Below are 113,618 nucleotides of genomic sequence, written 5' to 3'. Positions count from 1 at the left end.
GCTGCCGCTTGACAAACATAGAAGCGTCAGAAGGCAGCTAAGACGGTGGCCGGGGCGGAACGTCGCCGCGAACGGGTAGAGCCGCAGGACGTACTCCTGGCACGAGCCGAGCGCGTTGGCGAAGCTGAGCGTTCGAGGGCTGGCCGGACATCTGGCAGGGCAGATTTTCTTCATCCCCAAGGTGCTCGCCGAACCGGTGGCCACCGAGAAGGTCATCCCACTCCACGAGTACTACGCGCGGGTGAGTTGGATCGGGTCAGATCTCGATGATCCGTTCAACGTCCTCATCCGCACCAGTGGCGAACAGGACGCCGCGGGTGGCCCGCCGACCCTTGCCGCCCGCGTCGAAGCCCCCGTCGAAGACCTACGGGCCGTGCTGCCGACTGCGCCTTCTCGGCCGGTGCGCCGCCCAACCTGGGGAGCATGGTCGACCAGCCTGGACGACTTCGCGGCGAGTCGGCTCCTGGAGGTCGTCGACCGCTGCGACGATCTCGCCTACGGCGTCGGCGTTCCGGAGCCCGAGCTGCCCGCCCAGGCCATCGAGACCGTCGTCGACGTGCTCTCCCGGATCGCCATACGCCGGCACGGCGCTACCGACGTGCTGCGAGCCCTGAGCCGTGCCGAGCGCGCGCCCGCCTCGATCTCCGCGCTGTAGAACGCCGGGACGCCTGTGTCTCACGCCTTAGCGGCATCCTAAGGGCGCTGATCAGCGCGTGTGTGCGCGACGGTCGCGCCGGGTGGGCGATCGTCCTCGGCGGCTCCCGCGCCGCCCGACCTACCGGGCGAGCAGTTCCTCGACCTCCGCCACCGGCGGCCGGTGCGCCGGCACCGGCGTGATGCGCCGGCACCGGCGGGATGCGCCGGGCGGACGGACCAGAGCAACCGGGCGACGACCCCCGACGCCAAGAGCCGTGGCGACGGCATAACCAGGTTGGTGACGGTCAGGAACGCCGCCGGACGCCGGAGTGTCGCGCGGCGGCGGCGCGCAGCCGCGTGACGTACTGCCGGCTCGGCGAGCCGGCAGCAACGCGATGGCCTCCGGCGCAGCGGTGCACTCTTCCGACATGTCGGTCTGATGGCTGCTTCGGCCGCCACATGCCTGCGTGGTGGTGATCCCGGTCACCTTCCGCCGTGTGGCCATTGGCGGTCGCGCACGGCGGGCGGCAGGGTCATGGGTCGGCGTCGTCGCGCCAGCCCCATCCCAGCAGGTCAGGAGCGTTTCGTTGCCCGCCCACCGGCGTCCCCGCCCACCCCGTTCGGCCGCGCTGCCCGTCGCGACCGGAGCCCTCGCCGCCCTGCTGGTCGGCGGAGCGGGTCTCGGCTTCGCGCTGATCGGAGACGCCGAGGCTGACCCCGGCCACACAGCGCCGGCGCCGGCCGCCGGCGCGCCGGGCCTCCGGCCCGCACCGGCGACCCCCAGGCCGGATCTCCTGGCGACGCCCAGTGCCGCCGCCGTCTCCGGTCCGTCTCCCACCGACATCCCGCCGCCGACTGGTCAGGTGGCCCGGACCGAGTCGGTGCGGCAGCCGACCGCCGCCCCGGCGACTGCACGCCCGGCGACCGGCGCACCGAAGCCGACGGCCACAAGCCCGGCCACCAGGCCACCGACCACGAAGCCGACGGTGCCGTCGACGCCCGGATCGACCGGTGCCCCCTCGTTGCCCCCGACCACCGCCCCGCCCAGCCCGTCCGGCACCCCCAGCCCTTCCGGCACTCCGACCCCGTCCCCGTCCACACCTGGCCCGACGCCGTCGAGCGGCACTCCGGGGCCGAGCAGCCCGGCGCCCAGCGGCTCCGCGTCCACCGACCCGGCGTCGCCAAGCCCCACGGGTACGACGACGCCGGTCACCTCCTGACGGTCGCGGCCGTAGACCGGCCAAAGCCCATCTGCTTGTGAGGTGGTCCGGCCCTGAAGTCACAGCGTCCGGCTGGCATCACGCGCCGAGCTTCCCTCTGATGAGGGAGTTGAATCCCCTGAGGAGGGGAGGCGTCATGGCGCCCGAGTCGACGATCTTGGTGGTATGAGAGTTCACGGCAGCGCTCGATGGGCGTACGGCGCATTCGCGTGGCTGGTCTTCTTCGTCGTGTCCCACGTGGTAGCGGTGTTCTTCCCCGGTGACGATCCGACCGGTGACGGGCCATGGAACCTGAGGGCGTACGTGATCTTCAACATCGTTCTCATCCTCATGTCGGCCGTCGGGGCGGCTGTCGTGGTAGCCACCGTCCGGCCATGGGGACGACGTGTCCCTCGGTGGGTGCTCCTCACGCCGCTGTGGTTCGGCAGCACGCTACTCGTCGTCCGGGGGGTTCCCGGGATGGTCGAAAACCTGCTCATGGCTACCGGCATCCGCCGAGGCGGCTTTGTGGGGGCGGAGGGCATCTCCACGGTTGAGCTCTGGGCGGGCCTTGGGATCAACACCTATTTCTTCATTGGCGCGGTGCTGCTCACCGTGACCACCGTCTCCTACCTCCGCCGATCACGGGAAGGCGGTCGCGGCTGATTGGCACATGTGCCACAGCCAGGTCATCGGCAACTGCCCCTGATTGCTCGAGGGATGCCTATCGGCTGGCGGGAGCGCGGTGGAGCACAAGGCCGGCGCCAGTCGGAGAGAGCCCACGACGCTGGGTCAGCACCAAGACAAGGTGGTGAAGCGTCAGATGTTCAGGGCTGTCGGCTTCCCAGGCCTACGACACGCATCCTGCTCGACTGACGTCGCCCTCCGTCATCGCCGAGAGTGAGACAGCCGAAGGTTGAGAAAGAGCCGTTCACGAGACGACCCCGTTCTCGGAGGCCTTGGATTCCAGGAAGAGTCCGAGGGCCTCGACGACTTGCTCGCCGTCGGCGAGCAGCCGGTTGGCGATGTGCCGGCCGATGCCCTGGCAGCCCTCGATCGCCCAGCCCCGGTTCGGCCACTGCCTGGCGTACGTCCCCATCTCCGCGTAGCCGTCACGGCCGGTGTCGAAGCGACCGCCGCCGATGACGGTCTCGTCGCCGGCCATGACCTCGATCGTGGCAGGGCGCTTGTGCGGGTCCATACCGATGACCACGCGATCCCACATGACACTCAACGCGTCCTCCGACGCTCGATCCAACTGGTTCATCGAGCCGGGAGGGCAACGCTACTTCGAGCAGAGCAAACCCCTCTTGAGCCTCTCCGCCCTGGCGGCGGCCGGGACTGCGCAGGCCAAATGAGAGCCACACGACCAACGTGGGCAGCCGAAAAGAGAGCGACAGGCCGGGCGCCTCAACCGAGGCCTGGCCGGGCCACCGTCGTAGGTCAATGAAACAAGTAGCCGATGAGTGGACCCCTTCATGTGCGGAATCGGGGTGGGCGCTGCCGCCCGGCCGGGCGTTCCTACCAGATGATGATGCCGCCGTGTAGCGCCTTAGCGCGCCCCACAGCGTGCCGCACGTTGGTCAGGTAGAGGAGGATGCGATCCGCGTCGTAACCAGTGGCGGCGGATAGTTGCTCGACGTTCTCTGCCAGGAGTACGCACTCCTGCTCGAAGGCGTCGAGCTGACCCGGCGGGACCTGGAGATTTCCACGGTTCTCGACCGTGATGTCAGCGAGTTGCGGGAGGAACGTTGCACCGAGATGCCGAGCTGCTGCAGAGCCCCACAGCTTGTAACGAAGGCCTTCAGCTCCTACTCCGGTGCTGGTGCCCGGCGGATCCACGACAACGTCCCGACCGGCGTAGGCGTCGTCGTCCGGTATCCACACAGAGATATCGAGGCTCATCCCCACACTCCCGCCATTGGGCCACTGTAAGCGATGACCAGATGCACTGATCTGCCGAGATGAGTGCGTGACCCTGGCATGCCTGAAGGGCCGGCCGTCGGCCAACATCGGCCGAATCGCACACGTGCAGTCTCCTGCCGCCTCAGTCCTCGTCCGGCAGTTGGTCGGGTGACCACCGACCCAGGTACACGGCCGATTTGCCCTCGACGACTTCGTCGGCAAGCGTGGCCGCGTCGGTTAGGACACCGTGCATGACCGGCACCGGCAGGTGTGGGTTGGCGGCGGCTGCTCCAGCCGTTGCCGGGTCGTCGAACAGCTCGAGCACGCGACTGGGTGATAGTCGTGGATCACCGGCCGTCGACTCCCGCACCATCGGATGCGGGTCGTTGCTGAGCCGCTCGATGAGCTTCGGCGCTGCCTCGGGATCGAGGACCACCAGGGCTCGGGCCTGCGGGTCCGGCGAGTCAGCCAGGCGGGCCAGCCCGACGCGCTGGAAGCTGGGGTGGTGCAGCAGTCGGCCTCGGGTCATCGTCGTGGCCTCCAGGTACGTGTTGAGCACCGTCTCGGGGGCGACGTCCGGGTGACGCTCGCACAACAGGAGCCGGACGGCGAAGTCGACGTCGATGGCGAGCGCGGCGATATGGTCGGTGGTCAGGTGGGGATTGCAGGCGACGCTGCGGCGTAGACCGATGTGCGCTGAGAGCACGCAGCGGCGCTGGATCTCTGGGTCGCGGGTGTCGGTCGCCCAGCGGGCGGGCCGGATCCGGTCTTCACGTCCGACGTGGTATTCGATCGCCGCGCGTTGCTCCTCGCTGAGCTCGGGGCGCATCGACACGGCGAGCCGGACCGCGGGCGACGGGTCCACCGCCAGCCGGGCGACGAGGTCGGCGGGCAGCCTGGGATCGGCGGCGGCGGCAACGCGCGTCCATTCGTTGTCGGCGCCGGCCTGCGCTTCGGCCTCCCGCCTGTCCGGCGGCGGCTCGTCGGCCGGTGCCGGTGATGATCCGGCCGGCCATAGCCGGGCGCGTAGGTCCTGCGGCAGCCACGGAGAGTCAGCCATGATCAGTTCCAGCCTAGGGCTCCGTTCGAGCAGCCGCTCATACGCCCATGTGGGCAACGCCGGCTGTGGCGTCCACGTCCACGCGAGGAACCAGTCCGGCCCTTCGGCGAGCGCGCGCAGCACGCCGGGTTCTGGATCCTCAACCAGCCTGGCCCGCTGCTCGGGCGTGACGTGCACCGCTTGCGCCAGCAGTTCGCGCACCTTGCGGTCGGGGTGGTCGGCCAATGCCTCGAACTGCTCGTCGGTCCATTCCTTGCGGAAGGTCAGGGCGAAACCCGCCTCCTTCAGTTGCTCGTCGACAAGCCGCCACAACAGGTCGGCGGGGATGGTGGGGTTGCGTGCCAGGCCGCGCAGCCGAGCCCGGGCCGGCTTGTTGTAGTGGGCGAGGAACGCGTCGTTGACGTACAGCGGGACCTCCAGGATTGGTCGCCAAGACCTGCGAGAAGCCACCGTAGAAGGAGAACAAGCAGCTCAACAGGGCCGCACAACCGAGTGATCTACGTCGTTGCGGGCGGTAGGCTGGTGCTGGCTGCAACCTGCCGATGGCGCACTGCCCAGGAAGCGCAGCACGTCCTGATTCTGAAACTGGGCACCAGCCGCTTCGAATGCATCCTCGAACTCGACCATCCAGACTTCGCCATCAACGGCGGCCAGTTGGGCCCTGTGCACACCCTGGACTGCTGGATGACCGAGCTCGAACGGCTCTCCACCGGTGACGTACCGGTCGTGCTGCTCCCGTTCAACTTCTCCGACCAGTGCACCGGATGGCTGCGGGTCGGTCCGGTACGTAAGGGGTTGGTGGACGTACAGGCGGGATGGAGCCTGATCGGTCAATACGATTTCGACTCCTCGGACTTCATCGCCGCGGGCAGGCGTGTCCCCGATTTTGAGCCCGTGCGCAACGCCCGTATCGAACGACCGCTGGCCGACATCGTCGCAGCGGTGGCGGCAGCCCGAGAGGCCCTTGCCAAGAGCCGCGATTCCGAGGGCATGGCCGACTCCATCAGGTACCACGGCTTGGACGAGAAGTAGCCGACCCGTACCAAGATCAGACGCACGGACATGCCGCCGTCCGTGCGCGTCGGCCGCGAGTCACCGCTCATTGCGGGTGGTTGGCGCTTCGCGACGCTCGTGCACGCGGCTGGCCGAAGATGAGGCGGGAGGGCAGACAGTCCGGGGCAGCCGGCCCGGTTGCACTCACACCTCGAACCGAGCTGTGTCGACTACCCCTCGATGCTCGCAAACTGAGCTTCTAGTCAGCTCAACCGCTCCAGCGTCGACTCCCGCGGCCGGCCACCCGTTCCGGTGGCCGGCCGCGGGGCCGGGGGCTACGCCGCGCCGTTGAGCGAGGCGGCCAGTGCCTCTGCGAACGCGGTGTCGGCGGGCGCGCCGCTCACGCCGATGCGCCAGGTCCCGCCGGCGAGGTCGCCCACCGGCAGTGACCGCCCGCCCGGCTGCCACAGGGGCTGCCAGGCGATCGAGCCGCTCGGCCGGTTGAACCACCGGTTGTCCTCGCTCCAGGCCGACCCGTCCCGGTAGGCGACTGCCAGCGTGGTCGTGTCGTCCGTGGCGAGCGTCCACCGGGTGAAGCCCGCCGCGTCCCCGTCGCGATCGGCGCCGGCCGGGTCCGCGAGCCGGGGCAGGGCCGAGTCGAGGTTCCAGGCGGCCTCCCAGACCGGCGCGCTGGTCGGGCCGGTCACGTGCCAGGCGAGGTCGACATCCATCGTGGTCGGTGCGAACCGGAAGCGCCAGTCGACGGTCACCGGCTCGTCGCCGAGCGGGATGCCGGCCAGGAGCACGTCGCTGCCGTCGGCCGACACGGTCACGTCGCGGGCGGCGCCGGCCGTGTCGGTGGGCCCGAAGGTGCCGACGGCGAGGTAGGGCGCCGTGGAACGGAACGACGAGTCCGTGACGGGCCGGTACGCGCCTTGGCCGGTCGGGTCGGCCTCGTAGGAGACCAGCCGGGACTCGGGCGCGGTCTGCACGACGGCCCGGTAGTAGGGCGTGCTGACCAGGCGCCCCTTCGTCACCACCGGCGTACGCCAGTTCAGCGGCGCCAGCCAGAGCCCGCCCTGACCCCAGCCGGCGCCTGTCACGTACCACTGGCCGGAGCCGGAGTCGTCCTTGACCACCTCGGCGGCGTGCGCCTCGATCCGGCCGGCGAGCTGGTCGACGGTGAAGTGGAACGGGTCCTCGCTGCGGTACACGCGGGTGTCCTGGTAGCCGCTCTCGCAGCAGACGAAGAGATACCAGGAGCCGTCGCGGTGCACCACGAACGGCGACTCGGTCGGGCCGCCGAAGGTGCCGGTCGCCGGGTGCTCGAAGGCCGTCCGCCGGTCGCTCCAGTGCACGAGGTCGCGGCTCGTGCGGTAGGCGACGATGTGGTGGCCACCGGCCGGGGTGCTGTTGGCGGTGTAGTACATGACCCACTGGTTGCCGACGCGGGTCACCATCGGGTCCCGACCGTCGAAGCCGTCGGTGAACAGCGGGTTGCCGGGGTGCCGCGTCCAGGTCGTCAGGTCCTTGGATGTGGCGAGGTGCATCCGGTACGCCTCGTGGTCGGCGGTGCCGCCCGCGTAGAACATGTAGTAGGTGCCGGCGTGGAACAGCACGTACGGCGCCCAGATGTGCGTCTCCCCCGCGCTCGGGTCGGCCTCGAGGGCGAACGGCTGCTTCGTCCAGGGGCCACGGGGTGACGGTGCCGTGGCATGGCCGAAGAACTTCTCGTCCAGCGGGTTGGCCGGCTCGGCGTGGGTGATCGCGAAGACGTGCCACAGGCCGGTCACGCGGTCACGCACCATGGTGTGGTCGTTGTAGTACCAGCGCTCGTCCTCGCCGACGCTGGGGTCGTACACGTTCACGAACTCGCCGGCGGTGACCTGGACGGACCGGTTCTCGTAGGGCTGGTTGCTCGGCGCGGCGTTGTCGGCGGCCCGGGCCGGCGCCGGGGCCACGATCAGTCCCAGGGCGAGGGCAAGCAGCGCGGACAGCCGACCGACGCGGGACGGTGGGCGGGGCATGCGTTCCTCCAGGGGGTCAACGGGTGGCGAGGGGGTGCGCCCGACGGGCGCGCGGCCGCGCTGGTCCGCCTCCTGCCTCAGGCGGCGGACCAGCGCCCGGCCCTACTGCTTGCCGCCAAGGGTGGTGTAGACCTGCGCGGCGTTCTCCTTGGTGATCTGCTGGGTGCCGAGGGTGGTCGTCTTCGGGACGTCCTTGGCGCAGTCGACGAGGATCTTCTTGGCCAGGTCGACCGCCTCACGCCCGCCGGTCGGGTACTGGAACGTCGCCTGGAGGCGACCCTGCTCGACGGCCTTGATGCCGCCCGAGGGCACGGGCAGCGCGTCGATCCCGGTGAACTTGATCGCGGTCTCCTTGCCGGCCGCCTTCGCCGCCAGGTAGGCACCCTCCGCCATCGGGTCGTTGTGCGCGTACACCGCGTCGATGTCCGGGGTCGACTTGAGCATCGCGTCCATGACGCTCTGCCCCTTCTCCCGCAGCCACTCGGCGGTCTGGCTCGCCACGATCTTGATCTTCGGGTTGCTGGCGATGCCCTCGCGGAAGCCCTGGGCGCGCTCGGCGGCCGGGGTGGAGCCGGGCAGGCCGGAGATCTCCACGACGTTGCCGCCCTGCGGGAGCAGCGTCTTCGCGTAGTACTCGCCCGCCGCCTTGCCGATCGCGACGTTGTCGCCACCGATGAAGGCCGTGTACGCGTCACCCTCGACCTTGCGGTCCAGCACGATGACCGGGATCCCCTGGTCGTAGGCCTTCTTGACCACCGCGGTCAGCGGCTTCGCCTCGTTCGGCGAGATGATCAGCAGGTTGATGCCCTGGGAGAGGAAGTTCTCCACGTCGGCCACCTGCTTGCTGTTGTCCTGGGCCGCGTCCGAGACGACCACCTTGAAGCCGGGCACGGACTTCGCGGCGTTGCTCACGTCGTCGTTCATGACCTGCCGGTACGGCTCGGCGTTGTTGGCCTGCGACATGCCGATCAGGAAGTCCTTGCCGCTGCCGCACTTCGCCGAGGCGTCGGAGCTGCTGCTGCCGGGGTCGTCCTCGACGCTGCACGCCGAGGTGGCGACGAGCGCGGCCAGCGCCAGGATCGTGGCCGCTCTTCGGGCGTAACGCATGGTTTCCTCCAGTGGGTGGTGGGTCAGGCGATGCGGGGGCGTAGCTTCTGCAGCGCGGCGGCAGCGACGATGACCAGGCCCTTGACGACCAGCTGCACGTTCGCGTCGATGTTGTTGAGCGCGAGGATGTTGTTGAGGATCCCGAGCAGCAGGGCGCCGGCGATGGTGCCGCCCATGGATCCACTGCCACCGGCGAGGCTCGTCCCGCCGATGACCACGGCCGCGATCGCGTCCAGCTCGTAGCCGGCGCCGTCGTTGGGGCTGCCCTGGTTGAGCTGCCCGGCGTGGATGATCCCGGCCAGCGCGGCGAGCAGGCCGGAGATCGCGAACACGGTGATGCGGACGCGGCGCACCGGCACCCCGGAGAGCCGGGCGGCCTTCTCGTTGCCGCCGATGGCGTACACGTGCCGGGCGAAGGCCGTGGTGCGCAGCACCAGCAGCGCGCCGACGCCGATGGCGAGGAACAGCAGCGCCGGCACCGGGAGGACTCCGTTGATGGACCCGCTCAGCGTCGAGAACGCCTCCGGGGCCTCCTGCGGCCCGTCACCGTAGGCGATGGGGATGCCCAGGCCGCCGGACCACATCCGGGCGATGCCCCGGGCCGCCTGCAGGCCGGCGAGGGTGACGATGAACGACTGGATGCCGAGCCGGGCGACGATCGCACCCTGCGTGGCGCCGAACGCGGTGCCGATCAACAGCACGATCAGGACCGTCGGCAGGATCCCCATGCCGCTGTCGACCATGAGGGTGGCCGATCCGACCGCGGCGAGCCCGAGCACCGCCCCGACGGAGAGGTCGATGCCGCCGATCAGGATCACGAACGTCATCCCGACCGCGATGATGCCGATCTCCGAGACCGCCCGGACGATGTTGGCGAGGTTCCCGGAGCTGAGGAAGACGCTCTCGCCGTTGCGGACGGGCGACACGGCGATAGCGATGATGAAGACGGCAGCGAGGCCGAACAGGCTCTGGAACCGGAAGAAGCTGTCGACGATCGCGTGCCTGTCCCGCGGCAGTCGGATCGGCCCGCGGCGGGGCGGCGTCTCGCGCGGCGCTTCGGCGACGGAGGTGGGGTTGGGCGAGTTCATCGGGCCTCCTTGGCATCGTCCCCGTTGGCCGCGGCGAGGATCGCTTGTTGGGTGGCGGACGCCCGGGGCAACGCGGCCACGGTGTGACCGCGGTGCAGGACGACCACCCGGTCACAGAGGCTGAGCAGCTCCGGCAGTTCGGACGAGGCGAGCAGGATCGCCATGCCGGTGTCGGCGAGTTGGTGCAGCAGCCGGTAGATTTCGGCCTTGGCCCCGATGTCGACGCCTCTGGTCGGCTCGTCGAGCAACAGCAGCCGCGGTCGCGTCAGCAGTTGCTTGGCGAACACGACCTTCTGCTGGTTGCCGCCGGAGAGCGTGGCGGTGGCGACCGCCGGCGAGGCGGCCTTCACCGCCAGGGCGCTGAGCTGCCCGGCCACCGTCCGCTTCACCGCCTGCCGGCGTACGAGGCCGAGCGTCGTCAGTGTCGACAGCGCGGAGAGCACGACGTTGTCGCTCACCGAGTGCTCGAGCATCAGTCCGGCGCCACGCCGGTCCTCGGGGACGAACGCCACCCCGCGCGCCAGGGCTGACCGTGGGCCGTGCGGGCGGTACGGGCGGCCGTCGAACGTCACCTGGCCGACGCGGCGGCCGGAGCCCCCGGCGCCGAAGAGCGTCTCGAGCAGTTCGGTGCGGCCCGCGCCCATCAGCCCGGCGAGTCCGACGATCTCGCCGGAACGCACCGTGAGGTCGACACCGGCCGGCTCGGTCCGCCCGGGTGTCGGCCGGCGTGGCGCCACGGCGAGTCCGCGGACGTCGAGCAGCACGTCCCCGGGCTCGTTGCGCCCCTCGCCGTAGAGCGCGTCGACCGACCGGCCGACCATCAGCTGGATGATGTCGTCGCGGGAGGCTGCCTTCGGGTCGACGCTGCCCGCGACGCTGCCGTTGCGCAGCACGGTGACCCGGTCCGCGACGACCTCGATCTCCGCCATCCGGTGCGAGATGTAGACGATGCCGACGCCGGCCCGGCGCAGCTCCGCGATCGTCGCGAAGAGGCGTTCGACCTCGGCATCCGCCAGGGCGGCGGTCGGCTCGTCCATGATCAGCACCCGCGCGTTCAGCGACAGGGCCCGGCCGATCTCGACCAGTTGCTGCTCGCCGACGCGCAACGACCCGACGAGCCGCCGCGGTTCGAGGTCGGCGCCGAGCGTACGCAGGTGGTCGGTGGCCTGCCGGCGCATCCGCCGGAGGTCGACGGTGCCCATCCGGGTGCGCGGCTCGCGGCCGAGGAACATGTTCTCCGCGATGGAGAGCCCGGCCACCAGGTCCAGCTCCTGGTGGATCGTGGCGATGCCGGCTCGTTGGGCGTCGGACGGGCCGGCGAAGCTCACCGGCCGCCCCTCCAGCTCGATGGTGCCGTCGTACTCGGTGATCACGCCGGAGAGGATGTTGATCAGTGTCGACTTGCCGGCGCCGTTCTCGCCGAGCAGCGCGTGCACCTCACCCGCCCGGACGGTGAGGTCGATGTCGCGGCAGGCGTGCACACCGCCGAACCGCTTGCCGATGCCGGTCATCCGGACCAGCGGGCGTTCTGTCATGCGGCACCTCGTCAGTCGTCTGCGGGTCTGCTACGGGTCGGGCCGGAGCCGCCGGGCCCGGTGCGGACCCGGCGGCTCCGGTCGGTCACGAGACGAGCCGCGCCTCGACGTAGTCGAGCCCGGCCAGGTAGCCGACCGCCGCGGCGGCCTTGCCGGTCACGGTGAGCGTGAGCGTGTGCCGGCCCGCCGTCAGCTCCCGCTGGCCGTAGTCGAGCGGGTCGCTCACGACCACCTCCGGCGAGTGGTACGCGTCGAAGGCCGGCCCGATCCGGGTGCCGTCGATCGCCACCGTGTTGGTGCCGTAGTCCCGGGCCAGCGTCTGCACGAGGCGCAGGTCGTAGGTCCCGGTGGTGGGCACCGTGAAGTTGACGGTGACGCTCTGGTTCGGCCCGTTCGCGTGGAACCACAGCTGCGCGCTCTGCGACCAGTGGATGCCGCAGCAGTCGCTCTGCGGGTCGGCCGGCGCGTCGGCGCTGACCGCGGGCAGGAGCGATTCGCCCTCGATCCGCAGCGTGTCGCCGGTGGTGGCGGAGGCGGTCGGCGAGTACGGCCCGGCGTTGCCGGCCGCGTCCACCGCGCGCACCCGGTAGTACCAGGTCTCACGCAGCCCCAGACCCGCATGCTCGAAGCTCGGGCGGGTCGTGGTGCCGACGCGGGTGCCCGGTCCCGGCGTGAAGTCCGCCTGGCGGGAGGCGAACACCTCGTACCGGGGGGCGTAGACGTCGTCCGCGGCCGGCTGCCAGGCCACCGTCACGGCGTTGGTCGTGCCGCTGGTGGCGGTGAGCCCGCTGACCGCGCCCGGCCGCTCGTGGTCGGTGAACGGCGTGACCAGGCTGAGCACCGCGTACCGGGCCGCGGACCAGGCCGGAGCGCCGGCGGTGGGTGTCAGGGTGACGGTCACCGCGTCCCTGCCGCGGGTGAGCGCGGCCGGGAGCCGGTACTCGTCCTCCAGCCACCGGTGCGACGCGTTGGCCAGCGGCTGCGACCAGGTGCCGGCGTCGTGCCCGTCAACACCGACCGCCACCGACTGGTATCCGGCCGACTGGTCGCCGACCCGGCGCAGGACCGCGCCCGCGTTGTCCTCGTCGAGAGTCACCCGGAACCGGATCGGTTCGGTGGAGGCGCGGACGTCGTCGGTCACCGGCCGGGGCGCGCCGTCGTCGCCCTCGAAGGTCGACGTGAGCACCGTCCGGTCGCCGCCGGAGGCGTACTGGTGGGCCGTCTCGCTGGCGGCGTCGCCCACGTCGACCGTGTCCGTCCAGCGCTGCCCGAGGGTGTCCTGGCCGTACCAGTACGCCGTGGAGCCGTACCGGGCCGGGTCCTGGTCGCCGGGGCCGTGCTCGATGCCGAACCGCAGTCCGGTCGAGAACGCCACCGACTCCGCGAGCATGAGCCGGTACGCCCCGGTGCAGTCGTACTGGCAGCCGTAGTCGGCGATCTCGTGGGCCGGGTTGCCGTTCATGGGCGCGGAGAAGGTGCCGTGGTTGAAGTACCAGCCGCTCTCGTAGAAGTCCTCGGTGCCGGTGCCGTGGATGCTCGGGCTCTGCGCGCCGTCCACGTAGACGCGCTCGTCACCCTCCAGGTAGTTGCGCTGGTTGCCGGCGGGGATGTGCCCCTCCATGGTGTGGGTGACCCCCACGAACTTCCCCCGTCCGGCGACGTCGAGGAAGAGGTGGTCCGCTCCCGGCGTGGTGTCGGCGCTGGTCGCGGTCGCCCGGAAGTAGCCGGTGTCGCCGGTCGGCCGCAGGGCCGCCGCCCAGCGGGCGGAGCGCTCGGTGGTCACGGTGGCCACCGACGACTTGATCGCCACGTCGGATCCGTTGCGCAGCTCGACCGTCCAGCGCGACCGGTAGGGCATCGGCCACCAGGCCGACAGGGTCGCGGTCGCCGGGTCGACGCCGAACATCAGGGACCGGACGGCGTGCAGCCCGAGGCCGGTGCCGAAGAACTCGCCGAGTGGCGCGTCCACCGTGGTCTTGCCGTCGAACGAGATGCGCAGCCGGGTGTCACGCAGCACCGCGTCGGACGCGGCGACGGCCGCCTTGCGGTCGTCGTCGGACGGGTAGGAGGAGGTGTTGCTGCCCTGCCAGGTCTGCGCGGTGATCCGGTAGCCGTGCGCCGCCTCGACGTCGGTGTGCGCCGGGCCGACGTCGACCGTGTCGGTGCGCTTCGCGGTGCCGGAGACGAGGCTGTCGACCCAGTACGTGAACTCGTTGACGTCGAGGTCGGACGAGATGAACTCGTTGCGGATGGTCAGCTTCGTCTTGCCGGCCGTGGCGCTCGCCGGCAGTTCGACGCTCTGGTCCAGCCAGGTGCCGAACGGCACCGGGTCGTTGGCCGGCCACTCGGCGACCGGTGCTCCGTCGACCAGGATCCGTGCCCGCTGGTGCCCGATGTGCGGGTCGAGCCGGCGGGTGAGTCGTACGCCGGTGTTGGCCGGGTCGACGGCGACGGTGAACTCGCTGCCGCCGCCGGGGCCGAAGGCGCGGCCGTCGTCGGCGATCGGCTGGGGCGCGCCGACGAGCTGCGGGATCTTCAGCTGGAGTGCGGTGATCGCGCCGGGGCCGACGCCACTGGCGAGGGTCGTCCGACCGCCCGCGGGGACGGCGAAGGTGCGCTCGGCCGTCGCGGCGCCCGGCTGGGCGGGCTTGGGGTCGCGGGTGCCGGCGGCCTTGAGCTGCGCGATGACGTCCTCGGCCCGGTCGGTGGGGTCGAAGGTGCGGACGCCGTCCGCGGTGGTGAACTTCCGGTAGGAGACGTGGTGGAAGATCGGGTTCTTCTCGGTGGTGACCCGCATCGAGCTGCGGTAGGTCATCGGCGCCTTGATGTAGACGCCCCCGGAGCTCTGCGCCGCGTTGGCGACCACCGGGTAGACGAACGGAGCACCGAGCTTGCCGTCCACGACGTCCTGGAGCTTGGCGTCGAGGACGGTCTTTCCGTCGAGGACGACCGTGATCCTGCCCGTGGCGGAGACGTTGCCCTCGTCGCGGGTGAACCAGATGGAGTCGATCTCGCCGGCGCCGGTGGCCTCGGCGATGACGCAGCCGTCGGCGCTGGTGCGCAGGCAGGAGTACTGGCCGGAGAAGCCGTCGTCGTTGCCGCCGCTGCGGTCGAAGCTGGAGAACTGGTAGGCCCGGGAGCCGTCGGTCAGTTCCGGGAGCCGGTCGAGCCGGCGGTAGACGTCCCAGCCGACCGGGCCGTTCGTGGTCGGTCCCGTGGAGGCCGAGGCGGGCCCGGTGAGTCCGACGACGGCCGAGCCGGCGACGAGCGTCGCCGCGGCGGCGGCACCGAGCAGCCGCCGAATCGAGGTACGTGGTGCGCGGGTGGTGGGTGTCATGAATCGCCTTTCCACATCGGTGGGTGGGGCGGGCCGTGATATGCGGCAGACAAGGAATCGATTTCTCGCTGCGGTTGCGATCAGGTTAGGCAGCCGTCGCGCGGCGGTCAATCCTCCAGTGCTGACCGGCGAGGTCGGCGGCGCTTCGACGTTGACAGCCCCACCCGCCGCTCCTATGGTCCTCGATCAGAACCGAGCAAACGATTTCTCGCTCACAAAAGCGCACCGCGGCCCTGCGGCGCGCTGGGAGGGGGCAGCCGTGCCCCGACTCGTCGTCCTCACCGGATTCCTCGGCGCGGGCAAGACCACGACCATGCTGGCCGCCGGACGGCTGCTCACCGCACGCGGCGGCCGGGTCGCGGTCATCACCAACGACCAGGGCAGCGACCTCGTGGACACCCAACTGGCCCGGGACGTCGTGCCCGACGTCGGCGAGGTGACCGACGGCTGCTTCTGCTGTCGCTTCGAGGACCTCGCCGACCTGGTGACGGACCTGCTCGACACCGGGCGTGCGGACACCATCCTGGCCGAGGCCGTCGGCAGCTGCACCGACCTGCAGGCGACCGTCATCCGCCCCCTGCGGGCCCGCTACGGCGACCGCCTGACGCTGGCCCCCCTCACCACGATCGTCGATCCGGCGCGCGTCGGCGTGCTGGACGGCGACCTCGGCTACCTGTTCGACCGCCAACTCGCCGAGGCGGACCTCATCGCGGTCAACAAGTCCGACGCCCTGCCCCGCGCCGCGTTCGGCGCGCTCCTCGACCAGATCCGGCGCGCCCACCCCGGCGCGGGCGTCCTCGGCTACAGCGCGAGCCTCGGCGAGCACGTCGACGATCTCGTCGCGCGGTGGACCGGCGAGCCACCGCGCGACCGAGCCGTGGACCTGGACGTCGACTACGACCGGTACGCCGCGGCCGAGGCCCGGCTGAGCTGGCTCAACCAGGTGTGGCATGTCTCGGCCGACGGCGGGTTCTCCGCGCGACGCTGGGCACACGTCGCCCTCGAATCGCTCTCCGCCGCCTGCGCCCGGCGCGGAGACGTCATCGGTCACGCCAAACTCGCCGTCCAGTCCCCCGCCGGACTGATCCGCATGAGCGTGTTGGCCGCCGGTGACCGGCCACGGCACGAGCCCGCCGGGCCCGACGGATCGCCGGTGGCCCGGGCCACCGTGCTGCTCAACGTCCGCGCCACCTGCCCACCGCAGGACCTCGAATCACTGGTACGGGCCGCCGCCTACGACGCCGACCTCGCGGCCGGCGCCGCCGCACGGCCCGGCCCGGCGAACGCCTTCGCACCGTCCTACCCCCGCCCCGTGCACCGTCTCCCGGCCACACCGGCCTGACCGTCAGGAGCACCCATGGCAGAGCATCCGTATGACCAGTGCTGTCCCGGCAACGCCTGCGGCCCGAACCGCCGGCAGTTCCTCACCCTCTCCCTCGGGCTCACCGCCGGCACCGTGCTCGCCGGCTCCCGGGCCGAAGCCGCCGCCGCCCTCGGCGTACCCGAGGATCGGCTGATCGGCGTACCGGTCGACAAGGCGCTGCCGCCCGACTGGTCCGCGGCGCTGTACCGCCGGGGCGAGCCCACCAGCTACGCCGGCACCGACCTCCGCTGGCTCGGCATGCCGGTCGGGGGTGGCGCCACCGGCCAGCTGTACCTCGGCGGCGACGGGCGGCTGTGGAACTGGGACATCTTCAACCGACCGGCGGCCGGCACCACCGACGTCGGGTACGCGAACCCTCGGCAGCCCGCCTCCCCCGTCCGGCACGGTTTCGCGCTGCGGACGCGGTCGGGCGGGCGGGTCCAGACCCGCGCGCTCGACGCCACCGGCTTCGACCAGGTGCGTTTCACCGGGCAGTACCCCATCGGCACGGTCCGGTACCGGGCCGCCGACGCTCCGGTCGAGGTGACCCTGGAGGGGTTCTCGCCGTTCGTACCGCTGTCGGTCGCGGACTCGACGCTGCCGGCGACCGTGCTGGTCTACACGCTGCGCAACACGTCGCACCGAACGGTGGACGCGACGCTGCTCGGCTACGTCGAGAATCCGGTCTGCCTGGACACCAGGACGCAGCGCGGGATCACGCTGCGGTCGGCGGCGTTCGGCGACCGGTCGCTGCGCGGAGTCCGGTTCTCGGCCGCCGAGCAGACCGAGACGCCCGACCGCCCCGACGTCGTCTTCGAGGACTGGGAGCGGGACACCTACGAGGGCTGGACCGTCGAGGGCACCGCCTTCGGCGCCGGCCCGGTGCTGGTCTCCGAGATACCGGACTACATGAAGGGCGGCGGGCCGCTCAACGCGACCGGACAGCGACTCGTCACCTCGCACGACTTCCGTGGGGCCGACGGCGACATCGGCCGGGCCGACGCGCCGACCGGCAAGCTCACCAGCGCCCCGTTCACGGTCTCGCGCAAGTCGATCCGGCTGTCGATCGGCGGCGGCAACCACCCCGGCCAGACCTGCGTCAACGTCCTCGTCGACGGCGCGGTGGTCGCCACGGCGACCGGCCGCAACGCCGAGGCGATGCACAGCGTCTACCTGGACGTCTCCGCACACGAGGGGAAGTCCGCGGTCATCGAGATCGTCGACGCCCACACCGGCGGGTGGGGGCACGTCAACGTCGACCGGATCGTGTTCACCGACGTGGCGCCCCGCCCGGAGATCGTGTTCGAGGACTGGGAGCGCGACACCTACGACGGCTGGAGCGTCGAGGGCACCGCGTTCGGCGCCGGCCCGGTGCAGGTCTCCGAGGTGCCGGACTACATGAAGCGCTTCGGCGATCTCGGCGCGTCGGGGCAGCGGTTCGTGACCTCGCACGACTTCCGCGGCTCCGGCGGTGACACGGGCCGGGCCGACGCCGCCACCGGCAAACTGACCAGCCGACCGTTCACCGTCGAGCGCCGCTACGTCAACGTGGCCGTAGGCGGCGGGAGCCACCGCGGCAGCACGTGCGTCAATCTCCTGGTGGACGGCGCCCTGGTGGCCAGCGTGGCCGGCCGCGACGCGGAGCCGGTCAGCGTGGCGACGATGAACGTCTCCGCGTACCAGGGCCGCTCGGCGGTGATCGAGATCGTGGACGCGGACACCGGCGGGTGGGGGCACGTCAACGTCGACCGCATCGTGTTCAGCGACGTGCCGACGGACACCCGGCCGCTGGACCAGGTGCCCGACAACGGCACGCTCGTCCTCGCCGCGCTCGACGGTCGGGCGGTGACGCGCCCGTCGCTCGCCGGGTGGAACACGCTCGACGAGGTGTTCGCGGCGGAGGCCGGCCCCACGGAGGTGGACGGCTCGCTGGCCGGGCAGGCCGGGTCGGTGAGCGTGGCGGTCCGCCTCGCACCCGGCCAGAGCCGCACCGTGCGATTCGTCCTCGGCTGGCACTTCCCCGTGCCGGACCGCGTTTCGCTGGGCTTCCTGCGCGGCTCGGACAGCCTGCGCCGGCACTACGCGACCCGGTTCGCCGACGCCCGCGCGGTGGTGGAGCACGTCGCCGACGACCTCGACCGGCTGGAGGCCGACACCCGCACCTGGGTGAAGACCTGGTACGCCGACGCCACCCTGCCGCACTGGTTCCTGGAGCGCACCCTGGCGCCCGCGTCAACGCTCGCCACCAACACCTGCTACCTGTTCGACGACGGGCGGTTCTACGGCTGGGAGGGCGTGTACTGCTGCCCGGGCACCTGTGAGCACGTGTGGAACTACGCCCAGTCCATCGCCCGGCTCTTCCCCCAACTGGAACGCGACACCCGCGGCCGGGTGGACCTCGGCATCGGATTCCACCCGGACACGGGCCAGATCGGCAACCGCGCCGAGGCCGACATGGGCTGGGCCACCGACGGGCAGTGCGGGACGATCCTGCGCTGCTACCGGGAACACCTCACCGCGCCGGACGACACCTACCTGCGGGTGAACTGGTCCCGGTTGCGGCGCGCGCTGGAATGGATCATGGAACACGACGTGGGCCCGGACGGCACGCTCGACGGCCCGCAGCCGAACACGCTCGACACCATCTGGTACGGAAAGATCGCCTGGATCACCGGGATGTACGTCGCGGCGCTGCGGGCGGGCGCGGCGATGGCCGACGAGGTGGGCCAGCCCGAGTTCGCCGACCGGTGCCGGGTCCTCGCCGATTCCGGCAGCCGGTACCTGTCCACGGAACTCTTCAACGGCGAGTACTTCATCCAGGAGGTCGACCCGGCCCACGCCGATGCGATCAACAGCAATCGGGGATGCCACATCGACCAGCTCTTCGGGCAGAGCCTCGCCGGTCAGCTCGGGCTCCCCCGCGTCGTGCCGGCGGAGCAGGCGGTCAGCGCCCTGGAGAGTCTCTACCGGTACAACTTCACGCCCGACCACGCCGACTACCGGGAGGACAGCGTCATCCCGGGCGGCCGATGGTTCGCGATGGACCACGAGTACGGCATGCTGATGACCACCTGGCCGCACGGTGGTGCCGACACCGCGGCCGGGAACCCGGCGAGCTGGGCCGCCATGTATTTCAACGAGGTGTGGACGGGCCAGGAGTACCAGGTCGCGGCGCAGATGCTCCAGGAGGGCCTGGTCGAGGAAGGGCTCACTCTCACCCGGGCGGTGCACGACCGGTACGCCGCAGGCAAGCGCAACCCGTACAACGAGATCGAGTGCGGCGACCACTACGCCCGGGCCATGGCCAGCCACGGCGTCTACCTCGCGGCCTGCGGATTCGAGTACCACGGCCCCCGCGGCCACATCGGGTTCGCGCCCCGGATCAGCCCCGACAGGTTCGCCGCCGCATTCACCGCGGCGGAGGGGTGGGGCCTGTTCCAGCAGGAGCGCCACGGCGGGCACCTCACCGGGACGGTCGAGGTCCGGTACGGACGCCTCCGGGTATCCAGCATCGCCCTGGCGGTGACGCGTTCCCCGGCACGGGTGACGGTACGTCTGGGCAATCGCAGTCTGCCGGTGCGTGACTGGTCGTGCCGGGACGGGCGCATTCTCGTTACCTTGGACGCCGAGGTCGTGGTCGGTCGGGGAGACGCCATCCAGGTGACGCTCAACGGCTGAACGTGCCGGCGCTCGACACGGCCCGTGTCGAGCGCCGGCGCGGGCGCCCGTGACTATTCCGTCATTTTTCGCCCGTAGGATGCCCAGTCCCGCACGGCGAGGGTGCGGGGACCGGGCACTCGTTCTCGGGCTTGTCATCGTAGGAATCCACCGGATGGAGGCGAATGGCGACGATCTACGACGTGGCACGGCAGGCTCAGGTCTCCCCCGCGACGGTTTCGCGGGTGCTGAACGGCCGCACCACCGTCGATCCAGTCATGGCCGCGCGCGTGCACCAGGCGATGCAGGACCTCGACTACCGCCCCAACGCGGTCGCCCGTAACCTGCGCCTGAGCCAGACCAGCCTCTGGGCGGTCATCATCTCCGACATCGGCAACCCCTTCTTCACCTCCATGGTGCGTGGGGTCGAGGACGTCGCGCAGAGCGCCGGCTACTCGGTGGTCCTGTGCAACACCGACGAGGACCCGGAGAAGGAGTCCCGGTACATCGCGGCGGTCCTCGCCGAACGTATGGCCGGCGTCATCATCTCCACGTCGGGCCGCTCGACGGTGATCAACCGGCTCCTCGAGGCCCGCATCCCGGTCGTGGCGATCGACCGTCAACTGCGCGGCGTCGCCATCGACACGGTGCTCGTCGACAACGTGCACGGCGCGGGACTGGCGACCACGCACCTGCTCGACAACGGCTACCAGCGGGTCGCCTGCATCACCGGCCCCCGCCGGATCTCCACGGCCGCCCAGCGGCTCCGGGGCTACCAGCGCGCGCTGCGGGAACGCGGACGGGAGGTCACCGACGCCCTGGTGCGGTACGCGGACTTCCGCGAGGAGGGCGGCTACCGGGCCATGGCCTCGCTGCTCGACAGCGACAACCCGCCCGACAGCGTCTTCGCCACGAACAACCTGATGACCGTGGGCGCCGTGGAATGCCTCGTCGACCGCGGCATCCGGGTGCCCGACGAGGTCGGGGTCGTCGGATTCGACGACATTCCGTGGGCACACCTGGTCCGGCCGTCGTTGAGCACCGTCTCCCAGCCGACGTACGACCTTGGCCGCGCCGCCGCCAACCTGCTCACCGAGCGGATCGCCAACCCGTCGCGGCTGCCGTCGACCGTCACGCTCAGCACCGGGCTCCAGGTGCGCGACAGCTCCACCCGCCCGAGCTGACCGCTCGCCGGCACGAGGGCCTGGCGACCCGGCCGGGCTTCCTGACCGGCCGGGTCGCCGAGCGCGTACTCAGAGGTTGACGTCGCCGCAGAGGTGCACCTGGACGCCGAGTTCGGCGAACATCGCGGCCTTCACCCGCAGTGTCCGGTCGGCGGTCTCCGCGTCCGGCGCGTAGGCGACGTTCACATGGTTGGCCTTGTGGCGGGCCATCAGCTGGTCGCGACCGACCCCGTGCAGCACGGCATGCATGATCGGCCACTGCGGGTTTGTGGCCTCCAGCCGGCGCCGGGTCTCCTCCTCCGGAAGCTCGACGACGGTCGCGCGGCCGAGGTCGACGTGCAGCCCGCCGTCCATGATGAACACCCGGGACCAGACGATCTCGCCTGGCTTGGAGACCCCGCTCAGGGTGCCGCCGCCGAGCGGGAAGAACATCGGCGGCTGCCGCATGCTGTACGACTTGTCGTACCCGCCGTTGTGCGACGCCGGCACCGAGCCGGAGATCTCGAACACCCAGACGAAGTCGTCGCCGTAGGTCTCCCCCCACCGGATGTCGTGCAGGGTGGTGGCCGGGTCGAGGCCCATGGCGGTCCAGATGCGGTTGGTGACCAACGAGTCGACGGCCACCCCCTCGTCGACCTCGTTGAAGTGCGGCAGCGGCGCACCCGCGTACAGTTCGCGGCTGCCGTCACGGCTGCGTACCGGTGGCCGCTGGACGTTGTTGAGCAGCCCCTCGGCGAGGTCGCTGGCCGGGACGGTGTCCTTCAGCCCCTGCTGGTACTGGATGCCGACCGCGTCCAGGCCGAAGTCGTCCGCGATGCGCAGGGCGGCGATGTACATCTTGAACTGGCTCGTCAGCTGGGCGTCGGTGAGCTCGGTCGCCTCGTCGGTGCCGGTGTGGAAGGTCATCCCGGCCTCGTCCAGCCAGCGGCGGACCGCGTCGGCCTCCTCGTCGGGGACCCGTGCCATCTCGGCGACCAGCGCGCTCTGCGACAGCCGCTCCTTGTAGATGCCCAGCGGGTTGATCAGCTCGTCGTCGAAGATCGCGTTGTACATACCCATGCAGCCCTCGTCGAAGACGCCGATGATGGCCTTCTCCCGGGCCAGTTGCGCGGCCAGGGCGCGACCGAGCTCGACCTCCGCGTCGTCCGGCAGGGCGGGCAGATCGCGGACGTGACTGGTGTCGTGGCGCAGCTCGCCGGTCTCCAGCCAGGTGCGCAGCCCGTTGACCGCCCAGTCGTCGGTGAAGTCCCGGCTCCACAACGCGGAGTGCCGCACGCCCGCCTTGGTGAGGCTCGCGGTGAGGTTGAGCAGGCCGACCAGTCCCGGGAACTCGCCGCTCCAGTTGGCCACGATGAGGATCGGTCCCCGGTGGCTGCGCAGCCCGGCCAGGACGTGGTGGCTGTACTGCCAGACCGCCTCGACGACGATCAGCGGCGCGTCGACCGGGATGCCCTTGAAGACCTCGATCCCGGCCCGCTGGCTGTCGATGAAGCCGTGGCCCTTGTCCGGGTCGAACGCGTGGCCACGCTCGACCTTCCAGCCGAGTGCGTTGACCGCGGCCGCGAGGTCGGTCTCCAGCTGCTGCTGGGTGGGCCAGCATGTGACGTTCGCGCGGGGCCGGAGATCGCCACTGGCCACCGTGTAGACGGTGCCGGGCGCCGCGACGGGCGGCTCGGCCAGCACGGGCAGCGGGTAACGGGTCATGGGGCGACTCCTTCGGTGCGTGGGGTGTCGCTGGCCGCCGGCGGGCCGGCGGCCATCAGACGGTCCTGGCGTGCAGCGAGCGCGTGCGCGACCCGCTTGGAACTCGTGTACAGCTCCCGGTACAGCCCGTAGAGCTCGTCGTAGTCGGCGGCCAGCTCGGCCCGGGGCTGCCGGATCTCCTTGACGGGGTTCCACGCCTCGATCGAGACGGGCCACCCGGTCTGCGCGGCGAGGAACGCCGCTCCGTAGCTCGCGCCGATGGTCTGCGACGGGATGACCTGGGCACGTCCGGTGACGTCCGAGACGATCTGGGTCCACAGCCCGCCCTGGGTGCCGCCGCCGACCGCCACGACCCGCCGGATGTCACCACCGCTCGCCTGGATCGTCTCGATGTTGTGGCGTACGCCGAGAGCGGTGGCCTCGAGCGCGGCGCGGTACAGGTCCCCGCGGGTGTGCGAGACGGTGAGGCCGGCGACGAAGCCACGGGCCCGCGGATCCAGGATGGGGGTGCGCTCGCCCGCGAAGTACGGGAGCATGAGCAACCCCTTGGCGCCCGGACCGGAGGCCTCGGCCAGCCGGAGCAGCTCGGGAAAGTCCGGTGAGCCGAACAGCTCGCGCAGCCAGGCCGTGATCGCGCCCGAGGTGGCCAGGCCGCCGGCGAGGTTCCGCGTCCCGGGCAGGGCGCCGACCGTGCCCCACAGCGACGGGTTCGTGAGGCGGGCGGTCACCGTGTGGACGAGGAACATCGTGGTGCCGTACATCAGCATCAGGTCGCCGACGCCGTGGGCGCCGACGCTGATCGCCTCCGACCAGGCGTCGATGGTGCCCGTGATCACCGGGACGCCTGCCGGCAGGCCGGCCTCGGCCGCCGCGCGCGACGTCACCGTCCCGGCCACCTCGCCGGGCCAGCGCAGCGGCGGCAGGACCAGGTCGGGTGCGATCTCCGTGGCCCACGGCGCGTACCAGTCCTGGCTCTCGGTGTCGTAGAGCGGTGTGCACTGGCTCGCCGAGTGCTGGTCGAGCACGTAGTGGTCGGTGAGTTTCCACGCGAGCCACGAGCTGGGCATGAAGAGCCGTCGGGCCCGGGCGAAGAGCTCGGGTTCGTTGTCGGCCACCCAGGCCACCTTGGCGCCCGCCGCCTGGCTGGACAGCGCCGAGCCGCACCGGCGGAGGATCTCCTCCGCGCCGAACCGCTCGGCGAGGCGGGCGATCTGCTGGGTCGAGCGGGTGTCGACGCCGTAGAGGATGGCCGGACGCAGCGGGATGTTCGCGGCGTCCGTGAGCAGCACGCACGGCCCCATGCCGCTCACGCCGACGGCGACGACGTCGGCGTCGCCCGGTGCGAGGAGCTCCCGGCTGAGCGCGACGAACTCCTGCCACCAGACGTCGGCGTCCATCTCCACCCAGCCCGGTCGAGGGCGGCTCACCTCGTGGGAACGGGTCGCCGAGCGAAGGACCCGGCCGTCGGTGTCGACGAGGACGCCCTTGCTACTCGATGTGCCGATGTCGACGCCCAGGACGGCCGCAACCTTCATGGCGCCACTGTTCCAGCAATCGATTTCCGAATCAAGACCGATCCGTCGGCGTCTTCCCCTGCCGGGTTCGCGCACACACGCCGCCATGCTGTCGTATCGCCTGATGAATGCGGGTGCGGGCACGGCCAGAGGTGATCGGCAGCGGCGGGAAATCGTTAACTCAGTAGGGGCTCCGGACGCGGTGGATCCGCCGATCCCTCACGATGCCGACAGGTCTCGTCGCGTGCTCCCACGCATGACGTTTCCGATGAGCCAACGCCCCGGTGGCAGCCGCCCGCCGAGCCGCCGCCCGTCAACCCGCATGCGGTGCGCCCGTCACCCGCGCGAGCTGGCGACGGTGGCTCAACGCAGCCGGCTGACCTCCGGGCCGCGGGCACGCGCATATCGAGGGAACGGGCGGCCGCCCTCCAACGTCAGCCGTGCCCCGCCCTCGGCCGTACTGATCTCCACGCAGGTCTCCCGGGTGTCCAGAAGCCAGCCGGCGGGGCGGCAGCTGCGCCCACCGTCGGGCGCCGGCCAGCCGACGCTCACCAGGTGGTCCCACATCCGACGGGCCACCTGGTCGGCCGACTCGCCCGCCCGACCGACCAGTGGGTAGGCAACGGCGCAACGACCGGTGCCGCACTCCAAGTCGCCACCTGCGCTTCGAACGGCGAGCCCATCCGGCAGCGGGCCGAGTTCCTGCACCGACGGCACGAACCCTTCGTCGTTGAAGTCCCACGCCGCGCCGGGGATACACGCCACAGCAACGAACAAGGCAAGACCGACCACGATCCGATACGGCCAGCGCCGGCCCGCCCGGCCGTCGTCGTCGGTGTCGCCGAGCGCGCGGCGCTGCCTCTCCCCCGCGACGAGCAGCGTCACCGCGACCCCGACGAACAGCAGCAGCCGCGCCTCCACCGCCGCCCGGGGCTGAACGGCGGCGAGGGTGAGCGAGGCAACCGCGACCAGGGCGAGCGCCACGAACACGACACCGGTGAACCGCGGCAACCGGGCCACGGTCAACCACGCGAGAAACGCCACCACGACGACGACGGATGCGACGAGCATGCAGTGATGATCTACCGGCGGCGACTCGTCGGCGACCCCGTCGAGCCATGGAACTGTCGTCGCGAACGTTCGACCCGCCGACGGACTGGCAGGAGTCCCCGGGTGCGGTTGACGCGATGCCGGTGCCTCACCTCGAGCCGCTGCGGGTATGCCCGTGCCGACCTGGTGGGCCGCGTACCCCGAGACGGTGGCGGTAACGGCGTCGCCGCCGGCCGACGAGTGGCGCCGAGACGTGCCGCAGCCACGACCGTGCCGCCCGCCGCGGATCTGCGGCGGGCGGCACGGTTCGCGCGTGACGTCAGGAGATGACCACGTCGCTGTAGTAGTAGCGCAGGATCGCCTGGTAGCTCTTGCCCGAGTTCGCGAGATCACGCGAGCCGTACTGCGACAGCCAGTCCCCCGTCACCCAGCCGCCGCACGCGGTCGTGGTCGCGCAGTAGTGCGCCTGCAGGATGTTGCCGCTGCGGGTCATCCGGGTGGACCAGGTGCTGTCCACCGCGGCGGACGTCGACGCCTGCGCCGACGACGGCCGGTAGACCTGGTCGCCGGTGTCGTCACGGACGTCGTAGCACTGTCCGCCGGGGGTCTTGCGGGTCGAGTGCAGCGCCCAGTACCAGCCGTAGCTCTTGACGGCTACCGCACCGGCCTGCAGCGAGGCACTCGGCCAGCTCGGCACCCACTCGTTCGGGAGGACGTTCTTGACGTACGTCTTGAAGTCGACCCGGTCGACTCGGCCGAGACTGACCCGGTAGACCAGGATGGTGCTCGGCAGCGTGCTGTTGGTGCCGTCCGTGCTGCAGCCCGTCGGCCCGCTCAGCAGTTCGTGCGAGGCGTTGTTGTTCTTCAGCGTAGCGTTGAGGTTGCCCTTCGCTCCGGCGGCGAAGTCCTGGCTGGCACCGGCGAAGTTGCTGTTGAAGTAGACCCGCACGGTCTTGCCGGTCCGGTTCCAGACCGACGCGGCGTTGTTCTTCACGCACACGCCCTGGCCTGCGCCCGCGCCCTTGAAGTCGTAGCAGGTCGGCTGGGTCGTGCCGTAGTCGTCCAGGGAGTCGGTGAAGTCGGAGACCGAGCCGGCCTGGTTGCTGTTGTAGTAGTAGCAGAACTCGCCGCTGTCGCAGCCCCCGTCGCGGGCGGCGGCGGACGCCGCGCCCGGCGCCACCGCGACGCCGACGAGCACCGCCACCAGGACGGCCAGAACGGCTGGAAGTCTTCTCAGGGTGGTCATCCGTGGTCGCCGATCAGTAGTGACGCGTGTGCTGGAAGCTGGCTGGGCGCCGCTCTGGTGCACGTGCGAGCGCATGCCGGGTCACCAGCCGCTCGGGACGTAGGCCCAGCCCAGGTAGTCGGACCGGTCCCGGAAGGTGCTGGTCTGGTAGACGGTCGGCCCGGTGCTGATGGCGCTGTTGCCGCCGATGGAGAGCATGACGTGCCCGGCCGACGTGGTGGACGTGAAGAACACCGCCGTTCCGGCGGGCGGCACCGAGCCGGTGTGGATGCGCCCGTTGTCCTTCTGCCACTGGTAGTGCGTGCGGGCCGTGGCGAACCGGCCACTGGTGCCGAACGCCCGCTCGACGAACAGCTCGCACTCGTTGTTCCAGTCGGTGTGCCCGAGCCGCGCCTTCGCGAACGCGACGGCCTCGGCCGCGCGCGGGTCGGCCGGGTAGGTGCCGCTGGTGCCGCCGATGTTGTGCGAGGCGTTGTTGTTCTTCAACGTCGCGTTGAGGTTGGCCTTCGCCCCGGCCGCGAACGACTGGCTCGCGCCGGCGAAGTTGCTGTTGAAGTAGACCACCACGGTCTTGCTGGTGCGGTTCCACACCGACGCGGCGTTGTTCTTCACGCACAGGCCCTGGCCGGCGCCCGCGCCCTTGAACTCGTAGCAGGACGGCTGGGTCGTGCCGTAGTCCTCGATCGACCCGGTGAAGTCCGAGATGGAGCCGGCGTAGTTGCTGTTGTAGTAGTAACAGAATTCACCGCTGTCGCAGACTCCGTCCCGGGACGCCGCCTGGGCCGGCGAGGCGACGGTCAGGACGGAGGTGGTCATGGCGAGCGCTGCGCCGACGACGGCGAGGTTCTTGCGGATGTTCATGGTGTCCTCTCTGGACAGTTGGCGATGGTTGTTGATCGGGTCGGGTAGGGTTCACTGCCCGCGCTGGTACTGCTCCCAGGTCACGATCGGAACCCGGGGACCGTCGTCCGGGCCGCGGTTGGCCAGGCCGTTCATGCCGAGGTAGTAGTCGCCGACCTGGTGCTGCGCCTGGCTGGACAGGTCCGTGTCGTTGATCGCCGTGGCGTGGATGTGCCACGGCCAGTCACCCTGACTGGGGTCACGGACCCAGGCGGCGAAGCCGACCTGACGCAGAGCCCGGGCGACGGCGGTGCGCCTGGCCGCGGTCATGCCGCTGACCGCGATGTCCACCACACCCCCGCCGTCGTGCGTACCGGCCGAGGTCGGGTCACCGCCCGGGTTGTACGAGCCCTGCTCGAGCACCAGCGTGAAGCCGAGCAGTCGCTGGGCCTCGGCCAGCATCGCCTGGGTGCGGGCGTCGACGACGTACCCGTCACGCTGGACCTTCGCGCCCGGGCCGATCGTCCGGACGACGGTGTACCGGTTGAGCCCGAGCTTCGTCAGCGACGTCGTGCCGGGCAGCCCGTTCGCGGCGAGGCCCGTGTAGCCGAGCGAGCGCTGGTAGGCCGCGTACGCCGCGACGGTCTGGGTGCCGAAGTAGCCGTCGACCCACTGCGCGTCCAGCAGGTTCGAAGCCTGGAGCGCCTGCTCCACGGCGAGCACGGAACTCTTCGCGCCCGGGGTCAGTGTGTTGTCGGCACGGCGGGGGTCGATCTGGGCGGCCAGGACGGTGGCCTCCATGTCCACGACGGGCCGCGCGGCGGTGGTGACGGTCCGCTGCGCGGTGGCGCCGGATGTCGCGGCCCCCGCATGGGCCGGGACGCCGACGGCCACGCAGAGCGCGGCGAGCCCGACGGTCAACCAGGGACGGCGCAAGGTCGGTCCTCCTCGTAGTGGTGGTCTCGTTCGGAACGGACCTCACCCTGCGAGAGGAGACGTGCTGTTCGGTACCCCCGGTGTCCTGTCAGATCCGTCAGGCCGTCACCGACCTCGATGAATGCGGTGTTGTCAGGTTGGGCGGCGCCCGCGTCTGACATCGTGCGGTCGCACGCTGACACCGGTCGGGGTGACCCGGGACCCGGGAGATCGACCGGGGCGGAGGCTCGGCGGGCTTGACGGCGGCCGCCGCCGGGCGCGCTCAGGCGGTGACGGTGACCATGAAGTACACCGGCCGGCGGGTGGGAAAGAACTCCTGCCCGTGCTCGTCGACCATCTTCCAGCTGACCCAGCACTTCCCCGGGCGGTTCGGCGCGGTGACCACCACACTGATCATCACCTGCTCGCCGGGGGGCGTGTCGCCGATCGCCACCCGATCCGGTGTCTGGCAGTCGTCATCGTCAGCGGTGGGGTTCGTCCGCGCGAGGAAGCGGTTGTGCCAGTCGACCGATCCCACGTTCTTGAGCGCCCACACCTTTTCGAATCGGGCGTTCACCTTCACCCGCGTACCGTCGGGGATGGTGACGTCGGCGACGAACTTGCTCGAATCCCCGGGAATCAACGCGTCCGAGAACGCCGACGGCGACGGCGACGGCGACCCGGCTACGGCGCCCGAGCCGCCCGGGGACGTGCGGCCGCGGACGGCGAAGCCCAGGGCGGCGACCAGCGCCACCACCACCACGGTCGCCGCGGCGGCGAGCCACGGCAGGGGGTGCTGTCGCGCACCCCCGACGTCGTCCTGCACCGCCGGCAGGTGCTGCTCCGCGACCCGCAGCGCGCGTGGGCCCGCCGGCACGAGGTCGGCGGACGTGGCGACGCCGGACACGACGGGCCCGCCGGGCGCCGCGGAGGTCATGGCACGCGACGTCTCGGCGGCCACGACGCGAGCCGTCACCGCATCGGGCGTGCCGGCCCCGGTCTGGGAATCGGTGTCGACCGGTGTCCGGGCGCCGTTCGAATCGGCGTGGGCCGTTCCCGGGCGCTGAGCGTCCTCCCAGCGGCACCGCCACTGGGCCTCGTCGGCCTCGCAGGCCCGGACGAACTCACGCGTGGTCTCCCAGGAGGGGAACCTGGTCCCAGCGGCAGCCTCGTGCAGCGTCGTGTGCGAGATCCGGCCCGATCGCCCGGCCATCTTCCGGAACGACGGGTTGCCCACGCCGGTCCGCAGTGTGCGCAGCTGTTCGGCGAACTTCTCGGCGGCCACGCGGTCCGGACCTAACTCACCCGCAGCACGCTGGTTCTCCATGTATCCCCCATGTCAGACGCCGGCGTCAGACGTTGTCAGAGCGTGTAAGAGGCTACCGAACGGCGTCGTCGGTCATCAATGTCGAGGACGCACGCTCACCGGCACGACCGAGCCTCACGCGACGCAGAACTCGTTGCCCTCGGGATCCTGCATGACGACGTGTCCCAGGGTGTCGCCGTACCATTCCTCGCGCAGCACCGTCGCGCCGGCGGCCACCAGTTCGGGCACCTTCTGCTGGATCAGCCGCGCCCGCTCGGCCATGTCCCAGGGGCCGGGCCCGGCCACCCGGACGTCGATGTGCATCCGGTTCTTGGCGGACTTGCCCTCGGGTACCTTCAGGAAGCCAATCGCCGGTCCCCTACCCTGCGGATCGACGATGGACGCGTTGTCGGGCTCGTCGAAACCGGGCTCCTTGACATACCCGAGGGCAAGCGCCCAGAAGGCCGCGATCCGTTGGGGGTCGCGGGCGTCGCACCCCAGAGTCCAGTAGGTCGCCATCGCGCCAACGTACGTGGGCCAGGACCGGCTGTCATCGGCACGCCCGGACATCGGCGACCGGCGTCGGCCCGCTTCGCAGCAGGTGAGTCGCCGTTGATGACGTTGCTCGATTACGGCGAGTCCGAGGGCCTGGCCTTCTGCGGGTGGATGGTCTCGTGACGGGCCAGCATGGCGACGAACTCGCCGATCTTCCGCTCGCGGGTCTGCGCCCGTTTGACGGCGTTGACGCGGTATATGAGAGCGAACCGGTTGGTCTTGGTGAGGACGTCGAACATGGCCTGGGCGGCGGGGTCGGCGGCGATGGCGGCGAGCAGGTCGGCCGGCACCTCGGCTTCCGACGGCGGGGCGTAGGCGGCCGCCCACCGCCCGTCCGCCACCGCGGCTTCCACCGCGGCGCGACCGGGGGGCAGCATCCGCCCCTCCGCCTCCAGCCGGGCCACGTGCGCGACATTGCGCTGAGACCAGGAACTACGGGCCCGACGCGGGGTGAACCGGATCCAGGACGTTTCCTCATCCCGTCGACGGGCCTGCCCGTCGATCCAGCCGAAACACAGGGCCTCGTCGACCGCCTGCTGCCACGTCAGCGTGGTGACCGTGCCGCCCTTCTTGGTCAGCGCGAGCCAGACACCGGGCGACGTGTCGTGGTTGGCCGACAACCACGCCCGCAGTGCGTCGGCGTCCGCGACGATCAACTCATCCAGTTCGGCGCTCCCCATGACGGCAGGCTATCGCTGCGCCGCTGCCGCCCGGGGCAGGGACCGTTCCTGGGAGCAGGCTCGCACAACGTGTCGTCCGCTCGCGGTGTGTTCGTGGTCCGGATGGCCTCGATCCACGAGCGGGGCCGTGATCAGTCGGAGGCATTGCGGAATATGATCAGGTCATGCCCTTGACGGTGGATGACGTCGACCGGTTCGAGCTGTCGAGGCGCCGCCTGGGGGCCATCGCCTACCGTCTCCTCGGCTCCGCGGACGAGGCCGAGGACGTCGTGCAGGAGACGTTCCTGCGCTGGCAGGCCGCCGACGTCGACCGCGTCGAGGTCCCCGAGGCCTGGCTGACGAAGGTGCTCACCAACCTGTGCCTCAACCAGCTCACCTCCGCGCGGGCCCGCCGCGTGACCTACGTGGGTCGATGGCTCCCCGAGCCGCTGCTCGCGGGGGACCCGATGCTCGGCCCGGCCGACACCGCTGAACAGCGCGAATCGGTCTCGTACGCGGTCCTCACCCTCATGGAGCGCCTGTCCCCCAACGAGCGGGCCGTGTACGTGCTGCGGGAGGCCTTCGACTACCCGCACCGGGAGATCGCCGAGATCCTCGACATCACCGAGGCCGCCAGCCAGCAGATCTTTCACCGCGCCAGGAAGCATGTCGCGTACGGCAAGGCCCGCACCGACGTCGACCAGGCCGCCGCCCAGCGGATCGCCGCGGAGTTCCTCGCGGCCGCCACCAGCGGCCAGACCGATGAGCTCGTACGCCTGCTCACCAAGGACGCCATCTCCATCGGCGACGGCGGAGGGAAGGTTCCGGCCCGCACCAGGGCGTTCGAGGGAGCCGTCGCGGTCGCGAAGTTCCTGTGGGGCCTGCTCAAACCCGCCGAGGCCAAGCGCGCCATCGTCGGCGGCTCGCCCGAGATCTACGCCTGGGCCGCCAATGGCGAACCCGCCGTCGTGGCGGTAGTGGAAGGCCGAGTCGTCGCCATCATGTGCCTGGAGGTCACCGCCGAGGGCATCACTGCCTGCCGTACTCAGGCGAACCCCGACAAGCTTGAACGCGCGACCCAGCAGTGGGCGGCGGCCCACCACGGGGAGCCCCTGCTCATCATGTGACCCGCATCACCCTCGGCTCCTGTCAGGAATCGGCGGGCCATCCGGTTCAAGTGACGAATCCGAACCGGACAACAAGGGAGCCGACGATGAGGGTGCTGGTGGCAGGAGCGACCGGAGCGATGGGCAAGGAGCTGGTGCCGCGTCTGGTCGCTGCCGGACACGAGGTGTTCGCCATGATCCGCAGCGAATCCAACAAGGCCAGGGCGGCACAGCTGGGCGCGGTACCGGTCATCGCCGATGCGCTGGATCGCGCCCAGGTCGAGGCGGCCGTGCGCCAGGCGGCCCCGGAGGTGATCGTTCACCAGCTGACCGCCATCGGGCACGTCGACACCCGCCACTTCGACCGCAGCTTCGCCGCCACCAACAGGCTGCGGATCGAGGGGACCGACAACCTGCTCGCGGCCGCACGCGCCACAGGAGTACGACGGTTCGTCGCCCAGAGCAACGGCGCGTTCACCTACACCCGGACCGGCGGGCCGGTCAAGAACGAACAAGACGCCCTGGATCGGGCACCGGTCAGCCAGATGGCCCCGATGATCGCGGCGATCGAGCACTTGGAGAAGGCCGTGCTGGGCGCCGCCTGGACCGAAGGGATCGTGCTGCGCTACGGCGCGTTCTACGGGCCCGGTACCTCCATGGCGCCGGGCTCCGCGCAGCTCGAGATGATCCGCAAGCGCAAGTTCCCGGTCGTCGGCGACGGCGGCGCGGTGTGGTCGTTCGTCCACATCGCCGATGCTGCCGAGGCCACGGTCGCCGCGGTGGAGAACGGCGGCCGCGGTGTCTACAACATCGTCGATGACGATCCCGCCCCGGTCGCCGAATGGCTGCCGGAACTGGCCGCGATGCTGGGCGCCAAGAAGCCGATGCGCGTACCGCGGTTCGTCGGACGGCTGGCCGCCGGAGAGGCCGGCGTCGTGCTCATGACCGAGCTGCGCGGCGCATCCAACGCCAAGGCCAAGCGCGAACTGGGCTGGCACCCGACACACCCCACCTGGCGCCAGGGCTTCCACGTCGTGCCGTGACGTGGAGGCGGCCGGATCCGGTCGATGATCCACTCGAGTAGTTGAGCCCGCGACCGAGGGGCCCTGCCGGAGCGGACGCGTTTGCCCGGGTACACCCCGGGCAATCGCGCGGCGGAGCAGAGCACCGGAGCAGCTCGTGAAGATCCACGAGCTGCCGGTCAGTCGATACCGAAGGGCTACGTCCTCAGCCACATCGAGCGCCTGATGGGCAAACGGGACAGGAAGAACCGAACGCATCGGTCTACAGCCAGGGGGCGTACGGGGCATGCGGGGCAGCGTCGCGGTGGAACCGAAGGTGACCGACGGCGAGTCGGTGGGGCTGGCCGACGTGGTGTGGGAGAACGCGCGGCGGAAACCGGACAAGGTGCAGTTTCTGCGCCCGGACCCGGACGTCCGGTCGTGGCCGGCGCAGCAGTCCGGCGTCGGCGACGCGGGTGCGGTGACCTGCCGGCAGTTCCGCGACGACGTGCTGGCGTTGGCGCGAGGGCTCATCGCCGCCGGGGTGGCGCCGGGCGAGCGGGTGGCGTTGATGAGCCGCACCCGCTACGAGTGGACCCTTGTCGACTATGCGGTGTGGACGGTCGGGGCGGTGACCGTTCCGGTGTACGACACCTCGAGTGCCGATCAGCTGGCCTGGATTCTGGCCGACTCCGGCGCGGTGGCGTGTGTGGTGGAGACACCCGAGCACGCCGCGATGCTGGCCGGTGTGCGGGACAGGCTGCCCGGGCTGGGGCAGGTGTGGCAGATCGACGCCGGCGATCTGGTCCAGGTAGCGGCTCGGGGCCGGGCCGTCGACGACGAGCAGGTGGAGGCCCGCCGCGGCGCGGTGTCGGGCGGGGACGTGGCGACGATCGTGTACACCAGCGGGACGACGGGCCGGCCGAAGGGCTGCGTGCTCACGCACCGCAACATTCGCCTCGACGTCGGCAACGCGGTGGCGGTGCTGCCGGAGTTGTTCCACGAGCAGGCGTCGACGGTGCTCTTCCTGCCGTTGGCGCACGCGTTCGCGCGCATGATCCAGGTGGGGATGGTGCAGACCCGGGCCACGATGGTGCACAGCGCCAGCATGAGCGGCGTGATGGATCAGCTACGTCGGTACCGGCCCACGTTCGTCCTCGCGGTGCCGCGGGTGTTCGAGAGGATGTACAACCGGGCGCGACAGAAGGCCATCGAGAGCCACCAGGGTCGCCTCTTCGCCGTCGCGGACCGGGTGGCCGTGCGGTACAGCCGGGCCCTGGACCGCCCGTCCGGCCCTGGTCCGGCGCTCCGGCTGGCGCGGCGGGTCTTCGACCTGTTGGTCTATCGGAAGCTGCGGGCGGCGCTCGGCGGGCGGTGCCGCGTCGCGATCGTCGGTGGCGCTCCCCTCGGTGACCGGCTCGGGCACTTCTTCCGCGGGGCCGGTCTGACGCCGCTGGAGGGGTACGGCTTGACCGAGACCTCCCCGGCGCTGGCGGCGAACCGGCCGTCGGCGATGCGGATCGGCACGGTCGGCCGGCCGCTACCGGGCGTGGAGTTGGCGATCGCCGACGACGGGGAGGTCCTCGTCCGCGGTGACGTCGTCTTCCAGGGGTACTGGAACAACCCGTCCGCCACCCGCGCGGCGTTCACCGCCGACGGCTGGTTCCGCACCGGCGACCTCGGCAGGCTCGACGACGACGGCTATCTGCGGATCACGGGACGCACCAAGGAGATCCTGGTGACCGCGGCCGGCAAGCACATCGTGCCCGTACCGACGGAGGATCGGGTACGCGCGGACCCGCTGGTCAGCAACTGCATGCTCGTCGGCGACGCCAAGCCGTACGCGGCGGCTCTGGTCACCATCGACCCGCAGGCATGGCTGCGGTGGCGGGCCGCGCACGGTCACCCGCACGCGTCGGTGGCGGACCTGCGCGACGACCCCGCCCTGCGCGGCGAGATCCAGGCGGCGATCGACCGGGCGAACAGCTCGGTCTCGCAGGCGGAGGCGATCAAGACCTTCCGCATCCTGCCCGACGACTTCAGCGAGGCCAACGGTGAGCTCACCCCCACCTTGAAGATCAAGCGGGAGGTGGTGCAGGAGCACTGCGCCGCCGAGATCGACGCCCTCTACGCCGGCCACTAACCGTTCCGCCACGGGAGGGCCTCGCCGAAGCCCGGTGGTCGGCCGCCGTCATCGCCCGCGCCTGCTGGATCATTCCGCACCCAGCGGTTGTAGCCTCGGCCCTTATGAGCTGGCTGCCGGACGATTTCGTCCACCCCGTGCACGTGCCCGTGCCCAACACCACGCTTCACCTGCGGCCGATCAGGGAGGCCGACACCGCGCTCGACTACCCCGCCGTGATGGGCTCCCGGGAGCGCCTGTGGAAGATCTTCGGCCCGGCCTGGGCATGGCCGCCAGCGACGATGACCTACGAAGAAGACCGCGTCGACCTGCTGCGGCACGAGAAGGAGATCGCCGCGCACCAGTCGTTCAACTACGCGCTGCTGGACGAGGAGGAGACGGCGATCCTCGGCTGCGTCTACATCGACCCGCCCGAGCGCACCGGCTCCGACGGCGAGGTCTCCTGGTGGGTGGTGGACGACCTGGTCGGCAGCGAGGCCGAGCGCGCGCTCGACGCGCTGGTGCCGCGGTGGATCGCCGCCGACTGGCCCTTCCGGCAGCCTCGCTATCTGGGCCGTGACATTTCCTGGCAGGACTGGCTCGCGCTGCCGCGCGCCTCGTGACCCCCTCCCCCGGGCGGGTCCCGGAACGTGCCTTTGACAATCACTCGCGGTGGTGACCGGCGCACCGCTGCCGAGGTTCACGGATGTCCGCCCGGTCCCGCCCAGGGAGGCAACCCGCCGATGTTCAACACCGCACGCCTGCAGGTCGTCCTGGAGATCGCCCGCCACGGCACCATCGTCGCCGCCGCGGAGCGGCTGCAGCTGAGCCCGTCCGCGGTCTCCCACCAGCTCGCCGCGTTGGAGCAGGAGGCCGGGGTCGCGCTGGTGGACCGGGGGCCGCGCAGCCTGCGGCTCACGGTCGCGGGCCAGCGCCTGGCGGAATACGCGCAGCAGATCGCCGATCTGATGTCGGCGGCCCGCGACGAGCTGGCCGCGCACGGTGAGGGCCGCCAGGGACTGCTGCGGATCGGGTTCTTCGCCACCGCCGGCACTGAACTGCTGCCGCGTGCGCTGTCGAGCTTCACCCGGGACCATCCGCAGGTCGAGCTGGCGCTGATCCTGGGGCAGCCGCACGAGCTGCTGCCCCGCCTGCACCAGGGTGAGCTGGACCTGGTGGTGGTCTTCGACCATCCGCTGAGCCCAGCGCAGGCATCGCCGTACGCGACGGTCCAGCCACTGATGGTGGATCCCCAGCTGGTGGTGCTTCCCGCGGATCATCCGCACGCCGGCCGGCGGCGACTCCGGCTCGCAGACCTCGCCGCCGAACCGTGGATCACCACACTCGGCGTGCCAGGCGAGGCCTCGGTGCTGGAGCTGGCGGCGCGGGCGGAGGGCTTCACGCCGCGGATCCGCTGCCGCAGTGACCATTACGAGGTGGTGCTGGGCCTGGTCCGCGCCGGTGTCGGGGTGGCGCTGGTGCCCTCGCTCGGGCTGCGAAACCCCGGCGGGGTGGCGGTGCGGCAGCTCGCGCACGCCAAGCTGTACCGCGAGATCGGCGTGGCGCTGCGTCCGGGCAACCCCAACCCGGTGGTCGGCAGGTTCGTCGAGCGGCTGAGCGACGCGGCGTCCACGCTCAGTCAGGAGCTGTCGCAGCGGTGGGCCCTGGCGAGCCGGTCGACCGCCGTACCCCAGCGGCGCAGCTCGGCCACGGCGGCCCGCTCGGCCCCGGGCGGGAATGCGGCGACCACGGCGTAGACGACGGTGTGCCGGCCGGACACGATGCCGGTGTCGGCGCGTACCCCGGTGTCGGTGCCGGTCTTGTTCTGCACCCGGACGCCGTCGCTCGACCACGGGTCGTGGCCGATCGCGTCGGCGACCATCGTGCGGTCGGTGTTCACGGCGAGCCAGCCGCGCAGCAGCCGGCACGCCTGCGGGCTCTGCCAGGTCCCTCTGGCCACCTCGGCGAGGAAGGCGCAGAGTTCGCGGGCGGTGCCGGTGGCGAAGGTCTCCGGTACGCCGGGGCCGCGCTCGGCGCGGATCCGGTCGTGCACGGTGGTGTCCCGCAGCCCGGCGCGGCGGGCCAGGTCCCGCACGGCGTCCAGGGTCACCAGCCGCAGCAGGGCGTTGGTGGCGGCGTTGTCGCTGACCGCGCCGACCGCCGTGGCCAGGTCGGCGACCGTCCACCACCGGGGCGACAGCTGGCCGAGCAGGCCGGTGCCGCCGACCTCCCGGTCCGCGTCGAGCAGCTCGACCGGCTGGTCCTCGGTGAGCGTCCGGTCGGCGAGCCGCCGGGCCACCTCGCCGAGGAGCAGCACCTTGCCGACGCTGGCCAGCGGCAGGACCAGGTCGGGGTCGGTCGAGAGGGTGCGGCCGTCGTCCAGCCGCCGCACCATCGCCCCGACCCGCACCGCCGGGCTCATCGCCGCCCGGGCAGGGCGCCCTGCCGATCCGGTACGGCCAGCACCCGGCCCGGCCGCGCGTCGGTGACCGCGCCGCCGTCCACGACGACCCGGCCGCCCACCAGCACGCACCGCACCCCCTGCGGCGGCGCCAGAGGCTCGTCGTACGTGGCGCCGTCGGTGACCCGCTGCGGGTCGAATACCACCAGGTCCGCGGCGTACCCGTCGGCGAGCAGCCCCCGGTCCCGCAGGCCGAAGCGGCGGGCGGGCATCGCGGTCATCTTGTGCACCGCCTCGGTGAGCTCCAGCAGTCCCACCTCGCGAACGTAGTGGCCGAGGACCCGGGCGAAGCTGCCCGCCCACCGCGGGTGGGGGCGGCCTCCCTTCGGCACGCCGTCGGAGCACAGCATGGTCAGCGGGCTGGCCAGCACCCGGCGCACGTCGTCCTCGTGCATGGAGTGGCTGAGGATGGTGACGTCGCCGTGCTCGGCGGCGAGCAGGTCGCAGGCGTAGTCGACCGGGTCGACGCCGCGCCCGGCGGCCAGGTCGGCGATGGTGCGCCCCTGGGCGCCGGGGTTGTTCGGGGCGGACGCGACGCGGATCAGATCCCAGCCGCCGTTGCCGACGGTGTTCTCCCAGCCCGGTACGCCGGCGACCAGGTCGTGGCGGATCCGGTCGCGGACCGCCGGCTCGGCGGCGGCGGCGAGCATCGCCGGTACGCCGTCGGCGATCAGCCACGGCGGCAGCATCGCGTGCAGGGCCGTGCTGCCCGCGGTGTACGGGTAGACGTCGCAGGTGACGTCCAGCCCGTCGGCGCGTGCCTGGTCGAGTCGGGCGAGGGTGCGGACGGTCGCGCCCCAGGCGCGCCGGCCGGCGGTCTTGTGGTGGGAGACCTGCAGCGCCGACCCGGCCGCGGTGGCGATCTCGATCGCCTCCTCGAGGGCGGATTCGACCTGGGACATCTCGTCACGGAGGTGGGTCACGTACGGCTTGCCGTGTGCGGCCGCGACCCGGGCCAGCGCGATGACCTCGTCGGTGCCGGCGTTGACGCCCGGGGAGTAGATGAGCCCGGTCGACAGGCCGGCGGCGCCCGCGGCGAGTGCCTCGTCGAGCAGCTGGCACATCCGCCCGATCTCGGCAGGGGTGGCCCGGCGCTGGGCGAAGCCGACCACCGCGGCGCGCAGCGTGCCGTGGCCGACGAGGGCGGCGAGGTGGTTGCGTCGGGCCACGCCCTGCGCGTCGGCGAACTCGGCGAACGACCCGTACGCCGACGCGGGTGGACCGAACGTCGCGGCGATCAGCTCCCGCACCGGCTCGCCGCGCTGGGGCGGGACCGGGAAGGGGCTGATGCCGCAGTTGCCGCAGATCTCCGTGGTGACGCCTTGCAGCAGGGGCGCCCGGCGCAGCACCTCCCGCTGCTCGTCCTCCCCCGCCAGCAGGTCGGAGTGGGTGTGCACGTCGATGAAGCCGGGTGTGACGACCAGCCCGGTCGCGTCGATGACGTCGGCGGCGGGAGTTCGGCTGCCCGGGGGCAGCAGCACGAGCCGCCCGTCGCGGACGCCCACGTCGGCGGGGCGGGCCGGCGAGCCGGTGCCGTCGAGCACGTCCCCGCCGGTGACCAGCAGGTCCAGCCGGGCCATCAGAGCACCTTGGACAGGAAGGCGCGGGTACGGTCGTGCCGCGGCGCGGCGAGCACCTCCCGGGGTGGGCCCTGCTCGACGATCAGGCCCTCGTCCATGAAGACGAGGTCGTCGCCGACCTCGCGGGCGAAGCCCATCTCGTGGGTCACCACGATCATGGTCATGCCGCTCGCCGCGAGATCCTTCATCACCTCCAGCACCTCGCCGACCAGTTCCGGGTCCAGCGCCGAGGTCGGCTCGTCGAAGAGCATCAGCTTCGGCGACATGGCCAGCGAGCGGGCGATGGCCACCCGCTGCTGCTGGCCGCCGGAGAGCTGCGCCGGGTAGTGGTGGGCGCGGTCGGCCATGCCGACCCGGTCGAGCAGGTCAGCGGCGCGCCGCCGCGCGTCGGCAGCCGCGACGCCCTTCACCGCGACCAGGCCCTCCATCACGTTCTCCAGCGCGGTGCGGTGCGGGAACAGGTGGAAGCGCTGGAAGACCATGCCGATCGACTCGCGCTGGCGGCGCAGCCGCGCGTCCGGCAGTGGCCGCAGCCGGCCGCCGCGCTCGGAGTACCCGATCAGCTCGCCGTCGACGTAGACCCGGCCCGCCTGCGGCTCCTCCAGGTGGTTGAGGCAGCGCAGCAGGGTGGACTTGCCGGAGCCGGACGGGCCGACCACGCAGACGACCCGGCCGCGTTCGATGGTCAGGTCGATGCCGCGCAGCACCTCCAGCCGCCCGAAGCTCTTGCGCAGGGCGTGGCACCGCACCATCGGCGGGGTCACCGCGCGCTCCCGGTGAAGCGCAGGTTGCGGGCGATGCGCCCGCGCAGGGCTCCCGGCACGGTGGCGCCGAAGCCGCGGCTGAACCGGCGCTCCAGGTAGTACTGGCCGATGCTGGCGACGGTGGTCAGGACCAGGTACCACAGGGACGCGACGATCAGCAGGGCGATCACCTCGAAGTTGGTCAGGTAGAGCCGCTGGGCGACGGTGAGCAGGTCGGCGCCGGCGATCACCGAGACGAGCGAGGTGGTCTTGAGCATGGAGATGAACTGGTTGCCGGTCGGCGGGACGATGATCCGCATCGCCTGGGGCAGCACCACCCGCTTCATGATCTTCAGGCGGGACATGCCCAACGCCGCCGCGGCCTCCTGCTGGCCGGGGTCGACCGCGCGCAGGCCGGCCCGGACGATCTCGCTCATGTAGGCGCCCTCGTTGATGCTGAGTCCGAGCAGCGCCGCGACGAATCCGGTGACCAGCGTGTTCGTCTCCCAGGTGACCAGCTTCGGGCCGCCGAACGGCACGCCCAGCCCGATCTCGGGGAAGATCAGCGCGATGTTGAACCAGAAGATCAGCTGCACCAGCAGTGGCGTGCCGCGGAAGAACCACACGTAGGCCATGGCGCCGGCGCGCAGGACGCGGCTGTCGGAGACCTGCATCAGCGCCACGACGACCCCGAGCACCACACCGATCGCCATGGACGCGACCGTGAGCTGGACGGTGACCCAGAGCCCTTCCAGGATGACCCGGTCGAACTGGTACTTGACGACGATGTCCCAGTGCAGGTTCGGGTTGATCGCGATGGTCCAGGCCAACCAGGCCAGGATCAGGGCGATTGCCCCGGCGGCCAGCCAGCGCCCCGGTCGCAGCGGGTGGCTGATCCGGTTCGCCTCCGGTTCGGCGGGCCCGGCCGGGGCCGGGTCCGTGACGGTCGCGTCCACCGGGGTGCTCACTTCTGGTCGTTGACCGTCGCGGTCTGCACGCCGCTGCCCTGCACGCCCCACTTCTCGAGGATCTTGGCGTAGTCGCCCGCCTCGATCAGCTCCTGCAGGGCCCGCTGGACGGCGTCGCGCAGCTGGCTGTCCTTCTTGTCGATCGCGATGCCCCACGGACCGGCCTCGTACTGGGCCTCCAGTACCTCGTACTTGCCGCTCTGCTGGGCCAGCATCTTGGCCACCGGGTAGTCGACGATGGTGGCCACCGCGCGCCCGGCGTCGATCTGCAGCAGGCCGGTCGGGGCGTCCTCGCTCTGCGAGATGGTCATCTTCTTGGCGCACGAGGTGTTCTGCTTCTCGCCGATGGCGAGGTTGGAGCTGCCCTTGGCGAGCACGACGGCGCGGCCGCACAGGTCCGCCAGGTCCTTCACCCCGGCCGGGTTGCCCTTCGCCACCATGATGGCGCCGCCGGCCTGGAAGTAGTCGACGAAGTCGACGGCCTTGCGGCGCTCCTCGGTGTCGCTCATCGAGGACATCGCCAGGTCCCACCGGTCGGCCTGCAGACCCGGGATCAGGCCGGGGAAGCTGGCGTTGGTGATCTCCAGCTTCAGGCCGAGCCGCCCGGCGATCGCCGCCGCCAGCTCCGGGTCGACGCCGGTCAGGTCCTGGGTCCCCTCCTTGTACATCTCCATGGGCGGGTAGCCCTCGGCGGTGGCGACCCGCAGGACGCCCTTCTCCTTGAGGGCGGCCGGGACCAGGTCGGCCGCCTTGGCGTCGGCCGCGACCGAGGCGGAGGCACCGGCCTGCGGCGTCTGGCCGCTGGTCGAGCGCCCGCAGCCGGCGACGGCGAGCGAGAGTGCGGCGAGACCGACGACAATGCGAAGCGCACGCTTCCTGACCACCGGAAACCTCCTGCCAGAGACGATGGCGGGGACCCTATCCGGGATCGGCCAGCGTGAACAGCCCGAATGCTTTGCAGGGTGAGCGCCTAAATATTCGATGCTCATCAGTCGACCGGGGTTGCGGCGACCGCCATCCGTCGACGGATCGGTCGGTGGCGGACCGATGAATTTGAGATGCTGCGGCGGTCTATCCGTGGACACCACCTGACTCGAAGGGACCGCCCGATGGCAAAGGTCATCTCCACGCTGTTCATCTCGGCCGACGGCGTGGCCGAGATCGACCCCGACTGGCACTTCCCGTACTTCGACGAGAACATGGGCCGTGCCGTCAGCGAGGACTACGACACCGCCGACGTGCTGCTCATCGGCCGCGAGACCTACGACAGCTTCGCCGGGGCCTGGCCCGAGCGCGAGGCCGCCGGCGGGGACGACGCACCGTTCGCCAAGCAGCTCGGGGACGTGCGCAAGGTGGTCGTCTCGCGCCAGCCGCTGCAGTTCTCCTGGCGCAACTCGGAGCTGATCGAGGGCGACCTGCTCGACGCGGTCCGGGCGCTCAAGGCCGACGCGGGCAGCAAGGGCGTCCTCATCCCGGGGTCGATCTCCGTGGTGCAGCAACTGCTCGCCGCCGGGCTGGTCGACGAGCTGCGCCTGCTCGTGCATCCGGTGGCCGCGCGCAAGGGCCGCAGGCTGTTCGACGACGGCGACGCCTCGTACCACTTCCGGGTGACGGCGACGGAGGCCTTCCCGACGGGCGTGATCCGCGTGATCTACGCGCCGACCGCGGCACCCGGGAAGGTCGGCTACGACGACGTCAAGGACCAGGTGCCCGAGGGGAAGTAGCCGCCTTCGCAACGAGTCTCGGCGGATCGGCTCGCGCCACGCTGCCAACCGGCCGCACACGATCGCATTGCCGCCGGGCCGGTCCGCCGCATGGCCACATCATCGCCTCGACGCCCGCGGGTTCGCGCATATCGGTGAATGCATGGGCTGTCACGCCTTTGCGGCGTCCACAAGGGCGTCGATCAGCGCGCGCAGCGCGGGCTGGTCGAGGGGGATCTCCCGGACTGCGGCATAGATCGTCCGCACCGGCTCGGGGCGGCGCACCGAACGGACGGTGACACCCGGATGGCGGGTGCCCAGTCCGAGTCGGGGGATGAGGCTGACACCGAGGCCGGCTGCGACGAATCCCTGAGCCGTGGCGTAGTCCTCCGATTTCGCCACGAAGTCCGGGGCGAAGCCAGCAGCGGCGCAGGCGTCGACTATCGGCTCCAGGCAGGGGCCGGGCGGTTCGCTGCCGACCCAGCGTTCGCCGGCGAGGTCGGCCAGGTCGATCACCCGTTGCCCGGCGAGCGGGTGCCCGGCGGGCAGCACGGCCTGGTACGCGTCGTCGAGCAGGTGCACGACGCGGATGCCCGGGCGGCTTTCGCCCCTCGGTCGGCGGACCACGATGGCCAGGTCGGCGTTGCCCTGCTCCACGTCCGGCAGTGGATCATCCGGATCCGTCAGCTTGGGGTCGACCGCCACGCCCGGATGTTCGCGCCGGAGTCGGGCCAGAGCGGGCGCCAGCAGGGTCGGGCCCACCGAGGCGAAGTAGCGGATCGTCAGCCGACCGGTACGCCCGGCGCGCAGGTCGGCCAGCGCGGTCTCGGCCGCGGCGACGTGCTGGCTGATGGTGGCCGCGTGCTCGGTGAGCAGTCGTCCCGCCGCAGTGGGCCGCACACCCCGGCCGACGCGTTCGAGCAACGCGATCCCGGCCTCCTTCTCCAGCGCCGCCACCTGCTGGCTGACGGCGGAGGGGGTGTAGCCGAGGTGCTGCGCCGCTGCGGTCACCGACCCGCTGGTGACCACCGCCCGCAGCACCTGCATCCGCCTCACATCAAGCATGTAGCAGAACTTAACGTAAGTGCAGAACCTTTTGCTTGTCCTTCCAGGTCGGGTTCGGCATCGTTGCAGGGAAGTCGATCAAGGAGATCCCGGTGAACGGTGTCGTGGGCAGGACGTGGGCGTGGGCGCGGGTGGGCGTGCTCGCCCTGCTGTGGGGATCGACCTTCCTCTGGATCGAGCTCGCCCTGGAGGCACTGACGCCGGTCCAGGTCACCCTCAGCCGGTGCGTACTCGGAGCGGCCACCCTGCTGGTCGCCTGCCTCGGCTCGGGTCGACGGCTACCCCGGGATCGGGCGACCTGGGGTCACCTCGTCGTGGCGGCCTTCCTCTGCAACGCCCTGCCGTTCGCCCTGTTCAGCGTCGGCCAGCAGACCATCGACTCCGGGATGGCCGGCGTGCTGAACGCGACGACCCCGCTGTGGTCCCTGCTGATCGGCGTCGTCATCGGCGCCGAGCGCGGACTCCGGCCGGCCCGACTGGGCGGGCTCCTGCTCGGGTTCGCCGGGGTCGTGCTGATCTTCGCACCGTGGCAGACGACCGGACCGGTCGGCTGGGGCGCCCTCGCCATCGTCGCCGCGGCGGCCAGCTATGCCGCCGGCTTCGCCTACATGGGCCGCAACCTGGTCGGCAAGGGCATCCCCACCATCTCGCTGTCCGCAGCGCAGCTCGTCGCGGCGACCGGCCTGACCGCGCTGACCCTCCCCGCCGGCGGCCTGACATCGATCGGGATCGACCCGAAGGCCGCGATCGCCGTCGTGATGCTGGGCGTCGTCGCCACCGGGATCACCTTCCACCTCACCTACCGGATCATCGCCGCCGAGGGCGCCACCAACGCCGCGACCGTCGGCTATCTGCTGCCGGTGGTCTCGGTGGCGCTGGGGGCCGTCGTGCTCGACGAGGGGTTCAGCCTCCGGATCGCCGCCGGGATGGCGGTCGTGCTCGTCGGGGTCGACCTGACCCGCCGGCACCAGCGGCCGCTGTCGTCACCGGCGTCGACGGAAACCCCGGCCGCGTTGACCGCGCGGAGAGCCTGACCCGCAATCAGGTCCGAACCGGACGGTCGTGCCGGGTGGGCGACCGTTCCCGGCTGCCCACCCGCGCGGCCCGGCCTACCGGACGAGCAACTCCTTGACCTCCGACACCAACGGCCGCTGAGCCGGCGCCGGCGTGCTGCGCCCGCCGGACCAGAGCACCCGGGCGACAATCCTCGGCGCGAAGAGACCCGGCGGCGGCGTCATCAGATTGGCCACGCTCAGGAAGCGCCGCCCGACGACGGGGTGCCGCGCGGCGGCGGCGTGCAGCCGGGTGACGTACCCGTTGAGCAAGCGCGTCCGGCGGCTGCGCGGCCCGACCACGGTCGGGTGGCGCAGGTCGGCGCCGACGGCCATGTCCCAGGGCACGTCCACCACCTTCGCCGCCGCGGCGAAGAAGCGGCGGGGCAGGTCCCGCCGGCCCAGGCGCAGGCAGTCACGCAGCACGATCGCCTCCGCCGCGGCCACCGTCATGCCCTGCCCGTACGCGGGATTGAAGCTGCACACCGCATCCGCGACCGCGATGAACCCCTCCGGGAGGCGGGCGAGGCGCTCGTAGCGGCGGCGCACGCTGGCGGGCAGGCGCATCCGCTTCGGCGGGCCGAGCGGCTCGGCCCGGCGCAGCAGCGCGTGCAGCTCCGGCGCGGGCAGCCGCCCGGCGAAGGCGAGGTAACCCTCGTCGTCGACCGGCGGGGCGTGGTCCGGGCCGACGCCGAGCAGCGTCACCATCCACCGGTCACCCTCCGCGGCGATGGCCACCCCGCCGTACGGGGCGGCCGGCGACGGGCTGCTGATCACGGCGGCGAAGGTGGTCTCGCCCGGGACGCGGCGGTAGTCGCGCGAGACGTACACGGTGCGGGGGTCCACCCGCTCCTCGGTGGGCGGCTGGTAGCCGAGTTCGGCGAGCCAGGTGGGGCCGCGGTTGCCGCGGCCGGTCGCGTCCACGACGAGGTCGGCGTCGTGGCGCTCCTCCCGGCCGCCGCGGGGAAGGACCCGCGCGCCGGTCACCGTGGCGCCGTCGGCCAGCAGCCCCACGGCCTCGCACCGGTCGCGGATCTCCACGTTGGGCAGCGCACGGACCCGGTCCCGGACGTACGCCTCCAGGGCGCGCCGGCTCACGCACAGCCCCGCCAGCCCGGAGGCGACCCGGGGGATCCGGTGGCCGTCGTTGACCCAGACGCAGTCCCGTTGGATGTCGACCGGGACGGCCCCGTGGGCGGTCAGTTCGGCGGTCAGGCCGGGGAACAGCTCCTCGAGGATCTGGCGACCGCGGGCGAGCAGGCCGTGCGAGTGCCCGCTCTGCGGCACACCCTTGCGATCGACGGCCTCCGCCGGCAGGTCGTCCCGGTCGAAGACGGTCACCGTCGCGTACGACTCGCTCAGCACCCGGGCGGCGAGCAGGCCGCCCATGCTGCCGCCGAGGACGACCGCCCGACCGGTCTGGTTGGTGGTGGACACGGCACACTCCGTTTCGTTCAATGGGTGTCCCCAGTGAGCGGCACGCGGTGTCCGTGAGGGAAGCGAATCGGCGGACGACTAGCTGACAGTGAAGTTCCGGTCAGCGGCGCCACCGGTCCGACCCGTCCGACGGTCACCCGACGGTGTGGTGGAACCGCTGGTCAGGCCCCGTCTTCGGACTCCACCGGAGGGCCGGTGACGGATATCTCAGTCGACTAGCGGTCAGTCGTCGCCGGCGCGATTCCGGTCCCGCGGCACGTCACCCTCGCCTACGCTGAGGTTCAGTGTGAGGCGTCGGCACACACGGGTCTGAGACAGGAGCCGGACATGCGGGTGGCCGTCGCCGGCGCGTCCGGCAACATCGGGTCCCTGACCGTGGCAGCCCTGCGCCGTCACGGCCACGATCCCGTTCCGATGAGCCGGTCGCACGGTGTCGACCTGGTGACCGGCGACGGGCTGGACGAGGCGCTGACCGGCGTCGACGCCGTCATCGACGCGATGAGCGCGCCGGCGGCCGACCGCGAGGCGACCGTGGCGTACTTCGGCGCCGCCACCCGGAATCTGCTGCGAGCCGAGCGGGAGGCGGGGGTCCGGCACCATGTCCTGCTCTCCATCGTCGAGGTCCACCGGATCGCCGGCACCGCGCACTACTCCGGCAAACGGGAGCAGGAGCGCCTGGTCTCGGCCGGGGACGTGCCGTGGACCATCGTCCCCGTCACCCAGTTCTTCGACTTCGGCGAGACGGTGGCCTCGTGGACGGAACGTGACGGCACCGCCTACCTCGCGCCGGTGCTCATGCAGCCGATCGCACCGGCCGACGTCGCCGACGTTCTCGCCGAGGTGGCCGCTGGGCCGTCGCACGGACGCTACCGGGACGTGGCGGGCCCCGATCGGCACGATCTCGTGGACATGGCGCGCCGGACCCACCAGGCGACCGGGCGCGAGATGACCCTCGTCCCCACCTGGGAGGCGATCCTCGGCCCCGACATGGCGGGCAACGTGCTGCTGCCGGGACCGGACGCCCGCATCGCGCCCACAACCTTCGACGACTGGCTCGCGGACCGGACGCGACCGCGGTAGCCAGCCTCCTGCTCGGCCGTCGGCCCAGCGCGAAGACGGGCGGTCAGGATCGGCAGGGGAAGCTGCTCTTCCGCCATGGTCCCCGGCTTCGGGCTCCGCGACGGCGCCGGCAACGCCAGGTCCCTCTACTGGTCGCTGCTGTCCGCTCCCGCGTCCTGCCGATAGCTGTAGTAGGAGCTGACCGCCGGCTGGCCGGTGTAGTTGGGTCCGGCGCGGTCGTCGGCGCCGGCCGGGGCGCCATGGACGCCGGTGTCCGCCGCGGACCTGGCCGCCGGGCTGGTGCCGCGGTAGCCGCCGCACCGGCATCGGTCCGGACCCGTACCTTGGGGCGGTGGCTACCTTCGCGCGCATGCCGATCACGGCCCGTACGGTGCGGCTGCTCATGCCGGTGGCCGCGCTGCTGTTCCTGGGCCTCGCACTGCTGATCCGCGTCGTCGACGACGGGGCACTGCGGCAGTACTCCGGCACCGCGCTGTACGCGTCGATGGTCTGGGCCGGGGTGCTGTTCCTGCGGCCAGGGATGGCGCCGGTGCGGGCCGGGGCGGTCGCCACCGTGTTCTGCTGGTTGGTGGAGTGCGCGCAGCTGACCGGGGTGCCGGCCGAACTGTCGGCGCGGAGCCTGGCGGCGAGGCTGGCGCTGGGTGTGCAGTTCGACCCGGTCGACCTGGTCTGGTACCCGGTCGGGGTCGCTCCCCTGGTGGTGCTGCACCAGCTCGTGCGCACTCGGGCCCGACCGGCGTCGCAACCTCCGCGCGACGTCGTCCCCACGCCAGCGGTCCGCGCGGTTGACACCCGCCCGTAGCCGCTGGGCGGGGGCCTCGTTGGACGCCCTCCGCCGTCCGCCGCGCTATCCGGGGCGCTTGGCCGCCAAGCCGGTGCACCGCTGTGCGGTGGCGAGCGTGTCGAGGATGCGCTGCCTGCCAACGCCGGTGGCCGGCACCGGCTGGCCGCTGGCGGAGACCGTTGCCGGGACGAACCGGCTGTCCACCACCGTCCGCTCGCGTACGACCAGGTTCAGCACGCCGGAGTCCGTGCTGTGCGACGTGCCGTACCAGAGGAAGTTGCCCAGTCCGTAGTGCACGTAGGTCGGGCCCAACCAGCCGTCGGCCAGCAGCGTGTGCGCGTGCGTACCGACCACGATGTCGGCTCCGGCCTCGGACAGCCTTCCGGCGAACGTCTTCATCTCGCCGCTCGGGCACGAATTGCCCTCCACGCCCCAGTGCATGAAGACGATGACCAGGTCCGCACGTTCCCGCGCCGATCGCACCGCGGCGGTGGCCCGGGCGGGGTCGAACGCCATTGCCACCCCTGGTCGGGTGTCCGTCGCTCGCCACGACCCAGCCAGGTCATGCACCTGTGACATGCCCAGCACCGCGATCCGCAGCCCTCGTACCGTGGTGAGCCAGGGCGCATACGCCGCGTCGGCGTCGCGGCCCGCACCGAACACCGGGTACCGGGCTTCCGCCGCGGCGTCGAGGGTGTCGGCGAGCCCTTGCCGGCCGTAGTCGAGGATGTGGTTGTTGGCGATCGACACCGCATCCACCCCGGCCGCGCGCAGCGCCGCGAAGGCGGTCTTCGGAGCCCGGAAACGGTACGTCTTCGGCTGCGGGGTGCCTCGGTCGGTGACCGCCGTCTCCAGGTTGAGCAGCGTGACGTCGGCGTCGCGCAGCATCGAGGTGATCGGGCCGAAGGCCGTTTCCGGGCTGTCGAGCAGGCGCAGGGTACGGCCGGTGAAGTGGACGTCACCGGCGAAGGCCAGCCGCACCTCCACCGCATTGTTCGGCTTCGGCGTCGCGGTGGCGGTGGCGGTGGCGGTGGCGGTGGATGTCGGTCCCAGCGTGGCCCCGCGCCAGACCGGCGCCGGGCCGGTCGATCCGGCGGCGCATCCAGCCAGCCCGACGCCGACTGCGATCGCCGTCAGCGCTGCCAGCGAGGAACGCGCCGTCCTGCGCTTCACGCGGCCGAGGGTACGCGCTCCGAGCGACGCCCGGTGACCCGGCGGCCACACCAGAGGATCTCGACCGCGCCGCGCTGCGACCTCTCTCCGACGCCGATCTCCCGTTCGACACCTTGCGGCCCGAGTCGCCACGATCGCACTATCGATCAAACGGGTTTGATGTATCCTCCGAGTCATGAGTGCGTCCGGGCCAGCCGCCCCAGCGTTCCTGCGATTGGCCGCTCATCCGCTGCGCTGGAGGCTGATGACCGAGCTTGCCGCCAGCGACCTGCGGGTCCGCGAGCTGGCCACGCTCATCGGCGAGCCGCAGAACCTGGTCTCCTACCACCTGCGGCTGCTGCGGGACGCCGGTCTGGTCGCCGCCACCCGCAGCAGCTTCGACGGCCGCGACAGCTACTACCACCTCGATCTGGACCGCTGCGCCGAAGGGCTCGCCGGCGCCGGCACCGCCCTGCACCCGGCCCTGCGTCCGGGCATGGGCACGCCGCTGCCGTCGGTCCGTCCGCAGCGGTCGCGCCGCCTCACCGTGCTGTTCGTGTGCACGGGCAACAGCGGTCGCTCACCGATCGCGGAGGCCCTGCTCCGCCAGCACACGGCCGGACACGTCGAGGCGAGCAGCGCCGGGAGCCGTCCGGCGCCACGACTGCATCCCGGCGGCGTGCGGGTACTGCGCGACCAGTACAGCATCGACGTCGCTGATCAGCGCCCGCGCCACCTGGACACGCTGACCGGCCGCCGGTTCGACTATGTGATCACCCTGTGCGACCGGGCCCGCGAGGTCTGCCCCGAGTTCCCGCAGCACCCGCGCCGGATCCACTGGAGCATCCCCGACCCCGCGTCGGCCGGCGACAGCGAGCAGGCCGGCCTTCGGGCCTTCACCCGCACCGCGGCCGACATCGACACCCGCATCCGCCATCTGATACCCGTCCTCGAGCAAGGGGGTTCACGCCATGACCGGAAGCCACGAGTACGCCAGCGTCCGCTACCTGGTTGACGACGTTGCGGCAGCCGTCGACTTCTACACCACCCACCTCGACTTCGAGTTGGGTGCCGACGCCGCACCCGCCTTCGCCGAGGTGGTCCGCGGTCCCCTGCGACTGCTGCTGTCCGGGCCGGCCAGCTCGGGCGCCCGAGCCACGCCGGAGGACGCCGCCGCCCCCGGCCGCAACCGCATCCACCTCGTCGTCGGCGATCTGGCCGCCGAAATCGAGCGGTACCGGGCAGCTGGGCTGCCGTTCCGGAGCGAGGTGGTCGCCGGCCCGGGTGGGCAGCAGATCCTGCTGGCCGACCCCGCCGGCAACCTGATCGAACTGTTCCAACCGGCCGGTCGGGCGCGCGCCGCGACACCCGCACCATGACCGCGGGGGCGACCGCCCCAGCGCTGCCCGGTGCGGAACAGCTCCATGATCCGGGCCGGCGGGGGTGACGTGGCTGGCGTCGGCGGGCTCCCGGGCGCCCGACGGGCACGGGCCGGCCTCCGCTGATGCGTTGGTCGGCCCGTGCCCTCGGGTCAGCAGCGGGCTGGCTGCAGGACGATGTCGGTGTTGACCGTGCTACCGGACCGCACCTTGATCGTCCTTGTCAGACTGCTGAATCCGTCCTTGTAGTAGACCAGCGTGACCGGGCTGTCCCGCTTGTCGGCCCAGACCGACCAGTGGCCGGCCTCGTCCGTCCACAGCGTGGTGGTGGAGTGTTTCGTCCGGAGCGTGACCGTGGCGCGCGACAGCGGCGCGACGGTTCCGCTGCATCCGGCTCCGCTGACCGTGCCGCTCAGCCGACCCCACCGCTTCGGCGGATCGACGTGCATCGTGACCTGTACGGGCGTGGGCTGCACAGGACCGTCGACCCGGACCGCCACAGCGGCGCGGTAGTCGCCCGGCTGGTCCACCGTCGACGCGTTGCCGGCGTCCAGCTTGAGCGTCACGGTCCGGCTCTCCCCGGGCCGCAGCGTGAAGGCATCCCGGCTCGCGGAGAGCCACGGCACGTCGCCGGACGGCCCACAGATGTCGTACCCCGGCAGCTCCTGGCCGCTCGCCGTGGCCTCGAAGTACTGCAGCGCCCCGCCGACCCGGTAGACGCCGCAAGCAGCGGCGCCGCGGTAGAACGGCGCCGGTGCGTTCGGCAGGGCGTGCCAGGCGTCGGCCATCGGATCGTACGCATGCCCCTCGTTGGTCACGGACGACGTCGGGCCCGTGCCACCGGCGACGCCGCCGCTCAGCAACAGCTGCCCGTTGGCGACCGTCGACGCCGCGCCCCACCAGCCGGTCGGCAGGTCGGCCAGGCGGGTCCACGCGTCCGTGCGCGGGTCGTACGAGTGGGCGGCGGCCGACCCGTCACCGGTCGTGATGTCCACACCGCCGGCGCAGACCACCCGGCCGGCCAGTCCGCCGCAGGACATGAACGCCTCGCTTGCCGGGTAATCCGCTCTGCTGCTCCACCGGTCGTGTGCCGCGTCGTACACAAGCACAGTGGTGGTGGCCGGGGCGCAGTCGCCGGTGGCGCAACCGGACACCACGTACAGCAGGCTGTCGAGGACGGCACTGCCGGCGGCGGCCCGGGGTGCGGGCATCGACGCGCCGCGCGTCCACACCTTGGTCACCGGGTCGTAGACCTGCACGTCGGTGACGGCGTCCAGCGGTCCCCAGCCGCCGGCGACGACGAGCCGGCCGGAGACGAACGCCGCCACCGGCTTCTGCACGGGCACCGGCAGGTCGGGCAGTGCCGACCACAGCAGGCGGACCGGGTCGTAGACGTACCCCTTCGCCGTGGGGCCGTAGCCGTCGTGCGTGCCACCGACGACGTAGACCTTGCCGTCGTCGCCGCGAGCCATCGCGTTGTCCATGATCGGGCCGCCCGGGTAGTCGGCCATCGGCGCCCACGCCGGAGCGGCGGACGATGTGGAGGCGGTCATGGCCGGCTGCGAGGTGACGGTCGGTGAGACAACGGCGCGCTGCCCGGCGGGGGCGTGCCGGACGCCCGAGGCCACGCCCGGGACCCGTCGCACCGGAACCGCCGCGGCGGCGACCCGCCCGCCGACCGGGGTGAAGCCGCCGGGCTGCTCCACGAGGGAGACGTGCGCCGGCGCCGACCCGGAGTTGGTGACGGTGAACGCCGCCTGCTCGCTGTCGCCGAGCCGGACGCTACGCGTCACCGACGCGGGGCGGATGGTGAGCGCCGCGGCGGCCAGCGAAAAGTCCGCCCTGTTGACGGTGTCGGCCGAGACGTGCACCGACCGCGTGCTGCTGACCCGGTTGCGCGCCGACGCGGTGAACCGCTGGTCGCCGCCGCCCGGGGCGAACAGGGCGAAGTATCCGTCGCCGATGGTGTCGTCGTCGGGGGTGGCCACCGACGTGGCCTGCGCGTCCGGGTGGGCGACCGCCGTCACGGTGGCCCCGTCGACGCCGTCGCCGGTGGTCGCGTCGAGGACCCGGCCGGCGACGATCCCGCCGGTCACCGGGTCACAGGTACGCGTGCCGACGTACACGTCGTCGAGTTCCCAATAGCGGGCGAACTGCCCGGCGTAGTGGAACCGCACCAGCACCCCGCGGTGGTGGGCCGCCTGCGGGATCGGCACTGCCAGCGGCCCGTTGATGATGGCCAGCCCATCCTGCTTCCAGACGGTCGACCAGGTGGCTCCGCCGTCGGTGGAGACGCCCACGTCGGCCGACTGCGTCGGCAGGTACCCGACGAAGCGGGTGCGCAGCCCGATCACGGGGTGGTCGACGTCGGCGAGGTCGACCGGCGGTGTGGTGAGGGTGGTGTCCTTGCGGTCCTGGAACTGGGTGTCGATGAGAGCGAAGTTCCCGCTGCCCGTCGTCTCGTTGGTACGCGGGATCACGGTGCCCCGGTTGAACTCCCACCCGTTCTCGGTCGCGTTGTCGACCCGCCAGCCGGCCGGCACCTCGGTGGAGTCGAACGGTTCGGCGGGCAGGCCGGCGTAGTTGTGGTGGTAGCCGGCGGCCGTGCAGGTCTCGTCGTCCACGGGCACCGCGAGGTCCCGGCCGACGTCGGTGGCGTCGATGGTCACCTGCGCGTCGGCGGTGCGGTATCCGGCCGCGTCGGCCTTCACGCGCAGGCTCAGGGCGGACTGTACGGGCACCCGCATGCGGTAGCGGCCGGTGAACGGATCGGTGCGCACGGGCTGCAGTGGTGTGCCGGGTGCGGACACCGTGGCGTACAGCGGCCAGCCGTGCCCGGAACCGTCAGTCACCGTGCCGGAGAGCGTGACCAGTGGCTGCGCGCGCAGCGCGACGTCCACGGTGGCCGTCTGGCCGTCGGTGACCTCGGCGGTCCGGGTCGCATCGGCGTAGCCGAACGCGGTGACCGCGACGTTGAACGTGCCGGTGGGCCGGGTGACGGCGAAACGCCCGGCGGCGTCGGTGGTGGCGGTGACGGCCGGGCCACCGCCGCTCACCGTGACGGTGGCGTTCGCGACCGGCGCGTGGCTGGTCGCGTCGGTCACGGTGCCGGCGAGATGGCCGTGGGGACCGGGTGCCCGGAACGCGGCGACCCCGTTCGGGGTCCCGAGACCCGTCGGGCCGTCGAACCCCTCACCGGCGGTGCACAGGTACGCCGGCGCCGGGTCGCAAATGCCGTTCCGTCCCTCGGTGATGTCGTTGAGGCTGCCGGCGGACGCGGCGTAGGGGTACCAGTTCGGCGTGTCGCCCGCCGGCGTCCGGCCGGCGAGCGCGTACACGCCGGCGATGATCGGGGCGGCGAGGCTCGTGCCGCCGTACGGCGCCCAGCCGTAGCCACCGAAGGTCTGGTAGACCGCCAGACCGTTGAGCGGGTCGGCGAGGGCTGACACGTCGGCGACGCTGCGGCCGCGGCAGCCGGGATCGGCCTGGAAGTACGGCTTCGGTTCCACCGTGGAACAGCCGCTGCCCGGCGCGCCGGCGTAGTTGTTCCACACCTGTTCGGTCCAACCGCGGCCGGTGGTGTCGTCGCGGGCGAGTGTGGTGCCGCCGACGGCCGTCACGTACGGCGACGAGGCGGGGAAGGACATGCCGTACCCGTAGTCGCCCGAGGACGCGACGATCGCCACCCCGGGATGCTGGTAGTACTTCCCGTAGGTGGAGTTCACGTCGGCGTGTTCGGGACCGCCGTAGGAGTTCGACACCACCTGCGCGCCGTTGGCGACGGCCTGGTCGACGGCCTGCCCCAGGTCTCCGGCCGAGTTGCTGTCGGCCTCGACCAGCAGGAGGTGGCAGCGGGGGCACACCGCCGACACGGCGTCGAGGTCGAGCGAAATCTCGCCGGCCCACGTTTCGTCCGGTATGGGGTAGGTCTGGCCGCCCCGCTGGTCGATCTTCTTGAAGCAGCCGTTTTCGGTGGTGCACGGGGGCAGGCCCCAGTGCGCCCGGTAGACCGCGAGGTCGGCCTCGGCCGTCGGGTTGTCGAAGGCGGCCACGACCGCGACGGTGACGCCGTCACCCCCCGCGGCGGGCAGGTCGTATGCGGAGGCAAGGTCGGCCGGCCCGTACCCGTAGATCGGCTCGGCGTCGCTGGCCTTCTGCGACGGCGCGGACGGCTGCGCGGGCGCCGTCGGCGGGATGCGGCGGATCGAATGGCACTGCGCGTACCCCGGCTGGACGGGCCCGGAGCACACCCGCTCGAGCCGCCACTGGCCGGACCCGCCCGGGCCGGCCGTGGGGGCGGAACCCGTGGACACCGTGGCCGCCGGGGCCGCGTGGGCCAAGCCCATGGCGCCAGGGGTAGCCTGGGCGACCAGGGTGCTGACACCTATGGCGGCTAACGCGAACGCGCGTGACAGACGACGCGACATAGTGATCCTCCCCATTCGTGCCGGCATCGAGCGGCACTGCGGTCACGCGTCGTCACGAGGGATTTCACCTGCTCTCCGCGCGCCAGGCACACCGGCTGCGAGACGATAACAGCGGGACGGCGCGCAAGGATGCCCGATCCGGCCAGGTGCCGCTTTCGGCCGCGCGGGCCTATGCTCGCGGCTGTGACGGGCAACGGTGAGCCGGGTGCGTGGGATCTGATCGGGCTGTCCGACCTGGACCAACAGGTGTACCGGCGGCTCCTGCTCGACCCCGGGGCCGACGCAGGGTCGCACGCCGAGGCACTGGCGTGCTCGGCCGCGCAGGTGCGCGCCGCGCTGGACCGCCTGGTGTCGCTGGGCCTGCTACGTCACGACAGCGCCGACGACGGCCGCTACCAGGCCGTGGACCCGCTCGCCGGCCTGGCCGCGCTGGTGCGGGACCGCCGGCATGCCCTGGACCGGCTCGAGGCCGCGTCGTACGAGCTGTCGCGGGTGTTCGCCGCCGGCCTGATGCGTACTCAACCGCGACGACTGTTCGAGGTGGTCGAGGGGCGCACGGCGACTGCGAGCCGCATCTACGACCTGCTCGGCTCGGCGAGGACGGAGGTGGTCGGGATCGACAGCCCGCCGTACGTCGCGCCGAGCAGCACGCACGTCAGTGACGCCGAACTCGGTCTGCTGCGCCGAGGCGTCCGGTTCCGCTCGCTGTACGCAAGCCAGGTCCTCGACGAACCGGCGCTGGTCGCCCGGATCCAGTGGATGGTCGACAACGGCGAGGAGGCCCGGACTCTGCCGCAGGTACCCATGAAGCTGCTGGTGGTCGACCGCGAGACCGCCGTGGTGCTCCTCGCCGGCGAAGAGACCGCGCCGGAGACCCTTTCGGTCGTGGCGGCGCGTTCGGCGCTGACCGACGGTCTCCAGGCCATCTTCGAGCAACTGTGGTCGCACGCCAGCCCCATCCGGTTCGGGTCGGGCCGCGACGGCGGCGCGGTGGCGCGCGACCCCGACACGAACGAACTCCTCGACCTGCTCAACGCGGGGATGAAGGACGAGTCGATCGCCCGCCACTTCGGGGTGAGCCCACGGACGGTCCGCCGCCGGATCGCCGCGCTGCTCGACGAACTCGACGCCACCGGCCGGTTCCAGGCCGGCGTCCGCGCAGTCCAGCGCGGCCTGCTCTGAGGTTGTCGGGTCACGTCCACCGGGCCGACGCAGCCGACCGCCACCACCACGGCCACCAGGAACATCGTCATCACCGGGCACCGTGCGCACACCCGGCGGGGCTGCGGGCGCCGCGGCCCCTTCTACGGGCACGGTGTGCCCGCGCAGACGTCGACGACCTTGCCGGAGAGCAGGAACACCGCCTTCTGCCGCTGGGCTCCGGCCTGAGCGCGCGGGAACTCGTGCGGATCGTCGCCGTACTCCGGCCCGGCCGGGGCGAGGTTCGTCGGCGGTGGCGCGTACGCCGTGCCGCTGTTCCAGATCACGATCGCCGATCCCGTGTAGGGGTACCTGCGGATCGGCGCGATTCCCCAGTACGGCCGCACGTCCGCCGACCAGCCGTCGGCGAGCGCGGGGGTGTGCAGGCGGGCGCCGATCGTGCGCGCCTGCACCTCGGCCGCGGCGGGCGAGACCTGATGGTCGCCGAAGGCCACGTGCATCAGCACCTGGTGCGCCGGGGTGCCGGGCAACGGGCGGTCGGTCATGTGCTGGGCGTACCCGTTGGCCTCGGAGCGGTCCCACAGCATCTGAAGCAGCGCGAGGATCAGTTGCTGGTCGACCTTGTCCGGGTAGGAGCCGTCCATGATCGTCTGGAACGGGGCGAAGTCCACGCTGCGTTGCAGCAGCGTGGAGTAGTTCATCGCCGGCACGCCGAGCACCGACCGGGTCCAGTCCTGGGCGATGGCCGTGAGCGCGCCGCCGTTGATGCCGCCCTGGCTGTTGCCGTCGTAGTGCAGCCCGCCGGCCACGTCGATCAGCGGCCGCGCGGTGGCGTCCCGGAACGCCGGGTCGGCGGCGAACCCACCCTGGTGGATCATCGCGCGACCGAGGAAGAGGAAGTTCAGGAAGCTCTGCTGCAACCGGTCCACCACGGCGGGGAAGGCACTGAGGTCGCCGAAGGCGCCGGCCACGTAAGGGACGTCGCCGGCGGCCATGCCGATCCAGCTGGTCGCGCAGAAGGTGAAGTTGTAGGTGTTCGACATCGTCTTGACGTTGCCGGCGTTGATCTCGGTCGGCTTGCCGAGCAGGCCGTGGCCGTACAGCGAGAGGTGCGCCGGTTTCGCGGCGGAGGCGCTGCGCGGGATGTTGCAGACGAAGTCCGCCGCCACCGTCGCTCCGGACGGCGTCGGCAGGGCGTTCGGTTCCGGCGGCGTGCCGTCGCCGCCGGCCGGTCCGTAGTGCAGACGCGAGCCGGGCCCGCCGTCGCCGGTCAGATAGGACGGTACGCCGACCGTGCCGGTCACCTGCCGGGCGATCAGCGGATCCTGCTCCGGTGCGTAGTCGGTCACCTTGGTGACGGTGAACGACGGCACGGCCCGGCCGAGGGCGGCGAACGCGGTGTCGCGGATCGCCAGCATCCGCCCGGTCAGCCCGTGCCGGCTGGCCACCGTGAAGTCCCAGGCCAGGTAGAGGCTGTGCCGCTTGACGCCGGTCCGGCCCAGGTCGGCGAGGATCCGTTTCATCTGCGGGGCGCGGTCGTCCCGATGACCGAGGCCGGCACCGGTCACGTACGCCCGGAACGCCTTCGGCGCCGGGATGGTCGCCCCCGTGGCGTCGCGCATGCCGCGCAGGCCCACGACGTACCGGGTGCCCTCGGTCAGCGCCACCGCCGGCCGGATGATCAGCAGTTGCCGGTCGGGCTGGCCGGCGGCGTGCGCGTCGAGCTCGGCCCAGTACGGGGTGCGCTCGCCGGTGCGGGCGTTGAGCAGCACGATCGGCGCGTCGGGCGCCAGCGAACGGCCGATGTCGGTGACCGGCGCGATGCCGGTCGCCGCCGCGTCGAGGCCGGGCACGCGTACCAGGATCGGTGAGCCGGGGCTGAACCCGTCCTGCCGGTTCCACTCCGCCGGGTCGATCGGCGTCCCCTGCACGGTGGCGGGCATCGCCGAGGTCGCGATCCGCACCCGCCTGCCGGTGGGGCTGGTCCGGTCCGGCACGGTGAAGTAGTCGTTCGGGAACGGCAGCAGGCAGGCGGTCGGGTCGATCGGGTCGCACGTCCGGTCCGGGGTCGGCGCGGGGGCCGCGGGTGCCGCGACGGCGCCCGTGCCGAGCAGCACGGCGCCCGCGGTCACCAGCACGGACACGGCGAGACGGAGCCGTCTGGGTGTGGCCACGCGCTTCTCCTTCGGCACTGGCGGTGCGTCGACGCGGCGGTCGACGGGTGGTGTTCTTCCTACGCTCGTGAATGGATCTCGGCAAGGCCCGGCGACCGGGCCGGCCGTTGCCCATGCCCTCGCCGCGGTACGGCGGGATCGTCGCCGGATACCGTGCGACCGCTTGAGGGAATCGGGTGCCCGGCGAGAGGCGCCATGGTGGCCGGTCTCACCGCGGCCTTATCCGGCGGGCGACGCCAACCAGCCGGTACCCTTGATCGAGTACAGACTGTACCCATATGTCCGCCAGCGGAGGGGTGCCCCATGTCCGATCACATCGACCTCGCCCGGCTGCGGGAGGTGCTCGACGGGCCGTGGGCCGGCGTCCGCAACGCGCACCGGGAGCACCTCGACTCGCGCTTCCTCCCGGTCTACGGCGAGACCGGCGACGAGGCCCGTGCGCGGATCACCCGGCTGCTCAGGGAACTCCCCACCGAGCTGGGGATCGCGTCGGCCTTCCCGACCGAGTACGGCGGCGGATCCGACGTGGGAGGCTCGATCATTGCCACCGAGATGCTGGCGCAGGTCGACCTGTCGCTCATGGTCAAGGCGGGCGTGCAGTGGGGCCTGTTCGGCGGCGCCGTCAGCGCCCTCGGCACGAAACGGCACCACGACGCGTACCTGCGGGACATCATCTCCGGCGAGATCTTCGGTTGCTTCGCGATGACCGAGACCGGTCACGGCTCCGACGTCCAGCAACTGCGCACCACCTGCACGTACGACCCGCACACCCAGACCTTCGACCTGCACACCCCGCACGAGGCCGCCCGCAAGGACTACATCGGCAACGCGGCGCGCGACGGGCGGATGGCGGTCGTCTTCGCACAGCTGGTCACCAACGGGCGGCGGCACGGCGTCCACGCGTGGCTCGTCCCGATCCGCGACGCGCAGGGCAACCCCATGCCCGGCGTGACCATCGGCGACGCGGGCGCCAAGGCCGGCCTGCTCGGCGTGGACAACGGGCGGCTCAGCTTCGACCATGTGACGGTGCCGCGGGACATGCTGCTGGACCGGTACGGTCAGGTCGCGCAGGACGGGACGTACTCCAGCCCGATCGAGAACGACTCCCGCCGCTTCTTCACCATGCTCGGCACCCTGGTACGCGGCCGGGTGAGCGTGGGCGGCGCCGCGTCGGCGGCCACCAGGTCGGCGCTGACCATCGCCGTACGCTACGGCGACATCCGCCGGCAGTTCGGCACGCCCGACGCGGAGCGGGAGGTGCTGCTCAACGACTACCTGGCCCACCAGCGCAAGCTGCTGCCCGCCCTGGCCACCACGTACGCGTTGCACTTCGCCCAGACCGAGCTGGTCACCGCGCTGCACGAGGTGCAGGGCGGCGACGGGCCAGTCGACGAGCACCGGCAGCGGGAGCTGGAGTCCCGGGCCGCCGGTCTCAAGGCCGCGCAGACCTGGCACGCCACCCGCACCATCCAGATGTGCCGCGAGGCGTGCGGCGGCGCCGGCTACCTGGCCGAGAACCGGCTACCGAGCCTCAAGGCCGACACCGACGTCTTCACCACCTTCGAGGGCGACAACACGGTGCTGCTGCAACTGGTGGCCAAGGGCCTGCTCACCGGCTACCGCGACGCGTTCGGCTCCCTGGACGGCTGGGGGCGCGCCTCCTTCGTCGCGGAACACGTCCGCGAGATGGTCCTCGAGCGCACCGCCGCCCGGTCGCTCATCGAGCGGCTGATCAGCGCGGTGCCCGGCCGCGACGAGGAGGTCGCCGTCACCGACCGCGGCTGGCAGCTCAAGGTCTTCGAGGACCGGGAGAGGCACCTGCTCGACGGCGCGGTCCGCCGCCTGCGCAACGGCGCGGCCACGAAGAAGGACCGCCCCTTCGACATCTTCAACGACGTCCAGGACCATGTTCTCGCCGTCGCGGCCGCGCACATCGACCGGGTCACGCTGGAGGCGTTCGTCGCCGGCATCGAGGACGCCACCGACCCGCCGGTCCGGGCGCTGCTCTCCCGGGTCTGCGACCTGTACGCGCTCACCGTCATCGAGGCCAACAAGGGCTGGCTCCTGGAGCACGGCCGGCTCACGCCGGCCCGCTCGAAGGCGGTGACCGGAGTCGTGAACGGCCTGCTCAAGGAGCTGCGCCCGTACATGCGGACGCTGGTGGACGGCTTCGGCATCCCGGACGCGTGGCTGCACTGCGCCATCCTGCGCGAGGAACCTCTCCGGCAGGAGACGATGGCCGCCCACGACGCCGCCGGTGATCCGCAGGCCGTGGCGGCGTAGCGCGTGCCCCGGCCGGTGTTCCGCCGGCCGCGCCGGCGCACGGGTGACCTCGCTGACCTTCGGCCCGGTCGGCGGATCTCCGACACAACCTGATCGAACAGGGCGCCTTCGACCGTCCCTGCCATAGTGGGCGCATGCACTTGATCAAATATGGCCACGCCTGTGTGCGCCTGGAGGCGGACGACCGGGTGCTGGTGATCGACCCGGGGACGTTCTCGGAGGCCGAAGCGCTCGACGGGGTCGACGAGGTGCTGGTGACGCACGAGCACCCCGACCACCTCGACATCGCCAAGCTCGTGGCAGCGAGTCGGCGTAACTGCGCGTTCCGGGTGTACCTGCCGTCGGCAGCGATCGAGTCGGCCCCCGAGCTGGGCGGCGCGGCGGTCGCCGTCGATGCGGGGCAGCGGTTCACGGCGGCCGGGTTCGCCGTCGACGTGGTGGGCGGGGCACACGCCGAGATCTACGACGGTCTGCCCGGCTGCGCCAACGTCGGTTTCGTCGTCGACGGCACGGTCTACCACCCGGGGGACTCGCTGTTCGTCCCGCCGTCGCCGGTGGCGACGCTGCTCGTGCCGGCTGCCGCACCCTGGCTCAAGCTCTGCGAGGCGTTGGATTTCGTGCGGGCGGTGCGGCCGAAGCGGGCGTTCCCGATCCACGACGCCACGCTCAACGAGCTCGGCCAGGAGTACTTCGACGGCTGGCTGGACTTCAAGGGCGGCACCGAGTACGCGCGCATCCCGGTCGGTGAGTCGGTGACAATCCGCTAAGAGCGTGTCTCAGTAACCGGCAATCCGCGGGTGCCTCGTGATCATTCATGAGGGTGATCCCGGTATGCGTGATCAGGAGGGGCTGCTCGAGCTCCTAGGTGCCGACCACTGGTGCCAGTGCGAACAGGTGCGGCGCCGGGTCGGCTGCGCGGATCGCGACAGCCACCTGGGTGAGTTGCGGGTAGTCGCCGCCGGCCGCCCTGAGGAGGACGTCCGCATCGGCGTGGTTGCCGAGGTAACACTCGGCAATGGTCCTGAGGAGAAACGCGACGTTGCGGAGGTCCGGCGGGTCGACACCCGGCCGGATGTCGAGAAGCAGCGACCGCGCATGCTCCGGCCGCTCGTTGAGCAGGTGGGCCAGGCTCATGGCGATACGAGCGGACAGCACGTGCGGCTGCACGTGGAAGGCGAGCTGGGCCAGTTCCGAGATCTCCACGACCTCTCGATGTTCTACCGGTGAGCCGTTCACCACTGCGTCGTACAGGTACCACAGCCCGAACTGGACGGTGAGCACCTGCCCGATTGCGGCGGCGGCCATGGGGTCGGTGCTGTCTTCGCGCGCCAACGCCGCGAGCCTTTCGGCGTCGGCGATGAAATCCGCCGCCGAGTGCGTGTGCCCCATGCTCCAGCGCTGTCGGAAGGCAGCGAGCGCCAGTCGCGGGTCGTCGCCGTCACGAACAGGATCTCCAAGACGATGGTCGCCAACCTCCCCTCGGGCAATCGTTCGCAGCGTCCTGCTGACCTCCTCCTGGTAGTAGCCCGCCCGTAGCACCGCGCGGGCGACCGTCGGCGCCGAGATCCAGCGAAGCAGGTTGCGGCCGTCGCTGCGGGGCGACACCCCGGGGATGAGGTTGACCACCCCGAGCAGCCCCCCGACAAGCGCTGCGCCGAGCAGTACCACGCGGGTGAACGCCGTGCTCGTGAACGCCGCCGCGGTACCGAGCACCGCCGCGGTGCACAGGTTCAGCATCGGGCCACCGAGGTAGAACAACACCATCCGCAGCGGCAACGCGCTCGCCGTCGGCGTCGGCCGCACCCACACTTCGCTCCGCCAGCCGGTGAAGGGTGCGATACGGACCGCGATGACCGGCAGGCGCAGCAGCTTCGCCACGACGAGGTGCCCGCACTCGTGCAGGACGATGTGCACCCACAACGACACGCAGGTGAAGCCGACGGCGGCGATCGCACCCGTCACGGACTCGGTGACCAACAGCGCGAACGCCACCGCCTCCAACACCAGGAGGATGGACGCGACGACCAGCCGTCGGCGAGAGGAGATCACCGGGAGATGGTACGGCCGGACGCATGGGCGGGCAGGTACGGCACCGACTGAAGCCCGCCCGGGCAATGGTCGCAGGTCGATGGAACACGTAGCCGCGGAGGCTGCGGGGAGCCCGAAAAGTCGTAGCCGCGTCCTAGGGTGGGGCCATGGACTGGAAGATTGAACTCATCCCGGTTCCGGTCACGGATGTCGACCGGGCCAAGGCGTTCTACCAGACGGTGGGCTTCAACGCCGACCACGACCACACGGTGCACGAGGGCCTGCGGTTCGTCCAGCTGACACCACCCGGCTCGGCCTGCTCGATCGTGATCGGTGAGGGCATCACCGACAAGACCCCCGGCACCCAGGAGATCCAGGTTGTGGTCGCCGACGCCGAGGCGGCGCGCCGGCAACTGCTCGACGCCGGCGTCGATGCCAGCGAGGTCGAGGTGCAGCCATGGGGCAACTTCGTCTACTTCGGCGATCCTGACGGCAACAGGTGGTCGCTGCAGGCGATCGAGTCACGGCCCAACGGTTGATCGACGACCCGCAACAGCCCCGTCAGGACCGATCCGCCGTTTCTGGTCGGCATGACTGAGCTCGGACCCGTCGCCTGGCCGCCTGAGCCGATCCGGACCGAGCGGCTCGTGCTCCGTGCGTCCGAGGCCCGGGACCGTCCGACGTTCATCGAGCTGCTGGCGTCGCCGGAGGTGCACACCTACCTCGGCGGCCCCCGCCCGCGTGACGAGCTCGAGCGCGAGATGCCCGCGGTGCCCGAGCGGTGGCCCGGGAGTTTCGTCGTCGACCGCGACGGGGCGATGATCGGCCAGATCCTGCTCAGGAGGGCGACGGAGCACCGCCGTCCGGCCGCCGTGGGAAAGGCCGATCTCGGCTACCTGTTCCTGCCGCAGGCGTGGGGATCCGGGTACGCCACCGAGGCGTGCACGGCGGCACTCGACTGGTTCGACGGTGCGTTTGCCGGCGAGCCGGTGGTGCTCACCACCCAGACCGCCAACGTCGGCTCGATGCGCCTCGCGGCGAAGCTGGGGTTCACCGAGGTCGAGCGGTTCCAGGCCTGGGACGCCGAGCAGTGGCTCGGCCAGCGGTGCCCGGCCCCGCCGTCTGCCTGAACTCGGGCTCGAGAGCAGCGCCAGGACGGGCCGAGGAGCACGGCGACGGCTCAGGCCGGGCCGGAGCCGTCGCCGCGGTCCCCGTCGTCAGTCGCGCGCCCAGCGGCCGACGACGGCCGCCGCGCCGCCACCCCGGCGTACGGGCTCGGCCGCGGCGACCAGCCGGCCGTCCGCCAGGAACTCGATACCGGTCGCCGCGCCGATCTCCGCGGTGGGCGAGAAGGCGTGGCCCGGCGGGAGGCCGGTGGCGTACGCCGTGATGAAGGCCGGCTCCGCCTGGGTGCTGGCGCCGTTGCGCTGCGACGCCCGCGGCGCGGCGAGGGCCTGCGGCAGCGTCATGCCCAGGTCGATCCGGTTCACCAGCATCTGCAGGACGGTGGTGATGATCGTCGCGCCGCCGGGCGAGCCGACGGCCAGGAACGGCCGGCCGTCGGCCAGCACGATCGTGGGTGACATGGAGCTGCGCGGGCGCTTGCCCGGCCCCGGGAGGTTCGGGTCGGGCGCGGCGCCCTGGGTCGGCGCGAAGTTGAAATCGGTCAGCTCGTTGTTGAGCAGGAATCCCCGGCCGGGCACGACCATGCCGTTGCCGCCGGTCGCCTCGATGGTCAGCGTGTACTCGACCACGTTGCCCCACCGGTCGGCCACGGTCAGGTTGGTGGTGCCGGTGCGGTCGTCGCGGACGTCGGCGGCCGCCGCCGCCGAGCAGCCGCCGTAGGCGCCGTCGGGGACGCCGGGCGCGACCGGCTTGGGCAGCGCCGCCGACGGGTCGATGAGGCAGGCCCGCTCCTTGGCGTACGCGTCGCTGAGCAGCTCGCGCAGCACGCTGCGCTGGGTGCCGTCGCCGACGTACCGGTTGCGGTCGGCGAACGACAGCGCGCTGGCCTCCAGGTAGTGGTGCATCGCCTGGGTCGCGGTCATGGACCGCAGGTCGAACTGCTCGAGGATGTTCAGCGCCTCCCCCACGGCGGTGCCGCCGCTGGACGGCGTGGGCATGCCGTACACCTCGAGACCGCGGTAGTCCGACCGGGTCGGCGCGGGCAAGCGGGTGCGGTATGCGGCGAGGTCGGCGGCGGTCATGCCGGCGGGCCGGATCGGGTACGGCCACGAGCCGACCGGCTGCGCCGCCACCGGCGGGTGCTGCACGGTCGTGACCACATCGCGACCGACCTCGCCGCGGTAGAGGACGTCGGTGCCCCGCTTGGCGATCAGCCGGTACGTCTCGGCGAGGTCCGGGTTGCGGAAGGTGCTGCCGACCGCCGGCGGCTGCCCGCCGGGCAGGTACAGCGCGCTGGTCGAGCTGAACTGGCCGAACGCCGCCTGGTTCCCGGCGATCTGACCGGCGAAGGTCTCGTCGACGGGGAAGCCGCCCTCGGCGACCCGCGCGGCGGGCGTGAGGAGCTGCGCGAGCGACCGGGTGCCCCAGCGGTCCAGCGCGTCCCGCCAGGTGAGCAGGGTGCCCGGGACGCCGACCGACAGCCCGCTGATCCGGGCCTCGTCGAACCGGTACGGCGCTCCGGTGGCCGGGTCGCTGAAGGTGGTCTCGCTCATGGAGTCTGGTCCCGCCTCGCGGCCGTCGATGGTGTGCACCCGCCGGCTCTTCGCGTCGTAGTAGACGAAGAAGCCACCGCCGCCGATGCCGGCCGAGAACGGTTCGGTGACGCCGAGCGTCGCGGCGGCGGCGACCGCCGCGTCGACCGCGTTGCCGCCGCGCCGCAGCACCTGCAGGCCGACGGCCGTGGCGGTCGCATCCACGGTGGAGACCGCTCCCCCGTAGCCGACGGCCACCGGCTGCTTCGGGGGCGCGGCCGGCTTCGCCTGGGCGGGAACGGTGTTCGCGGCCACGAGCGTGGCCAGAGCGATGGTCGCGGTGACGAGGGCCCGAGGTCTCATCTGGCCTCCCAGATCGACATGAGTGAACCTCCTGCCTACTCCACCGATCGAGGGCGGGCAACCCGAGGACCAAGGGTGTGCCGACCCCCGGCACGGCACTGTCCAACCGGGTTGACCGATGTTTCGCCGGCCGCCTAGAGTGCTTTAAACCATCGGGTTGAAAGGGCGGGACGGATGACCACGGATGCGCTGTCCCGGGCCTTCGCCGCCCTCGCGGATCCGACCCGGCTCGACATGGTGGCCCGACTCTCGGAGGGCGACGCGACCGTGAGCCAGCTGGCCGAGCCGTACCGAATGACGCTGCAGGCCGTCTACAAGCACCTGCGGGTGCTCGAGAACGCCGGGCTGGTCAGCCGGCCGAGCGGGCCGCAGCCCCGGCCGGTGCGCCTGGAGGCGCAGGCCTTCGACCTGATGGACACCTGGATCGAGCGCCACCGGCGCCGCGTCGAGCAGCGCTATCGCCGCCTCGACGCCGTCCTGGCGGAGATGGAAGGAGACGAGCATGGACCGGATCACGGAGACAGCGATCGAGGCCGACCCGAGGCTGCCGGTCATCCGGACGAGTCGTGACTTCGCGGCACGGCCCGAGGAGCTGTTCCGCGCCCACACCGATCCCGTGTTGTTCGCCCGGTGGGTGGGTCCCGATGCCACGGCCACCCGGATCGACCACTGGGACGCGTCCACCGGCGGCAGCTGGCGGTACGCCTCGACGCACGACGGCACGGAGTACCGGTTCCGTGGCTGCTTCCACGACGTACGGCCGGACCGCATCGTGCAGACCTTCACGTTCGAGGGCGAGCCGGACGGAGTCGCGCTGGAGACGTTGTGGTTCGAGGACCTGGGTGACGGTCGTGCGCGGCTGCGGACCCAGTCCCTGGTGGACAGCTTCGAAGGCCGCGACGCGTGGCTGCGCAGCGGCATGGAGGTCGGCGTCAACGAGGGCTACGCGAAGCTGGAAAGGATGATCATCGATGGCGCTGTCTGATCGCCCGGCCGAGCGGCACCGCCAGGTTGCCGGGCTGTTCACCGACCGGGTCCTCGGCACCCGATCGTGGGACACGCCGGCCCCGGTCGCCGGCTGGACCGCCCGCGACGTCGTGCGTCACCTGACCGAATGGTTCCCCGGCTTTCTCGCCTCCGGCGCCGGCATCGAACTGCCCAAGGGGCCGTCCGTCGACGAGGACCCGGTCGCCGCCTGGCAGATCCACGGCGACGCCGTGCAGGCGGTGCTCGACGACCCGGACACGGCGCACCGCCACCTCACCAACCCCCACCTCGGCAGCCTCCCGCTGGCGGCCGCGATCGACCGGTTCTACACCACCGACGTGTTCATGCACACCTGGGATCTCTCCCGGGCCACCGGCCAGGACGACACGCTGGACCCGGAGTTCTGCGCCGAACTCCTCGGTGGGATGGAGCAGATGGAGGAGGTCATCCGCTCCTCCGGCCAGTACGGCCCGCGAGTGGCGGTCCCCGAGCACGCGGATGCCCAGACCAGACTCCTGGGCTTCATCGGCCGGGACCCGTTCTGGTCGAAGCCGTGAGCCGAACCCGTCTGGCCTGCCTTACGCCCACGCGCCCATCATGAACTGCCCACGTCGGTTTCGTCGCGACTCTCAAACGCGGTGACGTCCTACTCGCCCGGCCGTGACCCGATCGCTACTGTGGCTGATCGCCGCGCGCCTGGCCGGGCCAGGCCTGCGTCGCGGGGCCGTACTGCGGCGCGGCGGCAGGGTACGGCGGATACTGCGGTGGTCCGGCCTGCGGGTAGGGCGGGTAGGCCTGGTGGGTCTGCGGCCCGGGGCCCGGCAGCAGGGCCGCGACCTGCTCGGCGAACCGGTCGTGCGCGCGGCGGACGTGCAGGGTGTTGCCGTCGTTGGACACGTATCCGGAGGCGATCGGGCCGTTGGCGGCGGTGCTGGCCACGCCGAGCCCCGCGATGAGCAGCAGCACGAAGACCAGCACGATCGCGCCGGCGGTCGAGTCGTTCGGCGCCGTCAGGGCGGACAGCGCCACCGCGCCGACGACCGCGAGCACCACCAGGCCGACGCCGATGAGCAGGCGGCGGGTGCGCAACCGGCCGCAGTCGGCGCAGAACGGCCAGGTCGGGGCCTTGACGCGCTTCTGCAGCACAGCGGCGACGATGGCGAAGGGCAGCACTCCGAACAGGAGCAGGATGTAGACCCACTTCGGCGTGTAGGAGCGGAACACCGTCCTGCGCCGGCGGGTCGCGGGCTGACCGTGACGGGCACATACCTCGGGTACGGCTCCGGCGGTGACCGCCTGAGCGGGGAGATCGACTGTCATGGCGTCTCCATCGGGGGGGTCTGCGGCGTGGGCGGCGGCATCGCGGGCTGTACCCGGAATCGGCGCCGGCCAATCGCCGGTCGACCCGTCGCCGCTAGCCGGCGAGCACGTCCACGGCGAGTTCGCGCACCACCGACTCGTCCACCTCGACACCGAGCCCCGGCCCGGTCGGCACCCGCGCGACCCCGTCCTTCACCTCGACCGTCGCTCCCGTGGCGTACGACGAGGTGAGGAACTGCCGCCCGTTGAGGTCGACGGGCGTGTCGATGCCGTACGCGGCGAACAGGTGCAGCGAGGCGGCCAAGCCCAGGTCGGAGTCGGTGAGCCCGGAGCCCATGAGCCGCACCCCGGCGTCCTCGGCGAGCGCGCAGAGCCGCCGCGACAACGTCAGCCCACCGCTGCGCTGCACCTTGGCGATGGCCACGTCGACCGCGTCGAGCTTCACGAAGGTCGCCAGGTCGCTGGGGTGGCGCAGGCTCTCGTCGAGGGCGACCGGAATCGGTGAGGACCCCCGCAGCCGGCGCTGCCCGGCCACGTCGTTGGCCGGCAGCGGCTGCTCGAAGGTGGTGACGTCGTACTCCGCCAGCCGGCGGGCCATCCGCAGCGCGCCGTCGACGGTGTAGCCCTGGTTGGCGTCCACCCAGAGCGCCGCGTCGGGCGCGGCCTCGCGGACGGCCCGCACCACGGCGGCGTCCTCGGCCTCGCTGTGCAGGCCCACCTTCACCTTGAACGCCCGGTAGCCGAGTTCGGCGCCCTCCGCGACCGCGTCGGCGACCTCCCCGGCGGTCTGCCCGGAGACGATCCAGCCGAGGTCGATGGTCTCCCGGCGGCGCTGCCCCCACAGCACCCCGACCGGTACGCCGAGAGCGCGGCCGAGCAGGTCGTGCAGGGCGATGTCGACCGCGCTCTTGGCCAGGGGTGAGCCGATGGTGAAGCCGCGGTTGATCGCGCGGTCGAAGGCGGTGGTGACGCCGTCGAGGTCCCAGGCGGGGCGGCCGAGGATGGCCGGGGCGAGGTAGCGGTCGATGGTGGTGACGATGGATTCGGCGGTCTCGTAGGTCCAGGCCGGGATCGGGGTGGCCTCGCCCCAGCCGGTGACGCCACCGGCGGTGACCTTGACGAGCACCCGGATGCTGGGCGTGCCGGCGACGGCGACCGAGCCGCCGGAGACGCCGAACGAGCGGATGGTGGGCAGCGCGACGGCGTACGTCCGGACCGCGTCGATGGTGAGGCCGGCGAGCGGGGTCACGAGCCCACCTTCGCCGTGCTGCCGCGCAGGACCACCTCGCCGCCCATCCGCAGGAGCCGCCGTCGTCGCCCGCTGTTCTCGGTCAGCGCCAGCTCCATGGCCTTCTCCCCGAGGCGTTGCAGCGGCAGCGCGACCGTCGTCAGCGCCGGGGTGAGGTCACGGACGATCGGGATGTCGTCGAAGCCGGCGACGGAGATGTCGTTCGGGACGGACAGGCCCTGGTCGCGCAGCGCCGCGCAGGCGCCGATGGCCATCACGTCGGTCAGGGCGAACACGCAGGTGGCCGTCGAGCCCCGGGTCAGCAGCTCGGACATCGCGCCGTACCCGCCGTCGCGGGTGAAGGGGCCCTCGACGATGTCGGCCGGGTCGAGCGCCACGCCGGCCTTGGCCAGCTCGTCGCGGAAGCCGCCGAGCCGGTCGGCGACGGTGGTGAGCGCCCGCGGCCCGGAGAGCACGGCGAAGCGGCGGTGGCCGAGGTCGAGCAGGGCGCGGGCCATGGCGGCGGCGCCGGCGCGGTTCTCCGGCAGCACGCTGTCGACCTTGAGGCTGCGGTGCCGGCTGACCACGGCGACCCGGCCGCCACCGTCCAGGTAGGGCTTCAGCTCGGTCTCCAGGGCCCGCTCCCAGCGGGCGTCCTCGAAGCCCGAGCCGATCAGCAGGATGGCCGGGGCGCGCTCGGCGCGCAGCATCGACACGTACGCGATCTCGCGCTCCGGGTCGCGGAAGGTGCTGGCCAGCATGACGAGCAGGTCGTTGTCCCCGGCGACCCGCATGACGCCGCCGGCGATGGCGGCGAAGTAGGGGTCGGTGACGTCGTGGCAGATGACGCCGACGGTGCGGTGGGAGGCCCCGGCGAGGGCGCGGGCGTGCGCGTTGGGGGTGTACGCCAGCTTCTCGGCGGCGGCGACGACCCGGTCGCGCAGTTGCGGGGTGACGCGCATGCCGTTGAGCGCCCGGGAGGCCGTGGCCAGCGAGACGTCGGCGGCTCTGGCCACGTCTTCCAAGGTCACGTGCGCCCGTGGCTGCATCGAGTTCCCCCTGCGGAAGTTCTTGACCGGATTATTTCGGCGTGGTTACCGTAGCACCCTGAAAGCGCTTACTGAAAGCGCATTCAGGGCCGCTTCCCCGCCCTCACCGGGGTCGTCCGGCCCTGCCGACGGCACGCGCCTACCCAGCGGCTGAGTACCCGGAAACCGCCGGCCAGCCAGGGAGAACGGAGGGTCATGGCCGCGCAGAGCACCATCGAGCAACGGGAGCGCACCGCTCCCGCCGGCGCCACCGGTTCGGCCGCCCGCCGACCGGGCGGAGCCGGCGCCGGCCTGCTCCGGTTCGCCCGGAACACCTGGCGCCCGGCCGCGGTCCTCGTGGCCATCCTCCTCGTCTGGTGGGTGGTCACCGCCGCGGACCTGGTGAAGCCCTACCTGGTTCCCTCGCCCGGCACGACGCTGGACGTCGTCCTCGCCCAGCCGGGCTACTTCGCGCACCACACCTGGATCACCACGTACGAGACGGTGCTGGGCTTCGCCATCGCCATCGTGGTCGGTGTGCTCTCCGCCGTGGTCATGGTCTACTCGCCCACCGTCGAGAAGAGCCTCTACCCGCTGCTGCTGTTCGCGCAGGTCATCCCGAAGATCGCGATCGCGCCGCTGTTCATCGTGTGGCTCGGCTTCGGGCTCTCGCCCAAGGTCGTCGTCGCGGTCCTCATGGCCTTCTTCCCGATCGTCATCTCCACGGTCACCGGCATGAAGTCGATCGACCCGGAGATGCTGCAACTGTCGGCGACCATGGGCGCGGGGCAGGCCCAGACGTTCCGGAAGATCCGGTTCCCCGCCGCCCTGCCGCACCTCTTCGCCGGCCTGAAGGTCGCCGCCACCATGGCCGTCACGGGCGCCGTCGTCGGTGAGTTCGTCGGCGCCAACGAGGGCCTCGGCTACGTGATCCTGCAGGCCAACGGCAACCTCGACACCCCGACCCTCTTCGCCGGGCTGATCATCATGTCGCTGCTCGGCGTGGTCCTCTTCGTCGTCGTGGAACTGCTGGAGCACCTCGTGCTGCCCTGGCACGCCAGCCGCCGCACCGACACCGCCACCACCACCCTGTGAACAGGAGAACCCTCGGATGAAGTTGCGTACTTTCGCCGCCGCGCTCCTGCCGGCACTCCTTCTGGCCACCACCGCCTGCGGCTCGTCCTCCGACGAACAGGAGAAGAACGCGCAGGGCCTCGACAAGGTGACCCTGACCCTCAACTGGTACCCGTACGGCGAGCACGCGCCGTTCTACTACGGCAAGAAGAAGGAGATCTTCGCCAAGCACGGCATCGACCTGACCATCCAGGCCGGCCAGGGCTCGCAGAAGACGATCCAGGCCACCGCCGCCGGGCAGACCGACTTCGGCTGGGCCGACACCCCGGCGCTGCTCTCGGCCGTCGGCCAGGGGATGGACGTCAAGAGCGTCGGCGTCTTCCTGCAGACCACCCCGTCGTCGGTGCAGTTCTTCAGCGAGAAGAACATCAACTCCCCCGCCGACCTCAAGGGCAAGACCATCGCCTCCACGGCCGGTGACGCGCTGAGCAAGACCTTCCCGGCGTTCCTCAAGGCCAACGGTCTGGCCGCCACCGACGTGACCCTGCAGAACACCGACCCGGCCGGCAAGATGGCCGCCGTCATGTCGGGCAAGACCGACGCGCTGCTCGGCTTCGCCACCGACCAGGGCCCGACCATGCAGGAGAAGGCCGGCAAGCAGGTCTCCTACCTGAAGTTCGCCGAGCACGGCCTGACCTTCTTCAGCAACGGCCTGCTCGCCTCCGGCGACACCATCAAGAACAAGCAGGACCTGGTCAAGCGGATGGTCACGGCCAGCAGCGAGGCCTGGGCCGCCGCCGAGAAGGACGCGGCCGGCGCGGTCGCGGCCATGCAGGGCGCGTCCCAGCAGCTGCCGTCGGAGAAGGTCCTGACCGACCAGTTCAACGCCACGCTCCAGCTGCTGCACACCGACGCCACCAAGGGGCAGGCCCCGGGCGTCAACGACGAGGCCGACTGGCAGAAGACCATCACCGTCTTCGCCGACTCCGGTGTGATCACCAAGGCCGAGTCGCCGTCGAAGTACTGGGACGCGAGTTTCGCTCCGAAGGGATGAGACCGATGACGGTCGGCAACACCACCACGCAGCGCTCCGCGGACGCCACGGCGACCGGCGCCACGGTCGAGATCGACGAGGTCGCGGTCCGGTTCCACACCAAGAAGAAGGACGTCACGGCGCTGCGCGACGTCTCGCTGCGGATCGAGCCGGGCGAGTTCGTCGCCATCGTCGGCGCGTCCGGCTGCGGCAAGTCCACGCTGCTCAAGCTGGTGTCCGGCCTGCTGCGGCCGTCGTCGGGCCAGGTCCGCCTGCACGGCGAGGACGTGCGGGGGCCGCGGCGCGACATCGGGTACGTCTTCCAGCGCGCCGCCCTGCTGGAGTGGCGCACGGCCCGGCGCAACATCCTGCTCCAGGCCGAGATGCGGGGCATGCCCAAGGCGCAGGCCCGCCAACGCGCCGACGAGCTGATCGCCATGACCGGGCTGACCGGCTTCGAGGACGCGTACCCGAACGAGCTCTCCGGTGGCATGCAGCAGCGCGTGGCCCTGTGCCGCGCGCTGCTGCACCGCCCCCCGGTGCTGCTCATGGACGAGCCGTTCGGGGCGCTCGACGCCCTCACCCGCGAGCAGATGAACGTCGAACTGCGGCGGATCTGGCGGGAGACCGGCACCACCGTCCTGCTGGTCACCCACTCCATCGCCGAGGCGGTCTACCTGGCCAACCGGGTGATCGTCATGACCCCTCGACCCGGCACCGTCGCCGAGGTCATCGATGTCGACCTCCCCGTCGAGCGGGACTACGGCCAGACGATGTCGGCGCCGGAGTTCGCCCGCGCCACGGGACGCATCCGGGACCTCCTGGGTGCGACGACGACCGCCGAATAACCACTGGAAGGACACACACGTGGAGCGCACGTCTATCGGGATCATCCTCAACGGGGTGACCGGCCGGATGGGGTACCGGCAGCACCTGGTCCGGTCCCTGCTCGCCATCCGCGAGCAGGGCGGCCTGCCCGCCCGCGACGGCAGCCGCATCTGGCCCGAGCTGACCCTGGTCGGCCGCAACGAGGCCAAGCTCGCCGAGATCGCCGCCCGGCACGGGCTGACGTCGTACACGACCGACCTGGACGCCGCGCTCGCCGACGACTCCCACCAGATCTACTTCGACGCGCAGGTCACCGCGCAGCGGGAGAAGGCCATCCGGGCGGCCATCGAGGCCGGCAAGCACATCTACACCGAGAAGCCGCTCGCCGAGGGGCTGACCGGCTCACTGGAGCTGGCCCGGCTCGCCGCCGCCAGGGGCGTCAAGAACGGCGTCGTGCAGGACAAGCTGTTCCTGCCCGGCCTGCGCAAGCTCAAGCGGCTGGTCGACAGCGGCTTCTTCGGCCGGATCCTGTCGGTGCGCGGCGAGTTCGGCTACTGGGTGTTCGAGGGCGACTGGCAGGACGCCCAGCGGCCGAGCTGGAACTACCGCGCCGAGGACGGCGGCGGCATCACCGTGGACATGTTCCCGCACTGGCACTACGTGCTGGAGCAGATCTTCGCCCCGGTCACCGCGGTGACCGCGCACATCGCCACGCACATCCCCGAGCGGGTCGACGAGACCGGCCAGACCTACCGGGCCACCGCCGACGACGCCGCGTACGGCATCTTCGAGCTGGCCGGCGGCATCACCGCGCAGATCAACTCCTCCTGGGCGGTGCGGGTCTACCGGGACGAGCTGGTCGAGTTCCAGGTCGACGGCACGCACGGCAGCGCCGTGGCCGGCCTGCGCGAGTGCCGCATCCAGCACCGCGGCGCCACCCCCATGCCGGTGTGGAACCCGGACCTGCCGGTCACCGAGCCCTTCCGGGCGCAGTGGCAGACCGTCCCCGACAACGAGGACTTCGACAACGGGTTCAAGGTGCAGTGGGAGGCGTTCCTGCGGCACGTCGTCGACGGCGAGCCGTTCCCGTGGGACTTCCTGGCCGGCGCCCGCGGCGTCCAGCTCGCCGAGGCCGGGCTGCTCTCGGCCCGGGAGGGACGGCGGGTCGAGATCGAGGAGATCCGGCTGTGACCGTCCGCATCACCCTCCCCCGCCCCGACGGGGGCGCCGAGGAGCTGACCCTGCGCGAGCCGGCCGGCTGGCAGCGGCCGGCCACCGCGCCGACCAGCCGGATCGCGTACGCCGCGGCGCACGTGGTCGCCGACCCGCACGCGGACAACGCGCCCGGCCGGCCCGCCCGGCTGGATTGGGACGCAACCCTGGCCGTCCGGCGCAACCTCTGGTCCTGGGGTCTCGGCGTCGCCGAGGCCATGGACACCGCCCAGCGCGGGATGGGGCTGGACTGGGCTGCCACCCGGGAGCTGATCCGGCGCAGCGCCGCCGAGGCCGCCGCCTGCGGCGGGCGCATCGTCGCCGGGGCGGCCACCGACCAGCTCACCGGCCTGCCGGACACCCTCGACGAGGTCGTCGGCGCGTACACCGAGCAGGTCGCCTTCGTGCAGCAGTGCGGCGCGACCCCCGTGGTGATGGCCAGCCGGCAGCTCGCTGCGCTGGCCACCGGGCCCGACGACTACCTGCGCGTCTACGAGCAGGTGCTGCGCGAGACGTCCACGCCGGTGGTGCTGCACTGGCTCGGCGACATGTTCGACCCGGCCCTCGCCGGCTACTGGGGGTCGGCTGACCTCGACGAGGCGACCAAGACGTTCGTGGCGCTCGTGCAGGCGCACGCCGACCGGATCGACGGCGTGAAGGTGTCGCTGCTCGACGCCGCCCGCGAGGTGCGGCTGCGCGAGCTGCTGCCGCCGACGGTCAAGGTCTACACCGGCGACGACTACCACTACCCGGAGCTGATCGCCGGCGACGGCCGCCGGTCCAGTCACGCCCTGCTCGGCGCGTTCGCGGCCATCGCACCGGCCGCGTCGGCGGCGTTGCAACGTCTCGACGCCGGTGACACGGCGGGCTTCCGGGAGATCCTGGACCCGACCGTGCCGCTGTCCCGGCAGGTCTTCGCCCCGCCGACGCAGTACTACAAGACCGGCATCGCCTTCCTGTCCTGGCTCAACGGCTTCCAGCCCGGCTTCACCATGGTGGGCGGCCTGCAGAGCGGGCGCAGCGTGCCGCACCTGGTGGACGTGTTCCGGCTCGCCGACGCCGCCGGGCTGCTGCTCGACCCGGACCTGGCCGTCGCGCGGATGCGCCGCTACCTGTCCGTGGCCGGGGTGTCGGCGTGAGCGCCCCGGTTGATCCGCGCCTGGCGAAGCTGTCGCTGAACCAGCGCACCACCGAGTCCTGGTCGGTGCGGGAGGCCGTCGAGGGCTGCGTCCGCGCCGGCATCCCGGCGATCGGGCTGTGGCGCGAGCCGGTGGCCGAGATCGGGGTGGCCGCCGCCGCGAAGCTCGTCGCCGACGCGGGACTGCGGGTGTCCTCGCTGTGCCGAGGCGGGTTCCTCACCGCCGGCGGCGAGGCCGGCCGGGCCGCGCTGGAGGACAACCGGCGCGCCATCGACGAGGCCGCCGGGCTGGGCACGGACTGCCTCGTCATGGTCGTCGGCGGCCTGCCACCCGGCTCCCGCGACCTGATCGGCGCCCGGCAGCGGGTGGCCGACGCCCTCGCCGAGCTGGCCCCGTACGCGGGTGAGCGGGGCGTGCGCCTGGCGCTGGAGCCGTTGCACCCCATGTACTGCGCCGACCGCGCGGTGCTGTCCACCCTGGGGCAGGCGATCGACCTGGCCGAGCCGTTCCCCGTCGCCCAGGTGGGGGTCGTGGTGGACACCTTCCACATCTGGTGGGACCCGGACGTCTGGCGGCAGATCGCCCGCGCCGGTGACCGCATCGCGAGCTTCCAGGTCTGCGACTTCCTCACCCCGCTCCCGGCCGACGTGCTGCTCGGCCGGGGCATGATGGGCGACGGGCACATCGACTTCCCGCCGTTCCGACGAGCCGTCGAGGAGGCCGGCTACACCGGCGACACCGAGGTGGAGATCTTCAACGCCGAGGTGTGGGCGACCGACCCCGACGAGGTCCTCGCCACCATGAAGGACCGTTACCTCCAGCTCGTGCTCGCCGACTGATGCGGGTCGTCGTCGCGCCCGACTCGTTCAAGGGCTCCGCCACCGCCGGCGAGGCGGCCCGGGCCCTGGCCCGCGGCTGGCAGGCCCACCGGCCCGGCGACGACGTACGGCTGCTCCCCCTGGCCGACGGCGGCGAAGGCACGGTCGACGCCTTCGCCGCCGCAATGCCCGACGCGGAACGCCGGACGACGGTCGTGCCGGGCCCGGACGACCGGCCGGTCGACGCGGCCTGGCTGCTGCGGCCGGACCGGACCGCCGTGCTGGAGCTGGCCCAGTCCAGCGGGCTGCCGCTGATGGCCTCCCCGGATCCGCTCGGCGCGCACACATACGGGCTGGGCGTGGTGGCGCGGGCCGCCCTCGACGCCGGGGCCACCCGCCTCGTCATCGGACTCGGCGGGTCCGCCTCCACCGACGGCGGCACCGGCGCGCTGCGCGCCCTCGGCCTGCGGCTGCACGACGACCAGGGCCGGGAGCTGCCGCTCGGCGGTGCGGCGCTGGCCCAGCTGGCCCGCCTCGACACCACCGACGTGATGCCCCCGCCGCCCGGCGGCGTGCACCTGCTGGTCGACGTGACCGCACCGCTGACCGGCCCCGCCGGGGCCGCCGCCACCTACGGACCGCAGAAGGGCGCCGGCCCGGCGGAGGTACCACTGCTGGACGCGGCGCTGGGCCGGTTCGCCGACCTGGCCGGCGGTGCGCCGGACCAGCCGGGCGCCGGCGCGGCCGGTGGCACCGCGTACGGTCTGGCTGCCCTCTGGGGCGCCACGATCACGCCGGGCGCGGCGACCATCGCCGAATTGGTCGGGCTGGCGGATGCGCTGGCCGGCGCGGACGTGGTGCTCACCGGCGAGGGACGCTTCGACGAGACCTCGCTGACCGGCAAGGTGGTCGGCTCGCTGCTCGACTCGGCCGCGTCCGCCGGCGTACCCGTGGCGGTGGCCGCGGGGCAGGTCAGCGGACCGGTTCCCAGGTCGGTGGCGGCGGCGGTGTCCCTGGTGGAACTCGCCGGCTCGGTCGACGCGGCGCTGAACGATCCGACGCGGTGGCTGGCCGAGGCCGGCGAGGCGCTGTCCCGGCGGCTGCCCCGCCGATAGGGCGACGCGCCTCGTCGCGGCGGCGCGTTTGCGAAGAGGCGGCGCGATGCAGGACCTGGGCGGCACGGCCGACGGCGAGACCGGGCCGGTACAGGGTGAGCGGGGTGGACATGACTGTCTCCTCATCTGGGGGTGGCAGGGACGGGAGACGAAGCACCACCAGCCATGGACGTGGATCCGCTGGTGGTGTTCGTCGTGTCTCCTGGCACCGCCGAAAGGGCGGCTGACGCCGGAGGGCGGATTCGTGGTTGTCGCCACGTCCTGCCGATGGGTCATGTCCTTTCGTGCTCGTGGACATGGTGAATGTGGGCCGGCACGGGTGGGGAGCCTGGGATATCGACATCCGGCGGGTTGCCGCAGGCTGCCTACACCCGTGGAGGTGGGCGAATCCGGGCCATCGTCGACGGCATAAGGCCGTGCTGGGCCGCTCAGCGGATTCAGAGGACCAGCATGGCGTCCGGTGCGATCGAGAGCCGGCGGGATTTGGCCCGTATCAGCGGCAGGAAGGCCGCTCGGCATCTCCGACGTCGAGTCCAGCGACCCGACGGAAGGCCGCGCCGGCGTGCTCGACGAGCGTCGAGCTAGCACCGGGTAGCGACTCGTCAACCCGCCGTAGTCCGATGCCATCTGTAGGCCAAATAGCGGTGGCGATGTCGGGGTGCTGGTCCAAGGATGGTGGCGTGGTCAACGAGAAGCTGCCGGGAATCGTGCTGGTTGACGACCTGCGCTCGTTCGTTGACGGCCGGGTGGCACAAGTTGCGCGCACCAGCAGGGCCGGCATCGAGGCGCTGGAGCGACCCCGCGGACAGCGATTGGACGAGCTGTGGCTGGATCACGACCTCGGCGACGACGACACGATCTGGCCGGTCGTCGAGGTGTCGGAGCGGGCTGCGTTCGAGGGGCGCCCGTTCGATGTCGGTGTGGTGTACGTCTACTCGGCGAACCCGGCCGGCTCCGAGAAGACCACACAGGCGTTGCGGCGCTGGGGGTACCACGTCCGCTCGGCGGCTGGATCACCGTACGTCGGCTACCAGTCCGAGGCCGAGTAGCCGCCCGACCAGCCGGAGTGCCGTGTCGACGGCAATGAAGCGGGCCACTAGCTGCGGCCGTGTCGGGCTCCACATGACGGGTGACGGATCGGTGTCAGATGTTCACCCTGCTAGGCGATCTCTTGGTCGGTCCGGCTTGATTGGCGCGTGCCAGAACCATGCCAGGTCGACAGGCTGCGGCGGGGGATTAGCGGGGACTGGCGGGGAGAGTGGCCGCCTGGGGGCAGGTCGCGACCCCGGCAGGCCAGGCCGACTTGTGAGAGCCCCCTGGCAATGTGGGAGTCGACCGGGGCGTACGGGCACGGAGCCGAGCAGCCAACGAAGCAGCCAAACCGCCGGACGACGACGGATAACAACGAACCGTGGATGCCGGTTGACGAGGACCAGGACGACGACGACCAGCGGGCCGGTGCTGACTCGTAATGCCTAGGTCGAGGGTTCGATTCCGTCCGGCAGCTCCATGGAAAGGCCCAGTCACCTGCTTGATTGCCGATCCTGACCCGGGCCTTTTGCTTGCCACGGTGAGGCCGAGTAGCCAAGCATGTCGGTCGGCCGTTGGCCAGGCCGAGGTTAGGCAGGGTGAGCTGGACTTGGGAGTGGCGGTGAGGAGGTCCGGATGCCGGTCATGGCCGGCCGGCGCCGGGCGTCGGCGCTGTTGCGGTGAGCACTTGGCCGGTGCGGGCGGCGACCGATTCGTCCATGTGCTCGACGCCGCGGAACTCGGCCGCGAGGAGAAACAGGGTGGTGCGGTCTGGGCCGCCGAGCATGGTGGCGAAAATGACCTGGTCGTGTTCGATTCGGTCGGTCACCTTGCCACCCTCGTGCACCCGGACGACGGCGCCCTGTGGCGAGTCGGCACGGCCGGTGGCGATGGCGACGTCGGCGGCCCCGGCCCAGATCGCGCCGTCGGCGTCCATGCAGATGCCGTCGGGTGCGAGGCCGTCGGCCCATGTCCTGCGGTTGAACAGGCTGCCGTCGGCAGCGATGTCGAACGCGGTCAGCCGCCCGGCGAACGACTCGGAGACGATCAGCGTTTTGTTGTCTGGCGTCACTACCATGCCGTTGGGGAATTCCAGGTCACCGGCGACCTCGCGCGCTGTCCCGTCCGGGGTGACCAAGGCGATGATCCCGGACTCCGGTGGCGCGCCTGCGCGGAAGCCGAAGCGGATGCTGTTGACGTATATGTTGCCGCGGCCGTCCACGACAAGCTCGTTCCAGAACGGCGCCAGTCCGCTGAGATCGGCGTGCCGGACCATCGACCCGTCCGGTTCCCGCCGCATGAGATCCTCGCCGGTAACTAGTAGGCGGCCGTCGGGCAGCCAGTCGATGGACCAGCCGAGGCCGGGCGGGCCGGACGCCGCGACCTCGCTGCTGCCGTCGAGCGCGACCGCGACGATCTCGCCGGTACCCCAATGGGCGAACCACAGCCGGCCGTCGTGCCAACGGGGTGACTCGACGTAGGCCAGGCCGCTGAGCAGGACCCGGGGCCGCGGCAGGGATGACGCCTGTGACATGAGAACCTCGCGCATCGACCGAGTGGAACTGGACGGTCTAGTACCGTAGTCGCTCAGAACTGGACTGTCCAGTACTGTAGGCGGCGTGACAGAGCCGATCAGGGCATCCGACGGGCAGACCCGGACCGCGCGAAAGCGCCAGGCGATCCTGGACGTGGCCAGCACGCTGTTTCTGCGCGATGGCTACCTGGCTACCAGCATGGACCAGATCGCCGCCGCGGCGGCGGTGTCCAAGCAGACCGTGTACAAACAGTTCACCGACAAGCAGAGCCTGTTCCGCGAGATCGTGACCGGCACAGTCGAACTGGTCAGTGACCCGGTCGCACGCCAGGTGGCGAGTCTGCCCGACAGCAGCGACCTCGAGGCCGACTTGCAGAAGCTGGCGCGCGCGCTGGTCTCCCAGGTGAGCCAGCCCCGGGTGATACAGCTGCGCCGCCTGGTGATCGGCGAAGCGGGCCGGTTCCCCGAGCTGGGCCGGTTGTTCTACCAACGCGGTCCCGGGCGCACCATCGACGCGCTCGCCGCCGCCTTCGAAAGTCTCGCCGCCCGCAACCAGCTTCGGCTGGACGACCCGCAGCTGGCCGCCGAACACTTCAACTGGCTGGTGATGTCGATCCCCCTCAACCGGATGATGCTCTGCGGCGACACCGAGCGACCCGACCCCGCCGCCCTCGACCGCTACGCCGACGCCGGCGCCCAGGCGTTCCTCGCCTCCTACCGGCCCAACTGACGCGAACTCCACAGCAGCCAGTCGGGCTATGGCTGTCCCGGGTGCGCGAATCTGCGCACTATCGTGGGCCCGCAGGGTGGGAGTACACCCTCTACGGCTACAGCTTCACTGGCGCGATGTACTCGTTCGGTCGATTAGCAAGCGCGGTCTCGCCCTGCGTACCGACCCCGAGTCAGCAGGAAGTCAGCACACGCAGTGACGCGCAACCGACACCAATGGCCGAAGACGGCGCGACACCGAGGGTGGGCCACAAAAAGAGACGCCCGCTGGTACTCGCCGACAACGCCGACCAGGCTCCCCCGACGGGGGTCGCCCTCCTCGGCTAGCGAGCTGACCTCAGCGGTGGCCTGACATCAGCCGTTGACATCAACGGTGGCGGCCGAGGTCGGACCAGCAGGGACGGATTTCGTCTTTGGGCCGGGCCCGGTGGACGTCAGCGGACGCTACGGCTCTCGTCGGAAGCGCCTTACAAGCGAGAGGTTGCTACCCGACGGCGATGTCAGGCGACCCAATCGAGACTCGGGTCTACCGGAAAGGCGGAGTTGCGACGTACACGCCCTTGCCCTGCCGACCATCGATCAGCCCTTCGGCTTTCAAGATGAGCATGGCGGCACGGATGACGGTGTTGCTCACGTCGTAGTGCTCGCACAGGGCTGCATGGGCACCAAATCCGGACCCAAGGCTGCGGTCGCGGTCGCCCACACGATCCTGACCATTGTCTGGCACCTGCTCGCCCACGGGGGCGCCTACCAAGACCTCGGCGCCGACTACTACGCCCGCCGCGAAGAAGATCCCGAAGCCCTTGCCGCCAAACTGAAGCAGAAGATCGAGTCTCTGGGCTACACCGTCGACCTTCGCCCTGCGGCGTAACACCCGGCCGCCGAACAGGATCAGCATCGCAGCTCCGCTCCGATGCTGCCGCGAGCACCTCAAGCCCAGTTTCATATCAGCGACGGCTCCCACAAGTGGATCCCACCGAACCGATCCGACCGGCTCGCCGAGAATCACACCGAGGAGGTCACTGGTTCGATCCCATGTTGAAGGGCGCGTCAGGAATGACGGAACCAGGCTCGGGCGGAGGCGGGAACCAGCACGAGCAGCGCCACCAGTGCGCCGTACGCTATCGGCAGGAATCCGAAATTGCTGGACCCGAGCGAGCTCAGCCCTGAGAGCAGAGCCAGCACACCCAGCACCACGGCCACGATCCGCGACCCACGCCAGCCGCGCCACAGCCCGTACCCGATTGAGGCGCAGACGCCCACGCCGACCAAGGTGAGCAGTAGCACTGGCACCAGATTCCGGGTCTCGAGCTCGGTCAGCACCAGGACGAGCAACCCGAGTGGCACCAGCGCGCCAGCGGCAACGAGCAGTGCGGCGATGAGCACCGGCGCGGGTGGCCGGGACGACACCAATGCGCTCCGGCCCGGAGAGCTGCTAGTAGCAGCTCTCCGGCGATCGTTACCAATATCCATACCGGACAAGCTAGCCGACAAACCGGCGAGCGGCGGGCCCACGCACGGCGGGTGGTTGAAGCTGGTGCCCGAGCTGTCGCCAGCAACGGTGACAGACATCCCATGAGCGTTGGAGTCAAGCAGCGGCCTTCTGGTTGTGCTGTTGGCGATGTTGCCAGGCGGTGGTCTCGTCGTAGCGGGTGCTGGTCCTGAGGCAGCCGTGGAGGACGCCGACGAGGCGGTTGCCGAGTTGACGCAGGGCGGCGTGGTGGCTGATGCCTCGGTGGGCGTTGCTGGTCGTGGTGGGCGCGGGCGCCGGCCGAGGCGATGAGGGCGGCGAAGGCCTGCTTGCCGAGGGCGTCGATGAGCCGGTTGTTGTGCACGTAGCGGGCCAGGACGATCTTCTTCTTGCCGGAGTGGCAGGTGATCGGGCTGGTTCCGGCGTAGGTGCGGCGGGCTTTGACGTCGGCGTAGCGGGTGGGGTCGTCCCCGAACTCAGCAAGCCCCCGGGCGCCGAGGATGCGGCCCAGACTGGGCTGGCTGAGGTGGATCTCAGCGTCCGGGTGCTGCCCAAAATGCGCCTCGACCTGCTCTTCCATCGCCTTGATCTGCGTCTGCAGCGTCGTCAGGATCGCGACCTGGGCGCGCACGGTGGCTGCGTAAGCCGCGGTGACTACCGCTGGCTGTGCTCGCCCGAACCGGTCAGGAGTAGCGGAAGTCAGCCGGTGCAACTGCTGTGGTGCTGCAGGTCGGTGGGGTCCCGGTGCATTCCACCCAATGGTCCGTCCCGGCCATGACTCGATAGCCGTGTGGACTGCTGAAGCCGGTCGTCCGGAAAGGTTGGCCGTGGTTGGTCACTTTGACGGTCTGCGGCTCGCCGCCCACGACGAGGCGGAGATCGATGACCCACTCGACCGTGCCCTTGGTGGTGGCGGTCAGCTCGAAGACCTCGGTCTCCCCCTTCTCGAGGGTGAACCCGAAAAGCGGCAGCCGGCCGTCGACCTTGGTGGCGTACTCGGCTGACGGTTCCGCTGCGTCCAGATCCATGGCGACCTGCCGCGGCGTGACGGTGCCCTGTCCGCCGCCGCAGGTCAGTGAGGCGCCCCCCGGGTCGGGGTTCGCCGAGCGCCGAATGACGCGTGCACGCATCCCGTCGATGAGCACGCCCTTGTCGGACGCGCCCTGCACCACCAGCCGTACCCTGGTGGCTTCCTGATCCACCCCGCCGTTACCGTGCGCCCAGTCCACGATCGAGGGGCAGTCGAGCGGAGGACGCGTCGCGGGCTGTGCGTCCGTGGGCATGACGAACGAGAACACGTCATTACCCCAGGCCGGCACGGTGGCGGGATTGCTCACCACGTTGATCGCGATGGGCCGCTCGTCCTGCGGGTCGAGCATCTTCGGCACATAGATGCCCGCTGCGGCACCGATGACAGCCAGGACGGTGCCGCCCACCACGAACCACCATCCCTTGCTGATGGACTGCAGCAGCCGCCGCCGTGGGCTCAGTTCCTGCCGCGCGGCAGGATCTTCACGGGGACGCCGTCGGGTATCGACCAGACCTGCCCGCCCTCGCCTCCGTCGAGCAGCAGCCATTTCCCGTCCTCCGTGAAGTGCGGCTCCACACCGAAGTACCGCAGTTGATAGTCCCCGTTCAGCGGCGGTCGCTCGGGCAGCGTCCAGACCCGCTGCTCGCGCCGGCCGGCCACATCCCACAGCGACAGCTTGTTGTCCGGGATCACCAGGGCCACCAGGCTTCCGGCACGGTTCACCGCGCCCGTGTCGGCTCCGCAGCCGCACGGCACCCAGGTGAGCTTCTGGCTCTCCACCGCCCAGTGCAGGAATCCGTCGCTGCCGGCGGCCACGACCTGCTTCCCGTGATCGAAGACGGCGAGCGATCCCGAGTACCAGTACTTGCCCGGATCGTTGGACACTTCAATCTGCGGCGGCACCGGTGAGGCGGTCCATTTCCCCGTCGCCACGTCGATCACCACAAGGCGCCCGTTGCGGACCTTCTGGTAGTCCTCCCGGCCGACCAGGTAGGCGCTGTCCGCTGAGAAGCGAATGCTCTCCACGGACGGGGTGAACAGCGCCTTCGGCTGCTTCGTCGTCAGGTCATAGGTGATCACCGTATCGGGGTGCGCCACGGCGAGATAATGTCCGTCCGGCGAGAAGTCGGCGCCGAGGATGCGCTCCGCGGCGGTGCCGAAACGGCCGAACTCTTTGCCGTCCCGGGTGACCACCATCCATTCGTTGACGTGCCTGGCCTCGAATCGTCCGTCCTGGCTGACATAATGATCGAGCTGACGCCACGACAGGTCGAAGGTCTCGGCCGGCAAGGTGATCGACGTCGGTGACGCCTGGGTGGTGACGACCGGGTCGGAGCCGTCGGAGGTCGCCTGCTTGGGAGTTGGCTGGCATGCCGTCAGGCAGGCCAGCGCCGCGACGCCCGCAACCAATCTCACCGGCGCTCTCCCCCGAAATCGCCACACACCTTCGCAGTACTGTATAGAACCTTGTCAAGGTCGCGATCGTCAGTTGGTCCGGGTGCGGAGGCTCTGCGTCAGGGTGGGAATCATCACCGCGGCGGGGACGAGGTGCAGCCCGAGCAGCGCGGTGGTGGTGGCGGTGTCAGCCCCGGAGACGAGGGGCGGGACCAACGAGATCACGGTCAGCGACACCGCCGTCCACACGAATCGCCGGGCCGGGCGAGCGCTCCAACGGAGAAGCGCGACGGCGATGACGATGCCCACGACCGAGCAGAAGCCGGTCACGACGGCGAACCCGGGCAACGGGATCGCCTCGCCGCCGTCGGGGATCTCGAAGTCGACGCCGGCGGCCTGGGCGAGTGCGGCGGCGAGGGTGGTGGCCACCATCGCCGCGAGCGTGGCGATGAGGCCGGTGACGGCGAGCCCGCGGTACCGGTGGGTGTGGCTGGTCCGGGCCGATGCCGGGTCTGCGACGACCCCGGGTTCCATCCTGCTGTTCATGTCGTTCCTCCGGTGATCGGGAGTGGGGGTGAGGATGCGCACCGTCGCCGTGCGACGGCCGGGATTGCGCAGGGCGCGGACGCCGGTGCCGCGGAGCCAGAACCCGGCGGCGTGTCCGAGGACCGGCCCGGGCTCGCCGTCGCGCAGCTCCAGCTGCACCCGCCCGCGGGTGACGACGCCGAACGCGTCGCGCCACTGGGCCGCGACCACCGCGACACGCGCGCCGCCGCGCAGCGTGAGCGTCGGCACCGGGGCTATTCCGTGTCGTCGGCTGGCAGGCGCTGCGGCAGTCCGAGCCGTGGGAACTGGTTGTCGTGGAAGATGGTGATCTCGGTGATCGCGCCGCCGGTGATGCGCAGGACGTCGATGGTCAGCGGCAGGTACGCCTGTTCCTGCTCGTGCCAGAGGTAGAAGGCGGCGGCGGGTTGCCGGTTGACGGACGTGCCGACGCAGCGCAGCCGTCCCAGGTCCTCGAAGCCGTCTCCGATCCAGTCGTTCAGCACCGCGTCGCGCCCGACGTGCAGGCCCGGCGTGGGTGGCATCGCGCAGCGGACGTCCTCGCGCAGCATGGCGGCGAGAGCGTCGATGTCCTTGGCGAGGCTGGCGTCGGTGAAGCGGCGCACCAGCTCGCGCGTGCCGGCGTCCTCCCCGCTGCCGGTCCAGTCCTGCCGCTCGGCGGGCAGGTGCTCCCGCATGCCGGCGCGGGCCCGCTGCAGCGCGCTGTTCACGGAGTTGACCGAGTCCCCGAGGAGTTCCGCGACGTGCTTCGCCGGCCAGCCCAGCACGTCGCGCAGGATCAGCACGGCCCGCGGGCGCGGCGCGAGGTGCTGGACCGCCACGAGGTACGCCAGCTCGATCGTCTCCCGCGCGACAGCGACCGCCTCCGGCTCGTCCGCGCCGCTTGCGGGCACCTCGTCGAGCAGCCGGTCCGGGTAGGGCTGCAACCACGGCACCTCCCCGCCGGTCGCCGGGTTCGGCCGGCGCCTGGCGAGCAGGTCCAGGCAGGCGTTCGTGGCGATCCGGTACAGCCAGGCCCGCAACGTCGACCGCCCCGCGAAGGTCTCCCGCCGCCGCCAGGCCCGCAGGAACGTCTCCTGCACCGCGTCCTCGGCGTCCTCGAACGACCCGAGCATCCGATAGCAGTGCACGTGCAACTCCCGCCGGTGCCGCTGCGCCAACCCCGAGAACACCGGCTCGTCGACCTCACCCAGACCGCCCACGCCCAGCTCCTCCAGCCGCATGCCCGCACCCATCACGTCATCCCTCCGCCGCGTCGTGTCCCGTCCCAGGTATGACGGGTGCGAGCACCACAACTCATCACCGGAGTCGGCTGGTAGGGCTGATCCAGTGACGGCTCAGGTGGCGGAGCACGACGCGCGGTACGGCGAGGATGGGGACGCGCGGGCACGGCACGAGGTCGTGCGGGAGTACGGGCGTGGTCCTGGCGCCGAGGCCCGGCTCACCTGGGGGGATGCGTGCCCGGCCGTCCGCCGAACGCCCAGCGGTGCACCTCGATGTCGGCGTGCCGGTCCGGGGTCAGGACGGTGCGCGCCTCGTCCGGGTCCGATGCCTCCACCAGCGCCGCCGTGCCCAGCCACGTGGCGCCGTCGTCGGAGAGCAGCGGCCCGTACGCGATGAGGTCGTGCCGGTCGTGCGGCGCGGCGAGGTCGGCGGCCTGGCCCGCGCCGAGGCCGAGCACGAGGTAGCGGTTGCCGCCGGTCCGGCTCCCGGGAAAATCCCACATGGTGCGCCCCAGCAGGTTGCGCCACCGACGCAGGAGCACGTCCCGGTAGGCGCCGGCCTGGTAGTTGGGCTCGTCGAAGGCGAACGCCCGGGCGGCGGCGGGATCGGGCAGGTCGAGGATGTGCACGCTGCCGGTGGGCGTGTCACCGTCGGCGGCGAAGGTCGGGCCGCGGGCGATCATCTCCGTCGCGTACCGGTCCATGTAGGACCAGTGTTCCTCCAGCAACTCCCTGCGCAGTGCCGTGGAGCCGACCCGGTCGCGGTGGTAGCAGAAGAACTCCATGCCCACATTGTGAAGGGGGGCGGCGGCCTGCTCGCCGCCGACGAGGCGGCCCGGGCCCTGGCCCGCGGCTGGCTGGCCCACCGGCCCGGCGACGACGTACGGCTGCTCCCCCTCGCGGACGGACGAGCCCACCGAAGCGTTCGCAGACGTCCGATCCGATGCCCGTGACGATGGGGACCGACGGCTCCCAGATCTGCAGGACATCCGTGCCGCGCGTGGTTTCGGGTTCACCCCTGGCGGCGATCCGCCCGCCCTCCCTGGCCGGAGATGCCGCTTGAGGACTTGTCTGTGGAGGCCGAGACACGCACGCCCGCGACGAGATGGCGGACGACCTCGGGATCGCCGGTGATGACCGCGCCGGCCACTACGAGCCCGGCCAGGTCCTCGCCGCCGAAGGCGGCGAGGAGAGCATCCGTCGTGGTGACCAGGACGGCGTCCGGCTCTTCGGGCGGCTCGTGGGCGACCTCGGCCCCGGCCGACGTGAGGCGGACGCCGAACACCCCGGCAGGACCGTGGTCGCGAAGTTCGATCCGAAGCGTCACCCCGGGCTGCTCCGGCGTCGACACGAAGAAGGTGCGAATGGTCAGCATGGCGCTGTCCACGCTCACGAAGACCTGTTCCGCGGTCGGCGGCGCGGCCAGCGCCCAGGTGCCCAGCGCGATCACGATCGGCTCAAGGCCCCGACCCCACGTGGTCAGCTCGTAGACCCGCACATTGCCCGGCGAAGGCAGCTGCCGACGGCGTACGACGCCCGCGTCGGCCAGCTCGCGCAGCCGGTCGGACAGTGCGTTCGGGCTGGCGGTCGGGAGCGCCTGCTGGAGGTCGGTGAACCGTTTCGGCCCGAGCAGCAGCTCGCGCACCACGAGCAGCGACCACCGCTCCCCCACGATGTCGAGACCGCGTGCGACACCGCAGGCCTGCCGATAGCCCCGCTGGGTTGGCATGGGACCCCCCTCTTCCGTACTTGCTCGATCCTAGCAGTCGCTATTACGCTCATAGCTGCCCACCCGAGGAGGAACCCATGACCACGCCCGCGACGCCCCCGCTCGCCGACCGCGAGACCTGGCAGAAGCAACTCGACGAACTCCGGCTCCGCGAGAAGTCGCACACGCGTGAGGGCGATGCCATCGCCGCGGCCCGCCGGCGGCTGCCGATGGTCGAGGTCGATCCGGCCACCCCCCTCGTCGGCGCCGACGGCCCGACACCCCTGCTTGACGTCTTCGAGGGCAGGACCCAGCTGTTCGCGTCGTACCACATGTGGCACACGGGCAGGCCGGCCGGCGACCAGTGCGAGGGCTGCACGTTCTTCACCGGTCAGGTGCTCGAGCTGTCCTACCTGCACTCGCGCGACATCACGTTCGCGGTCTTCTGCCAGGGGCCGTTCGAGGAAACCTCGCGCTACCGCGACTTCATGGGCTGGCAGGCGCCCTGGTACTCCGTGCCCGCGGAGTCGCTCGACTCCCTCGTCGCCGGGCGCGCGTTCGGAATGAAGGCGTGCTACCTGCGCCAGGGCGACCGGGTGTTCGAAACCTACTGGACCACCGGGCGGGGCGTCGAGGCGATGGCACCGTCGTACGGGATGCTCGACATGACCGTCTACGGTCGCCAGGAGGACTGGGAGGACTCGCCGGAAGGTTGGCCGCGGCGCTTCCGGACCGACGGCGACCAGTTCCGGCTCGACGGCCGGCCAACCTCGCAGTGGTCGCGCCTCGCCGCCGGCCGTGACGACGACCTGGGCGCCACGGCACCCACGGGCAGCGAACACCGTTGCTGCCACTGAGGTCCGGTGCCTACCGGTCTTGCCTGGATCGTCGTTTTCATGATGTCGACGGAACGCCGGGTGGTACTCGTGCAGCAGCGATTCGCGGCGCGGCGGGCTGCGTCAATCCAGGGAGCCACGGTGACGCAGGGGCGCGAGCTGCACGGTCCAGGTCCGGGCTGTCCCGACGACCGCAATCGCCCGGCAGAGGAGGTCGCAGCCCAGCTGCGGACTTCCTTCGGCGAAGCCGCGGTTGATGAAGCTGATCGCTCTCGGGTGGTCGCCCGCCTCAAGAGCCTTCTCCAGCCCGGTGGCCAGGACCGCGGCGAGCGCGGCGTGAAAGCTGTCCGCCCCCTTCTCGCGGAGGGTCTTGGTTGGCTCGCGCATTGGTGACGGAGAGACCGTGGGCGGGGCTGACACGAAAGTCATGTCCTTCTTCTGAGGTGTCGGTACTGCTCGGCCGGGCCAGCCAGACGTTTCCCGAACGGCCGCCTGAAGGGGATGACTCACGACACGCCCGGGGGCGCTGGCCCGCCAACGATGTTGACGAACTGATTCACGGCCCACTCTACGCGCACCACACGCAGCGGTGCCGCTGCCAGCTCAGGGAGCTGACTCCAGCGATGAGTGTGGCTCCCTCTTGGCGAAAAACGACACGACCTCTGGTGTCCCCACTCGACTAGCTTCTAGGTCATGGCAACCACGGTGCTACGCGTCCGGCTCGTCGGCGGCGACCGCATGGACCTCACGTACGACGAACCGGGCGTCTCCGACGAGGACGAGCTCGTGGAACACGTGATCTCGACGCTGGCGCAGGATTCGGGAGTGCTGCGGACCAAGCACGGCGATCGGCTCGTCGTGCTCTACGGCCGAGGCGTCGCGGCGATCGAAGTTGCCCCTCGCGGTGCCGTGCTGTGACGCGCCGCGCGCATGAGTGGCGTAGATCGACAAATTCTGTGTTACGGTTGCCCGGTTGCAGTTTTGATTTCCGTAGACGTTTCGGCGCCTGATGGGTCTAACCAAAACCCATCCAGGCGCTTTTTTCGTTTGGTGTCGTTTCCGGCGCGGCTGATCAACGCGGCAGCGCGAGTCCGCACAATGCGGTCTTCAACAGCCTGCGAAGGAGCAGACATGGCTACAGGTACCGTGAAGTGGTTCAACGGCGACAAGGGCTTCGGCTTCATCAGCCAGGACGGCGGCGGCGCCGACGTCTTCGCCCATTTCTCGGCGATCTCCGCGAGCGGCTTCCGCAGCCTCGAGGAGAACCAGCGGGTGGAGTTCGACATCACCCAGGGCCCGAAGGGCCCGCAGGCGTCGGATATCCGCCCGCTCTGATCGACGCTGTGCCGAACGGCGGCCTGACTGGTTCAGCAGGCCGCCGTTCGGCATTTCAACCCATCATCTTGTTCAGGTTCGTTTGGCGATGTCCCGTGGCCTGCGGCCCGTGCCTTCTCTGCGACGCGCCGTTCGAGGAAGGCAGAGCATGACCGTGATCACCACGTCACCGCGCATACCAGACGCCCACCCGGCGACGGTCCCCGGCGGGTTCAGCCGCGACCGGCACCCGGTTGCCGACGCTCCGCGTTTCCGCGGCCCGACCCCTGCTCCGGCCTGCGGTTCCACGGCACAGTTTCTTGCACCGGCCACCGCGGAGGAAGACAAGCCCGCGCCTCGTGCATCCGACTGCGGCGAGGTGGCGATGCATCGATTGCGCCACCCGTTCACCGTCGCAGCCAGCACGACGCCACACCGAACGACGGTAGGTATGGCCGCCCAGGCGGTGTGAGCTCCTACAACAGCTTGCCGGCGAGGCCTGCCGTTGTTTTCCACCCGCACCGCTGGTCGCGGCCCTACCTGACCTTTCGACCAACCGACTGCTGACCCGCTGATGTAGTGTCTTGCCAGTTCAGCGGGCCTTGGCAGGTCAACGGAGAGGGCGGGACACCTCACCCGCGGCGCCTGGAACCGCGTGACCGGAGGAGTCGAGCTGGGGATGGCGGCAGAGCGACCGATGCCCACGCAGGACGACGTGCTCGGGTACTTCCGCACGCTGTCGAACTGGGGACGGTGGGGCGACGACGACGAGCTCGGGACTCTGAACCACATCACCGACGACGTCCGGCTGGCGGCGGCGCGGGCAGTGCGCCACGGCAGGAGCGTGTCCTGCGCGTGGGAGGTTGCCGTACCGGAGGACATGGAGCGGTCGACGACCACGTGCCCGTGCGCCGCCGACATGCCGGGTGCCGAGAACATGCCGGTGCCCGCCTTCCACGCCGACCGGCGCTGGGGCTTCTCGTCCGAGCGACTCGGCATCACCTTCCACGGCAACACCATCACCCACCTCGACTCGCCGTGCCACATCTTCTGGGACGGCACGATGTACAACGGGCGGTCGCACTCGTTGGTCGACACCGCAACGGGATCGGCCTGGGCCGCCGTCACGGCGGCGGCGAACGGGATCGTCACGCGTGGCGTCCTGCTGGACATCGCGAGGGTTCGCGACGTGCCGTGGCTGGAACCGGGGCAGGGTGTGTTTCCCGAGGACCTTGAGGAGGCCGAGCGTCGCCAAGGTGTGCGGGTGCGACCCGGCGATGCGGTACTCCTGCGCACCGGCTACGGCCGCTTCCGGCACGAGACCGGTGCGGCCAGCGGTTTCTCGCAGGCCGGCTGGCACGCGTCCTGCCTGCCGTGGCTGCAGGAACGGCAGGTGGCGGTGATCGGCGCTGACACCCCCCAGGACGTTCAGCCGTCGGGGTACGACGACGTGTTGATGCCGGTCCACGCCGTGAGCCTCGTCGCGATGGGTCTGTGGATGCTCGACAACTGCGACCTGGAGGTGTGCGCGACGACCGCTGCCGAGCTCGGCCAGTGGGACTTCCAGCTCACCGTCGCGCCGGTCCGGTTCGCCGCCACGTCCGGCAGCCCGGTCAACCCGATCGCCACATTCTGACCGCGGCGGACGGCCTCGGCCTCCACCGCGGTCGCGCCGGCCGTCTCGGCCGCCCAGCCACCGAAGCGCCGGAGGGGACGGCGGCACCGGCCGCCGCCCCCTCCGGTTCCCGAATCAGGCCGGAGAGCCCGTCACGGTGAACTGACGGGTACGGCCGATGTTGTCGAACGAGCCGAAGCCGACGCGGCCGGAGCTGAAGGTGGTGTCCTTCGCGGTCAGCAGCGGATCCTTGTGCCCGTCGACGTAGACGGCGATCTCGCCGGTGGCGGGCAGGTGCACGACCCGCACCTTGTGCCAGTCGGCGTCGGTGATTGCCGGGTTCGCGCCCCGCGAACGCCCGTTCCACTGGTGGTCGATCCGCTCCCGGTCGGCATTGTTGACCTTGAAGATGCCGTTGTGCGGGTAGATCGTGTTGTCGGTGGACAGGTGCGCGTAGTAGTACTGCGTGTCCGACTGCCAGCCGAAGACGATGATCACGTCCCGGTTGGTGACCTCCACGGGCTCGTCGAGGCGCACCCGGGCGTCGATCTGGACGGAGGACCAGGCCGGACCCTTGTTGAGGATGGCGTACTCGAACGGGCGGCGCGGGCCGGGGCGGCTCACGCCGGCCTCGGCGAGGATGACCTGGTCACCCTCGAACCGCCACTTCGACGGGGTCACCGGCGCCCAGTTCTGCGCGCCCGCGGTGTGCACGACCTTGGTCCGGCCCACCTTGTCCTCCGCCACGGTCTTGGTGTCGACGACCTTCCAGATCTTCCCGTTGGCCTTGGCCAGGATGTAGAGCTCACCGGCGGCGTCGGTGCCGAAGCGCAGGTCGACCCGGTTCGGGTCGCCGGGCGCGCCCGGGCTGGACAGGTCCTGCATGCGTACCAGGTCTCCGGCGGTGGTGTACAGCGCGAGCCGGTGGATCGGGGCGAGCCCGGCGCCGCGGCGCATCTCGTTCGCCTCGGTGTAGAGCACCCGGCCGTCGACCAGGTCGCCGAAGACGTACTTGCCCTTCAGCGCCGGCACCGACTTGCCGCGGTAGACGAAGCCGCCGGCCACGGCGACCCCGACGTCGGAGGTGCAGTTCCAGTTCGCCGCCGGGTCGTGGTCGTACGCGGCCACCGGGTAGGTGTAGCCGTACTTCGCGTCGTCGGCGGGCAGCGGGTAGAGCTTGTCGCACGGGTTGGTCGCGGCCTTGTCGAAGACCCAGTTGCCCTCGCGTTCGCTCCAGCCGAAGTTGTCCCCGGCCTGGACCTCGTAGATGGACTCGATGGCGTGCTCGCCGATGTGGCCCAGGTACATCCGGCCGGTGGCCCGGTCCCAGCTGAACCGGTGCGGGTCGCGGAAGCCGACCGCGTAGATCTCACCGAGCGCGCCGGCCCGCCCGATGAACGGGTTGTCGGCCGGGATCCCGTACCGGCCGTTGGGGGCGTTGGTGCCGCGCGGGTCGATGCGCAGCAGCTTGCCGTGCGGCATGCCCATGTTCTGCGGGTCGCCGTTGCGGTAGCCCTGGCCGCCGTCACCGACGGCGAGGTAGAGCATCCCGTAGTCGGGCTCGCCCGGCTTCGCGGTCGGGTTGAAGTTGATCTCCTGGACGCCGTGGATCTGGCCGCCGAAGCCGATGCGCAGCACCTCGCGGTGGGTGCCGGCGAAGGTGTCCGCGGCCGGGTCGCCGGCCGTCCACTCCGTGATCACGGCCTGGTAGATGGTGTTCGGCTGGGCGTAGTCCGGGGGCCGGGTCGCGAGCGAGGCCTGCTCGGTGTGGATGGTGTAGAAGCGACCGTTGCGGCCGAACTCCGGGTGGAAGGCGACGTACCCGAAGCCCTGACCGAGGCCGCGGCCGGAGAAGAACTGCGGCGCGAAGGTGGCCGCCACGTCGAGGTAGACGTGCGGCGTGCCGTTCTCCACGAGATAGAGGTTGCCGTTGAGGTCCGGCACGGCCCGGCGGCCGGAGCCGTCGGGAAGCTCGCTGATCGTGTTGATGCGGGCCTTGCGCACGAGCCGCGCGTCGACCGGCGCCGGGTTCGGTGTGGACTGCGGGAAGCTGGCGTACTCCTGTAGCACCAGCCCCAGGTGCGACTGGATCTGCGACTCGGGGATCGGGTCGTAGACGGCGCCGTCGGCCCGGGCGGGCCCGGCGACCAGGGTGGACAGGACCAGGGTGGCGGCAGTGACCCCGGCGGTGACTGCGGCTCTGCGGAGCCTGCCGGTGCTGCCAGCGCGAATGAACACGCGGTTCTCCTTCTCGGTGGGACGATCCGAGGAACGGTCAGCGGGCCATGTAGCGGTACTGCCTGGCGATGTCGCCCGCCGGGATCACGCTGTCGAGGAACATGAGGCCGTCCATGCGGCAGTCGCACGGGTTGCGTTCCAGGTTGTTCTGCGGGAAGCTTCCGCCGATCTTGATGCCGCGCGGGTCGGTGGCGCTGGTGACGTGCGGGCCGGGCCCGTTGAGCTGCCACGGGTCACCGGCGGTGGTGTAGAAGCCGTCGACCGGCTCACCGTTGCGGTAGAGCGCCATGGTGCCGCTGGTGAAGTCGTACGTGGCGGCCAGGTGCACCCACTCCCCCTTCGGCAGCAGGGTCCGCCAGTCCTCGTTCGCGGCGAAGGTCTGCGAGGCGCCGCCGTCGACGCGGCGGCCGAGGGCGACCAGGCGCAGTTCGCCGTTGACATCGATGAGTTCCAGCAGGGCGCGCACGCCGTGCCCGTCGGAGTCGCCGGTCAGCACGCCGGCCAGGCCGATGGCGTTGAAGCGGTCGGTCGGGTTGGCGGTGGTCGAGTTGAGCGCCGGGCCGTCCATCTCCCGCTTGAACCAACCCATCACCGTGGTGCCCTCGGCGCCGCTGAACGCGCGCAGCGTCCGGACGCCGCTGGCGGACCAGGTGCCGGCCTTCCAGTCGTCGTTGCCGGCGGCCTGCGGGTTGACCTGCCGGGTCTGCAGCGCGTCGCCGCTGCCCTTGTACGCCCGGTCGGGCACCCGCATGGCCGCGCCGCCGTTGACCAGCTCGATCTCGGTGCCGGACCGGCCCAGGTCCCGCTCGAGCGCGGTGTCGCCGACCACCGGGTGGTCGAAGTCGTAGAAGGCGACCAGGTGCGACCAGAGGGCGGGGTGGACGTCGTGCGGTCCGGGCCGGTCGGCCTGGGCCGGGCTCGCCGCCGCGGTCAGGGCCAGCGCCAGCAGGGCGGTGGCGGCGACGGCGGCGCGTCGAGGTCTTCTCATGGGGAGGTGCTCCCTTCGTCGGTGCGGTGGTGGCGGTGACGAAAGCGCTTACGCACCGGGCGTAAATCGGCGCCCGGATGTGGAGTCGGGGTCTGTCGGGACAGGACGGTCCGCCGCGAGGCCGGCCGGACGGCCGAGGCGGTGCCGCGCTTACGAAAGCGCTTACGTAAGCGCTTTCGTACCCTAAGCTGTGCCCTACGCCACACGCAAGAGCGCGGTGCGGATCAATGTCTGCCAGGAGTTACCCATGCCCCGACCCGGACCACGGTTGCGTCTCGTCGACGTGGCGGAACGCGCCGGCGTCTCGCTGGCGACCGCCTCCCGTGCCCTCGCCGGCCGGGAGGGCGTCAGCGAGGAGGTGGCCCGGCACGTCCGCCAGGTCTCCCTGGAACTCGGGTACGTCGCCAATCCCTACGCCCGCACCCTCGCCGGTGGCGCCAGCACCACCGTCGGCCTGATCGTCCACCAGATCGACGACCCGTACTTCTCCGAGATCGCCGGCGGCGTCCTGCAGGTCGCCGCCGAGGAGGGACTCCTGGTCCAGATCGCCCACTCCGGACGCGACCCGGAGAACGAGCTGCGCCAGTTGCGGCACCTCATCGCCCAGCAGGTCGGGATCATCCTCATCGCCGGGTCCGGCTACGACGACCCGCGCGTGGAGGCCGAGGCGCGCGCCGAACTCGCCGGCTTCCAACGCTCCGGCGGACGGGTCGCCGTCATCGGGCGGCACGCCCTGGGCGTCGACGCGGTGGTGCCGGACAACGAGGCCGGCGGCCGCGACATCGGCGCCCACCTGCTGGGCCTCGGCCACCGGCGGATCGCCGTCGCCGCCGGCACTCCGGGCCTGACCACCGTGGCCGACCGGCTCGCCGGGGTGACCGCCGCGCTCGCCGCGCACGGGCACTCCCCCGACGACCTCGCCGTCGTCCACTCCGACTTCACCCGCGACGGTGGCCGGGTGGCCACCGAGCGCATCCTGCACTACCACCCGGAGAGCACGGCCATCATCGCGCTCAACGACGCGATGGCCATCGGCGTGCTGTCCGTGCTGCGGTCGCGGCGCATCCCGGTGCCCGAGCGCATGTCGGTGGTCGGCTTCGACGACGTGTCCGTCGCCGCCGACCTGGCGCCCAGCCTCACCACGGTCCGGCTGCCCATGACCGAGATGGGGCGGATGGCGCTGACCCTCGCGCTGAAGCCGAGGTCGACCCGGCCGCGACGACGGTCCACCGGGCACACGCTGATCGTCCGCGACTCCACCGGCCCGGCACCGGCGACCGACAGCTGACCGGCCCGGCCGGTGCTGCGACACTGACGCCACGGGCGCGAGCGTGCGGAGGAGCGGTGTCATGCGGGCAACCACGGTCGTCAACCTCAAGGGCCATCGCGACGACCCGGCGTACGCCGACGTGGTCTACGTCGGGCGGGCCATGTCCCGCGGCGGCTGGCGGCTGCCGCAGTCGCCGCTGTCCAGCCCGTACCGGCCCGGCCCGGACGGCACACGGGACGAGGTGATCGAGAAGTACCGGGCGTACCTGCTCGGCCGGCCCGACCTGCTCGCGCTGCTGCCCGACCTGCGCGGGCGCCGGCTGGGCTGCTGGTGCGTGCCGGAGCGCTGCCACGCCGAGGTGATCGCCGAACTCGCCGACGCGCCGCCGGAGTCGAGGCCCGGGACATGATCCCGAGCCTCATCCTGCTCGGCCTCCTGCTCGGGCGCTGGTGGTGGCTGGCGCTGCCGGTCGCCGCCGCCGGTTGGCCCATCCTGCTGGTCACCACCGGGGCGATGGACGCCGGGCCGGGGCTGCTCGCCGCGTCCGGGCTGGCGGTGCTGAACACCGGCGCCGGCGTGGCAGTCCACCAGGTCGTTCTCCACCTCGTCCGGCGGCTGCGCCCGACAACGGACGGCCCGACACGCGGTCGGTGAACGGCCGGCCGACGGTGGTCGGCGACGCCGTCCGGTCAGCCGAGCTTCTTCCGCAGGGTCTCGAACGCCAGGTCCGGTCGCAGCGGCACGCCGAACCGCTCGTCGCCGTACGGGAACGGGCTCAGCTCGCCGGTGCGGACGTAGCCGCGCCGCTCGTACCAGGCGATCAGGTCCTCCCGCTGCGTGATCACGGTCATCCGCATCTCGCCGCTGTGCCACTGCTCCCGCGCGTGCCGCTCGGCCTCGGCCAGCAGGTCCCGGCCCAGCCCCCCGCCCTGCCGCCCCGGGGCCACCGCGAACATCCCGAAGTAGACGTGGTCGTCGCGGCGCTCCAGGTGGCAGCAGGCCACGATCTCCGTGCCGTCCTCCACCACCAGGACCGTTCCGGCCGGGCTCGACACCGCCTCGGCCACCATGTCCGGGTCGGTCCGCTGCCCCGCGAGCAGGTCGGCCTCGGTGGTCCAGCCGGCCCGGCTCCGCTCCCCGCGATAGGCCGACTCGACCAGGTCGACGAGGGCGGCCACGTCGCCGGAACGGGCGGGACGGACGGTGCGCGGGCTGGTCATCGGCGGTCTCCACGGTCACGACGGGTCACCGGGCCAGGGTACGCAGCCCGGCGGACGACGGACGATCGGCGGGGCGGCCGGGGTCCCGCCCGGCGTGGTTGACTGCCGGCATGGAGCTGCGCGTCGGTGAGCTCGACCTGCCCGCGACCCTGGACGTCCCGGCCGGGCCGCCGCGCGGCGGCGTGGTCGTGCTGCACGGCTCGCACGCCGGCGAGCGGTCCTACTTCCTGTACGAGCACCTGGCCCGGCTGCTGCCGCCGGCCGGGATCGCGGTGCTGCGCTACGACCGGCGTCCCCGCGTGGAGGGCCACGACGTGCCGCTGACCGCGCAGGCCGACGACGCAGCGGCGGCCCTGGATGTGCTGCGCGGGCACCTCGGGGATGTTCCGGTCGGGTTGTGGGGTTTCAGCCAGGGCGCGTGGGCGGCGGCCCTCACCGCCACCCGGCACCCGGTCGACTACCTCGTGCTGGTCGGGTGCAGCGGAGTCAGCCCCGCCGCGCAGATGCGCTACGGCACCGCCGAGCAGTTGCGCCGGCACGGCTACACCACGGCCGACCTGGCCGAACTGGACCGGTTGCGCGGTGTCGCGGAGGGGTTCCTACGCGGCGAGGTGCCCCGGACCACCGCCCAGGAAAAGCTGGACGCAGCCGTGCGGCGGCCCTGGTTTCCGCTGGCGCACCTGCCCCGCGAGCTGCCCGACACCCCGGGCATCTGGGTCGACATGGATTTCGACCCCGAGCCGGTCCTCGCGAAGCTGTCCGGCCCGGTGCTGCTCTGCTACGGCGAGACCGACGGTTGGACACCCATCGGGGAGAGCCTGGCCGCGTGGCGGCGCGCCGCACGCGACGCGGAGCTGACCGTAACCCGGTTGGCCGGCTGCGACCACGCGCCCACCCTCGACGGACGCGACGACCTGGCCGGCGTCAGCCCGGACTACGAACGGGTCCTGCTGGACTGGCTCGGTCGCCGGCTGCCGGAGCGCCGGGCCGTGCGGTGACGGCCCGGCGCCCGTCCGGTCAGCGCTGCTTCTGCTGGCAGGGCACGCAGAAGCGGGCGTGCGGCACCACCTCCAGGCGCTCCACCGGGATGGGCGTGGCGCACCGCTCGCACCGGCCGTAGCCGCCGTCGGCCATCCGGCGCAGCGCGTCGCCGATCTGCCCCAGGCTCTGCCGGGTGGCCGCGATCAGCGCGGCGCGGGTGTGCGCCTCGCCGGGGTCGCCGGTGTCCGCGGTGAGTTCGGTCAACCGGGCCGTCTGCGCCGCGAAGTCGTCGGTCAGCGTGGCCCGCAACCGGGTGAGCCGGTCGTCGTGCAGGTCGGTGCCCATCTGGATCCCCTTCCAGGAAAAAGAAAAAGGCCGAAGCCGGATGGCTTCGCCCTGGGTGGCCGTACGCGGATGGAAGAGATCCGGGTGGGCCACGGTCGGTGGGGATCGGGCTCGGGAGGCCGTGGATGGGCGCGACGGAACGGCTGCCCGCCGGACGGGCGGGCACGGCCTCGGGACGCCGGCGGCGGGCAGCAGTGAACGCCGCCGTGGTGACGGCGGTCGCGGACAGCCCGACCGGGTACATCCGCCCACCATAGGCGAGCCCCGACGGTTCGCCAACGACTTTGCCCACGGCTTCCGCCGCGGGCGCGCATCCTGCCGGAGCAGCCGTTCGGCCGGTCTCCGCCGCCGATCATGACCGCCCGCCGGCCGCCCGGTCGAACGGGATGTCCGGCCACCGACAGGCCCGTTCCCCGGGACCCGCGACCTGCGGTATTCGAGAGGTGACCCTCCGCCCACACCCCGACAGAGCGGAGCGCCGACGTGTGGATCACTACGGGAACAGCGCCGGAGGCCGTACCCCCGCAACGGGTCGGCTGGCGGCTGCGGCTGCTCGGCGGCTTCGCACTCGACCGGGACGGCGAGCCGGTCGCCCTGCCGGCGACCGCGCAGCGGCTGGTGGCCTTCCTGGCCGTGCGCGGCGCCTCGGACCGGGCCCGGACCGCCTGGTCGATGTGGGCGAGCAAGCCCGAGGAACGGGCCTCGGCCGACCTGCGGACGGCGCTGTGGCGGCTGCGCAAGGCCGCGCCCGGGCTGCTCACCGACTCCACCGGCGCGCTCGCGCTGACCGCCGGGGTGACGGTGGACACCGGCTGTCTCGCCGGCCGGGGCCCGGTCGACCCGGCGTTCCTGCGCCGGTACGCCGCCGACGGCTGCCCCGACCTGCTCCCCGGCTGGTACGACGACTGGGTGCTCATGCACCGGGAGCTGCTGCGGCACCGGGCGTTGCGGGCGCTGGAGGACGCCGCCGGGGCGGCGATCCGGGCCGGTGACCCGGCCGCCGGGCTGGGCTGGGCGCTGGAGGCGGTCGCCGCGGACGCGCTGCGGGAGAGCGGCCACCGGCTGGTGCTCACCGCGATGCTGGCCAACGGGAACGTCAGCGACGCGCTGCGCCACGCCGACCTGGTGGTCCGCCTGCTCGCCGAGCAGCTGGGGGTGCGGCCGTCGGCTCAGCTCATGGCGTTGATCGAGGAGGCGCGCTCCCGGTCGGCGGTGGCCGCCGGCCGGGCGCGCGGGTAGGCGTCCAGCAGCTCGCCCAGGCACGGATCGGGTTCCATGTCCAGCTCCCGGGCCAGCAGTCGGCGGTAGCTGTCCAGGCCGCGCCGGCCCTCCACCCAGTTCCCCTCGGCCAGGTGCGCCTCCAGCAGCACCCGCTGGGCGCTCTCCCGCAGCGGCTCCGCCCCGGCGGCGGTCAGCGCCACCTCGACGGCCTCGGCGCAGCGGCCCGAGGTGACGAGGTGCCGGCTCATCGCCTCCATCCCGTGCAGCACCCGCTGGCGTACCCGCTCCCGTTCGGTGAGCACCCAGTCGTCGTACCAGCCGGGGAGCAGGTCGAAGAGGACCCCGCCGGTGGGCAGCGCGGACAGGTCGGCGCCGGCCGGGCGGCCCGCGATCAGCCGGCCGGCCCAGGCGGTGACGAGGTCGATGTCGACAAGCACGCCGGGCCGGAACGCCAGGTGGTGCCGGTCCACCCCGATCAGCCCGATGTGTGCCTGGTTGAGCCGCCACAGCGCCGAGCGCAGGTTGCCGGCCGCGCGCGCGTCCGGGGCGTCCGGCCACAGGGTGGCGGCGGCGTGGCCGCGGTCGAGGCGGCGGCGGTGCAGGGCGACGTAGACGAGCAGCCGCTTGCTGCCCTCGGGCACGTCGTACCAGCGGGAACCGTGACTGACCCGGACGTCGCCGAGCAGCCGCAGCACCGGACCGGACCCGGCCGGCTGGTCCGCCACGAGGGCGTCGACGAAGTCGGCGGTCATCCGGGACCTCCCTGCGCCGCGGGCCTGGCCCCGGCAGGGTAGAACGCGGTGCGTCACCCCGGCGTCACATCGCGGCGGCCCTCACGGGGTGACGTCCCGGCCGACCAGGATGTCCAGGCGGGCCGGTTCGGTGGTGTCGTTGGTGAAGGTCAGGCTCGCCGGGTCCGCGCCGAGCAGCCGGGCCGCCCCGGCGCCGAGGAAGGCGTGTGCGCCGTCGAGCGCGATCGCCGTGCCGTCGATCTCGTACGACAGGTCGGCGCTGGGCGTGGCCGGCACGATCAGCACCATGCCCACCCGCTCGGTGCCGGCGGGCACCAGGTCCACCTGCTGGCTCTCCCCGGCCGCGATCTCGACCGAGACCTTGTCGTACGCCTCGACGTCGACGACGCCGGTGGCCGCGATCTGCGGGCCGTGGGCCACACGCACCTGGAGGCTCCAGTTGATCTTCTCGGTCATGTGCCTTCCCTGGGTCGGGCGGTGGACGTCACCGCGCTCGGTGACCGGCGAGGATCTCCACCAGTCGGCTGCGCACCACCTCGACGACCGCGTCCGGCGAGGCCACCGCCCGGCTCTCCGGCCGGCCGCCGGCCAGGTCGACGCAGCTCGTCACCAGGGCGCGGAAGCCCAGCTCGTCCGGCCCGTCCTCGAACCACACCCGGACGACCACCACCCCACCGCGGTCGGGGTCAACGGCTGTCACGGGAGCGCCTCCGGGCGGGTTGGTGCGCGGGCTCGCCCAGCGTGCGGCCTGCTCGTCACCGGCGCGTCGCCCGCCGCGTCACCGGACCACCTGCCGACCCGCGCCGGGTCCGCCGCAATCCGGCGGCTGGCTCTCAGGGCCGGCCTCGGCCCGGCGCCCGTCTCACGATGATCACTTGGCGCGTTCGCGGAGCCGGCGGACCAACGGGAGCGGGTGGAGCGTGGCGCGGTAGTTTGGCGATCATGGCCGACTGGGAGATTCGACCGGCCTCGGCGGCGGACGTCGAGGCGGCGGCCGAGTTGCGGGCCGTGGTGCTGCGGGCGGATCTGGAGCGGCTCGGGCGGTACGACGAGCAGCGGGTGCGCCAGCGACTGCGGGACGGGTTCGCGCCGGCGCACACCCGGGTGATCGAGGTGAGCGGCGCGTTCGCCGGCTGTGTGGCGCTGCGTCCGGCCGCGGACGCCCACTGGCTGGAGCACTTCTACCTCGCCCCGCACCTGCAGGGCAGCGGCATCGGTGCGGCTGTGCTGCGCGGGCTGCTGGAGCGGTGCGACCGCGCTGGCAGCCTGGTCCGGCTGCGCGTGCTGCAGGGCAGCCGGGCCCGGCGGCTGTACGAGCGGCACGGATTCACCCGTGAGACCGAGGATCCGGTGGACGTGTTCATGGTGCGCGAGCCGACCTTGGTCATGGGTGACAAATGATCATCGGGCGGGCGACGCCTGCCTGGCGAGATCCTTGCCCCGACCTGGGCGACGATCTTTGTGTTAGGTTCAGCGCCGCCGTGCTGCGAGCTGAGGAGGTGAGACCGATCAACGCTGTGACAGGTCGGGGCTCCCTCCCTCGCACGGGCTAGGGAGTGCCCGCAGAAGGCATTCCGAAAGGCTTGAACGCTATGCGCTTCACCTCTGCGACGTCGTCCGACGGCGTCTCCGAACAGCTCTTCACCCTCGGCGAGATTCCCGGCGTGCTGTGGACGCCGGAAGGTGCCGCCGGTACCCGGCCCCTCATCTTCATGGGACACGGCGGCGGCCAGCACAAGAAGGCCCCCGACATCGTGGCCCGCGCACGCCGCTTCGTGGTCGAGGGTGGTTCTGCGGTCGTGGCGGTGGATGTGCCCGCCCACGGCGACCGGCCGAAGGTCGAGGAGTACGACCGGATCGCGACCGAGAACCAGGCTCGCGTGGATGCCGGTGAGGAGTTGGCTCCGCTGATCGCTGGTTTCCAGGCGCTCGTGGCCCGCCGGACCGTACCGGAATGGCAGGCGGTCCTGGACGCGGTCCAGCAACTCGAGCACGTCGGCGCCGGCCCGGTGGGCTACTGGGGCGTGTCCCTGGGTTGCGGACTCGGCATTCCGTTCGTTGCCGCCGAGCCCCGGGTCCGCGCGGCGGTGCTGGGCCTGGGCGGGGCGCTGGCCTCAGCCGGGGCCGCCGCTCGGATCACGGTCCCGGTGGAGTTCCTGCTGCAGTGGGACGACGAGCGGGTGCCGCGGGCCCAGGGCCTGGCGCTGTTCGACGCCCTGGCCTCAGCCGAGAAGACCCTGCACGCCAACCGCGGCAAGCACGGGGACATCCCGGCCTTCGAACTGGACAGCACGCTCCGGTTCTTCGCCCGACACCTCGTCTGACACCACCGCCGACGGCCAGGAGCTGCCCGCCGGTCGCGGCGCGGACGGTGCCGGTAGCCACCCGCCCCGGCCGACACGGCCGGGTGACGGCGCGGTGACGGGCGGGCGGCACAGTCGCGCCAGCGGCGTACGGCACGCCTGCGGAGTCGAGGAGTCGTCATGGCGGCAACGCTCAGCCATCCCGGGGTGTACATCCAGGAGATACCCGGCGGCAGTCGCACCATCACCGGCGTCGCCACGGCCGTGGCCGCGTTCGTCGGGCGGGCGCTGCGCGGGCCGGTCGACGTGCCGGTGGCCATCTCCTCGTACGCGGAGTTCGAGCGCACCTTCGGCGGCCTGTGGCGGGACAGCGGCCTCGGCTACGCCGTGCGCGACTTCTACCTCAACGGCGGCAACCAGGCGGTGATCGTCCGGCTGGCCCGCGACGCCACCACCGCGCAGCTCGACCTCAACGGGGCGCTGACCCTCGAAGCGGTGGGGCCGGGCGGCTGGGGCAACGGGCTGCACGCCGAGGTGACCCACGCCAGCGGCGAGGAGGCCACCACGGTCGCCGACCAGCAGGGGGTGGACGCCGACGAACTGTTCCACCTGACCGTGCGGGAGGGCCCGGCGGAGAACCCGGTGCTGATCGAGACGTACCCGAACGTGACCCTGGTGGACGGGCCGCGCCGGGTGGACACCGTGCTGGTCGCGTCCCGGCTGGTCCGGGTCGGCGCGGCGCCGGCGCTGCCCGGCACCGGCCGGCCCGACGCGGGCGGCTACGACGTGGACACCGCCGACCCGGCCGCCACCGGCATCGACGGCAGCCACCTGACCGCCGCGGAGTACACCGACGGCGGCGCGCTGGAGGGCACCAAGCAGGGCATCTACGCGCTGCGCGACGCCGACCTGTTCACCCTGCTCTGCCTGCCGCCGTCGGTGCCCGACCAGGCCCTCGACGACTCCGTGTGGGCCGACGCGCTGGACTTCTGCGTACGCCAGCGGGCCTTCCTGCTGGTCGACCCGCCGCCCACCGAGACCGCGGACACGATCCGGACCTGGGTCGGCGCGCGGGGGCTGACCGCCAACGGCCGCAACGGCGCGCTCTACTTTCCCCGGGTGCGCCGGCCCGACCCGCTGCGCGACGGCGCGGTGCGCGAGTTCGCGCCGTGCGGCGCGGTCGCCGGGGTGATGGCCCGCACCGACGCGGCGCGCGGGGTGTGGAAGGCGCCCGCCGGGGTGGAGGCGGCCCTCGCGGGGGTGACCGGACCGGCGCTCGCGCTGACCGACGGCGAGAACGGCGCCCTCAACCCGTACGCGGTGAACTGCCTGCGCACCTTCCGGGCCACCGGGACGCTGGTCTGGGGCGCGCGGACGCTGCGCGGCGCGGACCTGCTCGCCGACGAGTACCGGTACGTGCCGGTGCGGCGGCTGGCGCTCTTCCTGGAGGAGACGCTGGTGCGCGCCACCCAGTGGGTGGTGTTCGAGCCCAACGACGAGCCGCTGTGGGCGCAGGTCCGGGCCTCGATCGGCGGGTTCCTCCAGGACCTGTTCCGGCAGGGCGCCTTCCAGGGTCGCACCCCGCGGGAGGCGTACTTCGTCAAGTGCGACAGCGAGACCACCACGCAGTACGACATCGACCGGGGGGTGCTGAACATCCTGGTCGGCTTCGCGGCCGTCAAGCCGGCCGAGTTCGTGGTGATCGGCATCCAGCAGCGGACCGCGGCCGCGGCGACCTAGGAGGGGCGGGCATGGCCGAGTTCACGGTCAACGCGCAGCGCTTCGACCCGTACAAGAACTTCAAGTTCCGGGCGAAGTGGGACGGGCGATACGTCGCCGGGATCAGCAAGATCGGCACGCTGAAGCGGAGCACCGAGGTGGTCACCCACCGGCACGGCGGCGACCCGAGCAGCAGCCGCAAGTCGCCGGGGCGCACCGAGTACGACGCCATCATGCTGGAGCGTGGCGTCACCCACGACCCGGACTTCGAGCAGTGGGCCAACAAGGTGTGGAACTACGGCTCCGGGCTGGGCGCGGAAACCTCCCTGGCGGACTTCCGCAAGGACATCATCATCGAGATGTACAACGAGGCCGGGCAGCTGGTCATCGCGTACAAGGTCTACCGGTGCTGGGTGTCCGAGTGGGTGGCGCTGCCCGAACTGGACGCCAACGCCAACGCCGTGGCCATCCAGAGCATCAAGCTGGAGAACGAGGGCTGGGAACGCGACTACACGGTGGCCGAGCCCGCCGAGCCGTCCTTCGTCGAACCCTGACCGCGATGACCACGCTGGACGACCCTGGCCGGCTGCTGGCGGTCTGGGAGGCCGCCGCGACCGCCCCGCCGGCCGCCCGCGGCCCGGTGCTGCTGCACGCCGCCGGGCTTCTCCCCGACCTCGACGCCGCCCTGGACCTGCCGGTCGGGACGGTCGCCGCGCTCGCCGCCCGGCTGAGCGTCGACAGCTTCGGCGACCCGGTCGACGCCGTGCTCACCTGTGGCTGCGGCGAGGTCCTCGACGTGGCCCTACCGCTGGAGCCGGTCGCCGGGCTGCCCGCCGGGGACACCGGGACGGTCGCCGGCGGCGCGCTGCGGGTCCGCGCCCCCACCGCACGGGACCTGCTGGCCGCCGGGCGGTCCGACGACCCGCTGGGCGCCCTGCTGTCCCGCTGCGTCCGGGACACGGCCGGCCGGCCCGTCGCACCCGCAGAGCTGACCGCCGGTCAGCGCCGGGCCGTCGACGCCGCCGCCGAGGAGCTGGCCGGGGCGGCGGCCGTGGTGCTGCGGACCTGCTGCCTCGGCTGCGGGGGGACCGTGGTCGCCGCGCTGGACGTGGCCGAGCTGCTCTGGGAGCGGGTCGCCGGCCGCGCCCCGGCCGTGCTGGCCGAGGTGGCCACCCTGGCCGTCGCCTACGGCTGGGCCGAGGCCGACATCCTCGCCCTGCCGGCCGGACGGCGGCGCGCGTACCTGGCCCTGGCGGCGGGGCGGGCGGCGTGAGCGGCGACGGTGGGTTCTTCGCCCGGATGGCGCAGCGCGCCGCCGGCCGGGAACCGCTGGTCCGGCTGCGCGCTCCGCAGCCGTTCGAGGTCGCGTTGCCCGACCCGCCCGTCGACGTGCCGGCCGACGTGGCCGCGTCGCGGCCGGATTCGACCGCGCCGAGGCCGGCCCCGGGCATCCCCGAGCGGCCGGCCGCGCCGCTCCTCCCGCCCGCCGACCGGAGGGCACCAGCGCGGGCGGCGGCCGTTGTCACGGACCGGTCGGACGCCGACCGGACGCCACCGGCCACGCCACCCGAGGCCGACCCGGCCGCCCCGGACCCGACCGCCACGCCTGCCGAGCCGGCCGGACCGGCAGGCCGCGAGCCGGATACCGCCGTCCCGACCACCGCCGCTCCCCCGACGGTCACCCGACCAGCCGACACCGACCTGCCACCCGACGCCGCTCGGCCGGCCGCCGCCGTCCCGCCTCCGCCGCCGGCCCCGGCGCACGCCGCGCGCCGGCCCGCCCCCGCCCCGGTACGCGCCGCCGCGCCGGATCTCGCCCGGCTGCTGCGGGAACGCCTCGGACCCGCGCTGATCGCCCGCCGCGCCGTGGAACCCGGGGAGCGCCTCGTCTTCGTCGACCGGCCGAACCGGGCCGGCACGCCGCCCCGGCCCGGCACCGCCGAGGTGCGCACCGGCCCGATCCGCCCCGCACCCACCCCGCCCGGGGAGCCTCCGCCGGCCGGCGACGTGCACCTGCACATCGACCGGGTGGTGGTCACCCGCGCGCCCGCACCGCCACCGCCTCCGCCGCCCGGCCCGCCGCCGTCCACCGTGGACCATGCCGCCTACCTCGCCCGCCGCCGGGAGGACCGATGAGCAACGGGCTCGCCATCGCCGCGGTCACCTCGACCCTGCGGTACGTGCTCGAACGGGCCCTCGACGCCACCCACCCCGGACCGGTCGGCGGCGCCACCGTCACCACCCTGCGCCCCAACCAGCTCTCCGACACCACGCTGGTCTCCACGCCCGGCATCAACATCTACCTGTACGACGTGCGCCCCAACCACGCCTGGAACCTCACCGACCTGCCCACCCGCAGCCGCGACGGCGGCTTCACCCGCCGGCCGGTCGCCGCGCTCGACCTGTACTACCTGCTCACCTGCTACGGGGAGGCGGAATCCCTCGACGCGCAGCGACTGCTCGGCCGGGCCGTGCTCGCCCTCGCGGTCACCCCGACGCTCACCCGGGACCTGGTCACCGCCGCGATCGACCTGTACGCCGACGACGTGCCGACCGCGTTCCTCGCCGAGTCCGACCTGGCCGACCAGGTGGAGCGGGTCAAGGTCGCCCCGTACACGCTGTCGGTGGAGGAGATGTCCAAGCTGTGGGCCACCTTCGCCACCCCGCACCAGCTCTCCCAGACGTACGTGGCGACGGCCGCGCTGGTCGAGGCGGACGTCACCCCGCGCCGGGCCCTGCCGGTGCGGCAGCGGACCGTCACCGTTCTGCCGGGCGGCCCCACCGTGTTGACCGCCCTGGTCACCGACCCGCCAGGCGGGACCGCCGCCACCGGCGACCGGATCGAGCTGCGCGGCGCCGGGCTGCGCGGCCGGCCCGGGCAGACCACCCGGGTCCACGTCGGACCGGCCGTCCTCACCCCGGAGCCGGGCGGCACCGACACCACCCTGGCCGTCACCCTCGACGGCACCGTGCCGGCCGGGCTGCACGGCGTCCGGGTCGCACACGTCACGCCGGCCGCCGGCGGCGCGCCCGCCCGGGTCACCGCCGGCTCCAACGCGCTGCCGCTGCTGGTCCGCCCCACCGCGTCGGTGGTGGACGGCCCGCCCGACATCGTGCTCGGCGTCGACCCGCCGCTGGTGGCCCGACAGCGCGCCACGGTCCTGCTCACCCGGCTCACCCCCGGCCCGGCCGGCGAACCGGACGCGCTGGCCGTCCGGCTCGCCCCGCTCGCCCCGGACGCCGCCCCGCAGGACCGGCTCGCCGTCGCCGCCGGGGACGTGCCCACCGGCGACTGGTTGGTCCGGGTGCAGGTCGACGGCGTCGACAGCCTGCCCGACCTGGTCGGAGAGGTTTACGGCGCGCCCGCCCTGACCGTGCCGTGACGGCCGCCGACCGCCGGGCCCGCCCGGCCGGCCCGCCCGCCGTGCCGTGGGACGAGGCGAACCGGCTGGCGCTCGTGGCCGAGTTGGACGTGCTGCGGGTGCGGCTCGTCGCGTACCCGGGGGAACCCGACCCGGCGGACCTCGCCGCGGCCTCGGGGCGGCTGGCGGCGGCCCGCGCGCTGCTCGACCGGCCCACGGCGCTCGACGCGCTCGCCGCCGCACTGCGGCTCACCGGCTTCGAACGGGCGGTGCTGCTGCTGGCCACCGGCCCGGAGCTGGCCGGCGAGGTGGCCGACGAACTCACCGCCGCCCACGGGCAGCCCCGGCCCACCTTCGGCCTCGCCCTGGCCGCACTGCCCGGCCCGCACTGGAGCGCGCTCACCCCGGACGGGCCGCTGCGCCGGTGGGACCTTGTGCGACTGCTCGACCCGGACACCCCCACCGGCAGCCCGCTGGTCACCGAGGAACGCGTGCTGCACCACCTCATGGGCGTGCGCTACCTGGAGCCCGACCTCGCCGCCGTGGCCCGGCCCGTCACGCCGCCCGCCGCGCTGCCGCCCGCATTCGCCTCCGTCGCCGCGACCATCCGCACCGTCTGGGAGCACGGCCGCCCCGCCGTGCTCCAGGGCCCGCAGCCGGCCAACCTGCCGGTGCTCGCGGCCGCCGCGGCCGACGCCGCCGGCCGCGAGCTGCGGCTGGTCGCCGTGGCCGACCTGCCCTCCGCCGTACGCGACCGGGACCGGCTGCTGCGCCTCGTCGGGCGGGAGAGCCTGCTCGCGCCGGCCGCCTGGGCGTTCGACGCCGACGGGGCGCGCCCCGAGGACGCCCGCGCCCTGATCCGCGCGCTCGGCACGCTGCCCGCCCCGGTCGCCGTGCTCGGCGCCGTGGACACCGTGCTGGCCGACGGCGTGCTGGTCGGCGTACCCCGGTTGCCCATCGCGGAACGGGCGGCGGCGCTGGACGCCGCGCTCGACCGGCACCTGGCCGACCGGGCGGCGGGCGAGGCGGCCGCGGTGGCCGGGGTGTTCGACCTGGCCCTGCCCGACCTCGAATTGGCCGCCGGGGACGCCGCCGCCGGCACGCCGCTGTGGCAGGCGTGCCGGGCCCGCTCGCGCAGCCGCTACGGCGGGCAGGCCCGGGTGGTGCGGCCCCGCGCCGGCTGGGCCGACCTGGTGCTGCCCGACACCCACGTGGCGCAGCTGCGGTCGCTGGTCGCCGCCGTGCACCACCGGACCCGGGTGCTGCACGACTGGGGGTTCGCGGAGCGGACCAGCCGCGGCCTGGGCACTGCGGCCCTGTTCGCCGGGCCCAGCGGCACCGGCAAGACCCTCGCCGCCGAGGTGATCGCCCAGGAGCTGGGCCTGGACCTGGTGGTGGTCGACCTCAGCCAGGTGGTCAGCAAGTTCATCGGCGAGACGGAGAAGAACCTCAGCCGGGTCTTCGACGCCGCCGAGGACGGCGCGGCCGTGCTGCTCTTCGACGAGGCGGACACCCTGTTCGGCAAGCGCACCGAGGTGCGCGACAGCCACGACCGGTACGCCAACCTGGAGGTCGGTTACATGCTCCAGCGGATGGAGTCGTTCACCGGGCTGGCCATCCTCACCACCAACGCCCGGTCCGTGCTGGACCAGGCGTTCCTGCGCCGGCTGCGGATCGTGGTGACGTTCCCCTACCCGGACCGGGCGGCCCGGGAGACCCTGTGGCGGCGGGCGTTCCCGACCGGTGTGCCGGCCGACGTCGACCCGGAGCGGCTGGCCGCCGTGGACCTGCCCGGGGGCGGGATCGCCGCTGCGGCGTTGACCGCCGCGTACCTGGGGGCGGACGGGGATCGGATCACCGGCGAGCAGGTCGCCACGGCGACCCGGTGGGAACTGGCCAAGAACGGCCGGTCTCTGGGCGGCCGCTGACTGCTTGTTCGCGGTTCGGGTCCCCGGCGGGCGCTCCTGACGGAGGAGGTGCTCCTCCAGGCCGGATCGCTCTCCCTGGTACAGCGACCGGGTTCGACGGGACCATGCGGCTGGCGGGCTGGCCATACCGTCGGGCGCGGTTGCGCCTGAGGAGGGACCGATGCGGACACACGACGAGCAGCGATTTGTCGCGCTCGGCGCGCCGCTGCGCGAGTTCGCCGTGTCTCAGGGCGAACCGGAGGAGCCGCCGGCCGAGGTGCTCGCCAGGCAACTCGAGCGTTTGCGACCGGGTGACCCGTTCGAGGGAGCAGAGGTCGTTGCGGCCTGGCGTCGGGCCACGGAGAGCTCGCGTGCCTACCGGCACCGCGACACGGGCACCGGCCACCTCCTGCTCGCGCTCGTCGAAGACGACGCCCGCGAGACCGCCTCGCTGCTCGGGGTCACGGTCGCGAAGCAGCTGGTGGTGCAGAGATGAACCACGTCGAGTCCAACTCAGGAGCAACCGGCAGCGCCCCGTCAGCTGACGGTGAGGGCGTCGGATGTTGGCCACGCGCCGCCGGCTGGCATTTCCAGCTGTTCCACGAGCGCTTGCCGCCACTCCGGCGCGGTGAACGGCTCGCCCCAGTAGTCGGTAACCCGGACCGCCTCGCCGTCGCGCAGCTCAGCGATCGAGACGTTGCGGTAGACCCGGCCGTCGCCGTAGTCGTTGCTCCACTCGACGACCAGCGTGTTTCGGCAGGCGTGTCGCCGCCCGACGGCGAGCCGCAGGCCGACGAAGTGCGACTCCACCTCCGCTATCCGTGCTCGACCACGGATCAGCTCACCGGACTGCGGCCACTGGCGTACCACATCCTCGGCGAGCGGTACGCCGAGGATCCGCTCAAGCCGTGTACTTGCGTCGCTCTCCACCTCTGGAACCTTACTGACAAGTCGGATGCATTCAGGCGGACTTCCACAGTTGGGACAGGGTGGCAAGAGCAATGGAGTGCGCGGAAACAGAGCCGCAGCAGGCGATGCGAGCCCGAACTGTGCCAGTTGACGTCCCACGCAACCCCCGAGCGGCCGCTCTGCCATGAGCTACGGACCACAGGGTGCCGCGTCAGCAGAAAGTCAGCGAACGCAGTGCTGGGCGACCGACTCCAATGGTCACAGCCGGCATGACCGGAAGGTAGGACCACAGGGGACGACACCCGCTGACGCTGGCCGGCAACGCCGATCAGGCTCCCCCCGACGGGGGTCATGAACGATGGGTCGAAATGCGCCCGAGCTGACGAGATGCCCTTGCGGCGTGTCACCACTGCTCATCGAGGGCTGCGATCTGCTTGCGGAGGGTTCGGGTATCCTTCGGCGGCAGGGCCGCAACGGCGACGTCCAGGATCCAGCGCAGCTCGGGCGGGTTCGGACAGCACTCTATTACCCCACAGCCGGTGGTCGGGTCCCACAAGCGATGCCAGGGGTGGCGCACGGACCATGACCAGGTCCGCAGTGCATCAGAAACGGCTTGGTTCCAGAGGCGGGTGCGTTCGAGGTAGGCGATGGCTTTCAAGCCCCGGACGGAGAGCCCGGGGATGACAGAGGTTGACCCGTCAAGCGGTCGCCGGTAGATGGAGTCGGCACGCAGTTGTGCGGGTGGCCTACGCGGCATTGCCCTTTCGTGGAGTCGACATGCCGATCATCGTTGCACACCCGCGTTCGGCGCACCTGCGCCGACGGCATGCGTGCGTGGGGACAGGACCATGACGACTCCTACACACCGGGTCGAAGCCCAGGGAGAGCCAGAGGCGGGGGTCGGCCTGGGTCGCCGGCGGAGCGGCTGTCGACAGCAACGCCGCCGGGCGGCGGCACGCTGACGAGCGCTGGCACGGACGAAGCTCCGGGCGTGCAGTCGGTGCCGGACGGGTGTGGACGCGATGCACAGAGCTTGCAAGCGAGATGTCCGGGCGGTTTCAGTCCGTGCAGCTATGGTCGGTAGGAGGACATCCGCCCAGGTGCGGCTGGGTTGGGTGCCCGGGGGAACAGTCGCCATGAGATCACGTTGGAGATGGCGACTCCGGTGAGTACGGCGGTGGTCGCGACGGCGACCAGGACCGGGGAGAGCGGGAGCGTTACGGGTGCCAGTGCGGCAAGCGCTAGCAGTCCGATCGGTCGGGACCAGGAGACGTGGCTGAAGGTCACGTAGTCGAGCAGGGCCCGCCCAAGCAGGAATACCGCAGGACCGCCGAAGATGACCAAGACCCAGGGTCGCTCGGTGTGGCCGAGCGGGTGCGAGATGATCAGTTCGTCGCCGACGGCGCTGAGGCCGACGCCGGTGACCATGATGAGGTGCGCGTACGACGCCAGTCTGCCGACGTATGCCGGCGACTGTGCCGAGGCGATGGCGACGGCAAGCAATTCACCGGCACGGTAGAAGTAGATCTGCCACAGCAGAACGGTGATGGCGAATGACACCAGCAGCGCCGCGGCTCGGTCCCGCTCAAGGCCATATGGGCTGATCTGGATGCCGGAAATCAGGATCGTCTCGCCCAACGCGATGATGAGGAGCTGGCGGTAGCGCTCCGTGAGATGGTCTTCTTGGATCGGATGGGCTCGAAACCCGGCCCGGCCGAGTCGCGGCGTGGGGTAGTCGAAGATGCCGGCGATGTAGTCCAGGCCGACGGCGACGCTCCACAAGGCCACGCGCGCTCCGCTCGGTGTGAAGGCGCCAGCGATCCACGGGACCGCTGAGATGAGGGCCCAGAAGAGGTTCCGGACGCTGACCAGGCGAACCTCTTTGTTTGTGCCGATCAGAATGATCCAGAGCGGGCGCACTATCTGGATCGCGACGTAGACCCCCGCGAAGAGCAAACCGCTGTCGTCGTAGGCCCCGGGCACGGCGATGGCCATCAGCAGGCTGCCGAGCGTGGTGCCGATGACCAATACCTGGATCGCTGGCCGAGTCGAGTCGTACCTGTTGGTGGCCCACACCAGCCGGTACCAGACCCACCACAGCGCCAGCGTCAGCACAAACGTCGCGTAGGCGCTTCGCCAATTGAGTTCCGAGACCATCCGGTCGGATAGCCGAGTGAACGCGAACACGAAAACCACGTCGAACAGCAGTTCCACAAAGCCGGCCCGCTGGGACTGCCTGTACGTCCCCGGCTGCTCACCCGCCCCGCTCTCCACGGCCATGGGGGTGACGCTACTTTTGATCGCTTCAGGCGGAATGCCGAATGCGTGTCCGCTGCAGGGTCGACAGACATCCCATGAGCTTTGGGTGTCAAGCAGCGGTCTTTTGACCATGCTCTTCGCGGTGTTGCCAGGCGGTGGTTTCGTCGTAGGCGGTGCGGGTTTTGAGGCAGCCGTGGAGGATGCCGACGAGGCGGTTGCCGAGTTGGCGTAGCGCGGCGTGGTGGCTGATGCCTCGGTGGCGTTGCTGGTCGTAGTAGGCGCGAGCGCCGGGGGAGGCGATGAGGGCG

At 71.8% G+C, this 113,618-nt stretch carries 105 protein-coding genes and 3 pseudogenes (1 of these 108 running past the window's edge); 54 read left to right on the top strand and 54 right to left on the bottom strand.

Annotated features, from left to right (window positions below; genetic code table 11):
* Positions 1–12: the final stretch of an IS110 family transposase gene (locus tag NFX44_RS23925; protein ID WP_262285834.1), read on the top strand. It extends 1,038 nt beyond the left edge of the window; only the last 12 of its 1,050 coding nucleotides appear in the window; the start codon falls outside the window, past its left edge; it ends in the stop codon at positions 10–12.
* Positions 13–106: 94 nt separating this feature from the next.
* A pseudogene (locus NFX44_RS23920) lies at positions 107–655 on the top strand (maleylpyruvate isomerase N-terminal domain-containing protein); the annotation flags it as partial.
* Between the two features lie 840 nt (positions 656–1,495).
* Here NFX44_RS23920 and NFX44_RS23915 read toward each other — a convergent pair.
* Positions 1,496–1,849 carry a hypothetical protein gene (locus NFX44_RS23915; protein ID WP_262285833.1) on the bottom strand — a complete coding sequence of 118 codons (354 nt, stop codon included), beginning with the start codon at positions 1,847–1,849 and terminating at the stop codon, positions 1,496–1,498.
* Between the two features lie 172 nt (positions 1,850–2,021).
* On the opposite strand from NFX44_RS23915, the gene NFX44_RS23910 reads away from it, so the two are divergent.
* Entirely contained in the window at positions 2,022–2,501 is a 480-nt protein-coding gene (locus NFX44_RS23910; protein ID WP_262285832.1) for a hypothetical protein, read from the top strand.
* A gap of 265 nt (positions 2,502–2,766) precedes the next feature.
* Here NFX44_RS23910 and NFX44_RS23905 read toward each other — a convergent pair whose 3' ends face one another.
* The 3 genes from NFX44_RS23905 to NFX44_RS23895 form a co-directional block, all read right to left on the bottom strand.
* Positions 2,767–3,000, bottom strand: a complete 234-nt coding sequence (locus tag NFX44_RS23905) for a hypothetical protein (protein WP_262285831.1) — start codon at positions 2,998–3,000, stop codon at positions 2,767–2,769.
* 356 nt (positions 3,001–3,356) lie between these two features.
* Positions 3,357–3,740, bottom strand: a complete 384-nt coding sequence (locus tag NFX44_RS23900; protein ID WP_262285830.1) for a hypothetical protein — start codon at positions 3,738–3,740, stop codon at positions 3,357–3,359.
* Between the two features lie 142 nt (positions 3,741–3,882).
* Positions 3,883–5,250 carry a hypothetical protein gene (locus tag NFX44_RS23895; protein WP_262285829.1) on the bottom strand — a complete coding sequence of 456 codons (1,368 nt, stop codon included), beginning with the start codon at positions 5,248–5,250 and terminating at the stop codon, positions 3,883–3,885.
* 42 nt (positions 5,251–5,292) lie between these two features.
* On the opposite strand from NFX44_RS23895, the gene NFX44_RS23890 reads away from it, so the two are divergent.
* Positions 5,293–5,832, top strand: coding sequence for a hypothetical protein (locus NFX44_RS23890; RefSeq protein WP_262285828.1), 540 nt, complete (start codon positions 5,293–5,295; stop codon positions 5,830–5,832).
* A 296-nt stretch (positions 5,833–6,128) separates the two neighbouring features.
* Here the strand turns inward: NFX44_RS23890 and NFX44_RS23885 are convergent, their stop codons facing one another.
* The 5 genes from NFX44_RS23885 to NFX44_RS23865 all read right to left on the bottom strand — a co-directional run bounded on the left by NFX44_RS23885 (position 6,129) and on the right by NFX44_RS23865 (position 14,887).
* The gene (locus NFX44_RS23885) at positions 6,129–7,820 is read right to left on the bottom strand and encodes a family 43 glycosylhydrolase (RefSeq protein WP_262285827.1); all 1,692 of its coding nucleotides are present in this window, start codon (positions 7,818–7,820) and stop codon (positions 6,129–6,131) included.
* 102 nt (positions 7,821–7,922) lie between these two features.
* Positions 7,923–8,927 (bottom strand): substrate-binding domain-containing protein, encoded by a 1,005-nt coding sequence (locus tag NFX44_RS23880; RefSeq protein ID WP_262285826.1) that lies wholly within the window; start codon positions 8,925–8,927, stop codon positions 7,923–7,925.
* Positions 8,928–8,950: 23 nt separating this feature from the next.
* Positions 8,951–10,015 carry an ABC transporter permease gene (locus NFX44_RS23875; protein ID WP_262285825.1) on the bottom strand — a complete coding sequence of 355 codons (1,065 nt, stop codon included), beginning with the start codon at positions 10,013–10,015 and terminating at the stop codon, positions 8,951–8,953.
* Complete coding sequence (locus NFX44_RS23870; protein ID WP_262285824.1) at positions 10,012–11,550, bottom strand: sugar ABC transporter ATP-binding protein; 1,539 nt, start codon at positions 11,548–11,550, stop codon at positions 10,012–10,014. The genes NFX44_RS23875 and NFX44_RS23870 overlap by 4 nt, the downstream gene beginning before the upstream one ends.
* Positions 11,551–11,635: 85 nt before the next feature.
* Positions 11,636–14,887, bottom strand: coding sequence for a DUF2961 domain-containing protein (locus NFX44_RS23865; RefSeq protein WP_262285823.1), 3,252 nt, complete (start codon positions 14,885–14,887; stop codon positions 11,636–11,638).
* Positions 14,888–15,146: 259 nt separating this feature from the next.
* Between NFX44_RS23865 and NFX44_RS23860 the strand changes: the two genes are divergently transcribed.
* The 3 genes from NFX44_RS23860 (at position 15,147) to NFX44_RS23850 (ending at position 21,091) form a co-directional block, all read left to right on the top strand.
* On the top strand, positions 15,147–16,229 hold the full coding sequence (locus NFX44_RS23860) for a GTP-binding protein (protein ID WP_262285822.1): 1,083 nt from the start codon (positions 15,147–15,149) through the stop codon (positions 16,227–16,229).
* A 15-nt stretch (positions 16,230–16,244) separates the two neighbouring features.
* Positions 16,245–19,928 carry a non-lysosomal glucosylceramidase gene (locus tag NFX44_RS23855; RefSeq protein WP_262285821.1) on the top strand — a complete coding sequence of 1,228 codons (3,684 nt, stop codon included), beginning with the start codon at positions 16,245–16,247 and terminating at the stop codon, positions 19,926–19,928.
* Positions 19,929–20,092: 164 nt separating this feature from the next.
* Positions 20,093–21,091: a LacI family DNA-binding transcriptional regulator gene (locus NFX44_RS23850; RefSeq protein WP_262285820.1), complete on the top strand. Its 999-nt coding sequence runs from the start codon at positions 20,093–20,095 to the stop codon at positions 21,089–21,091.
* 69 nt (positions 21,092–21,160) lie between these two features.
* Here the strand turns inward: NFX44_RS23850 and NFX44_RS23845 are convergent, their stop codons facing one another.
* From NFX44_RS23845 to NFX44_RS23805, 9 genes are all read right to left on the bottom strand, one after another.
* Entirely contained in the window at positions 21,161–22,795 is a 1,635-nt protein-coding gene (locus NFX44_RS23845) for a fucose isomerase (RefSeq protein WP_262285819.1), read from the bottom strand.
* A complete protein-coding gene (locus tag NFX44_RS23840; protein WP_262285818.1) occupies positions 22,792–24,330 on the bottom strand; it encodes an FGGY-family carbohydrate kinase in 1,539 nt (512 codons plus the stop codon). The genes NFX44_RS23845 and NFX44_RS23840 overlap by 4 nt, the downstream gene beginning before the upstream one ends.
* 342 nt (positions 24,331–24,672) lie before the next feature.
* Complete coding sequence (locus NFX44_RS23835) at positions 24,673–25,380, bottom strand: hypothetical protein (protein WP_262285817.1); 708 nt, start codon at positions 25,378–25,380, stop codon at positions 24,673–24,675.
* A gap of 298 nt (positions 25,381–25,678) precedes the next feature.
* The gene (locus tag NFX44_RS23830) at positions 25,679–26,605 is read right to left on the bottom strand and encodes a SpoIID/LytB domain-containing protein (RefSeq protein ID WP_262285816.1); all 927 of its coding nucleotides are present in this window, start codon (positions 26,603–26,605) and stop codon (positions 25,679–25,681) included.
* Positions 26,606–26,686: 81 nt separating this feature from the next.
* Positions 26,687–27,466: a peptidase inhibitor family I36 protein gene (locus tag NFX44_RS23825; RefSeq protein WP_262285815.1), complete on the bottom strand. Its 780-nt coding sequence runs from the start codon at positions 27,464–27,466 to the stop codon at positions 26,687–26,689.
* 51 nt (positions 27,467–27,517) lie between these two features.
* Complete coding sequence (locus tag NFX44_RS23820) at positions 27,518–28,381, bottom strand: peptidoglycan-binding protein (protein ID WP_262285814.1); 864 nt, start codon at positions 28,379–28,381, stop codon at positions 27,518–27,520.
* Positions 28,382–28,643: 262 nt separating this feature from the next.
* A complete protein-coding gene (locus tag NFX44_RS23815; RefSeq protein ID WP_262285813.1) occupies positions 28,644–29,645 on the bottom strand; it encodes an NBR1-Ig-like domain-containing protein in 1,002 nt (333 codons plus the stop codon).
* Positions 29,646–29,801: 156 nt separating this feature from the next.
* On the bottom strand, positions 29,802–30,185 hold the full coding sequence (locus NFX44_RS23810) for a VOC family protein (protein WP_262285812.1): 384 nt from the start codon (positions 30,183–30,185) through the stop codon (positions 29,802–29,804).
* Between the two features lie 110 nt (positions 30,186–30,295).
* Positions 30,296–30,901 carry a YdeI family protein gene (locus tag NFX44_RS23805; protein WP_262285811.1) on the bottom strand — a complete coding sequence of 202 codons (606 nt, stop codon included), beginning with the start codon at positions 30,899–30,901 and terminating at the stop codon, positions 30,296–30,298.
* A 164-nt stretch (positions 30,902–31,065) separates the two neighbouring features.
* Between NFX44_RS23805 and sigJ the strand changes: the two genes are divergently transcribed.
* The 5 genes from sigJ to NFX44_RS23780 all read left to right on the top strand — a co-directional run bounded on the left by sigJ (position 31,066) and on the right by NFX44_RS23780 (position 36,866).
* Positions 31,066–32,007, top strand: coding sequence for an RNA polymerase sigma factor SigJ (sigJ, locus tag NFX44_RS23800; protein ID WP_262285810.1), 942 nt, complete (start codon positions 31,066–31,068; stop codon positions 32,005–32,007).
* Between the two features lie 86 nt (positions 32,008–32,093).
* Entirely contained in the window at positions 32,094–33,029 is a 936-nt protein-coding gene (locus NFX44_RS23795; RefSeq protein WP_262285809.1) for an NAD(P)-dependent oxidoreductase, read from the top strand.
* Between the two features lie 265 nt (positions 33,030–33,294).
* Positions 33,295–35,130 carry a long-chain fatty acid--CoA ligase gene (locus tag NFX44_RS23790; protein ID WP_262285808.1) on the top strand — a complete coding sequence of 612 codons (1,836 nt, stop codon included), beginning with the start codon at positions 33,295–33,297 and terminating at the stop codon, positions 35,128–35,130.
* Between the two features lie 104 nt (positions 35,131–35,234).
* Complete coding sequence (locus NFX44_RS23785) at positions 35,235–35,732, top strand: GNAT family N-acetyltransferase (RefSeq protein ID WP_262285807.1); 498 nt, start codon at positions 35,235–35,237, stop codon at positions 35,730–35,732.
* A gap of 120 nt (positions 35,733–35,852) precedes the next feature.
* Complete coding sequence (locus NFX44_RS23780; RefSeq protein ID WP_262285806.1) at positions 35,853–36,866, top strand: LysR family transcriptional regulator; 1,014 nt, start codon at positions 35,853–35,855, stop codon at positions 36,864–36,866.
* Here NFX44_RS23780 and NFX44_RS23775 read toward each other — a convergent pair.
* From NFX44_RS23775 to NFX44_RS23755, 5 genes are read right to left on the bottom strand one after another with little or no spacing between them, the layout of a single operon-like run.
* Positions 36,749–37,531 carry a serine hydrolase gene (locus NFX44_RS23775; RefSeq protein WP_262285805.1) on the bottom strand — a complete coding sequence of 261 codons (783 nt, stop codon included), beginning with the start codon at positions 37,529–37,531 and terminating at the stop codon, positions 36,749–36,751. The two genes, NFX44_RS23780 and NFX44_RS23775, sit on opposite strands and share 118 nt — an antisense overlap.
* Complete coding sequence (locus NFX44_RS23770; protein WP_262285804.1) at positions 37,528–39,150, bottom strand: amidohydrolase family protein; 1,623 nt, start codon at positions 39,148–39,150, stop codon at positions 37,528–37,530. Before NFX44_RS23770 ends, NFX44_RS23775 begins: the two co-directional genes overlap by 4 nt.
* The gene (locus NFX44_RS23765) at positions 39,150–39,902 is read right to left on the bottom strand and encodes an amino acid ABC transporter ATP-binding protein (RefSeq protein WP_262285881.1); all 753 of its coding nucleotides are present in this window, start codon (positions 39,900–39,902) and stop codon (positions 39,150–39,152) included. The genes NFX44_RS23770 and NFX44_RS23765 overlap by 1 nt, the downstream gene beginning before the upstream one ends.
* An 8-nt stretch (positions 39,903–39,910) precedes the next feature.
* Positions 39,911–40,861 (bottom strand): amino acid ABC transporter permease, encoded by a 951-nt coding sequence (locus NFX44_RS23760; protein ID WP_262285803.1) that lies wholly within the window; start codon positions 40,859–40,861, stop codon positions 39,911–39,913.
* Positions 40,858–41,745 carry an ABC transporter substrate-binding protein gene (locus NFX44_RS23755; RefSeq protein WP_262285802.1) on the bottom strand — a complete coding sequence of 296 codons (888 nt, stop codon included), beginning with the start codon at positions 41,743–41,745 and terminating at the stop codon, positions 40,858–40,860. The genes NFX44_RS23760 and NFX44_RS23755 overlap by 4 nt, the downstream gene beginning before the upstream one ends.
* Positions 41,746–41,970: 225 nt before the next feature.
* Here NFX44_RS23755 and NFX44_RS23750 point away from each other — a divergent pair, with 225 nt between their 5' ends.
* Positions 41,971–42,585 carry a dihydrofolate reductase family protein gene (locus NFX44_RS23750; RefSeq protein WP_262285801.1) on the top strand — a complete coding sequence of 205 codons (615 nt, stop codon included), beginning with the start codon at positions 41,971–41,973 and terminating at the stop codon, positions 42,583–42,585.
* Between the two features lie 150 nt (positions 42,586–42,735).
* Here NFX44_RS23750 and NFX44_RS23745 read toward each other — a convergent pair whose 3' ends face one another.
* Positions 42,736–43,629 (bottom strand): LysR family transcriptional regulator, encoded by an 894-nt coding sequence (locus tag NFX44_RS23745; protein ID WP_262285800.1) that lies wholly within the window; start codon positions 43,627–43,629, stop codon positions 42,736–42,738.
* 92 nt (positions 43,630–43,721) lie between these two features.
* On the opposite strand from NFX44_RS23745, the gene NFX44_RS23740 reads away from it, so the two are divergent.
* The gene (locus NFX44_RS23740; protein ID WP_262285799.1) at positions 43,722–44,663 is read left to right on the top strand and encodes a DMT family transporter; all 942 of its coding nucleotides are present in this window, start codon (positions 43,722–43,724) and stop codon (positions 44,661–44,663) included.
* 75 nt (positions 44,664–44,738) lie between these two features.
* Here the strand turns inward: NFX44_RS23740 and NFX44_RS23735 are convergent, their stop codons facing one another.
* Positions 44,739–46,118 carry an FAD-binding protein gene (locus tag NFX44_RS23735; RefSeq protein ID WP_262285798.1) on the bottom strand — a complete coding sequence of 460 codons (1,380 nt, stop codon included), beginning with the start codon at positions 46,116–46,118 and terminating at the stop codon, positions 44,739–44,741.
* A gap of 327 nt (positions 46,119–46,445) precedes the next feature.
* Between NFX44_RS23735 and NFX44_RS23730 the strand changes: the two genes are divergently transcribed.
* Both NFX44_RS23730 and NFX44_RS23725 read left to right on the top strand, forming a co-directional pair.
* Positions 46,446–47,198 carry an SDR family oxidoreductase gene (locus NFX44_RS23730; RefSeq protein ID WP_262285797.1) on the top strand — a complete coding sequence of 251 codons (753 nt, stop codon included), beginning with the start codon at positions 46,446–46,448 and terminating at the stop codon, positions 47,196–47,198.
* A gap of 349 nt (positions 47,199–47,547) precedes the next feature.
* Complete coding sequence (locus NFX44_RS23725; RefSeq protein WP_262285796.1) at positions 47,548–48,000, top strand: DUF2809 domain-containing protein; 453 nt, start codon at positions 47,548–47,550, stop codon at positions 47,998–48,000.
* Positions 48,001–48,045: 45 nt separating this feature from the next.
* On the opposite strand, the gene NFX44_RS23720 is transcribed toward NFX44_RS23725, so the two are convergent.
* Positions 48,046–49,155, bottom strand: coding sequence for a CapA family protein (locus NFX44_RS23720; protein ID WP_262285795.1), 1,110 nt, complete (start codon positions 49,153–49,155; stop codon positions 48,046–48,048).
* A gap of 175 nt (positions 49,156–49,330) precedes the next feature.
* Between NFX44_RS23720 and NFX44_RS23715 the strand changes: the two genes are divergently transcribed.
* Both NFX44_RS23715 and NFX44_RS23710 read left to right on the top strand, forming a co-directional pair.
* A complete protein-coding gene (locus NFX44_RS23715) occupies positions 49,331–50,149 on the top strand; it encodes an ArsR family transcriptional regulator (RefSeq protein ID WP_262285794.1) in 819 nt (272 codons plus the stop codon).
* On the top strand, positions 50,106–50,513 hold the full coding sequence (locus tag NFX44_RS23710; RefSeq protein ID WP_262285793.1) for a VOC family protein: 408 nt from the start codon (positions 50,106–50,108) through the stop codon (positions 50,511–50,513). Before NFX44_RS23715 ends, NFX44_RS23710 begins: the two co-directional genes overlap by 44 nt.
* Before the next feature lie 152 nt (positions 50,514–50,665).
* Here the strand turns inward: NFX44_RS23710 and NFX44_RS23705 are convergent, their stop codons facing one another.
* Positions 50,666–54,859, bottom strand: coding sequence for a carboxypeptidase regulatory-like domain-containing protein (locus NFX44_RS23705; protein ID WP_262285792.1), 4,194 nt, complete (start codon positions 54,857–54,859; stop codon positions 50,666–50,668).
* A gap of 264 nt (positions 54,860–55,123) precedes the next feature.
* Between NFX44_RS23705 and NFX44_RS23700 the strand changes: the two genes are divergently transcribed.
* Complete coding sequence (locus NFX44_RS23700; protein ID WP_262285791.1) at positions 55,124–56,122, top strand: hypothetical protein; 999 nt, start codon at positions 55,124–55,126, stop codon at positions 56,120–56,122.
* Between the two features lie 122 nt (positions 56,123–56,244).
* Here the strand turns inward: NFX44_RS23700 and NFX44_RS23695 are convergent, their stop codons facing one another.
* A complete protein-coding gene (locus tag NFX44_RS23695; RefSeq protein ID WP_262285790.1) occupies positions 56,245–58,275 on the bottom strand; it encodes a hypothetical protein in 2,031 nt (676 codons plus the stop codon).
* A 303-nt stretch (positions 58,276–58,578) separates the two neighbouring features.
* Between NFX44_RS23695 and NFX44_RS23690 the strand changes: the two genes are divergently transcribed.
* Together NFX44_RS23690 and NFX44_RS23685 are read left to right on the top strand one after the other, a co-directional pair.
* Positions 58,579–60,558 (top strand): acyl-CoA dehydrogenase, encoded by a 1,980-nt coding sequence (locus NFX44_RS23690; protein WP_262285789.1) that lies wholly within the window; start codon positions 58,579–58,581, stop codon positions 60,556–60,558.
* Between the two features lie 134 nt (positions 60,559–60,692).
* Positions 60,693–61,325 (top strand): MBL fold metallo-hydrolase, encoded by a 633-nt coding sequence (locus NFX44_RS23685; RefSeq protein ID WP_262285788.1) that lies wholly within the window; start codon positions 60,693–60,695, stop codon positions 61,323–61,325.
* A 94-nt stretch (positions 61,326–61,419) separates the two neighbouring features.
* Here NFX44_RS23685 and NFX44_RS23680 read toward each other — a convergent pair whose 3' ends face one another.
* Positions 61,420–62,607, bottom strand: coding sequence for a hypothetical protein (locus NFX44_RS23680; RefSeq protein WP_262285787.1), 1,188 nt, complete (start codon positions 62,605–62,607; stop codon positions 61,420–61,422).
* A gap of 146 nt (positions 62,608–62,753) precedes the next feature.
* On the opposite strand from NFX44_RS23680, the gene NFX44_RS23675 reads away from it, so the two are divergent.
* Together NFX44_RS23675 and NFX44_RS23670 are read left to right on the top strand one after the other, a co-directional pair.
* Positions 62,754–63,125, top strand: coding sequence for a VOC family protein (locus NFX44_RS23675; RefSeq protein WP_262285786.1), 372 nt, complete (start codon positions 62,754–62,756; stop codon positions 63,123–63,125).
* Between the two features lie 51 nt (positions 63,126–63,176).
* On the top strand, positions 63,177–63,716 hold the full coding sequence (locus NFX44_RS23670) for a GNAT family N-acetyltransferase (RefSeq protein ID WP_262285785.1): 540 nt from the start codon (positions 63,177–63,179) through the stop codon (positions 63,714–63,716).
* A gap of 87 nt (positions 63,717–63,803) precedes the next feature.
* Here NFX44_RS23670 and ggt read toward each other — a convergent pair whose 3' ends face one another.
* On the bottom strand, positions 63,804–65,606 hold the full coding sequence (gene ggt, locus NFX44_RS23665; RefSeq protein ID WP_262285784.1) for a gamma-glutamyltransferase: 1,803 nt from the start codon (positions 65,604–65,606) through the stop codon (positions 63,804–63,806).
* Positions 65,607–65,780: 174 nt separating this feature from the next.
* On the opposite strand from ggt, the gene NFX44_RS23660 reads away from it, so the two are divergent.
* From NFX44_RS23660 to NFX44_RS23650, 3 genes are read left to right on the top strand one after another with little or no spacing between them, the layout of a single operon-like run.
* Positions 65,781–66,176, top strand: a complete 396-nt coding sequence (locus NFX44_RS23660; RefSeq protein WP_262285783.1) for a helix-turn-helix transcriptional regulator — start codon at positions 65,781–65,783, stop codon at positions 66,174–66,176.
* Complete coding sequence (locus NFX44_RS23655; protein ID WP_262285782.1) at positions 66,109–66,591, top strand: SRPBCC domain-containing protein; 483 nt, start codon at positions 66,109–66,111, stop codon at positions 66,589–66,591. Before NFX44_RS23660 ends, NFX44_RS23655 begins: the two co-directional genes overlap by 68 nt.
* Complete coding sequence (locus tag NFX44_RS23650; RefSeq protein ID WP_262285781.1) at positions 66,578–67,150, top strand: TIGR03086 family metal-binding protein; 573 nt, start codon at positions 66,578–66,580, stop codon at positions 67,148–67,150. Before NFX44_RS23655 ends, NFX44_RS23650 begins: the two co-directional genes overlap by 14 nt.
* 115 nt (positions 67,151–67,265) lie before the next feature.
* Here NFX44_RS23650 and NFX44_RS23645 read toward each other — a convergent pair whose 3' ends face one another.
* From NFX44_RS23645 to NFX44_RS23635, 3 genes are all read right to left on the bottom strand, one after another.
* Positions 67,266–67,913 carry a hypothetical protein gene (locus tag NFX44_RS23645; RefSeq protein ID WP_262285780.1) on the bottom strand — a complete coding sequence of 216 codons (648 nt, stop codon included), beginning with the start codon at positions 67,911–67,913 and terminating at the stop codon, positions 67,266–67,268.
* A 94-nt stretch (positions 67,914–68,007) separates the two neighbouring features.
* On the bottom strand, positions 68,008–69,162 hold the full coding sequence (locus NFX44_RS23640; RefSeq protein ID WP_262285779.1) for a mandelate racemase/muconate lactonizing enzyme family protein: 1,155 nt from the start codon (positions 69,160–69,162) through the stop codon (positions 68,008–68,010).
* A complete protein-coding gene (locus NFX44_RS23635; RefSeq protein WP_262285778.1) occupies positions 69,159–70,157 on the bottom strand; it encodes a LacI family DNA-binding transcriptional regulator in 999 nt (332 codons plus the stop codon). The genes NFX44_RS23640 and NFX44_RS23635 overlap by 4 nt, the downstream gene beginning before the upstream one ends.
* A 228-nt stretch (positions 70,158–70,385) precedes the next feature.
* On the opposite strand from NFX44_RS23635, the gene NFX44_RS23630 reads away from it, so the two are divergent.
* The 8 genes from NFX44_RS23630 to NFX44_RS23595 all read left to right on the top strand — a co-directional run bounded on the left by NFX44_RS23630 (position 70,386) and on the right by NFX44_RS23595 (position 78,437).
* Positions 70,386–71,264 carry an ABC transporter permease gene (locus NFX44_RS23630; protein WP_262285777.1) on the top strand — a complete coding sequence of 293 codons (879 nt, stop codon included), beginning with the start codon at positions 70,386–70,388 and terminating at the stop codon, positions 71,262–71,264.
* A gap of 16 nt (positions 71,265–71,280) precedes the next feature.
* On the top strand, positions 71,281–72,297 hold the full coding sequence (locus tag NFX44_RS23625; RefSeq protein WP_262285776.1) for an ABC transporter substrate-binding protein: 1,017 nt from the start codon (positions 71,281–71,283) through the stop codon (positions 72,295–72,297).
* Positions 72,298–72,302: 5 nt separating this feature from the next.
* Positions 72,303–73,124: an ABC transporter ATP-binding protein gene (locus NFX44_RS23620; protein WP_262285775.1), complete on the top strand. Its 822-nt coding sequence runs from the start codon at positions 72,303–72,305 to the stop codon at positions 73,122–73,124.
* A gap of 19 nt (positions 73,125–73,143) precedes the next feature.
* On the top strand, positions 73,144–74,295 hold the full coding sequence (locus NFX44_RS23615; protein WP_262285774.1) for a Gfo/Idh/MocA family protein: 1,152 nt from the start codon (positions 73,144–73,146) through the stop codon (positions 74,293–74,295).
* Positions 74,292–75,455, top strand: a complete 1,164-nt coding sequence (locus NFX44_RS23610) for a dihydrodipicolinate synthase family protein (RefSeq protein WP_262285773.1) — start codon at positions 74,292–74,294, stop codon at positions 75,453–75,455. The genes NFX44_RS23615 and NFX44_RS23610 overlap by 4 nt, the downstream gene beginning before the upstream one ends.
* Positions 75,452–76,294, top strand: coding sequence for a sugar phosphate isomerase/epimerase (locus tag NFX44_RS23605; protein WP_262285772.1), 843 nt, complete (start codon positions 75,452–75,454; stop codon positions 76,292–76,294). Before NFX44_RS23610 ends, NFX44_RS23605 begins: the two co-directional genes overlap by 4 nt.
* Entirely contained in the window at positions 76,294–77,388 is a 1,095-nt protein-coding gene (locus NFX44_RS23600) for a glycerate kinase (protein ID WP_262285771.1), read from the top strand. The genes NFX44_RS23605 and NFX44_RS23600 overlap by 1 nt, the downstream gene beginning before the upstream one ends.
* Positions 77,389–78,068: 680 nt before the next feature.
* Positions 78,069–78,437, top strand: a complete 369-nt coding sequence (locus NFX44_RS23595) for a cyclic-phosphate processing receiver domain-containing protein (protein WP_262285770.1) — start codon at positions 78,069–78,071, stop codon at positions 78,435–78,437.
* A 623-nt stretch (positions 78,438–79,060) separates the two neighbouring features.
* On the opposite strand, the gene NFX44_RS23590 is transcribed toward NFX44_RS23595, so the two are convergent.
* The gene (locus NFX44_RS23590) at positions 79,061–79,966 is read right to left on the bottom strand and encodes an SMP-30/gluconolactonase/LRE family protein (RefSeq protein WP_262285769.1); all 906 of its coding nucleotides are present in this window, start codon (positions 79,964–79,966) and stop codon (positions 79,061–79,063) included.
* A 70-nt stretch (positions 79,967–80,036) separates the two neighbouring features.
* Between NFX44_RS23590 and NFX44_RS23585 the strand changes: the two genes are divergently transcribed.
* Complete coding sequence (locus tag NFX44_RS23585; protein ID WP_262285768.1) at positions 80,037–80,681, top strand: TetR/AcrR family transcriptional regulator; 645 nt, start codon at positions 80,037–80,039, stop codon at positions 80,679–80,681.
* Between the two features lie 525 nt (positions 80,682–81,206).
* Here NFX44_RS23585 and NFX44_RS33265 read toward each other — a convergent pair.
* The 9 genes and pseudogenes from NFX44_RS33265 to NFX44_RS23540 all read right to left on the bottom strand — a co-directional run bounded on the left by NFX44_RS33265 (position 81,207) and on the right by NFX44_RS23540 (position 88,092).
* Positions 81,207–81,434 (bottom strand): GntR family transcriptional regulator, encoded by a 228-nt coding sequence (locus tag NFX44_RS33265; RefSeq protein WP_315974626.1) that lies wholly within the window; start codon positions 81,432–81,434, stop codon positions 81,207–81,209.
* Positions 81,435–81,730: 296 nt separating this feature from the next.
* A complete protein-coding gene (locus NFX44_RS23575; protein ID WP_262285884.1) occupies positions 81,731–82,252 on the bottom strand; it encodes a hypothetical protein in 522 nt (173 codons plus the stop codon).
* Between the two features lie 266 nt (positions 82,253–82,518).
* Positions 82,519–82,731: pseudogene (locus tag NFX44_RS23570) on the bottom strand (transposase); the annotation flags it as partial.
* A 103-nt stretch (positions 82,732–82,834) separates the two neighbouring features.
* On the bottom strand, positions 82,835–83,590 hold the full coding sequence (locus tag NFX44_RS23565; protein ID WP_262285766.1) for a hypothetical protein: 756 nt from the start codon (positions 83,588–83,590) through the stop codon (positions 82,835–82,837).
* A gap of 47 nt (positions 83,591–83,637) precedes the next feature.
* Positions 83,638–84,597, bottom strand: a complete 960-nt coding sequence (locus NFX44_RS23560) for a WD40 repeat domain-containing protein (RefSeq protein ID WP_262285765.1) — start codon at positions 84,595–84,597, stop codon at positions 83,638–83,640.
* 69 nt (positions 84,598–84,666) lie between these two features.
* Positions 84,667–85,371, bottom strand: a complete 705-nt coding sequence (locus NFX44_RS23555; protein WP_262285764.1) for a DUF6069 family protein — start codon at positions 85,369–85,371, stop codon at positions 84,667–84,669.
* A gap of 5 nt (positions 85,372–85,376) precedes the next feature.
* The gene (locus NFX44_RS23550) at positions 85,377–86,375 is read right to left on the bottom strand and encodes an RNA polymerase subunit sigma-70 (protein WP_262285763.1); all 999 of its coding nucleotides are present in this window, start codon (positions 86,373–86,375) and stop codon (positions 85,377–85,379) included.
* 206 nt (positions 86,376–86,581) lie between these two features.
* A complete protein-coding gene (locus NFX44_RS23545) occupies positions 86,582–87,148 on the bottom strand; it encodes a YciI family protein (RefSeq protein WP_262285762.1) in 567 nt (188 codons plus the stop codon).
* A gap of 227 nt (positions 87,149–87,375) precedes the next feature.
* Positions 87,376–88,092, bottom strand: coding sequence for a helix-turn-helix domain-containing protein (locus NFX44_RS23540; RefSeq protein WP_262285761.1), 717 nt, complete (start codon positions 88,090–88,092; stop codon positions 87,376–87,378).
* 77 nt (positions 88,093–88,169) lie between these two features.
* Between NFX44_RS23540 and NFX44_RS23535 the strand changes: the two genes are divergently transcribed.
* The gene (locus NFX44_RS23535; protein ID WP_262285760.1) at positions 88,170–88,928 is read left to right on the top strand and encodes a DUF899 domain-containing protein; all 759 of its coding nucleotides are present in this window, start codon (positions 88,170–88,172) and stop codon (positions 88,926–88,928) included.
* A 102-nt stretch (positions 88,929–89,030) separates the two neighbouring features.
* Here the strand turns inward: NFX44_RS23535 and NFX44_RS23530 are convergent, their stop codons facing one another.
* The gene (locus NFX44_RS23530; RefSeq protein ID WP_262285759.1) at positions 89,031–89,294 is read right to left on the bottom strand and encodes a hypothetical protein; all 264 of its coding nucleotides are present in this window, start codon (positions 89,292–89,294) and stop codon (positions 89,031–89,033) included.
* Positions 89,295–89,600: 306 nt separating this feature from the next.
* Between NFX44_RS23530 and NFX44_RS23525 the strand changes: the two genes are divergently transcribed.
* The 4 genes from NFX44_RS23525 (at position 89,601) to NFX44_RS23510 (ending at position 91,857) form a co-directional block, all read left to right on the top strand.
* Positions 89,601–89,825 (top strand): hypothetical protein, encoded by a 225-nt coding sequence (locus NFX44_RS23525; RefSeq protein ID WP_262285758.1) that lies wholly within the window; start codon positions 89,601–89,603, stop codon positions 89,823–89,825.
* A 213-nt stretch (positions 89,826–90,038) separates the two neighbouring features.
* Positions 90,039–90,242, top strand: a complete 204-nt coding sequence (locus tag NFX44_RS23520) for a cold-shock protein (RefSeq protein WP_212836447.1) — start codon at positions 90,039–90,041, stop codon at positions 90,240–90,242.
* A gap of 148 nt (positions 90,243–90,390) precedes the next feature.
* On the top strand, positions 90,391–90,693 hold the full coding sequence (locus NFX44_RS23515) for a hypothetical protein (protein WP_262285757.1): 303 nt from the start codon (positions 90,391–90,393) through the stop codon (positions 90,691–90,693).
* 225 nt (positions 90,694–90,918) lie between these two features.
* Positions 90,919–91,857, top strand: a complete 939-nt coding sequence (locus tag NFX44_RS23510) for a cyclase family protein (protein WP_262285756.1) — start codon at positions 90,919–90,921, stop codon at positions 91,855–91,857.
* A 114-nt stretch (positions 91,858–91,971) separates the two neighbouring features.
* On the opposite strand, the gene NFX44_RS23505 is transcribed toward NFX44_RS23510, so the two are convergent.
* Both NFX44_RS23505 and NFX44_RS23500 read right to left on the bottom strand, forming a co-directional pair.
* Positions 91,972–94,074, bottom strand: coding sequence for a sorbosone dehydrogenase family protein (locus NFX44_RS23505; protein WP_262285755.1), 2,103 nt, complete (start codon positions 94,072–94,074; stop codon positions 91,972–91,974).
* A gap of 37 nt (positions 94,075–94,111) precedes the next feature.
* Positions 94,112–95,062, bottom strand: a complete 951-nt coding sequence (locus tag NFX44_RS23500) for a LamG domain-containing protein (protein ID WP_262285754.1) — start codon at positions 95,060–95,062, stop codon at positions 94,112–94,114.
* Positions 95,063–95,309: 247 nt separating this feature from the next.
* Here NFX44_RS23500 and NFX44_RS23495 point away from each other — a divergent pair, with 247 nt between their 5' ends.
* The 3 genes from NFX44_RS23495 to NFX44_RS23485 all read left to right on the top strand — a co-directional run bounded on the left by NFX44_RS23495 (position 95,310) and on the right by NFX44_RS23485 (position 96,986).
* Complete coding sequence (locus NFX44_RS23495; protein WP_262285753.1) at positions 95,310–96,350, top strand: LacI family DNA-binding transcriptional regulator; 1,041 nt, start codon at positions 95,310–95,312, stop codon at positions 96,348–96,350.
* A 61-nt stretch (positions 96,351–96,411) separates the two neighbouring features.
* The gene (locus NFX44_RS23490) at positions 96,412–96,741 is read left to right on the top strand and encodes a DUF4326 domain-containing protein (RefSeq protein WP_262285752.1); all 330 of its coding nucleotides are present in this window, start codon (positions 96,412–96,414) and stop codon (positions 96,739–96,741) included.
* The gene (locus NFX44_RS23485; protein WP_262285751.1) at positions 96,738–96,986 is read left to right on the top strand and encodes a hypothetical protein; all 249 of its coding nucleotides are present in this window, start codon (positions 96,738–96,740) and stop codon (positions 96,984–96,986) included. Before NFX44_RS23490 ends, NFX44_RS23485 begins: the two co-directional genes overlap by 4 nt.
* A 35-nt stretch (positions 96,987–97,021) precedes the next feature.
* Here the strand turns inward: NFX44_RS23485 and NFX44_RS23480 are convergent, their stop codons facing one another.
* The gene (locus NFX44_RS23480) at positions 97,022–97,552 is read right to left on the bottom strand and encodes a GNAT family N-acetyltransferase (protein ID WP_262285750.1); all 531 of its coding nucleotides are present in this window, start codon (positions 97,550–97,552) and stop codon (positions 97,022–97,024) included.
* Between the two features lie 110 nt (positions 97,553–97,662).
* Between NFX44_RS23480 and NFX44_RS23475 the strand changes: the two genes are divergently transcribed.
* Complete coding sequence (locus NFX44_RS23475; RefSeq protein WP_262285749.1) at positions 97,663–98,550, top strand: S9 family peptidase; 888 nt, start codon at positions 97,663–97,665, stop codon at positions 98,548–98,550.
* 19 nt (positions 98,551–98,569) lie between these two features.
* Here the strand turns inward: NFX44_RS23475 and NFX44_RS23470 are convergent, their stop codons facing one another.
* The gene (locus NFX44_RS23470; protein WP_262285748.1) at positions 98,570–98,878 is read right to left on the bottom strand and encodes a TraR/DksA C4-type zinc finger protein; all 309 of its coding nucleotides are present in this window, start codon (positions 98,876–98,878) and stop codon (positions 98,570–98,572) included.
* A 483-nt stretch (positions 98,879–99,361) separates the two neighbouring features.
* Here NFX44_RS23470 and NFX44_RS23465 point away from each other — a divergent pair, with 483 nt between their 5' ends.
* Positions 99,362–100,117, top strand: a complete 756-nt coding sequence (locus NFX44_RS23465; RefSeq protein WP_262285747.1) for a BTAD domain-containing putative transcriptional regulator — start codon at positions 99,362–99,364, stop codon at positions 100,115–100,117.
* On the opposite strand, the gene NFX44_RS23460 is transcribed toward NFX44_RS23465, so the two are convergent.
* The 3 genes from NFX44_RS23460 to NFX44_RS23450 all read right to left on the bottom strand — a co-directional run bounded on the left by NFX44_RS23460 (position 100,048) and on the right by NFX44_RS23450 (position 101,551).
* Positions 100,048–100,851: a BTAD domain-containing putative transcriptional regulator gene (locus NFX44_RS23460; RefSeq protein ID WP_262285746.1), complete on the bottom strand. Its 804-nt coding sequence runs from the start codon at positions 100,849–100,851 to the stop codon at positions 100,048–100,050. The genes NFX44_RS23465 and NFX44_RS23460 overlap by 70 nt on opposite strands.
* 81 nt (positions 100,852–100,932) lie before the next feature.
* Positions 100,933–101,307: a hypothetical protein gene (locus tag NFX44_RS23455; protein WP_262285745.1), complete on the bottom strand. Its 375-nt coding sequence runs from the start codon at positions 101,305–101,307 to the stop codon at positions 100,933–100,935.
* A 28-nt stretch (positions 101,308–101,335) separates the two neighbouring features.
* Positions 101,336–101,551 (bottom strand): hypothetical protein, encoded by a 216-nt coding sequence (locus tag NFX44_RS23450; RefSeq protein WP_262285744.1) that lies wholly within the window; start codon positions 101,549–101,551, stop codon positions 101,336–101,338.
* Positions 101,552–101,793: 242 nt separating this feature from the next.
* Between NFX44_RS23450 and NFX44_RS23445 the strand changes: the two genes are divergently transcribed.
* From NFX44_RS23445 to NFX44_RS23405, 9 genes are all read left to right on the top strand, one after another.
* The gene (locus tag NFX44_RS23445; RefSeq protein ID WP_262285743.1) at positions 101,794–102,252 is read left to right on the top strand and encodes a GNAT family N-acetyltransferase; all 459 of its coding nucleotides are present in this window, start codon (positions 101,794–101,796) and stop codon (positions 102,250–102,252) included.
* A 155-nt stretch (positions 102,253–102,407) separates the two neighbouring features.
* Positions 102,408–103,175, top strand: a complete 768-nt coding sequence (locus NFX44_RS23440) for an alpha/beta hydrolase (protein WP_262285742.1) — start codon at positions 102,408–102,410, stop codon at positions 103,173–103,175.
* A gap of 159 nt (positions 103,176–103,334) precedes the next feature.
* A complete protein-coding gene (locus NFX44_RS23435) occupies positions 103,335–104,894 on the top strand; it encodes a phage tail sheath subtilisin-like domain-containing protein (RefSeq protein WP_262285741.1) in 1,560 nt (519 codons plus the stop codon).
* An 11-nt stretch (positions 104,895–104,905) separates the two neighbouring features.
* The gene (locus NFX44_RS23430; RefSeq protein ID WP_262285740.1) at positions 104,906–105,427 is read left to right on the top strand and encodes a phage tail protein; all 522 of its coding nucleotides are present in this window, start codon (positions 104,906–104,908) and stop codon (positions 105,425–105,427) included.
* A gap of 5 nt (positions 105,428–105,432) precedes the next feature.
* The gene (locus NFX44_RS23425; RefSeq protein ID WP_262285739.1) at positions 105,433–106,146 is read left to right on the top strand and encodes a hypothetical protein; all 714 of its coding nucleotides are present in this window, start codon (positions 105,433–105,435) and stop codon (positions 106,144–106,146) included.
* Positions 106,143–107,009, top strand: a complete 867-nt coding sequence (locus NFX44_RS23420; RefSeq protein ID WP_262285738.1) for a hypothetical protein — start codon at positions 106,143–106,145, stop codon at positions 107,007–107,009. Before NFX44_RS23425 ends, NFX44_RS23420 begins: the two co-directional genes overlap by 4 nt.
* Complete coding sequence (locus NFX44_RS23415) at positions 107,006–108,256, top strand: DUF4255 domain-containing protein (protein WP_262285737.1); 1,251 nt, start codon at positions 107,006–107,008, stop codon at positions 108,254–108,256. The genes NFX44_RS23420 and NFX44_RS23415 overlap by 4 nt, the downstream gene beginning before the upstream one ends.
* Positions 108,253–110,163: an ATP-binding protein gene (locus tag NFX44_RS23410; protein WP_262285736.1), complete on the top strand. Its 1,911-nt coding sequence runs from the start codon at positions 108,253–108,255 to the stop codon at positions 110,161–110,163. The genes NFX44_RS23415 and NFX44_RS23410 overlap by 4 nt, the downstream gene beginning before the upstream one ends.
* A gap of 160 nt (positions 110,164–110,323) precedes the next feature.
* A complete protein-coding gene (locus NFX44_RS23405; protein ID WP_262285735.1) occupies positions 110,324–110,638 on the top strand; it encodes a Clp protease N-terminal domain-containing protein in 315 nt (104 codons plus the stop codon).
* 41 nt (positions 110,639–110,679) lie between these two features.
* Here NFX44_RS23405 and NFX44_RS23400 read toward each other — a convergent pair whose 3' ends face one another.
* From NFX44_RS23400 to NFX44_RS23390, 3 genes and pseudogenes are all read right to left on the bottom strand, one after another.
* On the bottom strand, positions 110,680–111,072 hold the full coding sequence (locus tag NFX44_RS23400) for a nuclear transport factor 2 family protein (RefSeq protein ID WP_262285734.1): 393 nt from the start codon (positions 111,070–111,072) through the stop codon (positions 110,680–110,682).
* Positions 111,073–112,122: 1,050 nt separating this feature from the next.
* Positions 112,123–113,331, bottom strand: a complete 1,209-nt coding sequence (locus tag NFX44_RS23395) for a low temperature requirement protein A (protein ID WP_262285733.1) — start codon at positions 113,329–113,331, stop codon at positions 112,123–112,125.
* Positions 113,332–113,419: 88 nt separating this feature from the next.
* Positions 113,420–113,618: pseudogene (locus tag NFX44_RS23390) on the bottom strand (IS110 family transposase); the annotation flags it as partial.

The sequence above is a fragment of the Micromonospora sp. MA102 genome, assembly GCF_025460765.1.
GTDB lineage: Bacteria > Actinomycetota > Actinomycetes > Mycobacteriales > Micromonosporaceae > Micromonospora > Micromonospora halotolerans.
This window is presented reverse-complemented; position numbering and strand designations above follow the sequence as displayed.

Coding starts and splice junctions, on each gene's coding strand:
- NFX44_RS23550 (WP_262285763.1), bottom strand. CDS start 86,375: ATGGGTGCGGGCATGCGGCTGGAGGAGCTGGGCGTGGGCGGTCTGGGT.
- NFX44_RS23690 (WP_262285789.1), top strand. CDS start 58,579: ATGTCCGATCACATCGACCTCGCCCGGCTGCGGGAGGTGCTCGACGGG.
- NFX44_RS23495 (WP_262285753.1), top strand. CDS start 95,310: ATGCCCCGACCCGGACCACGGTTGCGTCTCGTCGACGTGGCGGAACGC.
- NFX44_RS23600 (WP_262285771.1), top strand. CDS start 76,294: ATGCGGGTCGTCGTCGCGCCCGACTCGTTCAAGGGCTCCGCCACCGCC.
- NFX44_RS23630 (WP_262285777.1), top strand. CDS start 70,386: ATGGCCGCGCAGAGCACCATCGAGCAACGGGAGCGCACCGCTCCCGCC.
- NFX44_RS23780 (WP_262285806.1), top strand. CDS start 35,853: ATGTTCAACACCGCACGCCTGCAGGTCGTCCTGGAGATCGCCCGCCAC.
- NFX44_RS23710 (WP_262285793.1), top strand. CDS start 50,106: ATGACCGGAAGCCACGAGTACGCCAGCGTCCGCTACCTGGTTGACGAC.
- NFX44_RS23670 (WP_262285785.1), top strand. CDS start 63,177: ATGACTGAGCTCGGACCCGTCGCCTGGCCGCCTGAGCCGATCCGGACC.
- NFX44_RS23590 (WP_262285769.1), bottom strand. CDS start 79,966: ATGCGCGAGGTTCTCATGTCACAGGCGTCATCCCTGCCGCGGCCCCGG.
- NFX44_RS23405 (WP_262285735.1), top strand. CDS start 110,324: ATGCGGACACACGACGAGCAGCGATTTGTCGCGCTCGGCGCGCCGCTG.
- NFX44_RS23625 (WP_262285776.1), top strand. CDS start 71,281: ATGAAGTTGCGTACTTTCGCCGCCGCGCTCCTGCCGGCACTCCTTCTG.
- NFX44_RS23475 (WP_262285749.1), top strand. CDS start 97,663: ATGGAGCTGCGCGTCGGTGAGCTCGACCTGCCCGCGACCCTGGACGTC.
- NFX44_RS23845 (WP_262285819.1), bottom strand. CDS start 22,795: ATGACCCGTTACCCGCTGCCCGTGCTGGCCGAGCCGCCCGTCGCGGCG.
- NFX44_RS23730 (WP_262285797.1), top strand. CDS start 46,446: ATGCGGGTGGCCGTCGCCGGCGCGTCCGGCAACATCGGGTCCCTGACC.
- NFX44_RS23675 (WP_262285786.1), top strand. CDS start 62,754: ATGGACTGGAAGATTGAACTCATCCCGGTTCCGGTCACGGATGTCGAC.
- NFX44_RS23775 (WP_262285805.1), bottom strand. CDS start 37,531: ATGAGCCCGGCGGTGCGGGTCGGGGCGATGGTGCGGCGGCTGGACGAC.
- NFX44_RS23660 (WP_262285783.1), top strand. CDS start 65,781: ATGACCACGGATGCGCTGTCCCGGGCCTTCGCCGCCCTCGCGGATCCG.
- NFX44_RS23415 (WP_262285737.1), top strand. CDS start 107,006: ATGAGCAACGGGCTCGCCATCGCCGCGGTCACCTCGACCCTGCGGTAC.
- NFX44_RS23830 (WP_262285816.1), bottom strand. CDS start 26,605: ATGACCACCCTGAGAAGACTTCCAGCCGTTCTGGCCGTCCTGGTGGCG.
- NFX44_RS23855 (WP_262285821.1), top strand. CDS start 16,245: ATGGCAGAGCATCCGTATGACCAGTGCTGTCCCGGCAACGCCTGCGGC.
- NFX44_RS23825 (WP_262285815.1), bottom strand. CDS start 27,466: ATGAACATCCGCAAGAACCTCGCCGTCGTCGGCGCAGCGCTCGCCATG.
- NFX44_RS23430 (WP_262285740.1), top strand. CDS start 104,906: ATGGCCGAGTTCACGGTCAACGCGCAGCGCTTCGACCCGTACAAGAAC.
- NFX44_RS23715 (WP_262285794.1), top strand. CDS start 49,331: ATGAGTGCGTCCGGGCCAGCCGCCCCAGCGTTCCTGCGATTGGCCGCT.
- NFX44_RS23725 (WP_262285796.1), top strand. CDS start 47,548: ATGCCGATCACGGCCCGTACGGTGCGGCTGCTCATGCCGGTGGCCGCG.
- NFX44_RS23865 (WP_262285823.1), bottom strand. CDS start 14,887: ATGACACCCACCACCCGCGCACCACGTACCTCGATTCGGCGGCTGCTC.
- NFX44_RS23900 (WP_262285830.1), bottom strand. CDS start 3,740: ATGAGCCTCGATATCTCTGTGTGGATACCGGACGACGACGCCTACGCC.
- NFX44_RS23870 (WP_262285824.1), bottom strand. CDS start 11,550: ATGACAGAACGCCCGCTGGTCCGGATGACCGGCATCGGCAAGCGGTTC.
- NFX44_RS23770 (WP_262285804.1), bottom strand. CDS start 39,150: ATGGCCCGGCTGGACCTGCTGGTCACCGGCGGGGACGTGCTCGACGGC.
- NFX44_RS23425 (WP_262285739.1), top strand. CDS start 105,433: ATGACCACGCTGGACGACCCTGGCCGGCTGCTGGCGGTCTGGGAGGCC.
- NFX44_RS23510 (WP_262285756.1), top strand. CDS start 90,919: ATGCCCACGCAGGACGACGTGCTCGGGTACTTCCGCACGCTGTCGAAC.
- NFX44_RS23435 (WP_262285741.1), top strand. CDS start 103,335: ATGGCGGCAACGCTCAGCCATCCCGGGGTGTACATCCAGGAGATACCC.
- NFX44_RS23530 (WP_262285759.1), bottom strand. CDS start 89,294: ATGCGCGAGCCAACCAAGACCCTCCGCGAGAAGGGGGCGGACAGCTTT.
- NFX44_RS23705 (WP_262285792.1), bottom strand. CDS start 54,859: ATGGGCTTGGCCCACGCGGCCCCGGCGGCCACGGTGTCCACGGGTTCC.
- NFX44_RS23765 (WP_262285881.1), bottom strand. CDS start 39,902: ATGGTGCGGTGCCACGCCCTGCGCAAGAGCTTCGGGCGGCTGGAGGTG.
- NFX44_RS23840 (WP_262285818.1), bottom strand. CDS start 24,330: ATGAAGGTTGCGGCCGTCCTGGGCGTCGACATCGGCACATCGAGTAGC.
- ggt (WP_262285784.1), bottom strand. CDS start 65,606: ATGAGACCTCGGGCCCTCGTCACCGCGACCATCGCTCTGGCCACGCTC.
- NFX44_RS23885 (WP_262285827.1), bottom strand. CDS start 7,820: ATGCCCCGCCCACCGTCCCGCGTCGGTCGGCTGTCCGCGCTGCTTGCC.
- NFX44_RS23540 (WP_262285761.1), bottom strand. CDS start 88,092: ATGCCAACCCAGCGGGGCTATCGGCAGGCCTGCGGTGTCGCACGCGGT.
- NFX44_RS23805 (WP_262285811.1), bottom strand. CDS start 30,901: ATGGGGAGCGCCGAACTGGATGAGTTGATCGTCGCGGACGCCGACGCA.
- NFX44_RS23875 (WP_262285825.1), bottom strand. CDS start 10,015: ATGAACTCGCCCAACCCCACCTCCGTCGCCGAAGCGCCGCGCGAGACG.
- NFX44_RS23905 (WP_262285831.1), bottom strand. CDS start 3,000: ATGGCCGGCGACGAGACCGTCATCGGCGGCGGTCGCTTCGACACCGGC.
- NFX44_RS23515 (WP_262285757.1), top strand. CDS start 90,391: ATGACCGTGATCACCACGTCACCGCGCATACCAGACGCCCACCCGGCG.
- NFX44_RS23525 (WP_262285758.1), top strand. CDS start 89,601: ATGGCAACCACGGTGCTACGCGTCCGGCTCGTCGGCGGCGACCGCATG.
- NFX44_RS23455 (WP_262285745.1), bottom strand. CDS start 101,307: ATGACCGAGAAGATCAACTGGAGCCTCCAGGTGCGTGTGGCCCACGGC.
- NFX44_RS23485 (WP_262285751.1), top strand. CDS start 96,738: ATGATCCCGAGCCTCATCCTGCTCGGCCTCCTGCTCGGGCGCTGGTGG.
- NFX44_RS23460 (WP_262285746.1), bottom strand. CDS start 100,851: ATGACCGCCGACTTCGTCGACGCCCTCGTGGCGGACCAGCCGGCCGGG.
- NFX44_RS23910 (WP_262285832.1), top strand. CDS start 2,022: ATGAGAGTTCACGGCAGCGCTCGATGGGCGTACGGCGCATTCGCGTGG.
- NFX44_RS23480 (WP_262285750.1), bottom strand. CDS start 97,552: ATGACCAGCCCGCGCACCGTCCGTCCCGCCCGTTCCGGCGACGTGGCC.
- NFX44_RS23850 (WP_262285820.1), top strand. CDS start 20,093: ATGGCGACGATCTACGACGTGGCACGGCAGGCTCAGGTCTCCCCCGCG.
- NFX44_RS23645 (WP_262285780.1), bottom strand. CDS start 67,913: ATGACAGTCGATCTCCCCGCTCAGGCGGTCACCGCCGGAGCCGTACCC.
- NFX44_RS23750 (WP_262285801.1), top strand. CDS start 41,971: ATGGCAAAGGTCATCTCCACGCTGTTCATCTCGGCCGACGGCGTGGCC.
- NFX44_RS23810 (WP_262285812.1), bottom strand. CDS start 30,185: ATGGCGACCTACTGGACTCTGGGGTGCGACGCCCGCGACCCCCAACGG.
- NFX44_RS23650 (WP_262285781.1), top strand. CDS start 66,578: ATGGCGCTGTCTGATCGCCCGGCCGAGCGGCACCGCCAGGTTGCCGGG.
- sigJ (WP_262285810.1), top strand. CDS start 31,066: ATGCCCTTGACGGTGGATGACGTCGACCGGTTCGAGCTGTCGAGGCGC.
- NFX44_RS23785 (WP_262285807.1), top strand. CDS start 35,235: ATGAGCTGGCTGCCGGACGATTTCGTCCACCCCGTGCACGTGCCCGTG.
- NFX44_RS23490 (WP_262285752.1), top strand. CDS start 96,412: ATGCGGGCAACCACGGTCGTCAACCTCAAGGGCCATCGCGACGACCCG.
- NFX44_RS23500 (WP_262285754.1), bottom strand. CDS start 95,062: ATGAGAAGACCTCGACGCGCCGCCGTCGCCGCCACCGCCCTGCTGGCG.
- NFX44_RS23575 (WP_262285884.1), bottom strand. CDS start 82,252: ATGTCTGTCACCGTTGCTGGCGACAGCTCGGGCACCAGCTTCAACCAC.
- NFX44_RS23545 (WP_262285762.1), bottom strand. CDS start 87,148: ATGGAGTTCTTCTGCTACCACCGCGACCGGGTCGGCTCCACGGCACTG.
- NFX44_RS23445 (WP_262285743.1), top strand. CDS start 101,794: ATGGCCGACTGGGAGATTCGACCGGCCTCGGCGGCGGACGTCGAGGCG.
- NFX44_RS23520 (WP_212836447.1), top strand. CDS start 90,039: ATGGCTACAGGTACCGTGAAGTGGTTCAACGGCGACAAGGGCTTCGGC.
- NFX44_RS23745 (WP_262285800.1), bottom strand. CDS start 43,629: ATGCTTGATGTGAGGCGGATGCAGGTGCTGCGGGCGGTGGTCACCAGC.
- NFX44_RS23535 (WP_262285760.1), top strand. CDS start 88,170: ATGACCACGCCCGCGACGCCCCCGCTCGCCGACCGCGAGACCTGGCAG.
- NFX44_RS23795 (WP_262285809.1), top strand. CDS start 32,094: ATGAGGGTGCTGGTGGCAGGAGCGACCGGAGCGATGGGCAAGGAGCTG.
- NFX44_RS23790 (WP_262285808.1), top strand. CDS start 33,295: ATGCGGGGCAGCGTCGCGGTGGAACCGAAGGTGACCGACGGCGAGTCG.
- NFX44_RS23620 (WP_262285775.1), top strand. CDS start 72,303: ATGACGGTCGGCAACACCACCACGCAGCGCTCCGCGGACGCCACGGCG.
- NFX44_RS23470 (WP_262285748.1), bottom strand. CDS start 98,878: ATGGGCACCGACCTGCACGACGACCGGCTCACCCGGTTGCGGGCCACG.
- NFX44_RS23685 (WP_262285788.1), top strand. CDS start 60,693: ATGCACTTGATCAAATATGGCCACGCCTGTGTGCGCCTGGAGGCGGAC.
- NFX44_RS23835 (WP_262285817.1), bottom strand. CDS start 25,380: ATGCTCGTCGCATCCGTCGTCGTCGTGGTGGCGTTTCTCGCGTGGTTG.
- NFX44_RS23655 (WP_262285782.1), top strand. CDS start 66,109: ATGGACCGGATCACGGAGACAGCGATCGAGGCCGACCCGAGGCTGCCG.
- NFX44_RS23880 (WP_262285826.1), bottom strand. CDS start 8,927: ATGCGTTACGCCCGAAGAGCGGCCACGATCCTGGCGCTGGCCGCGCTC.
- NFX44_RS23395 (WP_262285733.1), bottom strand. CDS start 113,331: ATGGCCGTGGAGAGCGGGGCGGGTGAGCAGCCGGGGACGTACAGGCAG.